This is a genomic window from Aeromonas sp. S41-2, assembly GCF_027705845.1.
GTDB classification, from domain to species: Bacteria; Pseudomonadota; Gammaproteobacteria; order Enterobacterales; family Aeromonadaceae; genus Aeromonas; species Aeromonas hydrophila.
This window is the reverse complement of sequence record NZ_JAPDCG010000006.1, coordinates 171,543-281,986: the sequence shown is the minus strand read 5'-3', so window position 1 is coordinate 281,986 and position 110,444 is coordinate 171,543. Positions and strand designations below refer to the sequence as shown.

Genomic DNA, 110,444 nt, shown 5'->3' with positions numbered 1-110,444 from the left:
TTGATATCAAAAATTGTTTTTGATGCTCGATGCTGTGAGTGCCCACACAGATTGCTTGATTCAAATTGTTAAAGAGCAGGGTCGATAACTATAACCCTCACTGGTTTGCTTTGCAAGCCAGACCAGACGCGCACTGCGCTGTGCTGATGGAGGCGCATTATAGGGATATGATTCTCGCTGACAAGCGAAAACTCCGTGTTTTTTTGAAAAAGACGTTCAAGTGTTTAACTAACCATCAATCAGGATAAAAAGCGCCCTAACAGCAACCCAAAGGAAGCCCATCAAGGTCTCTTGAGCATTACTTGCTGGTCCAGAGCGTCCGACTATAGGGATGGGGGCCAAAACAAAAAGGGCCCCTTGGGGCCCTTCGATATCACGCGGTATCTCTATATATCAGATAGAGAAGCTGGAACCACAGCCACAGGTGGTAGTGGCGTTGGGGTTGGTCACGGTGAAGCGGGAGCCTTCCAGACCTTCGGTGTAATCCACGCTGCCGCCAACCAGATATTGCAGGCTCATGGGATCGATCACCATGGTGACCCCGCTCTTCTCGACCACGGTATCCCCTTCGTTGATCTTCTCATCGAAGGTGAAACCATACTGGAAACCGGAGCAGCCACCGCCCGTGATATACACCCGCAGCTTGAGCTCGGGATTTTCTTCTTCGGTGATCAGGGTCTTCACCTTGTTGGCTGCCGCATCCGTCATCTGGATGGGCAACGGGGCTTCTGCTACTGCACTCATTACTGACCTCACAACCGTTAAATCCACAAACATGGAAACCGCGAAATTATCCAATACCCGACCATTCAGTTCAAGTATTCACCAAGCTTCTTACTGTGCGGCCGGTACGGGAGCCGGTGGAGCGACCACCAGCGGCTTGATTACCTCGCCCCATTCAGCCAGCAGTTCCTGAGCCGGTTGCCGACCATCCTTGCTGATGGTGACCCGCACCCGATCCGGTACAAACCCTTCCGGCAACTGCCAGTTGCCTTCCAGCAGCTGGAAGTAACGCAGCGCATAGCGCCCCTCCCCCAACTTCATACCCAGCTCACGGCTGCCGAGGGTTCTGGGCTTGTCGCCCTGACTGCCTTCCACCTTTATCTGTACCTGACCACGAAACAGCTCGCGCTTCTTGGCGGGCTGGGTCAGCGCCAGCCGATAGTGATAACGGCCGGGAATACTGGTCTCCTGCAGGGTAAGGTTGTCGATCACCACCCCCACCTGCTCGCCGGTGGGACGCATGATCCGCTCGAAGAAGGCCAGCTGGCGCTTCTGTTCCTGTACCTGGGCCTCCTGATCCTTGAGCGTCTGCTGCAACTGCTCGAACGCTGCCTTCTGGGTAGCCAGCAGCGTCTCCTTGATGCCGAGCTCGCTCTTGAGCTGGCCGATGGCCTTGCCTTGGCGCTCCAGCGTCTCCTGCTGCACTGTCAGCAGGCTGCTCTGGGCCAGCTCCTGGCGATTACCGACGAAATAGCCGATGAGCGCCCCCACCATCAGCACTGCCAACCACTTCACTATCTGGGACATAAGGCCTCTTTTGTTACTGCGCATACTGCGGCCACGCTCCCTTCACTATACGCGACTCAAGCAGATTCAGGCCGGCAGACAAAGGGTTAACCGGCGGTGACACCGCTTTCTCCCCGCTTTTGACGCGCTGCGAGCCGTAAAGTTCGCTCCAGGATCTGGGAATAAATCGGGCGGCCCCCCAACCACTGCGCCACCAGGGTCGCACCGACCGTGGTGATCATCATGGGCAGGATCAGCTGATAGTTATCGGTCATCTCGGTCACCAGCACGATCCCCGTGATGGGAGCACGCACGGTAGCGGCAAACAGCGCGCCCATACCAGCGATGGCAAAGGCGCCGGGGTCGATGCCCAGCTCCGGGAAGGCCGCATGGAACAGGTGGCCGAACACCACCCCGAACAGGGTGCCCAGCGCCAAGGTCGGGGCAAACACCCCGCCCGGTGCGCCGGAGCAGAAACAGACCAGGGTGGCCACCAGCCGGATGGAGAAGATGAGGAACAGGGTGGCCATCGCATACTCCCCGCCCATCAGATGGGGGATGAGCTCGGTACCGCCGCCTGTCAGCGCCGGGGCAACCAGCGACAGCACGCCGAAGGTACCTGCCACCAGCGTCCCGATGGCCACGAAGCGATGGCGCTTGTTTTGATGCAGCGCCAGATAACCATCCTGACAGGCCAGCACCAGCTTGTTGAAAACGAAACCCAGCACGCCGAAAGCGGCCCCCATGAAGAGGAACAGCCAGAGCGCCCTGAGGGCAGGCGCATCGTAGTGAGGCAAGCTGATCACCGCTCCCTGCCCCTTCATGTTCTGCAGCATCAGGGTTGCCATGATGGCGGAGATGCCCACCGCCTTGATGGCCAGAAAGGAGTAGCGAAACTGCGGGCGCATCTCCTCCATCACGAACAGGATCCCCGCCAGCGGCGCATTGAAGGCCGCGGCCAGACCGCCCGCCGCCCCGGCTGCCAGCAGGGCGTGGCCATGCTCCTTCGGCAGCCGGAAGATATCCGCCACCATCTTGCCGAGGTTGCCGCCGATCTGCACCGACGGGCCTTCCCGCCCCAGCACCATGCCGGAGCTCAGGGTGCAGATGCCACCGAAGAACTTGACCGGCAACACCCGCCACCAGCGTACCGGACGCAGCTCGTCCATGGCCCCCTCAATCTCGGGAATGCCGGAGCCACCCGCCTCCGGCGCAAAGGTATGAGTCAGGAAATAGCCAATGCAACCCAGCAAGGCGCTGAAGCCAAAGCCGAGCAGGCCGAGCTGCCACCAGGGACGATCTGCCAGCAGGTCGACACGCTGCTGTGCCAGCCAGTGCACGCCGGACTCGAACAGTCCGCAGACCAACCCGGCCAGGGTGCCGACCAGCGCCGCCAACAGCAGCACCAGCAGGGGCATCTTGTCTTGATGAATGATCCGCCGCAGGACGGGGCCGCGGGGAGGCGAGAGCGGTTCGGAGGAGGAGAGAGCTTGTTGCGACATGAAAAAACCACATTCGTTTGCTGACGGAGGTGACAATCATCCGGCCTGCTGTCCCGCTGCCCAGCACCGGGCCTTTCTGCTATAGTCGGCCCGTTTCATTTAACACGGGGCAGTCCTTGGCCGGGGTCAAGAGCGCAAGCATACTCCAGCGTCCCCTGACTGCCGAGCCGCAATCGGCCACCTGCGCCTGTGTGACGACCAAAATCCCATTAAGGATGATCCATGTCAAAATCAGATCAGCTGTTTGAACAGGCCCGCCAGACCATTCCGGGCGGCGTCAACTCACCGGTCCGCGCCTTCAATGGGGTCGGCGGCACACCTCGTTTCATCGATCACGCCGATGGCGCCTACCTCTATGACGTGGATGGCCAGGCCTATGTGGATTACATCGGTTCCTGGGGCCCCATGCTGCTGGGTCACAACCACCCGGCCATCAAGGCCGCCGTCATCAAGGCGGTGGAGAAAGGGCTGAGCTACGGCGCCCCGACCGAGATCGAAGTGCTGATGGCCGAGAAGGTGCGCCAGATCGTCCCCTCCATGGAGCAGGTGCGGATGGTCAACTCCGGCACCGAGGCGACCATGAGCGCCATCCGGCTGGCCCGCGGCTACACCGGTCGCGACAAGATCGTCAAATTCGAAGGCTGCTACCACGGCCACGCCGACTCCCTGCTGGTCAAGGCCGGCTCCGGCGCCCTGACCCTGGGTCAACCCAACAGCCCGGGCGTACCCGCCGACTTTGCCAAGCACACTCTCACCTGCGTGTTCAACGATCTGGACTCGGTGCGCGAAGCCTTCAGCCAGTACGGCAGCGAGATCGCCTGCATCATCGTCGAGCCGGTGGCCGGCAACATGAACTGCATCCCGCCGGTCCCCGGCTTCCTGGAAGGGCTGCGCGCCATCTGTGACGAGTTCGGCGCCCTGCTGATCCTGGATGAGGTGATGACCGGCTTCCGCGTATCCCTGCGCGGCGCCCAGGGCCACTACAACATCGACCCGGATCTCACCACTCTTGGCAAAATCATCGGTGCCGGCATGCCGGTCGGCGCCTTCGGCGGCAAGAAGAAGGTGATGCAGCACATCGCCCCGACCGGCCCCGTCTATCAGGCCGGCACCCTCTCCGGCAACCCGGTGGCCATGGCTGCCGGTCTGACCATGCTGGACCTGCTGCTGGAGCCGGGCCTCTATGAAGAGCTGAGCGCCAAGACCGCCCGGGTTGCAGAAGGGCTCAAAGCCGCTGCCGCCAAGCACGGTATCCCGCTTGCCATCAACTACGTCGGCGGCATGTTCGGCTTCTTCTTCACCGACGAGCCCGAGATCACCCGCTACGAGCAGGTCACTCGCTGTGACATGGAACGCTTCAAGCACTTCTATCACCTGATGCTGGAAGAGGGCGTCTACCTGGCGCCGAGTGCCTACGAGGCGGGCTTCCTGTCGCTGGCCCACGGCGACAAGGAGATTGAACACACCCTGGCCGCCGCCGAGCGCAGCTTCGCCAAGCTGGCCGGCTAAGCCGCCGCTTGTCGCAAAAGGGCCCTTCACGGGCCCTTTTTCATTGCCGCTTCGGCGTCCTTCGGCCTCCCCCGGTACGCCCGATGTTGGTGCAGACTTTGCGCAAATGGCACAGTGCTGTCACCAAACGGTGCATACCCCGCCCCTCTATCCGTCATAAAACGGGCCCACAATTTGCACCCTGCAAGTTGAATGCAAGCCCGTTTGAGCGAGGTGTATATGGCGGAAATGAGCCCCATTGATGTGCTGCGACGCTATCAGGAGTACGAAGCCGAACTGGCCCCCCTGCTGCTGGGACTGCTCACGGCATCGCCCGATTCACTCAGCAGTTATCCCTTTATCCTGAACCAGGCACCCAGCCGGGAACCACTCGGGATCCTGCCGCCGGTACCGGCGCCGCAAGCCCGTTTGCATCTAATCGTGAGAGGCCAGGGCCGTGAGCTGACCCTCTGTCTGAACCAGCTCATCGCCTGGCTGATGGGGGACAGGGAACGACGCCGGGCCATGCCCTGGTTCAAGGGGGTTTATGTGGTACTGAGTCTGGCGCTGTTTCTGATCGTCGCGACACTCATCTGGCACGGGCTGGAGCAGCTCTATCTGCTGCTGTGCGGGGCGCAGCAGAACCGGCTGGGGGCCTTCAGTGCCATCATCTTCCTGACCCTGGCGCTGGCGGTGTTCGACTTGGGCAAAACCATTCTGGAAGAGGAGGTGCTGCTGCATAAGGACATCTTTCGCCACAGCGCCATTCGCCGCACCATTACCCGCTTCATCGCCGCCATCTTGATCGCGGTCTCCATCGAGGGGCTGTTGCTGCTGTTCAAGGGCTCGCTCGGCCAGAGCGAACTGCTCTGGCCGGCGGTGGGTGTGATGGGGTGCGCCGTGGGGCTGCTGCTGGCCCTCGGGCTCTATGTGTTTCTGGGGGCCAGGGCCGAAGAGGCGCTGGTGCAGGCCAGCCTGCGACCTCTGCCAGCCGGGGTTGTGGCACCCACCGTGCCGCCCGCCAAGAAGCGTACCTGGTCCAGGAGGTATAGATAACGCTAAAGGCCTGCAATCACATCAATACTCCACGGCCAGCACCGACACGCGCCGTACTGGCTAACCAGTGACGCCTGCCAGCCGGGGTTGCAGTTCCCGCCGCGCCGCCCGCCAGGAGGCGTACATGGTCCAGGAGGTATAGATGACGATGAAGGCCACCAGCCATTTGAGCATCGCCATATCCATCGACTTGACCAGCATGGCCGCCAGCACCACGCCGACAGGGCCGAAGATGGCCACCGCCAGCACCGCCTTGGCATCGAAGGCCCCCTTGCGGATGAAGGTGCCCGCCGAGAAGACGCTGAGCACGGCGGTGGAGCCCATCATGATGGGAAACGCCGCCAGCGGATTCATGCCGAGCAGATAGACCAGGGTCATGCAGGGGGCGAACAGGCCGATGCCCACGTTCATCAGCACGCCGAAGATGAAGTTGCCGAGCAGCGCGATCCCGAGCTTGTAACCGGTCAGCCCCATGGCATCGCAACCGAGGGGGAACAACCCCAGCAGGCCCGCAAAGATGAGGCCGGCCACCACCAGCAGGGAAACCGCCATCACCAGCCGGATGGTCTGGCGATCGAACGAGGCAACGTGGCGCGCCCCCCAGGCAGCCCCGGCAGCGGCGGCCACCATCATGCCGATGAGGGTGAGTGGATCCACCTGCACGGCACCGATGAAGATCAGCGACTGGGTGACCGTCGGCAACACGCACTGGCCGTTGAGGGTGCCCGGTAGCAGCCGATCGTCGATCAGCTTGAACTGCTTGTAGCAGGCGGTCTTCACCGCGAAGCTGCCGACCCCCAGGGTATCGAGAAAATTGGCGACAAAACCGATGGCCGCCACCGGCCAGAAGGGGGTCGATTCCAGCTCCCCCTGTTGCCGCTTGTGCCACCAGGCCCGTACCAGCATGAAGATGAACACCAGGGCGCAGATGATGAATATCAGGCGCAAAAGATTAATTAACATACAGAGTTCTCCAGCAACGGGCGGCGATTCTAAGGCAGCAAAAATAAAAAATCTTGGTCAGGATCAAGCATTCAGCCCATGCAAACGATTATCTGGAGAAAGTCATGACGAGCACGCCCGAACGAATCTGCTAATACTTGTCTATGAGGGCCAGCAGGCCTGGGGCCACCGGTGGTAGTCATGGTCATTTCGCGACGACCACAGTCACCGGCGGGAAGTAGCCAAAAAGAAGGCCGGTATGCACCGACCTTCTTTTTTTATTGCTGACTCGCCGGCGTTTTGCCCGCCAGCCACTGCCAGCCCGGCAGGCGTGGCAGTCGCCGGGCGATCCAGCCGATCAGCGCGTCCGACAGCCCGGTCAACAGCAGCAGCGGCAGGCAGAGCAGGGTCAGCGACAGGGCGCCCACATAGACATCCGTCAGCCAGTGGGCACCGGAGAGGATGCGGGGTGCCGAGAACAACGGCACCATCAGCAGCGCGGTCACCCCGGCCCAGCGCGGCAGATGGCGCAGGGCAAAGCCGGCGAAGATCATCAGGAACAGGGCGTGATCGCCGGGGAAGCTGTCGCTGGAGGAGTCCTTGGTCGGGATCCCGCTGAGCTGGGTCACCCGCAGCGCGTCCGCCACCGTCAGGGTCGGGCTGGGCCGGCTGACCGGCAGCAGATGACCGAACTGGTTGATCACCAGCGCCCCCAGCAGCATGACGATCCCCATGGCCACCAGCCGGCGGCGTCCCTGCTCGTCCGCACGCCAGAAGCAGCGAGAGAGGATCAGCCCCATGCAGGAGAGTACCGCCAGATCGAACAGCCGGTTGTTGGTCACGGCCACCAGATCGGCCCACCACTGGGCCTGACCCAGCCAGCCATTGACCAGATGGAAGACGGCGAGATCCCACTGATCCCAGGGGCCGTGCTCGGGCAGAGCGGTCCAGCTGATGGCGATGAGACCACCCAACAGATAACAGGGTATAAATTTGCGCATACGAACTCTCCTCCCCGAAAAATGGGGCCGTATTTTAAAGCATAAAAAGCGTGACGTGAATCACACAAACGAGGGAGGAAAGGGTCATGCCCCCATCCGGAAAGTCGGCACTTCCCCAGCCGGCTTGGCCTGTTGCAGCCTTGCGGCTAGTATGGAGTCCCTCTATTTCGCGAGATGACGAGAGCTATGCGCAGCTACCTTCGGATGATGCTGTTTGCCCTGGGCCTGCTGGCCGGCGTGCAGATCCCGGGTCTGATCGACCTCTACTACCAGCGGCTGGATGCCCGCCTGCAGCAGGCCAGCCTAAGCCTGGCCCCTTTTCAGGAGACGGCGGACCAGCATTTCAACGGCGATCTGACGGCCCTGGTCAACCACTACCGCACCAACCCGGATCCGGTATTCGCCAAGGATGCCGCCAGCCTGCAGTTACTGGTCAGCCAGCGCCAGACCCTGCAGCAGGAGAGCGTCTACAAGCACCATCCCTGGTACCGGCAACTCTCCCACCTGCTGCTGCGCGCCGAGCCCCAGCTCTGGCAGGATACCCTGCAAAACTACAGCTACGTGGTGCCGCTCAAGCAGGCGGCCATCGTCTGCGGCATGGCGGCAGGCCTGCTCGCAGCCCTGCTTGGCGATCTGCTGCTCAGCCTGGTATTGCTGCCGTTTCGCCGGCAGCAGCCCCGCACACGCTACGCGCCGCGCTGACCGGATCGACCCGGTGGCGCAAAACAACAAAGGGGCCAATGGCCCCTTTGTTGTTTCCGTCCGGTGTCACAGCTCGTATGGCAGCCGCGACTGACTCACCAAACGCTGGAGCGCCTGCACCACCTGGGGATCGAACTGGCTGCCGGAGCGTGACAGGATATATTCCATGGTCTGGGCCAGCGACCAGGGCTCCTTGTAGGGCCGCTTGCTGAGCAGGGCATCGAATACGTCGACCACGGCCACGATGCGGGCCGACAGCGGGATCTGCTGGCCGGCCAGCTGCTCCGGGTAGCCCTTGCCATCGAAATGTTCATGATGCCCGCGAGCAATCTCGGCCCCCAGCGACAGATAGCTGGTGCCCTCCACCATCTCCCCCGCCTTGTGCAAAATGCTGGCGCCGATGTCCGCGTGCTGCTCCATGATGAGTCGTTCATCCGGTTCGAACCGGCCCGGCTTGTGCAGGATGTGGTCCGGCGTGCCCACCTTGCCCACGTCGTGCAGTATGCTGGCCATGCCGATCATGTCGACGAAGCCCGGTGTCAGCTCATCGGGATAGGCCCCCGCCTGCTGCAACTCGGCCACGATGGCATCGGAGAGCTTCTGCACCCGCAGCACGTGATCGCCGGTATCCGAATCGCGGAACTCCGCCAGCGCCGCCAACGCCACCACGGTCGCCTCCTGGGCACGCAGCAGCTGGTTGTAGAGATAGAGGTTGTCGTACGCCGCCGAGATCCGCTGACAGAACACGTCCAGCAGATCGCACTCGAGCGGATCGAGCGGCTGGGTGGGGGTGAAATTGAGCACAAACTCGCGCCCGTTCTGGGCGGCGATATAGAGCGCATCCTGGGGATGCTCGAAGCGGTTGCAGCGATTGGCCAGCGCACTCATCACCGAGTCGTGCAGGGCCGGGAAGGCGCTGAGCGGCACATCGCTCAGCAGGGATTCATAGTCACCGGTGGCCGCCAGGATCTCCAGCTCCTGCGAGCCGGGCCGGCGTTCGGCGCAGATGGCACCTTCGGTGCCCACGTCGAGAATGGCGCTGATCTGCTTGAGCACGCCGGAGGCAAATTCCCGCAGCGAGTGCAGATGATAGAGGTCTCCCGCCCCCTCCAGGATCTTGCCGAGCCCCTGCCGGCTCTTGTCGATGGCGCAGAGGGTCTCGTAGGAGCGCAGGGAGGCGATGACGGTGGTATAGAGCTTCTGCACCGTCAGCTCGGTCTTGGTCTTGTAGTCGTTGATGTCGTAATCGAGGATCACCCGCTGCTCCGGGGCCTGCCCCGGCTGGCCGGTGCGCAGCACGATGCGTACCAGGCTGTTGTGCATCTCGTTGCGGATCTGGTGCACCAGCCGCAGGCCGGCATCCTCGGTCTCCATCACCACGTCGAGCAGGATCAGGGCGATGCGCGGATTGGCCAGCAGCATGCGGGCCGCTTCGGCGCCGCTGTAGGCGTTGAGCAGTTCAAGCGGGCGGGATTTGTACTGAATGTTGGAAAGTGCCAGCCGGGTGGCATGATGAATGTCCGGCTCATCATCGACGATCAACACCTGCCAGGGGTTGATCGCCTTGGTCACCACGGCCTCATCGTCATCCAGCTCGATGATGTCGTCATCCAGCCAGAGCTCGTCCTTGTCTTGGGCACTGCTCATATCGTTCACGCCTCCAGGCGCTGCATGAGGGTACTGACAGTATGTACCATCAGGCAGCGATGGATCACAAGCCCCAGCACTTGCTCCCTCGTGCCCGCCCAGCGCCGGCCGGTTTATTCGAACGGTTCGAGATAGGCCTGGATTGCCTTCCTCAGCCAGGCCAACACCTTGCCGTGATAGGCATTTTGCGACAGATAGACGCCGTAGTCGCGCCACTGCAGGCTGAACTTGTGCTTCAAGGTCAGCAGCTCCCCTTGTCGCAGCTGGCTCTGGATCAGCGGCGACGGCAGCACGGCCCAGCCGAGGCCGTCGAGCACCGCATCGCGCATCAGCTCGAAGCTCGACAATCCGATGTGGTGGCCGCCGATGGGCAGCAGGCTCTTGACCGAGAATTCGTCCACATAGGAGAGGGTGACCTGGGTATGACCGGTCAGATCCTGCTGCAATACCCGCTTCAGGCTGGCCAGCGGGTGGCTCGGGGCCACCACCATCAGGGTGCGGATCGGGTTGAGCACCTCGATGTTGAGGCCGCTGCGCTCCTGCTCCTCGGTGATGAGACCGAAGGCGGCGTCGACAAACCCCTCCTCCACCAGCGCGGGCAGCTCCGGCGGCGAGGCCAGCACCAGCGAGATGCTGGTGCCGGGAAACTGGTGGCGCAGCGCTCCCAGCATCTCCCGCCACACCGCCTCGGGAATGGCGTCATCCCGCGCCACCCGCAGCGCCACCTCGGCGCCGGAGGCGTAGTGTTCGCACTTGAGTTTGAGGCTGTTGGCGGCCTGCAGCAGCCGCTTGCAGTCGTCCAGCACCTGCTCGCCGATCTCGGTCAAGCGGCTCTGGTTGGCACCTCGTTCAAAAAGTTCGACGCCAAGCTCAACCTCAAGCGCCGCTATCGCCGTGCTGACGGCGCTGCGGCTCTTGCCAAGCCGGCGCGCCGTATTGGCGATGGAGCCACTGCTGGCTGATTCCACAAAGAGTTGTATCTGGTAGAGCTTCATGATCTGGGTCGTGAGCAGGGTATCCGATATTCACCTTACCTTGCCCCCTTCTAGCAAGGCAAACCGTCAGCGTCTGAATTGTCGACGCTCAGCGATTCTGCCGCCTGAGCGAGCTGCGGCTATCATGGCCCCGTCGCAGCAACAAAAGGACATTTTATGTTATTCAATCGCATGCTCCTGGCCCGCATCTTTCTGACGGGCGCCATTCTGACCGAGGTCGCCGGGACCTCCAGCATGGCCATGATCCCGGAGAACGAGGCCGGCTGGCTCAACTATCTGCCAATGTGGCTGCTCATCTCCTTCTCTTATCTGTTGTTGGCCAAAGCCGCCAAAACAATCTCCATTGGTATTGCCTTCGCGCTCTGGGAGGGGCTGGGGATCGCGCTGATCACCGTCGTCTCCGTGCTGTTCCTCGACTACCACCTGAATGCTCAGGAGTTGATCGGACTGGCGTTGGCCATAGTGGGTATTGTTCTGGTGACAATGGGTGAAACCCATGACGAACCGACCACAGGCACCGGCAGCACCCGCCGTCTTGGCACTGCCCATGACAAACCGGCCGCAGGTACTGGCAGTACTCGCAGCCTTGGCGCTGCCAAGGAGGCCGTATGCACCCGTTGATCATCGTACTGGGGGCGGCCCTGCTGGATATCGGCGCCAACATGGCGATCAACCGTTCGGTTGGTTTTCGTCACAAAGGCTGGGGATTTCTCGGCATCCTGCTGGTGCTGTGTGCCTTCACCCTGCTGTCGGAAGCGGTGAGCACCGGCAAGATCGATCTGGCCGTGGCCTATGCCACCTGGGGTGCCATCGGCATTCTGGGTACCGCCCTCGGCGGCTTGCTGCTGTTTGGTGAGCGGCTCAAGCCCATCGGCTGGGTCGGCATGCTGGTGATGGCCGTCGCGGTGACCCTGCTCACCACCGCCTGATCGCCCCCTCACGCACTGCACACCATGAAAAGAAGCCGCCCGGCTAACCGGGCGGCTTCTGCTCTTTATGGGGGCAATGCAGGCTCGCGGCAGGTCTGCCTCAGCGGCCCGCTTCGTAGAGCTCCAGCGGCAGGCCGTCGGGGTCAGCGAAGAAGGTAAAGCGCTTGCCGGTCAGCTCGTCCACCCGCACCGGCTCCACCTCGACACCATGACCCTGCAGATGGGCGATAACCCGGTCGAGCTCAGCGACCCGAAAGGCCAGGTGGCGCAAGCCGCACGCCTCCGGCCGGGAGGGGCGTGGCGGCGGCGCCGGGAAGCTGAACAGCTCCAGCTGGCTGCCATCCGGCAGCGCCAGATCCAGCTTCCACGACTGGCGCTCCTCGCGCAGCGTCTCGGCGATGATGGGCAGCCCCAGCACCTGGTGGTAGAAGTGGCGCGAGCGCGCATAATCGCTGGCGATGATGGCTACGTGGTGGATGGCATCAAACAGAGGATGTGACATGAGCACTCCGGGCAAGCGGGCAGCCAAGGCTGCCCGCCGCGGTCAGTTGAAGAAACCGTTGAACCAGTTGTCCAGCGCATTGGCCGGACTGGACACCGGGCTGGCGCAGCCCATGGGCTCGGCCAGCCCGGCCAGCTTGGCCGGCACCTGCAGACTGCCGGGGCAGTCGCTGGTGACCCGGGTGCCGCTGGCGCGGGAGAAGCTGGCCCAGCTCACCCCTTGCGGCATGTTCATGGCCAGACTGTTGACCCCGCGCTGACTCATGTAGCCACTGAACAGCTGCAGGGCACCGCTAGCGCCGGTCAGCCCGGCAGGGGTGTTGTCGTCGCGACCGACCCAGATGCTGACCAGCTCGTTGTTGTCGAGCCCGGTGAACCAGGAGTCGCGCAGCTCGTTGGTGGTGCCCGTCTTGGCTGCCATGGTGGCGCCGGGGAACTTGGCACCGAGCGCGCGCGCCGTGCCCTGGCTCACCGTCTTGGTCATGGCGAACAGGGTCAGCCAGCTGGCCTGCTCATCGGTCACCCGCTTGGCCGCTTCGTCATGCTGATAGAGCTTGCTGCCGTCACTGTTGACCACCGCCCGGATCGCCGACAGCGGCTGGGTCAGCCCCTGGTTGGCGATGGGCAGGTACATCTGGTTCACCTCCATCGGCGAGAGCGCCACCGCCCCCAGCACCAGCGAGGGATAGGGCTGGATTTCCTGCTCCACCCCCAGCTTGTGCAGGGTGTCCACCACCTTGTCCAGCCCCACCTGCAGCCCCAGATTGACAGTCGGCACGTTGAGGGAGCTGGCCAGCGCATCCATCAGCGGCACGCTCTGGCGGAACTTGCGGTCGTAGTTTTGCGGGGTCCAGATCTGGCCATCCTTGCCGCGAATGCGGATCGGCTGGTCCTTGAGCGGCGTGCCCAGGGTCAGGCCGTTGGAGAGGCCGGTCAGGTAGACCGCGGGCTTGACCAGCGAGCCTATCTGGCGACGGGCATCCAGCGCCCGGTTGAAGCCGGCGTAGCGCGGATCCCGGCCGCCCACCATGGCCACCACCTCGCCCTTGTGCCAGTCGGAAACCACCATGGCCGCCTCCAGCTTCTTCTTGCCGCGCAGCTTCTCGATCTGGGCCAGACCCGACTCCACCGCCTGCTCGGCGGCGTGCTGGGCGATGGGATCCAGACTGGTGAAGATCTTGAGGCCGGACTGCTTGAGCAGATCCGGGCCGAAGCGGCTCTGGATCTCCCGCTTGAGCAGGCCCATGAAGGCCGGGGTGCGGCCATAGCTCATCTGGCCGCGGGTAATGATGCCAAGCGGCTGCTTGCTGGCCAGTTCATACTCGGCCGGTTGCAGGCTGCCGTGATCCATCAGCAGCTTGAGCACCAGATCACGACGCGCCTTGGCCCGCTCCGGGAAGCGCCAGGGATCGTAATAGGAGGGCCCCTTCACCATGCCCACCAGCAGGGCCACCTGATCGATGTCCAGCTCGTTGACCGGAATGCCGAAGTAGAAGTAGGAGGCGAGCCCGAAGCCATAAACCCCCTGGGAGAAGTTCTGCCCCAGATAGACCTCGTTGAGGTAGGCCTCCAGGATCTCGTCCTTGCTGTAGCGATAGTCGATCAGCACCGCCATGTAGGCTTCCTGCGCCTTGCGCCACAGGCTGCGTTCCCGGGTCAGGAAGAAGTTCTTGGCCAGCTGCTGAGTCAGGGTACTGCCCCCCTGCACGGTGCGACCCGCCAGCAGGTTGGCCGCCATGGCGCGCATGATGGCCACCGGCGAGACGCCGCCGTGCTGGTAGAAGTCGCGATCCTCGGTGGTGAGCAGGGTGATCAGCAGGCTGTCCGGCACCTCGGCGATGCGCACCAGCAGGCGGTCCTCCCGATCCTCGGTGTTGAGACGATCGAGCAGCACCGGGTCCATCTGGGCGTAGCCGAGCTGACGCTGGTTCTCCAGCGACTGGATCCCCTCCAGCCGCGCGCCGTTGAAGGTGAGGCGCAGGCCACGGGCAGCATCGGCCCCGTCATGGAATTCGAATGGCCGGCGAATAAGCTCGATGCGGTTACCGCTCACCGCATACTCGCCCGGGGTGTGGGGCTGGCGCACCTGCTTGTAGCTCAGCATGTTGAGCTCGCGCAGCATCTGGGCCTGGGAGAGGCGCTGGCTGGGATAGAGTTCCAGCGGCCGGCTGTAGACCATCACCGGCAGCTGCCACTTCTCGCCGTCGAAGCGTTCACGCACCTTGGTATCGAGGTAGATGCCAAACACCACCATGAAGGCCGCTCCCACCAGGGAGAGCTTGAAGCCCAGCCAGAACAGCGTGCGCCAGACGGTGCGTTTGAGCGCCGCCTTCTTGGGGGTGCGCTTGCGTCGTTGCGTTGCCATAAATCCTCTTTGCTTTCCTTTCTACTTGTTATGTCGCGTTCGCGAACGTCCGATCGGGCTTAACCAATTGGATCTGGATTCCGGGTTCGCTCCGCCAGACAGATGGATGTCTCCCCCTCATCCCCGGCCCTTCTCCCACAAGGGGAGAAGGGAGCAAACACCAACCTCGATCAGTTCCCTCTCCCTCTGGGAGAGGGCCAGGGTGAGGGTCATCTGCTGGAGTAGGGCTACGTTATTCCCTGCACCAACCTACATCCCCATCTTCTTCTTGGTGACCCTGGTCGGCATCGCCTCCAGCGGATTGTCCGGCCAGTAGTGGCGGGGGTAGCGTCCCTTCATCTCTTTCTTCACCAGCTCGTAGGAGCCGGCCCAGAAAGCGGCCAGATCGGCGGTGATCTGCAGCGGCCGCTGAGCCGGGGAGAGCAGCTCCACCACCAGCGCCACCCGGCCATCGGCCACGCACGGGGTCGCGGCCTGGCCGAACATCTCCTGGATGCGCACCGGGATCACCGGCGCCTGACCCGGCTGATAGCGGATCCGCACCCGGCTGCCGGTCGGCGCGCTAAAGTGGCCGGGCAGCGCCTCGTCCAGCCGCTTGGGCAATGGCCAGGGCAGCGACTGGCGCAGGATGTCGCTCATATCGAGCTTTTTCAACTGCTCCAGCCGGGTCATGCCGCTCACCGCCGGCAGCAGCCACTGCTCGAGGTCGGCCAACAGGCTCGCCTCGTCCATGGCCGGCCACCCTTCGTCGGGCAACCAGTCACGGGCGCAGCGCAATCGGGCCAGCAGCCCCTCGCTGGCATCATCCCAGGGCAGCACATGCAGCCCCTTGCGCCGGATGCCCTGCAGCAGGCAACGCCCCTTCTGTTCATCGGAGAGATCGGTCAGCGGCCGCTGGCTCAGCACCAGCTCGCCGAGCACCTGCTGGCGTTCGGCCCGCACCCGCTCCTCGCGCTCATCCCAGTCGAACCACTGGCGCTCGCCGACCAACTCGGGCAGCTGGCGCACCAGTTCATCCAGCTCCACCGGCTCGGCGATGAAGATGCGACTGCCGCGCTCGTTCTGGCCCATCTCGATGGCAATGAGCGCCCCCTGCCCCTGACAGGGGTGACCTTCTACCAGATCGCAGCTCACCCCGCCACTGAGCTGATAGCGGCTGCCGCTGCGCAGCTTGCCGATGCGATCGGGCCAGGCGAGGGCGCACAGCAGCCCCAGCCATTGCCCCTGCGCACTGGCGGGGCGGGCGCCGAGCCGCTCGAACCAGCGGGCTGCACTCTGGCGCAGGGCCCCCTGACGGCGGTGAAACAGCACGGAGAGGCGCTCCGATCCTCGCAGATCTTCTTCCAGCAGCGCCACCAGGAAAGCCGCATCGGCGACAATCCCTGTCAGACCCTCGGCCTCCAGCTCGCGCGCACGCAGCAGCATGCGGGCCAGCCGGGGATGGGTACCGAATGCCGCCATGGCGCGGCCGGCGGGAGTGAGTTGTTGCTCACCCTCCGGCTTCATGGCGCCGAGGCTCACCAGCAGTCGCTGGGCGCTGGCCACGGCGGTGGCCGGCGGCATGTCCAGCAGCGGCAGCTCTTCGACCTTGGCCCCCCACTGGGCGGCATCCAGCAGCAGACCGGTCAGCTCCTGGGTGAGGATGTCCGGCGGGCTCTGCTCGGCGAGGCGCTCCTGCACCTCGCTGCTCCAGAGCCGGTAGCAGACACCGGGGCCGAGACGACCGGCACGACCCGCCCGCTGGGTGGCGGAGGCTTTGGCGATGGGGCGGGTCTCCAGCCGGGTGACGCCGCTTTTGATGTCGAAGGAGGCGCGCCGCTCCAGCCCGCTGTCGACCACCACGGAGATCCCCTCGATGGTGAGCGAGGTCTCCGCCACATTGGTGGTGAGTACCAGCTTACGGCGCCCCGCAGGCGCCGGCTCGATGGCCGCCTGCTGGGCCGCCATGTCGAGGCGGCCGTAGAGGGGGGCGAGGGTCACCTCGTCCGGCAGCCGCCCTTCCAGCCACTGCGCCAGCCGCTCGATCTCCCCCTGGCCCGGCAGGAACACCAGCAGGCTGCCGGCGTGGGCGGCCAGCGCCTCCAGCACCACGGCGCCAACCTGGGGCTCCAGCCACTGCTGGCGATTGGCGGGGCGATAGTGGTAGTCGATGGGAAAACCGCGCCCCTCCGAACGAACCACCGGGGCCTCCGGCAAAAGCCGCTCCAGCGCCATGCCATCCAGGGTGGCGGACATCACCAAGAGCTTGAGGTCATCGCGCAATCCCTGCTGGCTCTCGATGGCGAAGGCCAGCGCGGTATCGGCGTGCAGGCTGCGCTCGTGGAACTCATCGAAGATGACCAGGGAGACGCCGGTGAGCTCGGGATCCTGCTGCAGCATCCGGGTCAGCACCCCTTCGGTAACGATCTCGAGCCGGGTAGCTGCGCTGGTGCGGCTCTCGCCACGCACCCGCAGGCCGATGCGCTCGCCCACCTTCTCCCCGAGCTGACGCGCCAGAAAGGCAGCAATGTTGCGCGCTGCGAGACGTCTGGGCTCCAGCATGATGATGCGACCGGGCAGCCGGTTCTGACGCACCAGCTCCAGCGGCAGCAGGGTCGATTTGCCCGCACCGGGCGGCGCCTGCAGGATCACGCTGGCATGGTTGTCGATGGCGGCAAAGAGTGCGGGCAGCACCGACACTATGGGGAGGGAAGACAAAGGGATCTGCACCTTCTTGTTGCAAGTCGTAAAGCGGCGCCTATTCTGCCACAGCCTGGCCGGCCACCGTGAGCGGATGTCGGCCGGCGAGACAGGATGCAGTGGCTGCCCTAGAATGGGCCACCCTGTCTGCATGAAAGAGGCATGCTCACCCGAATGGCCAAACTCTTCTTTGCCCTGCCCGCCGAGGCGCTGGCACCCGATCTCGTCGCCTGGCGCGACCAGCTGCCCTGGCCGGGTCAACCGGTGCCCGCCGCCAATCTCCACCTGACGCTGGCCTTCCTCGGCGAAGCGGATCAGCTCACCACCACCCGCCTGATGGCTGCCGTCGAGCGCCAGCACTGCCCGCCGCTCACCATAGCGCTCAATGAAACCGGCTGGTTCGGCCGCGCCAAGGCTGCCTGGGTCGGCCCGACGGAGTGGCCCAACGAGCTCACCGTGCTGGCCAGGGCGCTGCGTCGTCACGGCGAGAAGCTGGGGCTTGGCAACGGCGAGCAAGGCTATCGCCCCCACGTCACCCTGTCGCGCAAGGCGAGCGAACCGCCGGCCGCCTTGCCCGCCCCCGATTTCGTGCTGCAGGCCGATCGCTTCTGCCTCTATCAATCCCTCTCCACCCCGGACGGGGTGCACTACGAGCCCCTCGCCTGCTGGCCGCTGCGGGCCAGAGAGAAAATGGCATCCTGACCGGCGGCCATGCCCAGACTCATCGATTAAGAGAGCCATACCATGATCTTCGATCCCCCCCTGCAATCCGGGCAGCTGGTCTCCCGTTACAAGCGCTTCCTGACCGATGTGCAGCTCGACAACGGCGAGGTGATCACCATCCACTGCGCCAATACCGGCGCCATGACCGGCTGCGCCGAACCGGGCACCCGGGTCTGGTACTCCACCTCAGACAATCCCAAGCGCAAGCTGCCCCACAGCTGGGAGATCGCCGAGAGCCCGGCCGGTCACTTCATCTGTGTCAACACGGCGCGCGCCAACCAGCTGGCCCGGGAGCTGATCGAGCAGGATACCCTCGCCCCGCTGCGCGGCTATGCCAGGCTGCGCACCGAGGTGAAATACGGCGAAGAGAACAGTCGCATCGATCTGCTGCTGGAAGATGACCACCGGCCGGCCTGTTATATCGAGGTGAAATCGGTGACCCTGCTCGACGAGCGGGAGCAAGCCGGCATGGGCTACTTCCCCGATGCGGTCACCACCCGTGGCGCCAAGCACTTGCGTGAATTAATGGCCATGAAGGCGGCAGGCCACAGAGCCGTGCTGTTATTTATGGTTTTGCACTCCGGAATCGTGAGAATGCGCCCGGCAGCGCATATAGATCCGCACTATAGTCTGCTTATTGAGCAAGCAATTACGGCAGGGGTTGAAATTTTATGCTATCGACCCCATGTTGGGGTGCAGAGCATGGTGGCGCAAGATTTTATCCCGTTTGAATCTTGTCACCTGCTACCCGAGGGCAGCGAATAAATGTTGGAGTGGGTAACATTATTGGTACGGCTTGTTTGCCTCCAAGTTACCCTTCTGCTATAGATGTCGCCCTCAATTTATGGATGGCACGGGTAGCGTGCTGAATTAGGAGACAGGGCATGCCAACAGGCGAAAACAGGAAATCTCTGGGCCCCCTGGCCATTGCGGGTGTGGCGCCTTACCAGGAAAAACCGGGTGAGGAGTACATGAATGACCAACAAAAGGCACATTTTCGCAAGATCCTGGGAGCCTGGCGCAACCAACTGATGCAGGAAGTTGACCGCACCGTTGACCATATGAAGGATGAGGCTGCCAACTTTCCGGATCCCGTGGATCGCGCCGCGCAAGAAGAAGAGTTCGCTCTTGAACTGCGTACCCGCGACCGTGAGCGCAAGCTGATCAAGAAGATCGAGAAAACCTTGCTGCTGCTCGAAGACGATGACTTCGGTTACTGCGAACACTGCGGTATCGAGATCGGTATCCGCCGTCTGGAAGCCAGACCCACCGCCGACCTCTGTGTCGACTGCAAGACCCTGGCTGAAATCAAGGAAAAACAGATGGCCGGTTGATACCGACCTCTGGCATAACAGAAAAAAGGGAGCTCGCGGGCTCCCTTTTTTATTGAGCTTTTGGCCGGGCCGTCCCAGAATGCAGCCTCAATGTCCCGTTTGCCCGAATCTGCATGCCCGTGAATACCATCCCCTCGTCCCAGACCCGCCCTTATATCGGCCGCTTTGCCCCCTCCCCCTCAGGCCCGCTTCACTTCGGCTCCCTGATCGCGGCGCTCGGCAGCTTCCTGCAGGCCAGGGCACGACAGGGGCGCTGGCTGGTGCGCATCGAAGATATCGATCCGCCGCGGGAGATGGCGGGGGCCGCCCCGCTCATTTTGCAGACCCTGGAGGCCCATGGCCTGCAGTGGGATGGCGAGGTGATGTACCAGAGCCGGCGCCACGGCCGCTATGACGAGATCATCGACCAGCTCTACCGGGCCGGCGATCTCTACTGGTGTCGCTGTACCCGGCGCGAAATCATGGCGAGCGGCGGCTTTTACAACGGTCACTGCCGCACCCTTGGTCTCACGGCGGAGGGTTGTGCCGCCCGCGTGCGCCAGCACCACCCGGTGTACGATTTCGAGGATGGGCTGCAGGGCCGCATTGCGGTGCCGGCGGCGCTGGCCGAGGAAGATTTCATCGTACGCCGGCGTGATGGCCTCTATGCCTACAACCTGGCGGTGGTGGTGGACGACATGGATTGCGGCATCACCGAGATAGTGCGCGGCGCCGATCTGCTGGAGCCGACGGTGCGCCAGATCGCCCTCTACCAGACGCTGGGCGCCCCCGTGCCCGCCTGGGTGCATCTGCCGCTGGCGGTGCAGGCCGACGGCAACAAGCTCTCCAAGCAGAACCACGCACCGGCGCTGACACAGGACGAGGTGCGCCCGGCCCTGTGGCAGGCGCTGCACTTTCTCGGCCAGTGCCCGCCCCCCGAGCTGATGGCGAGCCGGGTGGACGAGATCGTCGACTGGGGCATCGCCCACTGGCAGCTGGCCCGGGTGCCTGCCAGCGAGAAGATTGCGCTGACAGCAGGCGTAAACGAATAGGCAGTTCAGGGGGGATTTGGGTGTGAATCAGCGCGGTTTGCGGTGATTTAGCCGGGATAATCCGAGTCAAACGAGATCAATTGCCAGCACGGTTTTTCATTTGGTTAGGCGTGAGCTATGATAGGCCGCTATTTTTTTGGCCTCCCGTCAATTTGAAGTCATAACGAGGTGTACCATTTTTTCCCAGATCGCAAACTTTTGCCGCAAAGTGCTCGGCAAGGAAGACGGCGAGCAGTCGGCGGAGTCCCCCATTCCGGCCCGTGTCGCCGGGCAACGTCGTACCTTGAGCCGTGACCAGCACCCGATTTCGCGCAAAGAGATCAGCGAGAATGCACTCAAGGTGCTCTATCGCCTGAACAAGGGCGGCTACGAAGCCTACCTGGTCGGCGGCGGAGTCCGGGATCTGCTGCTCGGGAAGACGCCCAAGGATTTCGACATCGCCACCGATGCGACGCCGGAGCAGATCAAGTCACTGTTCAGCAACTGCCGCCTGATCGGCCGCCGTTTCCGGCTGGCCCACATCGTCTTTGGTCGTGACGTGATCGAAGTGGCCACCTTCCGCGGTCACCACCATCAGGTCAATACCAGCAAACATGTGTCAGCCCAATCCGATGAAGGGATGCTGCTGCGCGACAACGTCTACGGCACCATCGAAGAGGATGCCGAGCGTCGCGACTTTACCGTCAACGCCCTCTATTACAGTGCCAAGGATTTCACCCTGCACGATTTCGAGGGCGGGCTGGAAGACTTGGCCGAACGCAAGCTGGAGCTCATTGGCGATCCCGAGACCCGCTACCGCGAAGATCCGGTGCGGATGCTGCGCGCCGTGCGTTTCGCCGCCAAGCTGGACATGACCATCAGCCCGCGCACCGCCGCCCCCATCAAGGAGCTGGCACCGCTGCTGCAGGACATTCCGGCGGCCCGCCTGTTTGAGGAAACCCTCAAGCTGTTCCTGGCTGGCGATGGCCTGGCCACCTACAAGCTGCTGCGCGAATACGGCCTGTTCCAGCAGCTGTTCCCGCAGGTGGCGGCGCTGTTTACCCCGCACGGCAACTCGCCCTACGAGCAGTTTATCGAGCAGGCATTGATCGATACCGACACCCGGGTCCGGGAAGACAAGCGCGTCACCCCCGCCTTCCTCTACGCCACCCTGCTGTGGGGTTGTGTCGAGGCCCGCGGCCGGGTGCTCGAAAACGAGAGCGGCCTACCCTGGTATGACGCCTTCATGCTGGCGATCAACGAGGTGCTGGACAACCAGGTGCGGATCATCGCCGTCCCGCGCCGCTTCACCACCGATGTGCGCGACATCTGGGCCCTGCAGCAGCGGCTGACCCGCCGTCAGGGCCGCCACCCCGAGCGGGCCATGGAACATCCCAAGTTCCGCGCGGCGTTTGACTTCCTGTTGCTGCGCAACCGGGTCGAGCGCGGTCTGGGCGAGCTGGCCAGCTGGTGGGAACGCTACGTGGAGTCCAATCCGGACGTGCGCCCGCAGCTGCAACGGGAGGCGACCCGGCGCCCGGCAAGCGGTGAGCGCGGTCAGGCCGGTGAGGCCCGCAGCAACGATGGCGAGAAGCGCAGCAGCAACAGCCGCAACCGTCGTCGCCCCCGTCGCCGCAAACCGAAAGCGGCCGAGTGACAACTGACGTGATGACCGAGGTCTTCGTCGCCATTGGTTCCAACCTGTCTGACCCGCTCGGTCAGGCTCGTCGCGCCGTCGCCGCTCTGGCAAGGTTGCCGGAATCCGTGCTGGTGCAGGCCTCGTCGTTTTACAGCAGCCGCCCCATGGGCCCTGCTGATCAGCCGGACTACGTCAATGCCGTGGCCCGGCTCAACACCCGGCTGACGCCGCTGGCGCTGCTGGATCAACTACAAAGCATCGAGCTGGAACAAGGACGTGTGCGCAAGGATGAGCGATGGGGGCCGAGAACCCTGGATCTCGATCTGCTGCTGTTTGGCGATCAGATCATCAGGCATGAACGCCTCATCGTTCCCCATTACGGCATGAAGGAGCGGGAGTTCGTGCTGCTGCCCCTGGCCGAGATTGCGCCCGCTCTGGTACTGCCTTGCGGCACCCCACTCGCAGAACTGGTTGCCCGCTGCCCGCACAATGATCTTGCCATCATTGCCCCCGGTGCAGACGAACAGGAGCCTCTATGAGCAAGATCACCACCACCAACCTGTTGAAGATGAAGCAGGAAGGCCAACGAATCACCGCCATCACCGCCTATGATGCCACCTTTGCCAAGCTGTTCGACGACGAGGGCGCCCACGTGCTGCTCATCGGCGACTCGCTGGGCATGGTGCTGCAGGGGGGTCAGGATACCCTGGGCGTCAGCATGGATGAGATGGTCTATCACACCCGTTGCGTGGTGCGCGGCACCACCAATGCACTGGTGGTGACCGACATGCCGTTCATGAGCTATGCCACCCCGGAGCAGACCTATCAGAACGCCGCCCGGCTGATGGCGGCCGGTGCCCGCATGGTGAAAATGGAAGGGGGCGACTGGCTGTGCGACTCCATTCGCCACCTGACCCGCAACGGCGTGCCGGTGTGCGGCCACCTCGGCCTCACCCCGCAATCCGTGCACGTATTCGGCGGCTTCAAGGTGCAGGGGCGCGACGAGTTCCAGGCTCAGGAGATCTACCGTCAGGCCCTCGAACTGCAGGCTGCCGGCATCCAGTTGCTGGTGCTCGAGTGCGTGCCCACTTCGCTGGCCGAGCGCATCAGCAAGGCGCTGCGCATTCCGGTGATCGGCATCGGTGCCGGCCCCGCCACCGACGGCCAGATCCTGGTGATGCACGATGCCTTCGGCATCACCTCCGGCTATGTGCCCAAGTTCACCAAGAACTTCCTGGCCGAGACCGGCGACATGCGCGCCGCCATCCGGCTCTATGTGAAGCAGGTGAGCGAAGGTACCTTCCCGGGCCCGGAACACTGCTTCAACTGATCCGATAGCGTGACGAGAGCGGGGGCCTGCTCCCCCGCTTCGCCCTCTGGTGCTGACTGAGCAACCCGTCTCTTGATGATTCATCCCAAGGTGACCTGTCGATGATGCTGCCCGTTGACACTCCTCTCTTACCCATGCGGGCCCATACCGCCCGCCTCTCTTTGATCTTTTCGAAGGTGAACTGCTGATGTTGGTCGTTAACAATCCCGCCGCTCTGCGTGAACAGATCGGCCAATGGCGCCGTGAAGGGCTCACAATCGCATTCGTGCCCACCATGGGCAACCTGCATCAGGGCCACCTGACCCTGGTGAAAGAGGCGCACCACCACGCCGATAAGGTGGTGACCAGCATCTTCGTCAACCCGATGCAGTTCGACAAGGCCGAGGATCTCGCCAACTACCCGCGCACTCTGGAGCAGGACTGCGCCGCGCTGGAAACGGCCGGGGTGGACATGGTGTTCACGCCGACCCCGGAGATCATGTATCCGCAGGGGCTGGCCAGCCACACCTTCGTCGAGGTGCCGGGCCTCTCCGGTCTGCTGGAAGGGGCGCTGCGTCCGGGTCACTTCCGCGGCGTCAGCACCGTGGTGACCAAGCTGTTCAATCTGGTGCAGCCGGATGTGGCCTGCTTCGGCCAGAAGGATTTCCAGCAGCTGGCGCTGATCCGCAAGATGGTGGCCGACATGGCGATGCCCATCCAGATCGTCGGCGTGCCCACCGTGCGGGCAGAGGACGGGCTGGCGCTCTCCTCGCGCAACGGCTACCTGACCGCGGCCGAGCGGGCCCTGGCCCCTGAGCTGGCGCGCACCATGAACTGGATCGCCGAGCAGATTGAAGCGGGTGACCATCACCTTCCCTCCCTGGTGGCCCAGGCCAGCCAGCGCCTCGACAAGGCCGGTTTTCGGACCGACGCCATCGACATCGTCGATGCCGCCACCCTGGAAGCGGCCACCGACCAGAGCGAGCAGCTGGTGATCCTGATGGCGGCGTATCTCGGCAAGGCCCGCCTCATCGACAACCGGGTGGTAACGCTGGCCCGCCCCTGAGTCGCAGCACCACTGACAACAAAGCCCGCATGTGCGGGCTTTGTTGTTTCTGAGCGTTTCCTGCCTACTCGGCGGTGACCGGGTAACCCGCCCCTTTCCAGGCGAAGATGCCGCCCGGCACCCGATAGACCTGCTGATAGCCCTGGGTGACCGCCCAGGCAGCCCCGTTGTGGCTGCGGCCGCACTTGACGAAGCCGCAGTAGAACACCACCGGACGGGTCTTGTCGTCCCCCAGCAGGGCCAGCAGTTGCTCGGGCGTACCGCTCCCCTCGACGATCTGGCTCCAGTCATCGCCGGACTTGGCCTCCTTCACGAAGGCAAAATTCTTGGCCCCATGGATGTGCTCCTTCTTGTAGGAGTCCTCGAACGGCATGGTGTCGATGATCACCAGCGCCTCGCCTTTATCCATCCGGGTCTTCAGCTCGGCCACGGTCAACAGCTGATAGCCCCCCTGCTGGGTCTCCTGGGAGAGCTGTACCGCCGCCTGCTCCAGCTTGGTCTCCTGCTCGAACTGGTTGTCGCCACAGCCACCAAGGGCAAAGCTGGCCGCAATCAGCGTGGCCATCAGGGTGCGGGATTGCAATCTCATCATGTCACTGCTCCTTTGGAACGGTAAAAACGGGGCGGGAGTGGCGCAGCAAGGCGCCCGCAAGCGTCAACAGCAGCAGATCCCGCAAGAGGGCTTGTGGCAGCGAGCTGAGATCAGCCCTGCCAAGACAGCCGCAAGAGATGTCGAGCCCGATGGCGATGCCATAGCCCAACACCGGAATAAACAGGGCGAGCAGCCCGATCACCAGCCAGAGCCCCCAGCGCCGGTTGCCGATCACCGCGAGTCCGGCGCAGAGCTCCAGCCCAATAAGGCCCCAGACGGCAAGGGGAATGAACGGCGACCAGAGCAGGCCGAAGGCGCCGATCTGCTCGGCGAACAGCTCCGGTGCCGCCAGCTTGAACCCGGCGGAAGCGACGAAGAATCCCCCCAGCGCCAACCTGGCCAGCACGCGCAGATACACGGCCATGGGATAGTTCTTTATCATCCATGCCCTCCACTGCCAACTCCCCGAGCAGGCGTCACCATGCCCTAGCCGGCGGCCGGATAGCGGGCCAGTTCGCAATACTCACCGTCTTCGTCACAACGAAAAACGGCGGCGGTTTCGCCACTCTGGCACCACTGCTGCCACTCCTCGGGCGGGCAGTGCAGGCGGATGGCGAGGCCGCAACCGGCGCTGAGCCGGCGCGGCACATCGCAGACCCGAAAGGCGTGGGGCTGCTGCTCCAGCCGCTTGCGCAGCCTGACCGTGCCGAGGGTGGAGTGGAACAGGTAGAGGAACTCTGCGTTCATGACTTGCCTCCCGAGCGGGCACGCGCACCGAACAGGGCCGCCCCCAGCGCACCGGCAAACTGGGCGTCCGGGTGAGTGGCCACGTCGCAGCCCAATCCTTGCGCCAGATAGTGGCGGAAGGTGGCGCAGTGGCTGACGCCGCCAGTGAAGAGCACTGTGGGTCTGGTACCAAGGCGGCCGATGAAGTTGGCACTGCGCCGGGCCATGGAGCGGACGATGCCGGCCAGGATAGACTCGGCGGGAATGCCCGCCGAACGCAGGCTGATCGCCTCCGACTCGGCAAACACGGTACACATGCTGCTGATGTCATGGGGCTCGGCCCCTTGCAGCAGCTCGTCGAGCTGTTCGACCCGCGCCCCCAGGGTGCGGGTGATCACCTCGAGAAAGCGGCCGGTACCGGCGGCACACTTGTCGTTCATCAGAAAGTCGGTGAGGTTGCCCTCGCCATCGAGCTGGATCACCTTGCTGTCCTGGCCGCCGATGTCGATGACGGTGTGTACCGACGGGCAGAGCAGGCGAGCCCCCAGCCCGTGGCAGGAGATCTCGGTGACCCGCCGATCGGCGAACGACGCCAGATCGCGGCCATAACCGGTCAGGGTCAGATGGGGGCGCTCTGGCAACGCGGCCGAGAGTTCCTCCCAGCCTTGCTCGATGGCGGCCAGCGGACGAAAGGGGGTCGGCACCAGAAAGCGGCGGACGATGCGCCCGCAGTCCCTGTGGTCGAACAGGATCCCCTTGGTCGCGGTGGAGCCCGAGTCAATCCCGATGGTGAGTGACACTGCACCTCCTCACAGCATTTCGATAAAGGCCGCCAGCCGGGTGGCCAGCTGTCCCTTGTCGGCGCTGGAGTAGTCGGTCTCCACCGCCATGTAGGGGATGCCGTGGCGATCACGCACGTGGCGCTTGATGGCGAGCGACTCCACCGCATAGGTGTGACAGGCCTGCAGGATCACGTCGATCACCCCGTCCGCCTGATACTCCTCCACCATCTGGCTCAGCAGATTCATGCGCTGGTGGTTGGGGGAGATGCAGGAGCAGCCGATGGCCAGATACTTGTCGGTCAGGGCATCGAACAGATCGCCCTCCTCGCTGACGCACTGCTCGGTCGCCTTGGCGCCGGTGCAGTTCTCGTAGCCTACCACCCAGCCGCCATGCTCCTCGATGAGGCGTACCACCTTGTCGGCGGCGCCGCCGATGGGGCAGCCGGTGATAAGGATGCGCGGGCGGGCATCGAGCCGTTTGCCGTCGGCATAGTCGGCCTTGATTCGGCGGGTCATCTCCTGCAGCTCGCTGATGAGCTGATCCTTGTCGAAGCGGAAGGTGGCGCCATAGACCACCTTGAGGATGTCGGTGCCGCTCAGCGCCGGCGGATTGAGCTGGCCCAGCCGGTAGAAGTCGGCCAGCGCGCGGCGCTCGCGGTTCTTCAGCACGATGGCGTCGCGCAGCGCCTGCTCGCTGATGGGGTTGCCGAACTGCTGCTCCAGCAACGCCTTGAAGCGGACGATCTCGCTGCGCCACAGGGTGCGGGAGGCCTCGTCATCGGCGCGGTTGGGCAACTGCATCACGTGCACCGGTTTGAACTCGGCCATGTACTCGTACATCTTCTTCTTGCCGTCGCAGGTGGTTTCCCCCACCACCAGATCGGAGAAGTAGAAGTAGGGGCACTTGTCGGTCTTGCCGAAACCGTAGCTGCTCTTGATCAGCGGGCAGAGGTTGCGGGGCAGGTCTTTCTCGGCCTCCTCGATGGTCTCATCGCTGGTGGAGCAGAGCGATACCACCACGGCGCCGGCGGCCATCGCCACCTCCTGTGGCATGAAGGTGCAGTAGGTGCCGACCAGGGGGATCTGTCGCTCCTTGAGTGCCATCACGGCCAGAAAGCCCTGACGGCGGGCATCTGAAAAACTGTCGAAAATGGCTGGCAACTCGGTGATCAGTGACATAGGCGATCCTGCCCTGGTGAGAAAAAGAAGAGACGGAGGGCCTCCATTGCGCAGACCTTCCAACCGCGGGAATTATACCTTTGGGGGTAATCTGAAAATTGCGGTGGATCACAAGGTGTCGGATAAAACCTTGATAAGAGGGTGGTTATTGACCCTGCTCGAGATAGGGCCAGCGCAGGAAAGGGAAAAGAGGCGACAAAAAAACGGGCATCCCAGGGTGCCCGTTGCATTGCATCAGTGGCGCAGCCCGGTGCCGCGAGAGATGAGCCACCAGGCCAGGCCGTAGAGAGCCACGATGAAGCCGATGATGATGAGGTAGGCGGTGCCGAGCGGCACGTCGGAGATACCGAGGAAGCCGTAACGGAACGCGTTCACCATGTAGATGATCGGGTTCACCTGGGAAACCCCCTGCCAGAAGGGCGGCAGCAGGCTGATGGAGTAGAACACCCCGCCCAGGTAGGTGAGCGGCGTCAGCACGAAGGTGGGGATGATGCTGATGTCGTCGAAGGTCTTGGCAAACACCGCGTTGATGAGACCGCCCAGCGAGAAGAGGATGGCGGTCAGCAGCACGGTGAAGCAGACGCTGAACAGATGGTGGATCTGCAGCGGCACGAAGAACAGCGACACCAGGGTGACGATGAGGCCAACGCAGAGGCCGCGCGCCACGCCGCCGCCCACGTAGCCGGCGATGATGACGTAGTTGGGCACCGGCGCCACCAGCAGCTCCTCCACGTTGCGCTGGAACTTGGCGCTGAAGAAGGAGGAGGCGACGTTGGAGTAGGAGTTGGTGATCACCGACATCATGATGAGGCCGGGCACGATGAACTCCATGTAGCTGAAGCCCCCCATGTCACCGATGCGGCCGCCGATGAGGTTGCCGAAGATGACGAAGTAGAGGCTCATGGTGATGGCAGGCGGCACCAGGGTCTGGATCCAGATCCGGGTGAAGCGGCTGATCTCTTTGGCCAGAATGCTCTTGAAGGCGATGTAGTAAGTGGTCAGGTTCATGCTTTTCTCCCCTCCTCGACCAGGGTGACGAACAGCTCTTCCAGCCGGTTGGCCTTGTTGCGCATGCTCAATACCTGCACCTGTTGGCTCGACAGCTGCTCGAACAGGCTGTTGAGCGACTGGCTCTTGTCCAGATCCACCTCCAGGGTGCGTTCGTCCTGCATCCGGCCGTTGAACTCGGGCACGTTCGGCACGGCGGAGCCCGGCGCCAGATCCAGCATGAAGGTCTCGCGGCCCAGCTTGCCCAGCAGATTCTTCATGCTGGTGTTCTCGATCAGGCGGCCCTTGTCGATGATGCCGATGTTGCGGCACAGCATCTCGGCCTCTTCCAGATAGTGGGTGGTGAGGATGATGGTGACCCCCTGCTCATTGAGATCCTTGAGGAAACTCCACATGGAACGGCGGATCTCGATGTCCACCCCGGCGGTCGGTTCGTCGAGGATCAACAGCCTGGGTTCGTGCATCAGGGCGCGGGCTATCATCAGCCGGCGCTTCATACCGCCGGAGAGAGTGCGGGCCGGCATGTCGCGCTTGTCCCACAGGTCGAGCTGGCGCAGGTACTTCTCGGCACGGATCTTGGCCTCGGCACGCGGCACGCCATAGAAGCCGGCCTGATGGGTGACTATCTGGATCACCTTCTCGAACTGGCTGAAGTTGAACTCCTGCGGCACCAGCCCGAGCTGGGCCTTGGCCTCTTCCAGGTGAGAGTCGATGTCGTAACCGAACACCTTCACCTTGCCGGCGCTCTTGTTCACCAGCGAGCTGATGATGCCGATGGTGGTGGACTTGCCCGCCCCGTTGGGGCCGAGCAGCGCGAAGAAATCCCCCTGCTTGACGGTGAGATCGATGCCTTTAAGGGCTTCGACGCCCCCCTGATAGGTCTTTTTCAGGCCGCTGATTTCCAGTGCGTTCATTGCAACCCCTGTGATGGCGCATCCCATCTCGAGACAGAAAAGGCGGCCAAGGCCGCCTGCAGACAGAAAATGGCGCTCTGCCACCTCGCCCGTAATATTCCTGAACCTTGCTTACTCTTGCGGTACTACCTTGCCGATGAACTTCAGATTGCGGTACTTCTGGGCATAGTCGATGCCGCAGCCCACCACGAATTCATCGGGAATGGAGAAACCGATCCAGTCTACCGGCACCTGCACTTCGCGGCGGGACGGCTTGTCCAGCAGGGTGCAAATGGCCAGGGATTTCGGCTCGCGCAGAGAGAGGATCTCGCGCACCTTGTTGAGGGTGTAGCCGGTATCGATGATGTCTTCGACGATCACCACGTCCTTCCCTTTGATGTCGTCATCCAGATCCTTGAGGATGCGCACGTCACGGGTGCTGTGCATGCCGGAGCCATAGCTGGAGGCGGTCATAAAATCCAGGGTGATGGGCAGCTGGGTCTGGCGGCACAGGTCGGCCAGGAAGATGCAGGAACCACGCAGCAGGCCGATCATGACCACTTCGTCAGAGCCCTGATAACGGGCGGTGATCTCTTCACCCAATTTGGCGATCCGGGCGGCGACTTCAGCCTCGGAGATCATCACCTCGACAGTGTGTTTCATCACTTACTCCATAATGGCCAAAGCGAATTTGGCCGTTCATTAACGTCAAAACCGATGATTCTACCATCCAAGCCGAAGGGCGTCAGGCATACGTGATGCTTTTATCGGCTTATTTTAATTGATAGAGTTAGCAGGCCCTCGGGCATTATCGGTGACAATACTATAAACACCATAATCAATAACTATTAGATGAAAAAACTATGGAACCACGCGCAGAAATAAGACGTCGAACCCGGCTTTCTCCGGAGGCCCGACGCAATCAATTGATGGAATGTGCCATCGAGGTGTTCTCCCGTCGCGGCATTGGCCGTGCGGGTCACGCCGAAATCGCAGAACAGGCCAAGGTCTCGGTTGCTACTGTGTTCAACTATTTCAACACCCGTGAAGAGCTGGTGGATGAAGTGTTGGCCGAGATCGAACGTTTCGTGCATCAGATGCTGGAACAGGCCTACACCGGCCAGGGCCCGGTCAGCGACAGCATTCGCCGCCACGTGAAGCTGTTTGTCGACGCCGCCTACGATCAGCCTGACCACGCCAGTATCTGGCTGGAGTGGAGCTCATCGGTGCGGGAAGAGGTCTGGCCCCGTTACGCCAAGCTGCTGGACAAGGCACTGGAGCGCATTGCACCCCACCTGCAACGCGCCATGGATGCCGGCGAGATCCAGAGCGTGCTGTCCGCCCAGGACCTGGCCCGCTCCCTGACCGGTTTTGGTTACGTCATGATGCAGATGATCAATCAGCCACAACGCCCGGACCGGGAAGAAGTGACCGATTTTCTGTTCAAGTACGTGACGGCCCCGATCCAGGCAGCCTAACCCGCTCCGTCAAAATAAAGCGGCGCCGAACTGTTCAGGTCGGCGCCGCTTTTGTTTGTCCGCTATCTCTTGTCTCACCCTTTGGCATAGCCCCAGCGGCGGGTCAGATCGTGCACGATCCCCAAATGATCGAGGATCCTCGCCACCATGAAGTCCACCAGATCCGCGATGCTTTTTGGCTCATGATAGAAGCCCGGCGCCGCCGGCATGATGGTCACCCCGAGCCGCGCCAGTTTCAGCATGTTCTCCAGGTGGATCGCCGAGAAGGGGCTCTCGCGGGGCACCAGGATCAGCTGGCCGCGCTCCTTGATCACCACGTCCGCCGCCCGCTCCAGCAGGTTGTCGGAGGTGCCGTTGGCAATGGCCGAGACGGTACCCATGGAGCAGGGACAGACCACCATCTGTTTGGGCGCCGCCGAACCGGAAGCCACCGGCGAGAACCACTCCTCCTTGCCGCAGGCCACTATCTGCCCCTCGCTGGCGCCATATTGGCGACAGAGATAGGCAGAGAGCTCTTTCGGCGAGCCGGGCCACTCCTGCTGCTGCTCGGTCTTGAGTACCACACGAGCCGCCGAGGAGGCGAGCAGGTAGACCCGATAATCCGCCTGCACCAGGCATTCCAGCAGGCGCAGGGCATAAGGGGCGCCGGAGGCGCCGGTCAGCGCCAGGGTGATCGCTTTGTTCATAGCTGACCGTGATAGTCCTTGAGGCGGGCGATCAGCTTGTCATGAATGCCGCCGAAGCCGCCGTTGCTCATGATCAGAATATGATCGCCATCGCGGCACTCGGCCACCAGCCGGTTGATCAGGGTCTCCAGATCGTTGAACACCTTGGCCGGTCGGGTCATGTGGGCGGTCACCTCGCCGAGATCCCAGCCGATGTTGGGCGGCTGGAAGAAGAACACCTCGTCGGCGCCATCGAAACAGCCGGCCAGCTCTTCCTTGTGCACTCCCAGCTTCATGGTGTTGGAGCGGGGTTCCAGCACCGCCAGAATGCGGGCCTTGCCCACCTTGGCGCGCAGCCCGCCGAGGGTGGTCTCGATGGCGGTGGGGTGATGGGCAAAGTCGTCATAGACGCTGATGCCGGCTACCTCGCCTTTGAGCTCCATCCGCCGCTTGGGAGACTTGAACTGGCAGAGGGCCGCAATGCCGTGCTCCACCATGACACCGGCATGGCGGGCAGCGGCGATGGCCATCAGGCCGTTGTTGACGTTGTGTTCGCCGATGCACTCCCAGTGCACCTCGCCCTGCTTCACTCCGTCCAGCCACACCTCGAAGGCGGAGCCGTCGTCGGCCAGTTTGACCGCCTTCCACTTGGCGTCGTCCTGACCCACCAGCTCCACTTCGCTCCAGCAGCCCATCTTGCGCACAGCAGCCAGGTTCTCATCCCCCTTGGGGAAGAGCACCCGGCCATTGCTCGGTACGGTGCGCATCAGGTGGTGGAACTGGCGCTGGATGGCGGCGAGATCCGGGAAGATATCCGCGTGGTCGAACTCCAGGTTGTTCATCACCAGGGTGCGCGGGTGGTAGTGAACGAACTTGGAGCGCTTGTCGAAGAAGGCGCAGTCATACTCGTCCGCTTCGATGACGAAGAAGGGGGCAGAGCCCAAGCGGGCCGAGACCGGGAAGTTGCCCGGCACGCCGCCAATGAGGAAACCGGGCTCCAGCTTGGCGTACTCCAACACCCAGGCCAGCATGCTGGCGGTGGTGGTCTTGCCGTGAGTGCCGGCGACGGCCAGCACCCAGCGATCCTGCAGCACGTGCTCCAGCAGCCACTGGGGGCCGGAGATGTAGGGCAGATTGCGGTCCAGCACATACTCCACACAGGGGTTGCCGCGGCTCATGGCATTGCCGACCACCACCAGATCCGGCGCCGGATCGAGCTGGGAAGGGTCATAGCCTTCGGTCAGTTCGATGCCCTGTTGCTCGAGCTGAGTACTCATGGGGGGATAGACGTTGGCATCCGAACCGGTCACCCGGTAACCAAGCTGTTTTGCCAACACCGCCAGACCACCCATGAAGGTGCCGCAGATCCCGAGGATGTGAATATGCATACCGCTTCCTTTCGCAGTAAAGGGAAGTGCGCATTCTAGCAAGGTGACGGCAATTTGGCAGATCCAAGCTGTGCGGTATCCACCAACTCTGTCGCAGTGGCCCTGAAATATGGTCATTTGACGCGACATCGCTATAATATCGGCCTGCAAACTTGACTCCAACACTCAAAGGAAACGTCATGAGCCTGAACCTGGTCCCGGCTGGCAAGAGCCTGCCCGACGACATCTACGTCATCATCGAAATCCCGCAGAATGCCGACCCGATCAAATACGAAGTCGACAAGGACAGCGGTGCCATCTTCGTTGATCGCTTCATGTCTACCCCGATGTTCTACCCGTGCAACTACGGCTACGTGAATGCCACCCTGTCTCTGGATGGTGATCCGGTCGACGTGCTGGTGCCGACTCCTTACCCGCTGCTGGCCGGCTCCGTCATTCGCTGCCGCCCGGTTGGCGTGCTGAAGATGACCGACGAATCCGGTGAAGATGCCAAGATCGTGGCCGTTCCGCACTCCAAGCTGACCAAGCAGTACGATCACATCAAGGATGTGAACGATCTGCCCGAGCTGCTGCGCGCCCAGATCCAGCACTTCTTTGAGCGCTACAAAGAGCTGGAAGCAGGCAAGTGGGTCAAGGTTGAAGGCTGGGGCGACAAGGCCGCTGCCGAAGCTGAGATCATCAGCTCTGCCGAGCGTTACGCTGCCAAGTAAGCGTATCTCTCGTGAAAAAGGCGCCTCAGGGCGCCTTTTTTATGGGCTGTTGCGGGCGCTGACCCGGTGTCACATCGGCAGGATCCCCCTGGATATAGATGTCGCGCCCATCCTGCCGATAGGACCGATAGTAGTCTCCTCCGCAGCGATAGCTGCCATCCTGCTCGCTCATCAGCTCGCAGTTCACCGGCAGCACCTCCAGCCACTTGATGGCCTGCTGGAAACGCAGCCACTCCTGCCACTCATGCTCCCGCGCCAGCTTGTCCCGCAGGGCAAAGGTATCGGCGCTGGACATCCCCTGGTTGACGATGACCGGCCCCGCCGAGGCCGGCAACGCGGCCAACAGCAGCAACAACGGTGTGATTCGCTTCATGACGGTTTCCTGCATGACTTATTTCCAGAATTAAATTAAAAGCCCGATCAATCTGTTATCAAAATCACAAATGCCAGACTCATCCAAAATCGGCCAGCTCACCTAGTTGTTTATTATCACCCCGAGCAGGATGCACATCATGAAACTGGCACAAGGTCTGTTGTTGAGTCTAGTGTTCGCGTCCATGGCCGGGGCCAACGAGGTCACCCTGAGCTGGCAATGGCAATCGGCCGACGGCCAGCAGAAGCATCTGCTACTGAACACGGATGAGCGGGTCATCTCCGCCAGCCGCCACGAGATGAGCCTGCTCGATGCCTCCCTCAACTATCCGCTGGAGACCCTCTACTCCTACATCAGTCCGCGGCTCTACAACAGCATCAATCTGATCAATCAGACCAGCCCGGAGACCGCCACCAAGTTTCGCAATCTGGAGCAGGCCTTCACCCTGCACGACGACAGCATGGAGTCGACCCTGTTCTGGCAGGCCTATCAGCAATATCAGGACGATGCCTTTTATCAGATGCGGGTGGTGCCCTGCGTGCATCCCGCCAATCGCAAGCTGCCCTGCGTGCGTCCCAACTATTCGCAGCTGTTCTACCAGTTCAAGGGCGACCTGAGGCCCCTGGCAAAACAGTTCCTGGCCAAGGATCTGGCCACCAGCGTCGGCCTCCTGCAGGAGTGGCTGAGCGGCATTCCCACCCCACCCGAGCAAATGGACCACTTCGCGCCGCCGCTGCAAGCCTTGCAGAGCAACAAGGCTGACAGCGACGAGAAGGCGCTGTTGATGGCAAGCCTCTTGGCCGAGCTGGCCCCCCAGTACATGCTCAGCATCATCTACCCAAACATCAGCATCGGCAGCGTCTCGCCGGCCTGGCTGGCCATCACTGCCGACAGCGGCCTGAAAGGGGATACCGTGGTGATCGGCAACCAGCGCCACGTTCTGCTGACCGGCTCGCCCCTGCTGGCCCAACAGATGACCATGGCCAAGATCCCGCTGGTGAGCGAACCGCTCTACTGAGGCCTATCCCCCATCCCCAGTCTGGCTACAGGTCGCAGCCAGACTCCTCAAACCAGTTGATAAGCAATTGATTTTTATCGACTGCGTGCCATTCTAGCCGCCTTTGCCAGCTAGGCCCCGTGCTGGCGGGCAGGCAAGCGGGCCAATCACACGTTTATTTAACACTTCTTAAACAGATCCGATCAGTTTAGGATGAGTACTGCCCCATTCCCTCAATGCAAAAATCGTTATAACATAACAAAAGGAGTGTCATCAGGATGAAACATCTCGTACTTACTCTGGCGCTGCTGCCAACCCTGGCCCTGGCTCACAACATCAAGGAGTCGGCCCAGGTGCCGCTGGTCAACATCAGCGACAAGGGTGAACTGGTTCTGAAAGAGAAAGAGATCAGCTATCAGCCCTGGCAAAGCAAGGTGCTGGCCGGCAAGGTCTTTCTGATCCAGCACATCGCCGGTCGTTCCAGCGCCAAGGAGCTCAACGCCCCCATGATCGAAGCGATCAAGGCGGCCAAGCTGCCCCACGACAAGTACCAGACCGTCACCATCATCAACAGCAATGACGCCATCTGGGGCACCTCGGGCTTTGTGAAGAGCAGTGCCGAGGACAGCAAGAAGGAATTCCCCTGGTCCGCCATGGTGCTGGATGCCAAGGGCATGGCCCGCAACGCCTGGGATCTGGCGCCGGAAAGCTCGGCCATCATCCTGCTGGACAAAGAAGGCAAGGTGCTGTTTGCCAAAGATGGCCAGCTCGATGCCAACAATATCGCTACCGTGATGGGGCTCATCAAGTCCCATCTCTAAGTCAGAGAGAAGGGGCGCTGATGGCGCCCCTTTGATAGGGGTCTATGGGTCGTACCAAGCTGAAAATCTGGTTGTTGCTGCTGGGCTGGTTGTGGTTGCAACCGGTGCTGGCACAACATCCACTGGAAGCCGACCTGCCCGGCCACAACCACGCCTGCGTCCTCTGCGCCCTGCATCTGGATGGCAAGCTGGCACTCACCCCAACCCTGGTCATCCCGTCTTCACAAGTGGTCATCGGCAAGCTCGTTGATGCCGCCTTCCCCAAACCTCATGCCACCCCGTCAGGCCAGTGCCGCATTCGCGCGCCGCCACTGTTTCATCGCTTATCCGGCTAAATCCATTTTTCAATAAATTTTTCAAAGGATTAACGATGAAAGCAGTCACCCTGTTACTGGCGGCCGCCGCATTTGGCGTGCAGGCAAACCACGATGAACACGACGGTCACGGCCACGGCGCCCACGAGCACGGCCACGGCCACCTCAATCTGGTGCTCGATGGCAACCAGCTGATGATCGAGCTGCAGGCTCCCGCCGCCGATCTGGTGGGCTTCGAGCACGCCGCCAAGAGCGACGAAGAGAAGGCGCAATACACCAAGGCCATGGCTCAACTCAAGCAACCCGACGCCCTGTTTCGCTTCGACCCGGCCGCCGGCTGCAAGTTGACCCAGCAGGAGCTGCAAGCCGCCAAGGAAGATCACGACCACGACCACGACCACGACCACGACCACGACCATGACCATGACCATGACCATGACCACCAGCAGTCTGACGGCAAGCACGACGAACACCAGCACGATGACGCCGGTCACGCCGACATGGGCGCCATGTACACCTACACCTGCGCTACCCCGGCCAAACTGACCGGGCTGGAGGCCACCCTGTTCAGCGTCTATCCGAGCCTGGAGAAGCTGAGCGTGCAGGGCATCCTGCCAAGCGGCCAGACTGCAGCCGAGCTGACCCCCTCCGCCAACAAACTGAACTGGTAACGCCATGAAAAATGCCGTGGTTGAGATCCGCGATCTGGCCTTTGCCTGGCCGGGTCACGAGGTTGTACTCGATCTGCCCGCCCTCACCATCAGCGAGGGGGAACGGGTGTTCATCAAGGGACCGTCGGGCTCCGGCAAGTCGACCCTGCTCGGCCTGCTGGCCGGGATCCAGACCGCCAACCACGGCACCCTCGAGGTGCTGGGCCAGCCGCTGGCCCGGCTCTCTGGCCGTGCCCGCGACCACTTCCGGGCGGCCAATCTGGGTTACATCTTCCAGCAGTTCAACCTGCTGCCGTTTTTATCCGTGCAGGACAACGTCACCAGCGCACTCACCTTCTCCCCCGAGAAGCGAGCCCGGCTGCAGGGTAGCCCAGCCGACGAGGCACGCCGCCTGCTGCGGGAATTGCAACTGCCCGAGGAGGCGCTGCACAGGCCCGTCCATGCCCTCAGCATCGGCCAGCAGCAACGGGTGGCCGCCGCCCGCGCGCTGATCGGCTCACCACCGCTGGTGATCGCCGACGAACCCACCTCTGCCCTCGATACCGACAACCGGGCCGCCTTCATCAAGCTGTTGTTCGAGGAGTGCGACAAGCAGGGCTCGACCCTGATCTTCGTCAGCCACGACCCCTACCTCGAACCGCTCTTTCCGCGGGTGGAGAACCTGCAACAACTGAACAGGAGGGCATCATGCTGAAACTTGCCCTGCAAAGCCTCTGGGCCCGCCGCCTCACCGCCGGGCTCACCCTGCTGGCCGTCGCCATCAGCGTCACCCTGCTGCTCGGGGTGGAGCGGGTGCGCAACCAGGCGCGCGAAAGCTTCGCCAATACGGTGTCGGGCACGGACCTCATCGTCGGCGCCCGCTCCGGCCAAGTGAATCTGCTGCTCTACTCGGTGTTTCGCATTGGCAATCCCACCAACAACGTGGGCTGGGATGCCTATCAGGCCATCAAGAACCAGCGCGGCATCGCCTGGACCATCCCGCTTTCCCTTGGCGACTCCCACAAGGGTTTTCGCGTGCTTGGCACCAATGGCGACTACTTCACCCACCTGAAGTACGGCCAGCAGCAGGCGCTGGAGTTGCGTGAAGGACGAGCGTTCGACACGCCGTTCGAGGCGGTGCTCGGCGCCCAGGTGGCAGAGAAGCTCGGTTATCATCTGGGGCAGTCCATCGTCATCGCCCACGGTGCCGGCAACACCTCGTTCAGCCAGCACGACAACCTGCCGTTCAAGGTGGTGGGGATCCTGGCACCGACCGGTACCCCCATCGATCGCACCATCCACGTGCCGCTGGCCGGCATCGAGGCGATCCACCTGGGCTGGGACACCGGCCGCCACAGCAAGAACGTAACTGCCGAACAGGCACTGGCCCAGGATCTCACCCCCAAGACCATCACCGCCTTCATGGTAGGGCTCAGCAACCGGATATTGGCGTTCCAGCTGCAGCGCAGCGTCAACACCTACCGGGGTGAGCCGCTGATGGCGATTCTGCCGGGCGCTGCTCTGCAAGAGCTGTGGAGCCTGATGAGCGTGGCGGAGACGGCGCTGTCGGTGATCGCCGGCTTCGTGGTGGTGGCGGGCCTCATCGGCATGCTGACCACCCTGCTGGCCGGCCTCAACGAACGGCGCCGGGAGCTTGCCATCTTGCGATCCCTCGGTGCCGGCCCCGCCCACCTGTTCCTGCTGCTGGCACTGGAGGCGATGGCCCTTACCACCGCCGGCATCGCGCTCGGGGTGGCGGTGCTCTACCTGGGGCAGGGGCTTGCCACCCCCTGGCTGCTCAGCCACTATGGCCTGCAATTGAGCCTGGGGTTGCCGAGCGCCCACGAGTGGCTGCTGCTGGGGCTGGTCTGGCTGGCCGGCATGGTGATCGGCCTGTTGCCCGCGGCCCGCGCTTATCGCTACAGCCTGAGCGACGGCATGAGCATTCGCGTCTAGCCAGACGCCCATAAAAACGAGAAGGACAGATGATGAAGTGGAAAATTGTGGCACTGCTGGCCGCCCTGCTGGCGCTGCCGGCCATGGCCGTGGAGTACAAGACCATCGACTGGGATGTGCTCATTCCCGCAGGTGAAAAACTGCTGCCGCCCCCCCAGGTGAGCCACGACGGCAACCTTGCCTCGGTGCCGCAGCCGGTGGGTGGGGTCAACCTGAAGCTGGACAACCAAGAGGTGCGCATCCCGGGCTTCGTGGTGCCGCTGGAGGGGGATGCCAAGAAGATCACCGCCTTCCTGCTGGTGCCCTACTTCGGCGCCTGCATCCATGTGCCGCCCCCGCCCACCAACCAGGTGGTCTACGTGAGCTACCCCAAGGGGGCGCCGGTGGACGACCTGTGGGACGCCATCTGGGTGAAGGGCAAGATGCGCACGGTCAGCTCCAGCCACGAGATGGCCACCGCCTCCTACTCCATGGAGGCGGTCGAGGTGAGCGTCTACGAAGAGCAGTAACCAACCACACACGGCCTCCCGCGGGAGGCCGTTTTGTTATCCGCGACGACCGGATCCCGGCCAGCCCCTGCCTGAGGGATTGCCCGCCATCCCGGTTGGAGTAACATTCAAGGCTAGACCTTGCGATCACGGAGCCAGCATGGCTGACCTGCCCCCGCCCAAGAAAGAGAGTTCCATCCTGAGCAGCCAGGAGCAGACCCTGCGCCTGGCCCGCAGCCGCGGTATCGACGGCATGCTCACCCGCAACAGCGACAGCACCTTCGAGCAGCGCGCCACCTTTCGCCAGCTGGCGGATCAGGCCGCCCGCCAGCGCAACCTGGAAGCCATCATGGTGATGGCCTCCCGCCACTGCGAGGAGACGGCCGCCGGCGGCGAGATGGACAGCGACTGGCTGACCCGTTTCCTGCAACTGGCGGAAGACATCAGCATGGTGCCCATGCAGCAGTTGTGGGGCCGCATCTTCGCCATCGAGATCGCTACCCCGGGCCGCTTCTCCATCCGCGCGCTCTCCACCTTGAAGGAGATGACCCAGCGCGAGGCCCAGCTGTTCCAGCGCATCTGCTCCCTCTCCTGCCACTACGTGGGCAGCGACGAGCAGCGGCTGCTGCTGGGGCTGCACAAGGGGGCCAGCCTGCTCAGCCGCGCCCGGGTGACCCGGCTCGGTCTGGGCAAGTACCGCATCCCCTACAACGCCCTGCTGCAGCTGTTCGAACTCGGCTTGCTGCACCGGGGCGAGCTGGAATCCGGCCCGCTGCCCGCCGACGGGGTGGAGCTGGAGTTCGGCGATCAGCGCTGGCGCCTGCAGCGCAAGCAGGCCAACATCACCCTGCTCTACTACCGGCTGACCCCGGTCGGCAACGAGCTCGCCCAACTGCTGCAAGAGCCGCCGCTGGAGGAGTACCTGCAGGATCTGAAAACCGTGCTGGTGCAGGGACTGCAGATCGAGACCATGATGCTGACCCCGCCCGCCGGGCCTGAGCCTGCTCCGGTCGACCCTGCCCCCTGATCTCCTGGAGCCCGCCCCCGGGCTCCGTGGTTTTGCGCATCAGCGCAGCATCTTGCGAAATAGTGGCCTGCCGTTGCCAAAACGGTTCCTGAAATGCAAATACCGTCAGCCCTGGCGCCTCATGCCACAGGCTACCCCAGCTCAATACCGTGACAAGAGGCGTGTGACAAGCTCACCGAGGATCTGGCCCGCCCCTTGCTACCGTCCATTTGCAGGCAGGCAATGAGCGGCAATGGTCAACCAAGCTCCCCCGCTCGCCCGCCGGATCCAGTCACCGGACGGTGCTTGCCAGCTGGACTTGCAGAACGTGCGCTAACAACAAAAAGATGGGCCCGCCGTCGTCACCGACAGCGGGCCCATTTATTTCTTGTGGAAAGTGCGGTTCTGACCGGACAGGGACGCCCATGTCATCACGGCCCCAGCCTTGATGCCCTCACCCAGGCATCTGTGCCGCGCCTCACTCGACAGCGTGACGGCCCCGCAGTTCATTCCCCGTCCAAATGCGCAACGAGCATTGAGAAAGTACGGACGCAGGGATCCCCCATCGCCCGACCACCACCCCATGGCAGCTCAATTTATTGATCTTGCCCGAGAAATCATCCACTCCCCCTTCCCTAAAAGGCTCCGTTCGGTAACATGGCCAGCAGATCCCCTCTTGTCGGAGCAGCCATGTACCAGACCAGAGCAACACCGCAGGGAAAGCGCAGCAAGCTGGAGGCTGGAATTCAGGGGCGGTAGCCTTGCCCGATGAAATAGATAAACGAGTGGTAACACAAATATATTCTGATACCAGAGAACGTTAGTTCTCAGACCATCGCAATAAAAATAATAAAAAATATTTAAACGGTCGAATTATCGGATAAGTAGCACCCTTAATTTCATCACTGTCAGGGGCCAAAATGAAAATTCGAGCGATATTTTTACTTTTGCTATTTTTGACATTCACTAGTAACGCTGACGATATCATTACTCGCACAGCCAGCAGGGATGATGGCTCGCCTATCTCCTATTATTTGGTCCAACATCCCCATGATGCAGACACCTTGCTGTTGATTCTGCAAGGCTCTGATTGTAATAGTGTGTTGAAAATAGAGTCCATACTCACCGAGTATAAAAATGTCTGGCCAGAAGCTGATGTTTTGCTAATCGAAAAGTACGGCATCAATCGCAAGTTAAAATACAGTAGCGACCCGGCACGCAAAGACTGCCCAGCTCAGTACCTTGAAAAGGACAATCCTGCGCAGCGGGTCGCGGATATCAAAACTGTGCTCGATATCGTTCGAAAGGATGGGCAATACAAGAAATTAATTCTCTTGGGTGGCAGTGAAGGGGCCGTTATCGCCAACCTGGTGAGCGCAGACGTTGACTATATCGATGCCACCATCGCCTTTAATGGCGGTGGCCGCTGGTTTATCGATGACGTCTCACACAGCATCGCTGCAGAGCATAAAAACCCCGCAGCGGCGAGAAAAGATATCGACGGCTTTAAAGGGTTTGCCGAACATGTTCTTAACAGCAAACCCTTTGAGCTTGACGTCAGCGGACATGGCTATCATTGGTGGAAGCAGATGCTCTCCATCGATCAGCTTGATACCCTTAAAAAAGTAAATTCTCCTTTGCTGATCATTCAGGGAGGGAGAGACACGTCGGTGTCACCGCAAAAAACAGATGAGTTGATGCAGCATCTTAAAGAACTCGGGAAAAGTAATATTGAGTATCGGCGTTACGAAGAGCTCGATCATGGATTGAAAAACAGTGACGGGAAAAGTCAGCGCAAAGAGGTCGTCAGCGACATGAATACATGGTTACAGTCCAAGCTAGGCGACCCGAAGAAGCACAAGATTCACTGATTTAGACTTGCAGGCGATGCATTGTTTTATAACGACGACCAGGATGGAGTGGATTAATAAAGTGGTGTCACTCACCAGTGAGCTCCCTCCTTCCAATCACGGTTATTCTGAAGCCCAATACAGACATAGGAATGGTGATGGAACAGGAAAGTCTAGTCGAGATAGCGATTGAGTATTTCAAGAAAGTAGATGCAGGTGACCCCAGTTATCTTGATCTTTTCTCGGATAATGTTGATTTTTTCTTCCCCAAATTTGGGCAAGCTCAAGGAAAGGATGCATTAGTTGAGTTTGGCAATAGAATTGGTAGCTCGCTCACCAGCATCTGGCACGACATTGATGGTTTTAAGATAACGACTGCTGGCAACACCGTGATTGTCGAAGGGCAAGAGGGGGGAGTAATGAGTGATGGTACCTCTTGGCCGGACAATAATATCTCCATGGGCCGTTTTTGTAGTGTATTTGAATTTACAGGAAAGCTGATAAGCCGCATGTACGTGTATGTCGACCCTGATTTTCCGAGTAGAGATGCGGCAAGGATTTCTGTGTTGTCAGGGGAAGTTTACCAATAACAAAACGTTCAATGTTTACTCGCAATAAGTAGCATTTTCACTATGTATTGGATTATGTGATTAAGGTGGTTTTCAGTCGCATTGGTATGGCATCACTCCACATTAACAAGGTGGCTGTATTTATCATAAATATGAGATGAAGATATGTTATTAAAATATAACACTAAATTAGATTCTATTGAGAAAGAACGTACTAAGCGACTAATTGACTTTCATATCGATGAAAGAAAATTTCAAGATATTTTGTTTCGCTCATTGGATAGATTATTTCCTGATGATGAGTTGATTATGTTAATGCAATCGCAACGCTGGCGTGAAGAACCAGATCTAATGGCGCTTGACAAAAATGCAAACTTATATATTTTTGAATTAAAAGCATGGGAGTCAATTCAAGAAAACATTCTACAAGTTCTCCGTTACGGCCAACTTTATGGTGATGCAGATCTAGAAAAAATCACTCATTGGTTCAATAAATTCCATGGGATTGATGTTAGTCTAGAAAAGTCTTTCGAAGATAAGTTCAATAAGAAACTAAATGAAAACAATTGCAACCAAAAGCAAGTTTTCATTGTAATGACTAATGGCATGGATTTCAAAACCAGAGAGTCTATTAAATACTGGAGGTCTTGTGGCTTAGATATCCGACCTTGGATTTATCGTGTCTATGATGGAAATAGTGATTGCATGAATGTAGAAATCACTCCATTCCGTGTTGATGATAATCCATATGAAGATATCGCTGAAGGTTATTACATTTTAAATACCAACTATAATAATAACAAAGAAGATCACAATGACATGATTAAAAACAAAAAATGTGCAGCCTATTTTGAACCATGGAAATATAAAATAGAAAGACTAAATAAAGGCGATGTCGTTTTCCTTTATCAATCAGGTGTAGGTATTGTTGCTTTTGGTGAAGCATCTGGAAAGTTATGCTTAGCGGATTATCATGGAAATCCAGATTATAAAAATGAAGAGTATTATATGAAACTAAATAATTTCCACACAGTTAAATCGCCACTCTCCGCTGCAAAAATAAAATATATCACAGATGTTGACTATCGCTTTATGAGCACAATGTTTGGCATTGATCTAGAAAGTGGTAAGAAAATCAGAGCTGAACTTGAGTCAAATAAATGAATTTAACAACTTGAAGCTGAACACATGGCATACCACCAATTAAGTGGAAGTCATGTACTTTGGAGGAATAATGAAGCTAGACAAGCTCAATAGAGAAATAAAAATGTATTGTCCAACCTGTGGAAATACCGACTTTTCATTCGTGGAACATGATGAAGAGGGGCTAGTAATTTGTACTCAATGTGAACGTCAAATGGCAAAATCTCAATTGCTTGAAGAAAACTCCGAATTATTGGCTGAAGCTCAAAATGAAATAACAAATGAAGTTCAGAAACAGATCGAAGCCGAAATAAAAAAGCTTCGAAATGCCTTTAACGGTAATAAGAACATCAAATTTAAGTAAGGTATAGTCGAGCATGGATTTTGGCAATGGTGTTGCGCTCCTAGCTTTGTGCTTATCAGGATATGCCACTTGGAAAACTATTCAATTTAACAAACGACAAGACGAGCTAGTTGAAACTCAAAAAGAGCTTAATAAGCTGTTGCTTGCTAAGGAAACCGAAGAAGTTCTAGATGATAAAAAAGCTGATTTAGGAGCATCAATTATCAAACTTGGAAATAATAAATATCGTTTGAAAATTTGGAACAAAGGTTGTGCTGTTGCAAGGAATGTAGAGATCGACTTCCCAAATGGGAATGAATTTATCAGTGATTCAGAATTAAACGATAAGTTTCCGTATGAATGCTTGGAAAAGCATGCATCTGTTGAACTCATTGCTTATGTACATTCTCAAACAGCAAGAAAACAGACATTGTGTCTGCGTTGGTCTGATGAGCACAAAAATAAGAATGAAAAGCTAGTTTATCCCACGTGGTAAAACTCGCATAACAAACCATTTGAGAGTAATCCCAAACGTTTAGTATTACCGGTCTAAAGTTGGCTTCCGTGTTTACGGTACAATGCTTCAGGTATGATAGTAGCGTTGTTCACAACTTAATGTAGCATTATCGGCCAGAGAAGAATATCCGCCTTTTAGCGCTACGTAGTCGTCCCCCTTTAAGCAGAAAGCCACTGACAACAAGGGGAATCATTGACAAGAAACAAACAAGGGAGAAAGCTCCCCCCTTGTTTATCAATATTCAGTTCGGACAATCAACCTCAGTCGATTAACCCCCGCTGCCGCAGGGCAATAAGCAGTTCATCCACCAGCGCTTCCACCGGCTTGCCGGCGTTAAGCAGGTGGATCTCCGGCTGCTCCGGTGCCTCGTAGGCCGAATCGATACCGGTGAAATTGCGGATCTCCCCCGCCCGCGCCTTCTTGTAAAGCCCTTTTGGATCGCGCTCTTCGCAGACGGCGAGCGGTGCATCGACAAACACCTCGACAAACTCCCCTTCACCCACGAGATTGCGCACCAGCGCACGCTCGGCACGAAACGGCGAGATAAAGGCGGTGAGCACGATAAGGCCCGCATCCACCATGAGCTTTGCCACCTCGCCGACCCGGCGGATATTCTCCTGGCGGGCGGCGTCATCGAAGCCGAGATCGCCGCACAGGCCGTGGCGCACATTGTCCCCATCCAGCAGATAGGTGTGCTTGCCTTGCGCGGCCAGCGCCTGCTCCAGGGCTCCCGCTAGGGTGGATTTGCCCGCCCCGGAGAGCCCGGTGAACCAGATCACCAGCGGCTTTTGCCCTTTCAATTCGGCCCTACGCTCTTTGCCCACGGCATGCTGATGCCACACGATATTGCTCATCCAAAACTCCTTGCTTGGCGCGCGCGCCTCAATGCTGAAACGGTCTGGCTCCCTGGAGCTCAGCCTCTGGCCACTCGCCACTGACGGGGGCCATGGTCGTCATGTATTCCTATTCCCTACCAGCCACCAGGCCCCCAATTGCGGCGCCTTAAAACGGAAACAGCAGGGGCACCATGACGATCACCCCGAGGCTGTAAGCCAGGGAGACCGGCAGGGCTAATTTAAGGTAATCCGGCATCTTGTAGTTGCCCGCCGCATAGACCATCAGGTTGGTCTGGTAGCCGTAGGGCAGGATAAAGCTGGAGCTCGCCCCGAACAGCACCGCCAGAATGAACGGCATGGTGGAGACATCCATGCTGAGCGCCAGCTGGTAACCCATGGGGAAGGCCAGCGCCGCGGCGGCGTTGTTGCTCATCAGCTCGGTCAGCACCAGAGTGAACAGGTAGATGCCGATAAAGGCGATCAGGGGGCTGGCACCGTTGAACTCCCCCATCAGCCAGTCGGCGATGACCCGGGCCAGCCCGCTTTTTTCCAGCTGATCGGCGATGGCGAGCGCCCCGCCCACCACCAGCCAGATATCCAGCGGAAAACGGCGGCGGATCTCGTCCAGGGTCAGGATCCGGGAGAACAGCAGCACCACCAGCATCACCAGCAGCCCCTTGAACAGCGGCACCAGGTCAAACACCGACAGCGCCAGCACCCCGAGAAAACCGCCCACCACGGCGGCACTGCGCGTGGCATCGAGCCGGGTGGAGGCTTCCAGCCCGCTCACCACCACGAACTCGCGGGAGAGGGACTTGTTGCCCGCAAACTTGGGGCCGGGGGCCAGCAGCAAGGTGTCCCCTGCGTGCAGCTCAATCTGGCCGAGGCCACCGGTGAGCTGGGTCTCGCCCCGGCGCACCGCCAGCACCACCGCATCGAAGTGGGTACGAAACTCCGCGTCCTTGATGGTCTGCCCCACCAGCCGCGAACTGTGGCTGACGATCACCTCCACCAGATGCTGGCCGTTGAGCCGGTGCTGGCCGTAGAGATCCAGCCCCTTGAGCTCCTGCAGCACGCCGACGCTCTCCACGTCGCCGCAAAACAGCAGCATGTCCCCCTCGTGCAACTCGTGTTCCGGCTGCACCGGGCAGATCACCTGATTGCCCCGGATGATCTCGGCAAGATAGAGGCTTTTCAGGCTGCGCAGGCCGTTCTCCTTGACGCTGCGCCCGGCCATGGGGGAGCCGGGGCCCACCTTGGCCTCGAGAAAGTAACCGGATTCGCGGCTCATCTCGGTGTCCTGCTCCGGCAGGTGGCGGGCAAACAGCAGCACGGCCACCAGGCCGGTCAGCAGGGTCCCCGCCCCTACCATAAAGAAGTCGAACATGCCGAGCGGCTTGGCCCCCATCTTGATGAGGAAGCTGTTGACGATGAGGTTGGTGGAGGTGCCGATCAGGGTCAGCACACCGCCAAAGGTCGCCGCGAAGCACATGGGCAACAGCAGCCGGGAGGGCGCATGGTTGGGGTTGCGCTTGACCGCCCCCAGCATGGACGCCACCACGGCGGTGTTGTTGACGAACGCCGACAGGAAGGCTGTGGAAAACCACACCTTCACCAGCACCTTGTTGAAGGAGCCGGTGCCCACCAGGTTGGCAAACCAGCTCATGACCCGGCTCTTCTCCACCGCGAGCGAGACCAGCAGCAACAGCACCAGGGTCAGTAGAGCGCTGTTGGTGTAGCCCGCCACCACGGCGTTGATGTCCGCCAGGCCGCTCAGATAGGTGATGAGCACGGCGCCCGAGAAGAGCAGCGCCGGCCGGAGTTTGCCCTGGATCAGCAGGGCGACGAGGGCAGCCAGCAGACCCAGCACCAGGGATTGTTGCCAGGTCATGGGCTTATTCCTTGCTTGCGTCGTTGCTGATGGTCAGCGCCTGCCAGTGGGGGAAGTGCTTGCGCACCAGGGCGTTGAGCTCGACTTCGAACTCGCTGTAGTGCCCAGTTGCCACTTTCGCGGCCAAGCCTTCCACTATCATGCCGGCACCGACGGTGACGTTGGTCAGCCGGTCGATCAGGATGAAGCTGCCGGTATCGCGGATCTCCTGGTACGGGTCGAACGCCACCGGGTCGGTCAGGCTCAGCTCGCACAGACCGATCTCGTTGAGCTTGAGTTCGCTCGCATCCAGCTCATCGAGCTTGTTGATCTCGATGCGGTGGCGGATGGCCTCCACCTGGCCACGGCTCTTCTTGGTGGCCAGCTTGACGTCGTAGACCCTGCCCGGTTGCAGGGACTCCTCCCCCATCCAGACGATGTGGGCCAGCAGGTTCTGGGTCACCAGCGGCTTTCTGGCGGCATCCACCAGCAGGTCGCCACGGCTGATGTCGATTTCATCGGCGAAGGTGACCGTGATGGCCTGACCCGGCAGGGCGTAGTCGAGATCGCCGTCGAAGGTGACGATGCGGGTCACCGTGCTCTCTTTGCCGGAGGGCAGCACCGCCAGCTTGTCGCCGACCCGCAGGATGCCGGAGGCGAGCGTGCCAGCGAAGCCGCGAAAATCGAGGTTGGGGCGATTCACGTACTGCACCGGCAGGCGCACCGGGTGACGCTCCAGCTCGCGCTCCACTTCGGCGGACTCCAGCAGAGAGAGCAGGGTCTCGCCCTGATACCAGGCCAGCTTGTCGCTTGGGTTGACCACGTTGTCACCGTCCAGCGCCGAGACCGGCACGATATGGATGGTGTCGACGCTGAGCTTTTTGGCAAATTCGCGATACTCCAAGCTGATGCGCTCGAACACCTCCTGGCTGAACTCCACCAGGTCCATCTTGTTGACCGCCACCACGAACTGCTTGATGCCAAGGAGGCTCGCGATAAAGCTGTGACGGCGGGTCTGATCCAGCACCCCTTTGCGGGCGTCGATCAGGATGATGGCCAGATCGCAGGTGGAGGCGCCGGTGGCCATGTTGCGGGTGTACTGCTCATGGCCCGGGGTATCCGAGATGATAAATTTGCGCTTGGCGGTGGAGAAATAGCGGTAGGCCACGTCGATGGTGATGCCCTGCTCGCGCTCCGCCTGCAGGCCGTCCACCAGCAGGGCCAGGTCCAGCTTCTCGCCGGTGGTGCCGAGCTTCTGGCTGTCGGACTCCAGCGCTTTGAGCTGATCTTCATAGATTTGCTGGGAGTCGTGCAGCAGGCGGCCGATGAGGGTGCTCTTGCCGTCGTCCACGCTGCCGCAGGTGAGAAAGCGCAGCAGGCTCTTGTGTTGCTGGGCGTGCAGGTAGGCTTCAATGCCCTGTTCGCTGATGGCGGTCTGAATGTGGTTGTTCATGTTGCGATTCCTTAGAACATTTTTTTAGAAATAGCCCTGACGCTTCTTCTGCTCCATGGAGCCGGCCTGATCGTGGTCGATGAGCCGCCCTTGCCGCTCGCTCGAAGTGGTGAGCAGCATCTCTTCGATGATCTCCGGCAGGGTGGTGGCAGCGGATTCGATGGCACCGGTCAGCGGGTAGCAACCGAGGGTGCGGAAGCGCACCAGCTCCTGCTTCACTTCGTCTTCAGGGCCGATGGGCATGCGCTCGTCATCCACCATGATCTTGATGCCGTTGCGCTCCACCACCGGGCGATGGGCCGCAAAGTAGAGCGGCACTATGTCGATGTTCTCGAGGTAGATGTATTGCCAGATGTCGAGCTCGGTCCAGTTGGAGAGCGGGAACACCCGGATGCTCTCCCCCTTGTTGACCTGGCTGTTGTAGACGCGCCACAGCTCAGGGCGCTGGTTCTTCGGATCCCAGCGGTGGGACTTGTCGCGGAAGGAGTAGACCCGCTCCTTGGCGCGGGACTTCTCCTCGTCGCGGCGGGCACCACCGAAGGCGGCGTCGAAGCCGTATTTGTTGAGCGCCTGCTTGAGCCCCTCGGTCTTCATGATGTCGGTGTGCTTGCCACTGCCGTGCACGAAGGGGTTGATGCCCATGGCGAGGCCGTCCGGGTTCTTGTGGACGATGAGATCCAGTCCGTACTTCTTGGCTGTCTCGTCGCGAAACTTGATCATCTCCTTGAACTTCCAGTCGGTGTCGACGTGCAGCAAGGGGAACGGGATCTTGCCCGGATAGAAGGCCTTGCGGGCCAGGTGCAGCATGACGGAGGAGTCCTTGCCGATGGAGTACATCATCACCGGGTTTTCAAATTCGGCAGCCACCTCGCGGATGATGTGGATGCTCTCGGCTTCCAGCTGCTGCAAGTGGGTCAGTCTTTCACGGTCCATGTCTGGGTCCTCGGTTCATTGCTAACGCGCCTGGTCAGGGCGCGGTGTTGGTTCAGGTCGGTGCCGCCATGGCCGCACCGTCAAATCGATGGATGTCGCCGCCGGCGCTCAGGCCAGGCTCACCAGCTTGAGGTCGCTGGTGCCCTGCTGCTGCCCCTCGCCAAACCAGGCGAGCCGCTCGCGCAGGGCCACCACTTCGCCGATGACGATGAGCGATGGGCTCACCGCCTGGACGGCCAGTTCGGCCAGATCCGCCAAGGTGCCGGTCAGCACCCGCTGGCGAGCGGTGGTGCCGCGCTCGATGATGGCGATGGGGGTTGCAGGGCTGCGGCCATGGCTCACCAGCTGCTGGCGGATATGCTCGGAGCGCATCAGCCCCATGTAGATGACCAGGGTCTGGCTGGTGGCGGCGAGCTGCTGCCAGTCGGGCTCCTTGCCCTCTTTCTGGCAGTGGCCGGTGATGAAGACGGCGCTCTGGGCATGGTCACGGTGAGTGAGCGGAATGCCGGCATAGGCGGTGGCACCGGCGGCGGCCGTGATGCCGGGCACCACCGAGAAGGGGATGCCCTCCTCGGCCAGCACCTCCAGCTCTTCGCCGCCACGGCCGAACATGAAGGGATCGCCCCCCTTGAGCCGCACCACCCGGTTGCCCGCCTTGGCGTATTCCACCAGCAGGCGATTGGTCTCCTCCTGCGGCACGCTGTGGGCGCCCGCCTTCTTGCCGACCGACACCAGGGTGGCATCGCGGCGCACCAGATCGAGGATCTCGGTGGAGACCAGCTGGTCGTAGAGCACCACTTCGGCCTGCTGAATCTGTTGCAGCGCCTTGAGGGTCAGCAGGCCCGGATCGCCGGGGCCCGCCCCCACCAGCACCACTTCCCCCACTTCGCTTTTCGCATTATCTAGCCCCTCGTTCAGCCACTGCTCGGCTCCCTGCCAATCTTCTTTCTCAATCAGACCGGCCAGGGTGTTGGAGGCAAAGGCGCGCTCCCAGAAGCGGCGACGGTCGGAGATCGAGGAGAGCACCCGCTTGGCCTGGTCGCGCACCCGGCCGGAGAGCTCGGCCAGAGCGCCGAGATGGCGTGGCAGCAGGCTCTCGAGCCGCTCGCGCAGCAGGCGCACCAGCACCGGCGCCTTGCCGCCGCTGGAGACGGCCACCATGATGGGGCTGCGATCGATGATGGAAGGGAAGATGAAGCTGGAGCGCTTGGGGTCGTCCACCACGTTGACGAACAGACCGAGCTGGTTGGCGCTCTGATAGACCAGCGCGTTGACTTCGAGATCGTCGGTAGCGGCCACCACCAGGATCTGGCCGGCCAGATGGGCCGGGGTGAAGCGCTCCGCCAGATGGGTGAAGCGATCGGAAAATTCCGTGAATTCGGGTTCCAGCTCGGGGGAGACCAGGGTCAGCCTGGCACCGGCCGCCAGCAGCAGGCGCGCCTTGCGCAGGGCCACTTCGCCCCCTCCCACCAGCAGCACCGGGCGACCGTCCAATTTGGCAAACATCGGCAAATAATCCATTTCGGCCCATCCCTCGGAACACGACTAATATGGGGCGACTATAGGCAGGGCTGCTTATCCCTCAAAATAATAAAAAATGCTTTTTAATGCATTTTAGTAATTAACAAAGCCGTATGATGACAAAGGCGAAGCAAGGCGCTTGTGGTGCCAGGCGCAAGGCCATAGGCTAGTGAAAGTGTTTCATAAGGAGCTTAATAATGAATGAGTCATTGATTGTGCTGGGGATCTTCGTGTTTCTGGTGCTCGCGACCCTGAGCGCCGGCATCAAGATAGTGCCGCAGGGCTACAACTGGACCGTGGAGCGCTTTGGCCGCTACACCCGCACCCTGGTGCCTGGCCTCAACCTGCTGATCCCCTATGTGGACAGGGTCGGCCACAAGATCATCATGATGGAGCAGGTGCTGGACATCCCAGCGCAGGAGGTGATCTCCCGCGACAACGCCAACGTCACCATCGACGCCATCAGCTTCGTGCAGGTGGTGGACGCCCGCAAAGCTGGCTATGAGGTCAACGATCTCACCAGCGCCATCCGCAATCTGACCATGACCAACATGCGGACCGTGCTCGGCGCCATGGAGCTGGACGAGATGCTCTCCCAGCGCGACACCATCAACGAGAAGCTGCTGCGCACCATGGATGCCGCCACCGCCCCCTGGGGCATCAAGGTGACCCGCATCGAGATCAAGGATGTACGTCCGCCGCTGGCACTGGTCGAAGCCATGAACGCCCAGATGAAGGCCGAGCGCCAGAAACGGGCCGAGGTACTGGAAGCCGAAGGGGTGCGCCAGTCCAAGATCCTGAAAGCGGAAGGGGAGAAACAGTCCCAGATCCTCAAGGCCGAGGGTGAGCGTCAGGCCGCCTTCCTCGCCGCCGAAGCGCGGGAGCGGGCCGCCGAAGCGGAAGCCAAGGCGACCCACATGGTCTCCAAAGCCATCGCCGAAGGGGATCTGCAGGCCATCAACTACTTCGTGGCCCAAAAATACACCGAGGCGCTGGCCCGCATCGGTGAAGGCCCCAACAGCAAGGTGGTGATGATGCCGCTGGAGGCGGGCAGCCTGATCGGCGCCGTCGCCGGCATGGCCGAGCTGTTCAAGGATGGCAAAGGCGGCAAGTCATGACAGCCCTGTTCGAGGGGCTGACCCACTGGCACTGGCTGGGGCTCGGCTTCGCGCTGCTGGCCATCGAGGTGCTGGGTTCGGTGGGCTTTCTGCTCTGGACCGGCATCGCCGCGCTGGAAGTGGGCCTGCTGCTGCTGGTCTGGCCCTTCGGCTGGCAGGCGCAGTTGCTGCTGTTCGGTCTGCAATCCCTGCTCACCACCTGGGCCTGGTGGCGCTGGCAACACCGTCGGGATCGCTCCAGCCGGGATGCCGCCGCCCCCATCAACGAGCGGATGCAGGGCTATCTGGGCCGCGAGCTGGTGCTGCTCGATGACGTGACCCAGGGCATGAGCCGGGTGCACCTGGACGACACCGCCTGGACGGTGCGCTGCAACCAGCCGCTGAGCGCCGGCAGCAAGGTGCGGGTGACGGGGCATGACTCCCATATCCTGCTGGTGGAGCCGCTGCCCTGACACAGGGAAAGGCGCGATGACCGTCAACGACAAAGGGCTCCTCGGAGCCCTTTTCGCTGTCTTGCAAACTGTGCCGGCGGGGCTAAAAGGCGTCGCTGTCGAGGGCGGCACGCAGCAGATCCTTCCAGCTGATGATGCCGACCAGGGCGCCGTTTTCCAGCACCGGCAGGCAGGAGACGTTCTTCTCCAGCATCATCTTGACCCCGTCCCGCACCGTGAGCTGGGGGGCGATGGTGATGGGATGGCGGCTCATGATCTGGTGAGCGCGCCGGTTGAGGGTCTCGGTGTCGCGGCTCATCTCGGCCTCGGAGTCCAGATAGGGGCTGATGGCGCGGAACAGATCCCGGTCCGAAATGACCCCCACCAGCTCCTCCTCTTCCAGCACCAGCAGGTGACGAAAGTGAGCCTGCTCGAAGATCTCCTTGATGACATTGAGCCGGTCATCCATGGAAACGGTGGCGACCCGGGTCGTCATGATGTCCCTGATAAGCATGCTAACCTCCCCAACCCTGACTGATTGCTCTGTTATGGCATGTTTTTGCCCCCCCAGCCAGTGGTTACCCCCTGCCTCAAGTGCAAATCTGCGCCGTTTCACGTAAGATCCGCGCCAGTTTTTCTCCTCCATTTGAGCCAAGCAGACCAATCCATGATAGTTGCCAGTCAAATCGAACTGATCCGCGGCGGCCGCAAGCTGCTGGACAACGCATCCGCCACCATTCATCCCGGCCACAAGGTGGGTCTGGTGGGCAAGAACGGCTGTGGCAAGTCCACCTTTTTTGCACTGGTACGGGGCGAGCTGGCCATCGACAGCGGCACCTTCAGCCTGCCCGCCGGCTGGCAGATTGCCGGCGTGGCGCAGGAGACCCCGGCGCTGGACTGCTCCGCCCTCGACTACGTGATCGACGGCGACAAGGAGTTCCGCGCACTGGAGGCCCAACTGGCCCAGGCCGAGCAGGATGACAACGGCCTGCTGGTGGCCGAGCTGCACGGCCGGCTCGACACCATAGGCGCCTACAGCATTCGTGCCCGCGCCGCCGAACTGCTGCACGGCCTCGGTTTCAGCGACGAGCAGCTCGGTTCGCCGGTGCGCAGCTTCTCCGGTGGCTGGCGCATGCGCCTGAACCTGGCCCAGGCGCTGCTGTGCCGCTCCGATCTGCTGCTGCTCGATGAACCGACCAACCACCTGGATCTCGACGCCGTCATCTGGCTGGAGAAGTGGCTCAAGGCCTATCAGGGCACGCTGGTGCTGATCTCCCACGACCGCGACTTCCTCGATTCGGTCATCAGCCGCATCATCCACATCGAGAACGGCAAGCTCAACGAATACACCGGCGGCTACTCCGACTTCGAACTGCAGCGCGCCGAGCACCTGGCCCAGCAGCAATCCATGTACGAGAAGCAGCAGCGCGAGATGTCCCACATGCAGGCGTATGTGGACCGCTTCCGCTACAAGGCCTCCAAGGCCCGTCAGGCCCAGAGCCGGCTGAAAGCGATGGAGCGGATGGAGAAGATCCTGCCCGCCCACGCCGACTCCGAGTTCAGCTTCGAGTTTCGCGAGCCGTCGGCCCTGCCGACCCCGCTGATTGCCATGGAGAACCTCAGCGCCGGTTATGGCGACAAGGTGATCCTGGAGAAGATCAAACTCAACCTGGTGCCGGGTTCGCGCATCGGCCTGCTCGGTCGCAACGGCGCCGGCAAATCCACCTTCATCAAGATGCTGTCGGGCTCCAACCCGCCGCTCTCCGGCAAGCTCGAGGTGAGCGCCGGGGTGAGCATCGGTTACTTCGCCCAGCATCAGCTGGAGACCCTGCGCCTGGACGACTCGCCCCTCGATCACCTGGTGCGCCTCGCGCCGGACAAGACCGAGCAGGAGCTGCGCAACTACCTCGGCAGCTTTGGCTTTCACGGTGACAAGGCGCTCGACAAGGTCGCCCCCTTCTCCGGCGGCGAGAAGGCGCGGCTGGTGCTGGCCCTCATCACCTGGCAAAAGCCCAACCTGTTGCTGCTGGATGAACCGACCAACCACCTGGATCTGGAGATGCGCCACGCCCTGACCATGGCGCTGCAAGGCTTCGAGGGCGCCATGGTGGTGGTGTCGCACGACCGGCACCTGCTGCGTACCACCACAGATGACTTCTATCTGGTGCACGGTGGCCGGGTCGAGCCGTTCGACGGCGATCTGGACGACTACCACAAGTGGCTCGGCGAGCAGGAGAAAGAGGCCAACGCCAAACCGGACGATGGCCCTGTCTCCGCCAACTCGGCGGTGGCGCGCAAGGATCAGAAGCGGCGCGAGGCGGAGTTCCGGCAAGCGACCCGGCCGCTGCGCCAGAAGCTGGAGAAGCTCGAAACCAGCATGGAGAAACTGCAGGCCAAGCTGGCCGCGGTGGAAGAGCAGCTGGCCGACCCCGCCATCTATGAAGAGAGTGCCAAGCAGAAGCTCTCCGAGCTGCTCAAGTCCCAGGGCCCCATCAAGGAGGAGCTGGAAGGGGTGGAGCTGGAGTGGATGAGCCTCTCCGAAGAGCTGGAAACCATGGAGCAGGCCTTCCTTGCGTGACGAACAGCTGATGGCGAGCGAGCGGATCGCCGCCCACGAACTGCCGGGCCCGCTCGATTTCTGGCAGTGGAGTGGCGAGGTCTATGGCGCGCGCAGCCAGGACTGGCTCAGCGTGCAGGCGCAGGGGGGCAACGTCAATCTGGCCCTGTTGCTGCACCGGCTGGATCAGTGCGGGATCCCGGTCGATCTGACCGACCTGCAACCGGCGCTGGTGCAGACCGAGGCGGTGCTCGGCCCCTGGCGCACCCTGCGTTCGAGCGCCAAGGCGCGGCTCGGCGAGCAGGAGTATCAAGCCATGCTGGCCCACGAGCTGGAGCTGGAGCGGCTGCAGCAGGGAGTGCTGCTGCAGACCCTGCGCAGCCTCACCCTGTTTCGCGGCAACAGCCGCAACTTGTTGAACTATCTATTGTTACTGGGGGCCCAGCAGGGCCCCCTCAGAGACCTAATATGCTGAGTTATCGCCACGCCTTTCACGCCGGCAACCACGCCGACGTGCTGAAACACGCCGTTCAGGCCCTGATCATCGAGTCCCTCAAGAAGAAGGAGAAACCCTTCATCGTGCTGGACACCCATGCCGGCGGCGGTCTCTACGACCTGCGCGGCGACTGGTCGCAGAAGAAGGCGGAGTATGCCGACGGCATTGGCCGGCTGTGGGACGAGCGGGCCCAGTGGTCCACCATGGCGCCCTATCTCGGCGTCATCGAGGAGATGAACAGCGATGGTCAGCTGCGCTACTACCCCGGCTCGCCGGAGCTGTCGCGCCGCCTCGCCCGCGAGCAGGACAAGCTGGCGCTGATGGAGCTGCACAACAACGAGGTGGAAGACCTGCGCGCCAACATGGGTTACGACCCCCGCGTCGCCGTGCACCATAGGGACGGCTTCGAGGGGCTGGTGGCCCTGCTGCCGCCCACGCCACGCCGCGGCCTGGTGCTGATCGACCCGCCCTATGAGCTGAAGGAAGATTACTTCGCGGTGGTCGATACCCTGAAAAAGGCGCAAAAACGCTGGGCTACCGGCATCTATGCCCTCTGGTATCCCATTCTGGGGGAAGAGGCGGACAAGTCTCGCGATATGCTGCGCGCCATCAAGCGCGAGAACTTCGGTAACGTCCTGGTGGCCGAGCTGGAAGTGGCCGGTCAGACTGCCGACTGGGGCATGAACGGCTCAGGCATGCTGATAGTGAGCCCCCCCTGGCTGCTGGACGAGCAGATTGAAGCCTTCCTCAAACCGTTGTGCGCCAAGCTGGCGCAGGGCGCCGGCGCCCAGTACAAGGTCGAGTGGCTCAACAAGGTTGAAGCGTAACGCCTTGCATCACTCGCACACCGCCAAGGGCCTGCCACTGCAGGCCCTTTTTATTGGTCATGGCTGCCCACCCCTGCCACGCTGGCAAGCCGCTCCGGCAGCCGGCTCGCCAGCCAGTCGATGGCCATTCTGGTCTTGAGCGGCAAGTGCGGGCTGTGGGGCCAGAGGGCATTGATGGGATAACGCCTGCCCTTGAAGGAGCCCAGCACTTCGCGCAGCTCGCCCCGCTCAAGGTGCGGGCGCGCCAGCCAGGTCGGCAACCAGGCCAGGCCAAAGCCCGCGATGGCCGCCTGGGTGATGGCGTGCAGATCGTCCAGCTGCAGACGCCCCGTCGGCCGCACCGATTGCCACTGGCCATCCAGCTGCCACTGCCACGCCAGCACCCGCCCCTGCCGCAGATAGGCAATGCCCTCGTGCTCGGCCAGATCCGTCAGCGTCATCGGTTCGCCCCGCTCGGCCAGATAGCTGGGCGCGGCGCAGAGCGTCATGCCGTGCTCGCCGAGCCGGCGCGCCGCCAGATCCAGGCTGTCCGGCGGCTCCCCGTTGCGGATCACCAGATCGAGCCCCTCCTCCACCAGATCCACCTTGCGATCAGTGAACGACAGCGACAGCGCCAGCCCGGGATGGGCCTGCGCCAGCTCCAGCAGCAGGGGCGCCACGCACAGCTGGCCGAACAGCACCGGCATGGAGACCTTGAGGCTGCCGTTGAGAGTCAGCTTGTTGCTGGCCAGCGCCGCCTCGCCGAGGCGCACCTCCTCCAGCGCCCGCAGGCAGTGGCGATGGAACAGCGCCCCCTCCTCGGTCAGGCTCTGGCTGCGGGTGGTGCGGTGAAACAGCTGGACGCCGAGACGCTGCTCGAGCCGGGCAATCCCCTTGCCCACCGCCGAGCGGGTGAGATGAAGCCGCTCAGCGGCCTGGGCGAAACTGCCCGCCTCCACCACGCTGGCGAACAGATCGAGGCCATTGAGGCTGTTTGCCATCTATTGCATACCTTATGGAACCAATATGGCGAAATAGTATCAGCACTGCGGAAAAAAATGACTGATAAGCTCCCTCCATCCCCACATTTGTCAGATGGAGTTCACCTCATGAGTCAGATCCTGCTGCTGCAATCCAGCCTCAACGGCCCCGCGTCCCGCACCAACCAGTTGATGGAGCGCTTTCTGCAAGCGCGCCGGGAGCAGGGCCACCAGGACCAGGTGGTGGTACGCGACCTGCCCGCCCTCGCCCTGCCGCCACTGGACAGCACACTGTTTCACGCCCTGCGGGGGGCCGAACCGGCCAGCGAGGCCATCCGCCAAGGGGTGGCGCTGTCGGACCAACTGATTGCCGAGCTCAAGGCCGCCGACCTGCTGCTGATCGGCGCCCCCATGTACAACCTCAACGTGCCGACCCCGCTCAAGAACTGGTTCGATCTGGTGGCGCGGGCCAGGGTCACCTTTCGCTACACCGACAGCTACCCCATGGGGTTGGTGGAGGGGGTAAAAGCCCTGGTGTTCAGCAGCCGCGGCGGTGTGCATCAGGGCCAGGCAACGGATGCGGTCACCCCCTACCTCGAGTCCGTGCTCGGCCTGATGGGCATCGCGCAGGTGGAGTTCGTCTACGCGGAAGGGATGGATCTGCGCCCCCACGGGGCGGAGCAGGGCATGCGCCAGGCCCATGAGCGGATCGCCGCCCTCAGCCAGTGAGCCCCTCGCCAGCCTCTTGCCGCCCCAACCGGCAGCTGCGCGGGAGACGCCCAAATAAAAAAGCCCCGTCACGGGGCTTTTTCCATACCGGCCAACCTCACGTTTTGCCCGGGAGATCCCGCCAGAGCGCCAGAATGAGCAGCGCCAGCAGGGCGAAAGGCGGGGCCAGACTAAGCAGCATGCACAGCACGGTGATCAGCACCGGATGCTCGCTCTTGCGGCGCGCCAGTCGCCAGGCCACGATGCCGACGATGATCATCAGCAACAGGATGAACTGGCCCATCAGGGTGGCGTTGATATTCATATGCATGAAAGCTCCTTTTTCATGGCAAAAGATCACTCTAGCGCCGCTGTGGCCCCTGGCAACTCCCAATCCGGTGAGGGCGTTCTCACTTGATAGGCCCGCCCTATCCAACCATTAGATGAGAATGGTTTTCATTTATTGTGATTTCAGGGGATACTCTGTTCATCACCAGAGGGAGCCGCCATCATGAAAAAGACCATCAGCTTTGCCGTTTTGCACTTCACCGTGGCCTTCACCGTGGCTTACCTGCTGACCGGTGAACTGCTCACCGCCAGCCTGATCGCCCTGATCGAACCCGCCGTCAACACGGTCGCCTTCTACTTCCACGATCTCGGCTGGCACAAGCTCAAGCCCCGCCACAGCCTGCAGGCCAAGACCAGCAGCTTCGCCCTGGTGCACTTCTCGGTGGCCTTCGGCGTCGCCTACCTGCTGAGCGGCGAGCTGCTCACCGGCGGCGTGATGGCGATGATCGAGCCTGCCATCAATACAGTCATCTTCTTCTTCCACGAACGGCTGTGGCGCAACCGCCAGTCGCTGGCATTGGCCTGAGGGAGGGGCTGCGGCCCTTCCCCAGGCCTGAACAAGCTTCTCTCCCCCGGCAAGGGGACCAGCCCCTGCCGTACTGACCAATTTGTTGATCCCGCCCCAACATTTATCACCTCGCCCTTCCCCTGCGCCCCTCTCTCGCTACCATACCCGAATGGCAATCCAAGCCTCGTCGGAGTCACCCATGAGCCCTCTCCGCCACCCCCGTTGGTTACAAAGCAGCAGACTGGAGGCTGAAATTCAGGGGCGGTAGCCATGCCATCGGCTTACCAACTCCTGCCGATCACAGCGAGGGGCGGCCGGCGACTCATCCACAACATGCAAAGCAAGGTGGTGTATGGAAACACAAACATTGCATCGCGGTCGGCTGATCGACCATCTCCAGCTGGTGGTGAAAGACCTGGCCGCCAGCCAGCGCTTTTATACGGCCGCACTGGCCGCACTCGACATTCCCATAGGCGGCACCGGTGAGGGCTACTTCTGGGCAGACGAACTGTTTGTCACCGCCATCGACAGCCCGGCGGCGCTGGGGACATTGACCGGCCGCCATCACCTTGCCTTTCAGGCGCAAGACAGAGCCATGGTGGATCGCTTCTATCAGGCAGCGCTGGCCCATGGCGGCCAGGACAACGGCTCCCCCGGCGAGCGCAATTATCACCCCGGCTACTACGCCGCATTCGTCCTCGATCCGGACGGCAATAATATCGAGGCGGTTTATCACGGTGAAGCAAAACGTAACGCGGAATCAGTGGTCATTACTTACTAACAAATGATTATCTATCTTTAGCAAGGGCAGTAAACAATGAATTAAACAATAAAGAATCAAAGGATGAGTTGAAAAATGATTAATGCATTCGAAATTGATAATAACCAAGCGGAAAACATTATAAATATAGAGGAAGGCTATCTTACTGATGTAAAGGCTAAAGAAATCAAACCAGCAAAATTATCTGAAACTGTATCTGCTTTTGCAAACTCAGGAGGTGGGGATATATATCTTGGTATTGAAGAAGATTCTAGAACTGGTTTAAGACGGTGGAATGGTTATGCTGATCAAGAAGCTGCAAATGACGTTGTTCATGTCCTTTTCAATGCACATCCTTTTGGAAACCACCTTACATTTGAGTTTTTAAGCTGTGAGAATGAAACAGGGTACATTCTACACATTATTGTAAAAAAGATTAAGCACATTGTTAAATCTACAAAAGGAGAAATATTTGTAAGGCAAAACGCAGGGAAAATTAAGATAGAAAAAGATGAGGATATTGCTAAATTAAAATTTGACAAAGGTATATTTACCTTTGAAGATGAATGGATCGATGTTAATCATAAAAAATTAAAAGAAAGTAAATCCATCACCAACTTCATGATAAATATAATTCCACACTCAGAGCCTATAAAGTATTTAGAGAATCAAGAGCTTATTCGCGATGAGCAAGCTAAGGTTGTAGGAGTACTTCTTTTTTGTGATGAACCAGCCATATACTTAGCCAAAAGATGCAGTATTAAAATCATGCGATATAAAACTCGCGAAGAGGATATTGGCAGGGAGTTTCTAGATGGAGTACCATTAACAGTTGAAGGAGATGCCTACAACTTAATTTACCAAGCTGTAGATAAGACAAAGAAAATAATTGAAAATATTAAAAGATTAGGCGACAAGAGTCTTATTTCAATCACATACCCACATGAAACAATACACGAAATAATAACCAATGCTGTATTGCATAGAGACTACAGTATTGCAGCTGATGTTCAAATTCGTATTTTTGATAACAGAGTTGAAATTGAAAGCCCAGGAAAATTACCTGGACATGTTACAACAAAAAATATTTTGGATACTCAAAGCGCAAGAAATCCAACCCTAGTTAGATTAATAAACAAATTTCCGGAGCCGCCAAACAAAGATGTAGGAGAGGGATTAAATACTGCATTCAGAGCAATGAATCTATTAAGATTGAAAGCTCCAGAAATAGTTGAGACAGATGATTCAGTTCTAGTATTCATATATCATCAGTCTCTTGCCTCACCAGAGGAGTTAGTAATAGATTATCTGCGTGAACACGAGGAGATAACCAATAAAATCGGCCGGGAGATTACAGGAATAAAGAGCGAAAACAAAATGAAATCTGTATTTCTCCGTTTGAAAGACCGAGATATCATTGAGCAAATACCAGAAAGAAAAGGTTCTGCCGCAGCGTGGAGGAAAACTAGCGGAGTACTTTGGGATGAACTTAAAGTTATCGATGGAAAGATAGTCAATATAGAAAAGGTAATTCAATCTGTCGTCCCTAAAAACATAAACACTTTGTCATCACTTGGCACTGAGTATATACCTTTGATTTTTATGGCGCTCGTAATACAAGCTGTGAGGGGAATACCGACATCGACAGGTGCAGATATGACATCAGCAATAAATAAATACCTAACACCATCTAATAAACCAAAATTTTCAAACAATGTATCCAGAGCATTAAGAGATGCCAGACTTCTAAATCAACCATGGCTTTTCAGCAAGGTAATAAATGTAAAAACAAATAAAAGAATTTTTTCTTTGAACGATAATTGGGAAGATACTTGGGAAAGCATGTTCAGCCAAAAAATGCCTCCTAGTTTAGGCGTTTTCATTAATCAAGTAAGATCCAGATGTCAATTAGATATCGATATTTAACATTCATGAACGATACTATAACTACCAGATACCGGCCTAAAGCCGGTGTCTGAATCAGACTCCCCCCATATTTGCAATATGCGAACCATACTTTATATCATCGCACACCACCCCCCCCCCTTTACCTGCTTTATGTTTACACTTTGAGCCGGTATGAAACTCATCGACATCATCACAAGCTGAAATTATAGGTTTCCGCCGATAAATAAATATTTTTATAATTAAATGGCAAGTAACTTAAATAACCGTCCTCCTCGCCATTGTTATATATACCCCCACTTCTACGACACGCCGAGGAGGCGTTGATATGCAGTCACAGACTCACACCTTAATCATCAATGGCAGCCCAATGCCCTGCCTGCAGGCCGGTTCTGGTGAGCCGCTGCTGCTGATCCATGGCGCGTTGGCCAACCATACCCTCTGGCTCGAGCATATCGAGCAGCTCTCACAGCACTACACCGTCTATGCCCCCACCCTGCGCCACTTTGGCGAGGCGGGCAAAGAGGGGCCTTTCGGCCTTGAGACCCATGCCGGCGATCTGCTGGCGCTGCTCGCACAGCTGGCGTGCGGGCCTGTCTATCTGGTCGGCTGGTCTTATGGCGCGGATGTGGCGCTGACAGCCGCCTTGCAGGCACCGGAACACGTCCGAAGCCTCTATCTGGTGGAGCCGGGCTGCCCGGGGGCGCTGGATGAGCAGGGGCTCGCCGCCTTTATGGCCGATGCCGGCGCCATGTTCGGCCCTGTGTTTGGTCAGGTTGAAGCTGGGCAGTTGCAAGAGGCGGTGGCCACCCTGATCGATGGCTCGGGGGGCCGCCCGGGCTACTTTGCCGCACAACCCCTCAAGTGGCAGCAGGCCCAACTGGCGGAGGCCGCCAGCCTGCCCAAGCAGTTGAGCCAGAGCGAGCGGCCGGATTGGTCGCCGTCGCGCCTTGCCGCGCTCAGCGTGCCTACCTGCATCGTGCAGGGCGCGCAGACCAGAGCGCTGTTTGCGCAAGTGTGCGAGGCCCTTGGCAACGCCATCCCCGCCTGCCAGCGCCTGCAGGTGGCGGATGTTGGCCATCTCTACCCCATCGAGCAGCCCACGCTGTTTGTGCAGCAGCTGCTGCGTTGGCTCAAACAGCAGGCATGAAAAAACCGGAACCCAAGGGTTCCGGTTTTTTCATCAAGGCATCAGCTGCTGTAATCGCCCCGGGTGCTGCTTGATAACCGACCAGGGTAGTATGCTCCACTCGGTCAGCTCGCAGCTACGCTCGACACGGGGAAAAGAAGGGTCCAACACTATTCCCTTCTCTGTCATATACCAAGAGGCATACTCCCAGACTGACGGATCTGCGTAATTGCACTCTTCCGCATCGGGAACCATATCATTGGGGTAGAGCCGCCGAAACTCGTTTACGAGCCAAGGGCCCAGATACTTCTCCTTGTACTCAGATGCTGCAGGGTCATACGACCGACTATCGAACTTTACTGGGGCTCCACTACCAACCCAGAGCAGGTCTTCGAGTGTCAGCATCTCTCCGGTGGCAAGATTAATGTTTAATGGCGAATCACCAAAGTCAGGGTGTGCACCACCGCAAAAATAGCCAGTAAAGATACTGGCGCTGAGCAAGTTCGGACTGATGAAACGGGGCGTAACCGTCTGATCGAATTCCCCACCCATAGGGGTACTCATACACTGAAAATAACTGGCGACCTCGCTCCACTGACGCTCTGCCAGCACATGATTGAGTTTCCCAAGCTGCTCAGCAGGTAGCCCTGACGTAATGCGAAAATACGCAATTTTGCTTTGCGGCTCTTGCAGCCATTGCAAGCTATAACCCTGAAATGACTCTCGCTTGCCCGGTTTTAGTGAAAGTCCTTCAAGTCGCATGAGTTCATAAAGATCACGCTTACGCCAGCTGACAAGAACCGGATCCTGTATATCAATGGCGCTGCTATCGACCACCTTCAATACCACAGAAATAGGCTTCTTCCCGGCCCATGTTCCCTGAAGGCCATTACCGGAGCGCTCGAGGAGCATGGCGATCTTTTCGGGTTCACTGTTATCCCACAATTCTGAGAGCTGCAGGGTCTTACCCTCCCACTTACCCGACAGGGGAATATCCTTTCGGTACTTGCGGTAGAAGTAACGCCCACTGACCGTACCATCTGATGACGTATCAAGGGTCATCACCACCGGCATTCGTCCTACCTTGCCCTGATACACCTCGCTGGCCTGCGTAACCATAGCTAGCAACAAACAACCCAACCCCAGCCAAAACCTTGCTATCACCCTTCTCTCCTGTGTTGTGGCTATTGTCCATCCTCACGCTGCCCACTCATCAGAGTGGGCATATTGAAATTTTCTCTCGCAGAAGTGGGCAATCAACAGATGAAAAAGGAACCATACGGTTCCGGCTTTCATCATGCCAACCCAAACACGAGCAAGACAAGCAATTAAGCCCGGTTTTTAACTTCTTTCAGATCGTAGAAAGGATCTTTGGCATCTAGAGCGTCTTCGATACGGATCTGTCGCTTGTACTGGTAAAAAAGCCCCGCATTGCGGGGCTTTTTGTTATCCAGGATGGCCGACTCAGTTGACGGCAACCGGTTGACCCAGCGCATCCGGCGGGGTCTGGAACTCGCGCTCGGCGTCGTCGAAGCGCTCCAGCATGGCCTTGGAGGGGGCCTTGTCCAGCAGGCTGAACACGACAATGGCGAGTCCGGAGAAGAGGAAGCCAGGGATGATCTCATAGAGCCCCAGCCAGCCGAACTGCTTCCAGACGATGACGGTCAGGGCGCCCACCAGCATGCCCGCCAGGGCGCCGTTGCGGGTCATCCGCGACCAGAGCACGGAGAGCAGCACCACGGGGCCGAAGGCGGCACCAAAGCCGGCCCAGGCGTAGCTCACCAGCCCCAGCACCCGGTTCTCCGGGTTCATGGCAACGCTGATGGCGATCAGCGCGATCACCAGCACCATGGCACGACCGACCCACACCAGCTCCTGCTGGGAGGCGTTCTTGCGCAGGAACGGCTTGTAGAGATCCTCGGTGATGGCGCTGGAGCAGACCAGCAACTGGCAACTGAGGGTACTCATTACCGCCGCCAGGATGGCGGAGAGCAGCACGCCGGCAATCCAGGGGTTGAACAGGATCTTGGAGAGCTCGATGAAGACCCGCTCCGGGTTGCCGGTGACGCCGGCCGCCTGTTCGGTGAAGGTGGAGAAGTAGGCCAGACCAAAGAAGCCGATGGCCACGGCGCCACCGAGGCACAGCACCATCCAGGTCATGCTGATGCGGCGGGCATTGGTCATGGAGTGGTGGGAGTCCGCCGCCATGAAGCGCGCCAGGATGTGGGGCTGGCCGAAGTAGCCCAGGCCCCAGGCCATCAGCGAGATGATGGCGATGAAGTCCAGGTTCTTGAACATGTCGAGGTTGCTGGCGTTCTGCGCCGCCACCTGCACCATGGCGGTGTCGATGCCGCCCACCGCGATGATGACGAACACCGGCGTGAGGATCAGGGCGAAGATCATCAGGGTGGCCTGCACCGTATCGGTCCAGCTCACCGCGAGGAAGCCGCCGAAGAAGGTGTAGGTGATGGTGGCCGCGGCACCGACCCAGAGGGCGGTGTCATAGCTCATGCCGAAGGTGCTCTCGAACAGGCGGGCACCGGCCACCACGCCGGAGGCGCAGTAGATGGTGAAGAACAGCAGGATCACCAGGGCGGAGAGGATGCGCAGCACCCGGCTCTTGTCCTCAAAGCGGTAGGTGAAGTAGTCCGGCAGGGTCAGGGCGTTGCGGTTCTTCTCGGTATGCACCCGCAGCCGGCCGGCGACCCAGCGCCAGTTGAGATAGGCCCCCAGAGTGAGGCCGATGGCGATCCAGCTCTCGGAGATGCCGCCGATGAAGACGGCGCCCGGCAGGCCCATCAGGAGCCAGCCGCTCATGTCGGAGGCGCCGGCGGAGAGGGCGGTCACCCAGCTCCCCATCCGGCGGCCGCCGAGAATGTAGTCGTCAAAGTTGCGGGTGGCGCGATAGGCGATAAAGCCGATCAGGACCATCCCGAGGATGTACACCAGAAAGGTGATGAGCATGGGTGTGCTGGCTGTCATTCAAAACTCCGTTATGTGACGTGTGTACCCGTTCTGACGACGGGCTCTTCCTTAAAAAAACCGCCCTAGCTTAATCAGCAGATCCCATGACCTCAACCTTTTTTAACAAACAGAAAACACAATATAAACGTTTCATCTTTAACCAACAGACCAGCTTTGCCCCGTTCCGCCAGATTTTATCCTGACGCAGCAACTGCTTATCCGCCGGGCACGAGCAGCGGCACAGTCCCGCCACGGCCGCAAAAAAAAAGCCCCGACCAGAGGTCGGGGCCATGTCGGCAAGCGCCAATCAGCGATTGATCGCGATCGGCATGCCGCTGCGCTGCTCCAGTGCCTGCTTGACCAGCTGGGAGTCGCTGTCGGCGTGGGCGATGAAGCGGGTCACCGCCGGGGTCATCGGCAGCGGCGCAGGCAGGCTGGAGTTGAACTCCTCCTGATTGCGGGAGAGCGGCTGATGCACTTCCAGGTAGCGGCGGCCATCCGGCTCGACACTGGCCTTGATCGGCTGGTTGACGAACTGCACGCGGGTACCGACCGGTACCTTCTTGAACAAGTACTCGATGTCGTCGTTGCGCAGGCGCACACAGCCGTGGCTCACCCGCAGGCCGATGCCGAACTGGGCGTTGGTGCCGTGGATGGCGTACATCTTGCCGATGTAGAGCGCGAACAGCCCCATGGGGTTGTCCGGGCCGGCCGGCCATACTGCCGGCAGGCTTTCGCCACGGGCGGCATATTCGGCATGCATCTTGGCGGTCGGGGTCCAGGTCGGGCCCGCCTTCTTGCGCTGCACGCTGGTCACCCAGTTTTCCGGGGTGTCGGTGCCGAGCTGGCCGATGCCGATGGGCAGCACTTCCACCACCTTCTTGCCTTTCGGGTAGTAGTAGAGGCGCATCTCGGCCACGTTCAGCACGATGCCTTCACGGGGCGCATCCGGCAGGATCAGCTGGTGCGGCACGATCAGCTTCTCGCCGGTCTGCAGCAGCAGGGGATCCGCCTTGGGGTTGGCTTCCAGCATGTTGGTCAGCCCCAGCTGGAATTTGGCGGCGGCGGCCTCCAGCGGCTGGCCGTTTTCTTCGGCCGGGACCACGTATTCCAGATTTTCACCCACCAGGCGGCTGTTGGCCGCAGGCAGGGCGTATTCAACCGCGAGCGCAGGCGCGGCGCCCAAGAGGAGGCTGCAGCACAGCGCGGCCGCAGTAGTGTGGAGGAGCTTCATAACTTTCCTGTAATGGATGACGTGGTTCAAGACTCTGGGCTGACCCGGGAGCGGCAGGCGATCCGGGGGGCGAAGAGAAGGCCGCCATTTTTCTCCTCTGCCGGGCAAATTTCAACTGACAAGTGGCGGCGGGTCGGCGATTAATATCGCTTTTTTTATCCGCCGCCAGCCCCTGCCGAACGGTCGTTTACCCCTTTTGCCAGGCGCGCATATCGTAACCTGTGGGAGATTGGTGCAACCGCAGATGAAATTGCTCAATGATGGCAAAGATGTGGTCGAAAATGTCGGCCTGGATCCCTTCGTAATCGGCCCAGGCGGTGGTCGCCGTGAAGCAGTAGATCTCCAGCGGCAAACCGTCCGAGGTCGGTGCCAGCTGGCGCACCATCAGGGTCATGTCCTTGCGAATGCCGGGGTGGGCGCGCAGGTAGGCGTCCAGATAAGCGCGCAGGGTGCCGAGGTTGGTGAGGTGACGACCGTTGATGGGGCAGCTGATGGCGTCGCTCAGCTGCTGGTTGTAGGCGCTCAGCTCCTGCTCCTTGCGGCTCAGATAGGGCGCCAGCAGTTGGGCCTGCTTGAGCTGCAGTTGCTCCTCCGCCGTCAGGAAGCGCACGCTGGTCATGTCGATGTTGACGCTGCGCTTGATACGGCGGCCACCCGACTCCGTCATCCCTTGCCAGTTCTTGAAGGAGTCGGAGATGAGGGCATAGGTGGGGATGGTGGTGATGGTCTTGTCCCAGTTCGACACCTTGACCGTGGTGAGACCGATGTCGGTCACCTCGCCATCGGCGCCGTACTTGTCCATCTGCAGCCAGTCACCGACGCTCAGCATCCGGTTGGCGGAGAGCTGGATACCGGCCACCAGCCCGAGGATGGGGTCCTTGAACACCAACATCAATACCGCAGTCATGGCACCCAGACCGCTGAACAGGAACAGCGGCGACTTGCCGAGCAGCAGGGCGATCATCAGGATGCCCACCAGGATGCTGCCCACCAGCTTCACCCCCTGGAAGATGCCGCGCAGGGGCAGATCCCGCCCGAGCCGGGTGTAGCGGCTCACCGACAACATGCAGTCGAGCAGGGCAAACAGGGAGAGCAGCAGGAACAGCAGGATCCAGAGCTGGGCCACCATCTCGATCAGTTGCAGGCTGTCGGAGTTGCGCGGCAGCCAGATCTCGGCCTGCCCGAGCAGCACGGCCCCCTGCAGCACGAAGGCGAGCCGGTAGAACAATCGCTGCTGCAGTTGGGGCGGCAGCCACACCTGCTTGGTCTTGCCGAGCACGCCCACCAGCCGCACCAGCAGCACCCGGTGCAGCAGCATGTGCAGCAACAGAGAGGTGAGCACGATAAAGCCGAGGGCAATCACCAGCCCCATCATGCCGGTGACCTCCAGCCCGAGCCCGGCCAGCCAGCGAAAAAACATCTCCTTCATCCCATCCTCCAGTGCGTGAAACTGCGGTCAGGGTACGTATCTGCCACCCCATGTCAAATGACAGCCGGCGTCACGGCCGCCACAAACGACAACGCCCGGCAGGGGCCGGGCGTTGTCTGGGAGCGAGGGGGCGTTAGCCGACCAGGCTCAGGGCATCGCGGGCGATGACCAGCTCTTCGTTGGTGGGCATCACCAGCGCCAGGCGGCTGCCTTCGGCCGTGATGGGGCCTTCACCGCCCAGCACCGCGGCGTTGTTGGCTTCCTTGTCGATCTTGAAGCCGAACAGGGCCAGACGGGCCAGCACCATCTCGCGCACCATGGCGGCGTTTTCACCGATACCACCGGTGAACACCAGGGCGTCCAGACGACCATCCATGGCGGCAGCGTAGGCACCGACATACTTGGCCACCCGGTAGGTGAACACGTCCAGCGCGCGCTTGGCACCGGCGTCGGTGGCGTAGTTGGTGGTGACGTAGCGGCAGTCGCTGCTCGCCTCGGTCATGCCCAGCAGGCCGGACTCGCGGGTCAGGGTGTGGTTGATCTGCTCCACGCTGTAACCGAGCTGGTCGTGCATGAAGAACACCACGGCCGGGTCTATGTCGCCGGAGCGGGTGCCCATCGCCAGCCCTTCCAGCGGGGTCAGGCCCATGGAGGTGTCGACGGATTCGCCGCCACGGATGGCACAGACGGAGGCGCCGTTACCCAGGTGGCAGTTGATGATGTTGAGCTCTGCCAGCGGCTTGCCCAGCGCCTTGGCGGTCTCTTCTGCGATGAAGCGGTGGGAGGTGCCGTGGGCGCCGTAACGACGGATGCCGTTCTCTTTGTAGAGCTTGTAGGGCAGCGCGTAGAGGTAGGCTTCCTCTGGCAGGGTCTGGTGGAAGGCGGTGTCGAACACGGCCACGTTCTTCTCTGCCAGCGCCGGGAACACCTTGAGCGCGGCACGGATGCCGATCAGGTGCGCCGGGTTGTGCAGGGGGGCGAACGGAATGGCGGCTTCGATGCCGGCAATCACGCCGTCATCGATGCGAACGGAACGGGAGAACTGCTCGCCACCGTGCACGATGCGGTGACCGATGGCCACCAACTGCTCGGCCAGGGTCGGATCCTGCGGCAGGATGTGACCCACGATGTGGTCGAGGGCCTCCTGGTGCGCGGCGCCCGCGCCCAGCATGGCTTCGCCCTTGACCCCGTGGAGTTTCCATTTGATACGTGCATCATCCAGATTGAAGCATTCGGCCAGGCCGGACAGCATGTCCTCACCTGTTTCGGCGTCCATTACGGCAAATTTCAGGGAAGAGCTACCGCAGTTAAGGATCAATACCAACTTGCTCATGTTCTACATCTTCCTGTGCTTCGGCTTTATGCCGACAGTGTCGTGTCATCCAAAGTGGATGGGATTCCCCTGCCGGGGGCTTATGGTCGCAGGAAAGTGCGCCCAATTTTTCAATATGTTAAGTGCAAATCCGGATCATTCCGGGCACTCGTCTCAGCCAGGCTGCGCCAGCGGTCACAGGCCGGCCAGCAGATCCCGGTGCACCTTGACCACCAGCTTCTTCACCTGAGCCGGCTGGTTGGGGGTGCAGAGGGGGCGATGCAGTTCTCCCGGCCAGAAGATGGCGAAGTCGCCGGGCTGCAACGCCAGATAACTGATCTGTTCGTCCTCGACGAACCAGAGGTCGGGATGGGGATGATCGGCGCCTTCGGCAACATAGCCATGGGGCCCGACCCCGATCCACTCTTCACCACGCAGCAACAGCTGGATGTCCAGATACTGCTGATGGAACTCGCCACGGCGATCCGCGGCCGGCTCGGTCAGCTCCTCGCTCACCAGGCAGAACAGCTTGAGGCCGTCGATCTCCTGCTTGCCGAGCGGCGCCTGCAGCCACTGTTCGACGCTTTGCACCACCTCGACCATGATGCTGTCCAGCGGGGCGGGCAGCGGCGTGCGCTGCAGGGTGTTCAGACTGCCGGTGATCATGGCGCTTCCTTAGGTGTATTCAGGCGACATCTTAGCCGCAAAATGAAAAAGGACCCTGTTGAGGTCCTTGTGTCACACCGCCTGCAATCCGTGCAGACAGAGATAGAGCATTTGCTCGTATCAAGCGGGATGAGTGCACTGTTACACACTCATCCGCGGCTTGCCAAGAGGCGCAAGCGCGTTCGCCCAGTGATCGTACCAGCTGAAACAATATTATTCACTACTCCAGCACCGTCGACTTTGACCAGACGCAAAAACGGGAGCATCTGCTCCCGTTTTTTTCGCATCACCCGGTGATAACCGGTGCCATTCAAGCCTTGCCGGCGTTCTCCACCGGCTTGGCGTACATGGCGCGCCAGATGGCCTTGTGCTCTTCCGGCACCTCCGACTGACGGCTCAGGAAGGCAGCCTGCTCGATGGTGTTGGCCTTGCCGGACACATCTGCAGCCAGGTAGTTGCCCGGGAAGAGGCGGTAGTTGCCCCAGATGGCCTTGTCGATGAGCGCAGCCAGCTCGTCCGGATCGCTGAAGCCCTCGGTGATGGGGGCGCCGAAGGAGACGTGTACCCGCCCCTTCTGACCGACGATGCCAGCGACGATGCTCTCGATGTCCTCGAACTCGCCCTTCTCGTAGCTGCCGTTGACCGACTTCTCGTACAGCTCGCGCGCCTTGGCCTTGTCGGTAGGATCCAGCTCGTAGCTGATGCTGACCGGCACGATATTGAGGCTGCGCATGTAATCGACGAACTCGATCTTCTGCTTCTTGCCGTCCACGTAGAACATCTTGAGGATGGCCGGATCGGTCTTGTCATCGCCGTTCTTGGCGCGCCCTTCCTTCTGGGCGATCCAGATGGAGTGGCCTTCGTGCACCGACTGGCCGATGTAGGCCGACAGCTCGCCGAGCGCCTTCATCATCTCCCGCGGCCCCTTGGCGGAGCGCTTGACGATGAAGCTCTTGTTGAGCTTCATCAGCTCGGTGGCGCAGGGTTTGCGCAGCAGGTTGTCACCGATGGCAATGCGCACGGTATCGAACCCGTGGGTGTGCAGCCCCCAGTTGACGAACGCCGGATCCATGGCGATGTCCCTGTGGTTGGAGACGAACAGGTAGCCCTGCTCCTTCTTCAGATGCTCGAGCCCGGAGAAGGTCACCCCCTGGGTGGAGGTGGCGATCATCCGGCTCATGTAGCGGGTCACCCCCATCTGCACCTGATGGATGGTGGTCACCTTGGACCACTTGTAGCGCAGGAACTGGCGGATCAGCGGGCGGATGGCCCAGCCCAGCCAGCTCATCAGGGAGCCGAAACGATACTTGGCGATGGCGCCGACAAATTCATCATCCCGGATCAGCCGTTCGATGGCTGCCGGCACTTCCTCATCGCGGTAGGGGCGAATGTCCGCGAATCTATCTACTTCAGTCACAGTGTCAGCCTTGCAGGTAAGGAGTCGCGGCCAGCGCGCGCTGGCCGGAAAATTCAGGGCGCAATTTTACACGCTTTTATGCCGAGGGGTATGTGGCGTGCGTAGATAGTGAGATCTGACCAGTGAAATGAACAAATGGCCCCGTTCGGGCCATTCTTTTTACTCTTCCACCGTGAACGAGAGCATCATGCCGGTATCCTCGTGCTCCAGCAGATGACAGTGGGCCATGTAGGCCCGCTCCTTGGGCGCCGTGTGATCGAAACGCACCAGCACCTCGCTGCGCCCGCCCTCCACCTTGACGATGTCCTTCCAGCCGGCGCGATGCGGTGCCACCGGCTGGCCGTTCTCGCTCAGGATCCGGAAGCGGGTGCCGTGAATATGGAAGGGGTGCAGCATCATGTCCCCCTCCCCCGAGATGATCCAGCGCTCGGTACGGCCGCGCTTGACCGCAAACTGCGGGTCGTTCATGGCGAAGGCCTGGCCGTTGATGCGGTTGCCGCCGTGCAGATCCAGCGGCTTGGCACTGCCCTTGTCCTCCTGCATCCCGGCCATGGTGTCGTGCTGCATCTCGCCCGCTGGCATGGCCATCTCGCCATGATCCATCCCCGCCATCCCGTCGCCTTGCCCGTCCATCTTCATCCCGGCCATGGCGCCCGTATCGCCGTGGGCCATGCTCATGCCCGCCATGGCGCCGTGGCCGTAGCGGCTCATCAGAGCCTGCATCCCCTGCCGATCCAGCTCGGGATCCATCGACAGGGTCAGGGTGCGGCTCGGCAAGCCTTGAGTGGCGGGCAGCGCAGGCAGCTGCGCCAGGCTGTCCGGCAGACGCCCCTTGCCCTCGATGAGGGAGGGCCGGATCCGCAGCAGCGGCAGGGCCGCATCGAACGGCGCCAGGGTCATCCCCATCTGGCGTACCGGCAGGGTGAGCAGGTCGAACGCCTTGCCGTTGCGGGCATCCACCATCACCTCGAAGCGCTCCCCCGGCAGCAGCGCCAGCTCGCTCAGCGCCACCGGCTCCGCCAGCAGACCGCCATCGCTGCCGATCACATACAAGGGGCGGCCGTCACTGGTCGCCAACGTGAGAGAGCGGGCATTGCAGCCGTTGAGCAGCCGCAAGCGCAGCCAACCGCGGGGCGCGTCGTGGGTCGGATAGACGGCGCCGTTGGTCAGCATCAGATCGCCGAACCAGCCGACCGCCGCGCTCATAACATCCAGCTGGTAGTCCACCTGATCCCGCCCATCGAGGCGCTTGTCCTGCAGCACCAGCGGGATGTCGTCCACGCCCCAGCGCTGGGGCAGCGGCAGCCGCAGGCTCTCCTCGTCATCGAGGATGAAGAGCCCGGCCAGCCCCATGGCCACCTGATGGCCGGTCTGTCCGTGGGTGTGGGGGTGATACCAGCAGGTGGCCGCCGGCTGCTCGATGCGAAACGCCGCCTGCCACTCTTTGCCGGAAGGGATGCTGGCCTGCGGGCCGCCATCGGCGGTGCCGGGCACCTCCAGCCCGTGCCAGTGCACAGTAGTGGTCTCCGCCAGCTGGTTGGCAACCCGGACTCGCACCGCCTGCCCCTGACGGGCACGCAAAGTGGGGCCGAGCAGGTTGCCGTTGTAGCCCCAGCTATGAGTCGGCTGGCGTCGCCACTGCATCTGGCCCGGCTGGGCTCTGAGCTGAAACACGCCGCTGGCGTCCGCCTCCAGCAGCGCAGGAATTGGCAGGGCTGGGCGCTCGGCGGCAACCGCCCGACCCCACCAGGGTAGGGCGCCGGCGATACCGACGGCGGTGGAGAATTTGAGAAAATCGCGACGCTGCATGAGTCGTTCCTCGTTGGCCAAAGCGGACCTTCAGCCTAAGCAGCAACCCTGCGGCAAGGTCAAGCCCTGCCGAGCCGACGGCCGGACAATTTCTGGCTTATCCGCTTGCCAGCAGAGACATGGTCGTCAAGCCAGCGCCAGGGTTACCGCCGCCTCGGCGTGAATGGCGGTGGTGTCGTAGAGCGGCACCGCGGCCTCGGCCTCCCCCACCAGCAGGGCTATCTCGGTGCAACCGAGGATCACCGCCTGAGCGCCAGCGACCGCCAGCCCCTCGATGATGGCCAGATACTCGGCCCGCGATGCGTCGCGAATGTCGCCAAGGCACAGCTCGTCATAGATGATGCGGTGCACCCGCTCCCGCTGCGCCGCATCAGGCACCAGCACCTCCAGCCCGAATTTGTCCTGCAAGCGCCCCTTGTAGAAATCCTGCTCCATGGTGAAGCGGGTGCCGAGCAGGCCGACCCTTTGGATCCCGTCCGCTTGCAGCTGACGCGCGGTGGCATCGGCGATATGGAGCAACGGGATGTCGATGGCGGCCTCGATCTCGGGCGCCACCTTGTGCATGGTGTTGGTGCCGATCAGCAGAAAGTTGGCGCCGCCGGCCTGGATGGCCTGCGCCTCGGCCGCCAGCAAGCGGGCGGTGGCGGGCCAGTCCCCGATATGCTGCAGCCGCTCTATCTCGGCAAAGTCGACGCTGCTCAGCAGCACCCGCGCCGAGTGCAGACCGCCGAGACGCTCGCGCACGCCCCGGTTGAGCGCCTGATAGTAGCTGACGGTGGACTCCCAGCTCATGCCACCCAGCAGACCGATACATTTCATGGGACCTCCTTGTGTAAAACGATCATGCAAACCGAGCGAAGGGCGGCGCGCATCATCGCACCGCTCCAAGAATAAAAAAGGCCCCGCAGGGCCAACAAGACAGCCGGTAAAGGCCCGGGCGCAGACCCGGACTAAATCCAGATCATCAGCACGCAGGCCGCCGTGGCGACCCCCATGCCGAGATTGAAACGACGCCAGCCTCTAGCGGTGCGAATGAGGCGGCGCACCTGGGCACCGAACAGCACCCAGAAGGCCCCGGTATAGAGGCCGGTCACGAAGAAGATGCCGAGCACCCAGATGGCGGAGGGCCAGTAGGCCTCTCCCGCCAGGGTGAAGCCGCTGATGGCGGAGAGCGCCATCATCCACGCCTTGGGGTTGAGCAGTTGCAGCATGGCCCCCTGATGGGCCGGGATCAGCGGCCGGTTGCCCTCGGCCGGGCCGCTGGCGGTCGCCACCTTCCAGGCCAGCCAGAGCAGGTAGGCCGAGCCGATAAGCTTGAGCCCGTCATGCAGCAGCGGCAGCTGCTCGAACATCACCCCCAGTCCCAGCGCCGTGGCCAGGATCATCAGGTTGATCCCCCCCACCACCCCCACCAGCAGGGGCACGCTGCGGCGAAAGCCCTGGGCCGCACCGGCGCTGGTGAGCAGCATGTTGTTGGGGCCCGGCGTACCGCACGTGATGAGGGCAAAGCCCGCCAAGGGAAGCAACCAGTTCAGATCCATCTCAACCTCTTGATGATGCAGGGCGCCGACTCGGCGACAAGCCTTCTAATATGCAGAGCCGGTGCCCGTCAGACAAGGCCGCAGATGCACTTTCTTCGCATCTTTATGCGGCCCCTGGCAGCACTCAGTACCAGAGCATCACCACGCAGAGCGCGGTCAGCGCCCCCAGGCTGCCGTTGAGCCGGCGCCAACCTCTGTCAGAGTTGATCCAGCGACTGAGCTGATGACCGAACAGCACCCAGGCAAAGCAGACTGGCAATCCGGCCATAGGGAAGACGGCCATGATGCCCCACAGACTCGGCCAGTAAGCACTGCCCGGCAGACTGAACAGACTGATGGCGGAGATCCCCATCATCCAGGCCTTGGGGTTGAGGAACTGAAAGCCCAGCCCCTCCAGCAGGGTCAGCGGGCGCGAACGTCGTTCCGGATCGCCGGGGGCACCGGCCACCGCGATGCGCCATGCCAGCCACAGCAGATAGAGGCTGCCCAGCACCTGCAGGCTCAGCTTGAGCAGCGGCCAACGCTCGAACAGGGGGTAGAGCCCCAGCGCCAGCACCAGTTGCAGGACGGGTTGTCCCACCACGACACCGATCAGATGAGGCAGGGTGCGACGCACCCCGAAGTTGGCGCCGGAGGCGGTCAGCATGAGGTTGTTGGGGCCCGGCGTGCCGCAGGTGAGCAACGCAAAGCCAAACAGGGTGGCATACCATTCGATCGTCATCTTTGTACTCCTGAACTGCGCACATTGTATCGATACAATGTGCCACTTTTGGTTGTTATCGGGTTCAAATTCACGCTATATTGCCGATACATTTCGATCAATGGATTTATTGTCACCATGACAATCTGGACCCCGGACCTCACCCCCTTCGCAGGCCCCCTCTACCTCAAACTGGTGAAGGCCATCGAGCAGGCCATTCAGGACGGCTCCCTGCCGCCCGAGACCCGGCTGCCCACCCACAGGGCGCTGGCGGACAAGCTGGGAGTCACCGTCGGCACCGTCACCCGCGCCTATGGCGAGGCGGAGCGGCGCGGGCTGCTGGCCGCCCGGGTGGGGCACGGCACCTGGGTCAAGGGGGATCATGAGGATCCGGCCAACGCCTGGGTGATCCGCAAGGAGGAGGGGCACCGCATCGAGTTGTGGCAGAACCTGCCGGTGCAGCTGGATCGGGCCGCCATCATCCGCCCCATGCTGGCGGAAGTGGCGGACGGAGATCTCAACGCCCTGCTCGGTTATGACAAGGAGGCGGGCCAGCCGAGCCAGCGCCAGCTGTTCATCGACTGGCTGGCCGAGCAGGGAGTGGCGGGCAGCGAGGAGTATCTGCTGTTCAGCCACGGCGCCCAGCACGGCATCATGCTCTCCCTGCTGGCCACCGGCTGCGTGGGGGAGACCCTGTTCTGCGAAGGGCTCAGCTACCCTGGCATGCTGGGCAATGCCCGTCAGCTGAAGAATCAGGTGGTGGGGCTGGCGATGGACGCAGAGGGACTGCTGCCCGACGCGCTGGAGGCGGCCTGCCGCACCCGCCGCGCCAAGCTGCTCTACCTCACCCCCACCCTGCAAAATCCCACCACCGCCACCATGAGCCTGGCGCGGCGCGAGGCCATCGTCGCCATCGCCCGTCGCCACGACCTGCTGATCATCGAGGATGACGTCAACGGCCTGCTGCCCCAGCAACCGGTGACGCCGCTGGTCAATCTGGCGCCGGAACGAGTCATCTATCTGGGCAGCCTGGCCAAGATCGCCTGTGGCGGCCTGCGGGTCGGCTTCGTGCTGACCCCGCCGGCCCTGCGCGGCGCCTTCGCCCAGGCGATGCGGCTGTCGAGCTGGATGGTGAGCCCGCTGCTCATCGAGCTGGCCTGCAAGCTGGTGAGCCAGCGCCAGATCATGCCATTGGTCGAACAGCAGCGGCAGATCCTGGCACGTCGCGGCGAGCTGCTGCGCCACCTGCTGCCGGGGGCCTGCTGGCAGGCGGGCTCCATGCACGCCTGGCTGCCGCTGCCGGAACCCTGGCGCAGCCAGGAGTTCGCCGAGGCCGCCAACGCCCTTGACGTCGGCGTGGCCAGCGGGGAACACTTCGCCGCCGGCCAGTTCGCCGCCCCGCAGGGCGTGCGGCTGAGCCTGAGCCAGCCAGCCACCGACGCCCGCGTCGCCGAGGGGCTGGAGCGGCTCGCCAGCCTGCTGCGCGCCGCGCCGCCCACCAATACCCTGCTATAGTCAGCCCCGGCCCAGCCCATCCGTGCGCTCAAAGGAGAGCCCATGTACCCGACCCGCGCCCCCTTGTTGCTCCTCACCCTGCTGCTGGGGGGCTGCGCCTCCCCCGCTCATCAACAGCTGGGGACCGCGCTAAGCGGGCTGGAGGGGGAGTTGCAACGGCTGGAAGAGGAGCTGGCGGCGATGAACGGCCTGCACTATCAGAAGGCGATCGATGCCCCCCTCAGCCTGCGCCGACGGCTGAGCGCCCCCGTCCCCACGGCAGAGGGGCTGCTGCCCAGCCGCAGCGCGCTGACAGACGGCCCCCTGCTGCGCTACGACTACCGGCTGCCGGCCGGCATGGCCAGCCTGCCCCTCACCGAGCCCTGCCTGCGCTACGAATTCGAACTGCGCCACCTGGGCCGCCTCGGCCAGCTCGCCCTGCACTGGCAGGGAGCGGCGGGCTCGGGGGAGCAACGGATCCAGCAGCGCGACTGCCCCTTCTCGGCCAAAGGGCCCGGTCTGCAATAGGCCCGCCGCCGGCCGACCTGCCCCTATGGTCAGTTGAAAGGGGCGAAGCCATCTTGTAGCGTGCCAGCATCCCGACTCCTGCTGGAAGCGCCCATGAAACTGACTCCCCTGTGGCTGGCCCTGTGCAGCCTGCCCACCCTGGCCTGCGGCCCGGATGGCTGCGAGACGCCGCTCACCCTGCAACTGACCGCCGCCCAGTGCCACCTGAACGGGCTGCCGTTCCTCTCCCCCGACAACGACACCCGCACCAACCTGGCGCTGCTGCTGGCCGATGAGCAGGCCTTCTCGCTGCCCAAGGCGCCGCTGCCGCTGCCCTTCGCCATCGAGGATCTGCTCAACCCGGCCCTGCTCAACCCGACCCAGGCCGAGCCGGCCCCCGCCGGATCGGATCCCCTGCTGGCACTGGCCGCCGGTCTCGGCATCGAGCAGAACACCACCCAGGCCGCCCTGGAACGGGCCGCCGGCTGGAGCGAGGGGCGCTGCATCAGCAACAATCCGGTCGCGGCCGAAGCCTTCCTGCAGGCGCTGGTCGACACCCCGGCGCTTGGCGCCGACGAGCGCAGCCAGCTGGCCCGCCAGCGGCTGACCATGCTGGGCCAGTGCGCCCAGCAGGTCGAAACGGCCACGATGCAGGAGGACAAGGCCGCACCGCTGTCGGCCGCCGGCCAGGGCTTTGCCGACTACCTGGCTGCCAGCCGACTCTTCTATCAGGGGGAGTTCGCCCAGGCCGATGCGCTGTTTGCCGCCCTCGCCGGGCAGGATCAGCCCTGGCTGAAAGAGACGGCGGATTACATGCGGATCCGGGTCGCCCTCAACCAGTCCCAGCAAAGCGCCTTCGATGACTGGGGCACACTGGATCGCAACCAGATTGACCAGGCCGCCGTGCAACGCGCCGAGCAGTTCATCGTCGACTATCGCAGCCGCTACCCAGAGGGGCGCTATCTCGACTCCGCCAACGGACTGCTGCGCCGGCTCGCCTGGTTCAAGGGGGATGAGGCGGCGCTGGCCGGCCTGTTCCAGCAGGCGAGCCGCCAGCCGGGCAACCCGGAGCTGCTCAACGAAATAGACCTCAAGCTGCTGATGCAGCCCGGCTTCACCGGCTCAGCCGCCATGCCGCAGCTGACCCTGGTGCAGGATTTGCGCCGGCTGCGTTTGCATGAGAGTTGGGACGAGTGGCAACCGCTGCAATCCGGCGAGCTGGTCCAGCAGAGCGCCCAGTTTGCCAGCAACCCGGCCTGGCTCTCCTACCTGCAGCAGGCCGAGCGCTACTATCTGGCCAAGGATTATGCCGCCGTCATCGCCGCCGCTCCCGCCCTCGGCAAGGGACCACTCGACAACCTGGCGTTCAGCCAGCAGGTGCTCAAGGGCATGGCGCTGGCGGCCAGTCAGGCGCTGCCCGAGGCGGAGCAGCAGTGGCGCGCCCTGCTCGCCAGCCAGCCCACCCCCTTGCAGGATCAGCTGCTGCAGCTGGCGCTGGCCATGACCCTGGAGCGGGCCGGCCGGCTGGAGCAGGTGTTCGCCAAGGAGAGCCCCATCCAGAGCGATCACTACCGCATTCCGCTGCTGGAGTACGTGGCACCGGCCCCGCTGCTGCGCCGCATGGTGCAGGATGAGCAGGCCTCCGACACCCTGCGCCAGCGCGCCGGCCACACCCTGCGCTACAAGCAGCTGACCCACGGCGACTACCGGGGCTTCCTGCAGGATCTGGCGCTGGCCCCGCTGGCCGCCCCGTTTGACTGGCAAGGGAGCCAGGAGTATCAGTGCCCGGCGCTCACGGCGGTGGTCACCACCCTGGCGGACAACCCCAAATCCCCCAAGGCACTCAACTGCCTCGGCGAGTTTTTCCTGAGCCAGGGGCTGGACTGGGATCCGCTCCTGCAGCGGCCGGGCGCCGACACCCTGGCGGGCAGCCGGGATCTGTTTGCCGGCCAGCAGCGCAGCCGGCTCGACTGGTATCAACAGGTGATCACCAGCCCCAAGGCCGCCAAGGAGGAGAAGGCGTACGCCCTCTACCGCGCCATCAACTGTTACGCCCCGAGCGGCAACAACAGCTGCGGCAGCCAGGAGATCCCCCTAAGCCAGCGCAAGGGCTGGTTCAACACCCTCAAACGCCAGTACGGAACGAGCCAGTGGGCCAAGCAGCTCAAATATTACTGGTGATGCTGGCGCTGCTGGGCGCCGAGACCAGCGCCGCCGTCGAGGCGAGCCACTACCGCCAGTTCTGGCTGTGGGCCGGGGTCAGGCCCCAGCCGGTGCTGCAACAGGCCGAGCGGCTCTATCTGCATCAGGGGGAGATAGGCCCGCTCGATGCGCGCCAGCCCGTGCGCTTTCAGGGGCAGGGCATAGCGCCGAGCAAGCTGCCGGTAAAGGAGCTCTGGCTCGCCTACCGGGTAGAGCGGCTCGACTGGGATGAGGCCCTGCTCAAGAACCTGACCAACCAGCTGGCGGCCTGGCAGCGCAAGGGCAATGGGGTGCGCGGCGTCCAGATCGATTTTGATGCCCGCACCCACCGGCTGGCGGACTATGGCGACTTCCTGCGCCAGCTCCGTCGCCAGCTGCCCGCCGACTGCGCCATCAGCATCACCGGCCTGCTGGACTGGACCCGCACCGGCGATGTGACGACCCTCAACGCCCTTGCCGGCGTGGTCGACGAGCTGGTGGTACAGACCTATCGCGGCCGCCGCACCGAGCCGGGCTACGCCCGCTACTTGCAGGCGCTGACGCGGCTGACCCTGCCTTTCAAGGTAGGGCTGGTGCAGGGAGGCGAGTGGGATCCAACGTGGGAGAGCAGACTGGCCGATTCGGCTGCCTATCGCGGTGCGGTGGTGTTTCTCATCAACCCGCCAGGTGCCTAACGCCGGGGAGGAATTGACCGCCCCCAGGCTGGCGTCGAGCGTGGTAGCTCTTTGACTCCGGCAACATGCCATACTTGTCCGTACCCTGAACCAGCCAAGGAGCGCCAAGGATGCAGATCCTCCTGATCGAAGATGATGCCATGCTCAGCACGGCCCTCTCCCGAGGGCTGAATGAGCAGGGGATCACCCCCGCCCAGCTGACCCATTGCAAGGAGCTGGCGACCCTGCCCACCCTGCTGCGCCAGCAGTCGTTCGATGTGGTCATCTGCCGCCAGTACCACCATCAGGCCCGTGAGGGGGGGCGCTTGCTGCAGGAGGCCCACTATCTGGGTCTGCTCGAACCGGGCTGCGTGCTGCTGCTGCTGGACGAGGATCACGATCAGCTGCAGTTTCCCCCTTCCGACCTCTACTTTCCGTTGCTGCTGCCCATGCCGTTCACCGCCGATCAGCTCACCGCCAGTCTGCGCGAACTGGTGCAGCTGACCGGGCTGACCCGCACCCTGCCCGCCCCGATGAAGCTCAGGGAGTGGCAGGTCAGCTGCGCCCTGTGCGAGGACCTGCTCTATCAACAGCAGAAGTACCGGGAGCTGGGGCCGCTGCTGGACAGGATCAAGGGCTACATGCTGCTGCAGCATCAGGATCACTTTCACGCCGCCCAGCACTACGCGGTCTGCACCACGGAGCACGATGCCTGGTGGCCGCGCAAGGGGTTGATCCACGCTCTGCTGGGGCTGAACAAACTGGAAAGTGCGCGCAAGGATCTGGCCCGCAACCGGGAACGGCTGCCAGCACCCCTGCAACTGGAGCTGGCGCTGGCCTGTCTGCTGCACGAGCGGCAGTGGGAAGGGGCCTGGGACGTGCTCACCCTGCTGTTGCAAAAGCAGGCCTGGCAACCGGAGTGGCGCCAGGCGGCCATTCTGCTGGCGCTGCTGCTCAAGGACGAGGGCAAGGCGCTGGAGCAGGCCAACGCCCTCAGCCTGCGCTTCTTCGGCGATCACAAGTTCCGGGTGTCCATCGATAACTTCATCCTCAATGCCAGCCTGGCGGTGCTCTGGCACTACCCGAGCGCCGCCCGGATCAGTGCCTTGCAGCAGGAGTATCGCTACCTCAGCCAGGCGGTGACCCTGCGGGCCCACGAGGAGGCCCTGCTCAAGGCGCTGATGCTGAGCCTGGACTATCGCTTCGACGAGGCCCTGTTGCTGCTCGCCAAGCACCCGCCGGAGAGCGCGCGGGATCACCACCTCAACCAGCTGCTCGGCTTTGCCGTCAGCCAGTTCTGCGGCCTGCCCCACCATGCCCAGCGCTACCTGAGCCAGCTCAGCCAGTATCAGGCCAGGGTCGCCCCGGCCCCGCTGGTACAGCAGCTGTTCAAGCAGGTCATCGGCGATTTCATGAAACAGCTGGAGCGGCGCGAACTGCGGCTGACCTACCTGCGCCAGGAGCGGCAACGGGCCAGCGCGGCGGGTCAGCACCAACTGGCCGTGCAGTATGCGCTGACCCTGCAGGAGGAGTTCCCCGCCCTGCCCGGCGATGCCTGGCAACTGCTGGAGCTGCTGCAACTGTGCTGGCCGGCCGGCATGGCCGCCCCCAGGGTGGCCCTGCTGGTGGATCGGCTGGAACGGCGCCTCAACCACAGCGCCTCCTTCATGGAGCACCACGCCGAGGAGTACCACAAGACCCTGCTGCAGATCCGCTCCCACCTCAATCCCCGCCTGCCCACCACGCCCCCCAACTAGGCCCGGTCAGCCGGGCCGAGGTTACAGCAGCCCGCGCACCAGAATGCCGGCGATCAGCAGCGGCGCCACCAGCCGCCAGCACCAGAGCAGGCAGCCGCGCAGCAGCGGCGACAGGCCATCAGGCAGCACGGACTCACCCAGTCGCCAGCCCAGCAGCAGGGTCAGCACCAGGCCGAACAGCGGCATCATCAGGTTGGAGGTGAGATAGTCCAGCAGATCGAAGATGGTCTTGCCGAACAGGGTCAGCTCGCTCCAGGGGCCGAACGACAGGCTGACCGGAATGCCGGACGCCATGATCAGCAGGGTCAGCACCCGGCAGGCACCGCGCCGCGACCAGCCCCACTCCTCGGTGGTGAAGCGTACCAGGTGCTCCAGCATGGAGATGGAGGAGGAGAGCGCCGCCACCAAGAGCAGCAAGAAGAACACTACTGCCAGCCCCTGGCCGAACGGCAGATGGTTGAACACCGCCGGCATGGTCATGAAGGTGAGCCCTGGCCCGGCAGTCGGGTCAATACCGGTAGAGGCCAGCACCGGGAAGATCATCAACCCCGCCAGCACCGAGATGAGGCTCGCCAGGGTCACCACCCAGACGCCGGAGCGCAGCACGCCCTCGCTGCTGGGCAGATAGGCACCATAGGTGGTGTGCACGCCAAGCCCGATGGAGAGGGAGAAGAAGGCCAGCCCCAGCGCGTCCAGCACGCCCTGGCCGGTCAGCATGGAGAAGTCCGGCAGCAGGAACTGGCGCACCCCGGCCATGGCGCCGGGCATGGAGAGGCCAGTCACCACCAGCAGCATCATCATCACGAACAGGGCCGGCATCATCCAGCGCAGCGCCCGCTCCACCCCCTTCTGCAGGCCTCCCTGCACGAACCACCAGGTGAGGCCGGCAAACACCAGATGGGTCAGCACCGGCCACCAGGGGTGGCTGACATAGCCGTTGAACAAGGCGGTCAGCGCCGTGCCCTCGCTCAGGTTGAGCTGCCCGCTCACCGCCAGCGCCGCGTAACCCACGGTCCAGCCGCCCACCACGCTGTAGAAGCTGTAGATGAAGAAGCCGCACAGGATCCCCATGTACCCCATCCAGCGCCAGTTCGGCCCCACCAGCTTGTGGAAGGCACCGAGCACCCCGCGCTGGCTGCGGCTGCCGAGCAGGGTCTCACCCACCAGCACGGCCACCCCCAGGGTGAAGCTGAACAGCAGAAACATCAGCAGGAAGGCACCGCCGCCGTTGGTGGCCGTCACATAGGGAAACTTCCAGATGGCGCCAAGGCCGATCGCCGAACCGGCGGCTGCCAGCACATGACCGATACGGGAAGACCACTGAACCTGGCTCATACAACCTCCGGGCAAGACAACATCACATCGATACTCCATGGGTAACCGCGCTGGGCGGGGCAACAAAAAAGGCCGCCTGGTGGCGACCTTTGCAATGAACATTCAGACAAACTGCGCGTGCAAGGTCACCTCTCTTGCGAGCTAAAAAATCGACCGAACAGGGCAACGCGACGTGGCATGAATAATCTGATCTGAATGCTGAAAAGGGATCACAGCCTAAACCATGGAAAGAAAAATTGACACAACATGACCAAACTTTTTTTCATGCGGCCAAAAAAAGTTTGTTTTCACCCGGCCGGCGCCAAAAATCAGCGCCGTAGCCTCCCCGCCCACGGCCTTGAACGATAATAGTCTTAGCTTGGGCGGGTTCGGTGCAACCGGATGGGACCGACCTGCCCTGCCACTCCCTTGCGCAACATGGATGTACCGACGTGACGCACCTGACCGGATACTGGATGAAATGGCTGCTGCCCTGGCTACTGTTGCCCGGCCTGGCGCAGGCCACGCAACCCCCGCTGACCCTGCTCAGCCACGAGCTGCCCCCCTTTACCCACACCAGCGACGGCAAGCTCGGCGGGCTGGCGGTGCAACTGGTGCAGGAGGCCCAGCAGGAGATGGGGGTCGACTACCCCATCAAGATCTACCCCCTCAAGCGGGCGCTGGCGCTGACCCGGGTCGAGCCCGGCTTCGCCCTGTTCGTCATTCTGCGCACGCCTCAGCGGGAGCCCCAGTTCAAGTGGGTAGGGCCGCTGTTTCTGAACCGGGTGGTGATCTACCAGACCAGGGGCAGCCAGCCGCTGACCGATCTGGCCCAGCTGCGCCAGCTGGCGCGGGTCGGCGTGCTGCTCGGCAACGCCGATGACGAGCTGCTCACCCGCGAGGGCTACACCAACCTGGTGCGCTGCCAGACCATCGAAGATGCCATCGAACGACTGATGCTCGGCAAGATAGATGCCTTCCCCATGGGGGAGCAGATCATGCCGGCCATCCTGGCCAAGATGAAGTTCTCCCCCCGCAGCGTGGTGAACTCCGGGCTGCTGCTGCAGGAGAACTGGCTCTACATCGTCTTCTCGAAGAGCGAGGATGACGCCGTGATCGCCCGCTGGCAGGCGGCCATCGACAAGGTCAGAGACCGTCACCAGCAGCCGCAGCAGCCCATCCGCCAACCCTGATTACACCAGCCCGCGCACCAGGATGCCGCCGATCAGCAGCGGTGCCAGCCAGCGCCAGCAACCCATCACCAGAGTACGCCAGTGCAGCGCCAGCCCGGTGGGCAAGGCCTGGCGACCCAGTTTCCAACCCAGCAGCAGGGTGAGCGCCAAGCCGAACATGGGCATCATCAGGTTGGAGGTGACGAAATCGAGCAGCTCGAAGATGTTCTTGCCAAACAGGGTCACCTGCGCCCAGGGCCCGAACGACAGGCTGACCGGAATGCCGCCCGCCATCACCAGCGCGGTGATGAGGCCGCAAGCGGCCCGCCGTGACCAGCCCAGGCTCTCGCTGACGAAGCACTGCAGGTGTTCCAGCAGCGAGATGGCCGATGACAGCGCCGCCACCACCAGCAAGGCGAAGAACACCACCGCCAGCCCCTGGCCGAACGGCAACTGCTGGAACACCGCCGGCATGGTCATGAAGGTGAGACCCGGGCCGGAGGCGGGATCGATGCCGGTCGCCGCCAACACCGGGAAGATCATCAAGCCCGCCAGCACGGCGATGAGGCTTGCCAGCAGCACCACCCAGAGGCTGGAGCGGCCGACCCCGTCACTGGAGGGCAGGTAGGCGCCATAGGTGGTGTGAATGCCAAGGCCGATGGAGAGGGAGAAGAACGCCAGCCCCATGGCGTCGAGCACGCCGGACATGCCGAGCTTGCTGAAATCCGGCATCAGGAAGTGGCGCACCCCGGCCATGGCGTTGGGCAGGGTCAGGCCGAAAGCCACCAGCATCAGGATCATGATGAACAGGGCCGGCATCATCCAGCGCAGGGTGCGCTCCACGCCCTTCTGCACGCCTCCCTGCACGAACCACCAGGTGAGCCCGGCAAACAGCAGGTGGGTCAGCACCGGCCAGAGCGGATCCCCCACATAGTCGTTGAAACGGGCGGTGAGGGCCGCGCCGTCACCGTGCTGCAGACTGCCCGCCAGCGCCATGCCGGTGTAGCCCAGGGTCCAGCCGCCCACCACGCTGTAGAAGCTGTAGATGAGCAGGCTGCTGAGCAGCCCCATGGCGCCGACCCAGCGCCAGCGCTTGCCCATCAGTGCACCGAAGGCCCCCACCACCCCGCGCCGGCTCAGGCTGCCGAGCAAGGTCTCCCCCATCAGCACCGCCACCCCCAGAGTGAAGCTGAACAGCAGAAACACCAGCAGGAAGGCGCCACCGCCGTTGGCGGCCGTCACATAGGGGAACTTCCAGATAGCGCCGAGACCGACTGCGGAACCGGCGGCGGCCAGGATATAACCGAGCCGGGATGACCATTGGGACTGCTTCATAAGAACTCCAACCGTGGGGCCCGCCACAAGGGGCCCAGAATGACGCTCAGAGTACGGGGGGGACTGCGCAATCACAACGCCGCTTATCTGGATAAAACGCGCATTATTGGCATCATTAACTAATTAAATTATATTTAACGCGCAATCCTGCCAAAAAATAAAAACCGGAGCAATTTTGCTCCGGTTTTACAGGGTGGTGAGCCTGGCCCGGGGACTAGATCACCCCCAGCTCCCGCAGTCGTTCCATCAGGTAGCTGTGGGCGGTGTGACGCTCGGAGAGCACCACGTCCGGGCGCGGGTGAAGGAACAGCGGCAGGGAGATGCGCGACTTGCTGGCGCTGCCACCGGTCGGGTTGATGACGCGGTGGGTGGTGGAGGGGTAGTAGCCGTGGGAGGCCTCCTGCAGCATGTCACCGATGTTGATGATGAGGGTGCCAAAATCGCACGGCACGTCCATCCACTCGCCATCGGAACCCTTCACCTGCAGGCCCGGCTCGTTGGCGGCGGGCAGTATGGTCAGCAGGTTGATGTCTTCATGGGCGGCGGCGCGGATGGCACCCGGCTCCTCGGTGCCGTCGAACGGCGGGTAGTGCAGCACCCGCAGCAGGGTCTTCTGGCTCTCTTCAATCATGGAGGAGAGCGGGCAGCTGTAGTGGGCGGCGATGTCGCTCGGGGTGTACTGCTCGACCCAGCCCAGCAGCTCGGCCGCCAGGTTGTTGGCGAGCCGGTAGTACTCCATCGCCTGCTCTTTCAGCTCGGCCGGCATCTGGCCCCAGGGGTAGAGGTGGAAGTACTCCTTGATGTCCTTCTGGCTGTGGCCCTTGGCCACCTCGGACACCGACGGCGGGAAGTAGCCGTCCTGGGTCTCGCGATTGAACAGGAAGTCCTGCTTCTGCTCGCTCATGAAGAAGCGGTACCAGTTGTCATAGATGGACTGCACCAGCTCTTTCGGGATGGGGTGATTGGTCAGTACCCCGAAGCCGGTGGTCCGCAGGGATTCGGTGAAGCGCTGCGCCGCATCGGGCGAGCGGTAATCGACGGTCAGGACTTTCATTGTTTTTGTTACGCGCCAGTTAAAAGATGGCGCAGTTTACCCCGTGACCGGCCACAAGGAAAGGGCGCGGGTCACCACGCCGCCAGCCCGCGCAAATAGTGACAAACCGCTCAGAAAACGGCGCCGGCCAGCACCGTTTTTCATCCCTTGTCCTGCCCCGGCATCCTCTCTAGAATGCCCCCATCATCCCTCTCGGAGCCCGTCGTCCATGTCCCCCAAGATCCTGTTGCTGACCCTGCCTTTCCTGCTCGCCGGTTGCAGCTCGCTGTCGGAAGAAGAGTGCCGCACCATGAGCTGGTACAACCTGGGTTATCAGGACGGCGAGCAGGGCAAGACCCGGGCCGCCACCCGCGACTACGTCTCGACCTGCGGCGAATACGGCCTCAAGGTGGACGAGGCGGAGTGGAAACGGGGTTATGCCAAGGGGCTGGAGCTCTACTGCATTCCGGAGCTCGCCTACAGCAAGGGCAAGTCCGGCGCCGAGTATCAGGGCGTCTGTCCCAACGATGCCAGCTTCCTGACCCAGTACGATCGCGGCCGCCAGGAGTACCTGGTGGAGAAACAGCTCAGCGACCTCAAGAGCGACATGGAGCGGACCGAGCGCGACATCGAGACGCTGGAGCGCCAGATCCGCAACGAGAACGACAGCAAGCAGCGCGACTACTACCGCGCCCAGCGCGAGCGCGCCATCCGCCACTACGAGGGGCTGCGCCGTGACTACAACCGGATCCGCTTCCCGGATCGGGTGATCCAGTTCTCCTTCGGGAACTGACAAACAAAAAAGGGGCCGACATGGCCCCTTTCTGTTGCTGTTTCTGCCCCTCAGGCGGGCAGAACCCAGCGCTGCAGCGCCAGCGCGATGCCATCTTCGTTGTGATCGGCGGTGACCCGATCCGCCAGCGCCTGGATCTGTGATGCCGCGTTGCCCATGGCCACCGCCAGCCCCACCTGCTCGAACATGCTGATGTCGTTGTTGTTGTCGCCAAACGCCACCACGTTCTCCATCGCGATCCCCTCGCTCGCCGCCCACTGGGCCAGCCGGTTGCCCTTGCTGCAGCCGGGTTGCACCAGCTCCACCGCATAGGGTGCCGCCCAGTCACGGGTAAAGGGCAGTTGCTCCACCACCTCTGCCATGAAGTGATGGAGCAGGGCGGGATCCTGGTTGAACAGCTCCAGCTTCCAGACCGGCCGGCTGAGCCAGCTCGCCAGATCCTCCGCCGGCAGCAGGGAGATCTTGAGATGATCCGGCTGGCTCGCCGACCAGTGACGCATCCGGGTCACATGCTCCTCGCAGCCGAGGTAGCCGATCCCCTCGTCGAGGTGGAACAGCGCCCCCATCTGGTGCGCCTGCACCTCCGCCAGCAGCCGGCTGAGGGGAGCCACCGCCAGCGGATCCCCGACCTGGATCTTCTCCTGCACCGGATCATAGAGGTAGGCGCCGTTGCTGCAGATGATGGGAGTGTCGAGGGCCAGCTCGTGATGGAAAGGACGGGCCGTCATGAAGTGGCGCCCCGTCACCAGCAGCACCTTGATGCCGTGGGCGCGGGCCTGGGCCAGCGCGGCCCGGGTGGCGGACGAGATCTTGTGATCCCGGGTCAGCAAGGTACCGTCCATATCCAACGCAATGGCCTGAAAACGACTCATATCACCTCCAAAATGTCGAAACGAATGCGGCACCTTACCAACCCGCTTTCAACGCCATGCCTGATAACGACTCATGTCACCGCCAACATGTCGAAACGAATGCGGCGCCATACCAACCCGCGTTCAAATAACGATTCATGCCACCGCCAAAGGCTGAGCATAGCGGGGAGCACCGGGCGATCGGGCAAGCAAGGCAAAGAGCCATACCGTCCCAGAGTCGGCGCCACGATGCAAGCGCCGGTTGCCCCCTTCGCGTCGTTCTGTGATCCCGTCAACCAGCTTCCATCTGGACGTCGAGCCGCTGCCGCCGATCCGCCGCCCGGCGCAGGCCATAGAAGCCAACGGCACAGAGCAGGCTGCACAGCGCCGCCAGATAGAAGGGCCACTCGGTGCCCGCCAGCAGCACCAGACTGCCGACTACCACCGCCAGGATCTCGCTGCCCACCGCCAGCCCGCGATAGAGCCCCATCGCCTGCCCCTGCTGCTCGGCATGGCTGCGGTTGGAGACCGCCACCGAGGTCGCCAGCTCTCCCAGGCTCATGCCGATGCCGGTGGGAATAAAGGTGAGAGCCAGCCCCCACCAGTGGCCGGGCAGCACGAACATCAGCATGCCCGCCGCCATCACCAGATGGCCGACCACCCCCAGACTGCTGCCACGCCAATGACGAGCCAGACGTGAGCCCAGCCAGGATCCCAGGATCATGGGCACGCTCACCAGCACGGCGGCCTGTGCCAGCTGCACCGGATCCCAGGCCAGCCGCTCCACCAGCCAGACGTTGAAATAGGTGAAGTAGAGCTGCACCGCGCCGTAGCTGAGCAGGGTCAGCACGAAGTAGGGCAGCAGCGCCGGTTGCAGCAGTAGCTGGCGGGAAGAGAGGGCCGGTGCCGGCTGCTCACTGCGGACCGCCGCCGGCCGATTGGGCAGCAGCCAGAGCACCAGCAGCAGGTTGACCAGGGTCATGGCTACCGCCAGCCAGGCCGCCAGGCTGTAATCGCCAGACACCACGGCGGCATAGCCGCCGATCATGGGGCCCACCACCCAGCCCAGGTTCATGCCGATGTTGATCCAGGCGAAGCTGCACGCCTTGGTTTTGGCGGTGCTCATGTCGGCCGCCATGGCCTGCACGATGGCGATGTCACCATTGAAGAAGCCCTCCACCACCCGGCTCAGCAACAGCAGCGGCAAGGATCGCCAGGCGATCCCCAGCGCCATCAGGGCGTAGCCCACCAGCACGCCCACCAGACAGAGGGTCAGCACCGGCTTGCGGCCATGACGATCGGAGAGCTTGCCGAGCCAGGGAGCCCCTACCAGTTGAAACAGTGGATAGAGCCCCATGATGACCCCCAGCCACACCTTGCGGCTCCAGTCCGACGCTGCCGGCGTCAGCATGCCCTGGGCCGGATCCAGCAACAGCGGCGCCAGCACCGGAGACGGCAGACTGAAGCCCGCCACCGCCAGCGTCACCGTCATCACCAATACCCACAGGCTGGCCTGCCCCTTGATCCCTTCCATGTCCGCCCCATTAAATAAAGTTATTGGTTTATTTATGTTGGCAATCAAACCAGATTAAGTAAAGCGAATTGTTGATTTAAAAAATCCCCCTCCCCATAATGCTCTTATCCATGCCAGAACCGCGGCCGCACCTGCCGACGATGAGAGCCTTGCCATGAACGCCAGCACCGACAAGATATTGTTTCTGCTCAAGAGCCACGGCCCACAGAGTGCCGCCGAGCTGGGAGAGCAGTTGCAGATGACCTCCATGGGGGCTCGCCAGCACCTGATGACGCTGGAGGCCGACGGCTGGGTGAGTTTCAACGACGAGGCCCGCGGGCGCGGTCGACCGGTACGCTTGTGGCATCTGACCGAGCAGGCCTGGCAACGCTTCCCCGACAGCCACAGCGAACTGACGCTGCAGCTTATCGACAACATCCAGCAGCTGTTTGGCGAAGTGGGCATGGAGCGGCTGATCGCCCAGCGGGAGCAGCAGCAGCTGGCCCGTTATCAGGCCGAGCTGACCCAGCCGGCGCTGGCCGACCAGCTGGCGGCACTGACGGCGCAGCGCACGCGAGAGGGCTATATGGCGGATTTTCGCCAGGAGGAGGATGGCAGCTGGCTGCTGTGGGAGAGCCACTGCCCCATCTGCGCGGCGGCACGGGCCTGCCGGGGCTTTTGTCGCAGCGAGCTGGAGATGTTTCGCCGCTTGCTGGCGCCGGCCGGGGTGGAGCGGGAGCAGTATCTGCTGGAGGGGGATCACCGCTGCCTCTATCGCATCAGGCCGCAGCCCTGATCCGCAAACGCCAGAAACAACAAAGCAGGCGCCGGGATGCCTGCTTTGTTGCCTTCGGGGAGGGGATGCTCTCGTTCCAGCCCGTCGTTGCCCGATAAGGTGAGACGGCTGATGGGGTTGTTGACCCGGTAAGGTCCTTCACCACAGAGACCGGGTTGGGTTTCTGTCTTGCCACCGGAAGATGTAACCATGGTATCCCTGCCGGCCCGGTGAGTGGTTGCGAAGTAGCATGTATTTTCAGTTGTTTTTGCAATAGTTCACCCTTAATCTAGGAAAAGTGAATTAGTAATTGCAACAAGGAACGGAGAATGCTGAAACTTGATCGCATAGACAGGCATATTCTGGAGTTGATGCAGGAGAATGGCCGCATCAGCAACCTGGAGCTGGCCGAGCTGGTCGGGCTCTCCCCCTCCCCCTGCTCCCGCCGGGTCAAGGCGCTGGAGGATGCCGGTCTCATCGACACCCACGTCACCCTGCTCAACGCCCGCCAACTGGGGCTGACCCTCACCGCCTACATTCACATCTCCATGGACCGGCACACCCCGGAGCGGTTCGAAAATTTTGACCGCGCCATCAGTGAGCTGCCCGAAGTGCTCGAGTGTGACCTCATCACCGGCAACGATGCCGACTACCAGCTCAAGGTGGTGGTGCGGGACATGGAGCACTACCAGCACTTCCTGCTGGACAAGCTGACCCACATTCCGGGGGTGACCGGGGTGCGCTCCAGCTTCGTGCTGCGCCGGATCAAGCACAAGACGGCGCTGCCGCTCAACCATCTGGGCTGACCGCCAGCCCTGCTCGGCGGGCCAGACTGGATAAAAGAAGAGGAGGCCACTGGCCTCCTCTTCTTTTATCTTCAGTCAGCGGCCTGTACTCAGACCGCTACCTGGCTGACATCCTGCACCTGCAACAGCCAGCCTGCCTGCTCCTGCTGGGGCTCGCCGCTGACCCGCAGCCGCTCGCCGGTCGGCACCCACTGCCCCTCGGGCAGGGAGACCAGCAGGCTCTCGCTGCCGTTGTCGAACAGCCAGCGATCTTCACCCAGCGACTCGATCAGATAACCTTCCATCTCCACTCTGGACTCGGCTTGCCAGGATGGCGCAACGGAATCACGGCTCTCGATGAAATCCCCCTGAACACCAAAACTGGCCAGCCCCCACAGAATGGAGAGCCCAACCAACGATGATTGCATCTCGTCTCTCCTCTTTTGGAACTGTAGGGCCAGTATGGGAAGAGAAAACTGAGCGCACCATGAACAAGATGGCAAAGTGCCGACGGGATCGCGAAAAAAACCGGCCAGTCGGCCGGTTGTGTCATTTTATGGCGCCTGGATCACACTATTTGGCGGCTTCCTCTGCCATCCGTGCGGCTCTTGGCTTATTCGTCCACATGGCAACACCGCGATGATCCGCGCAGATCCCCTCCTCCACCACGGCCCGCACCCGGGTGCCGTCCTTGCAGATAGCCTGCCAGGCATCGGCATCGTCGATGGCCATCGAAGGGGCATGGGGGCCAGAACTGCAGGCGGTCAGCAACAGGGCAAACAGGGGCAACAGGAGTTTCATGGGGTGGATCCTCAGGCTGGATGGATGGGCCGCACTCAGCGCCCCAGTTGCGCCGAGATGCGATCGCAGAGCTGCTTGAGCTGGGCCAGTTCAGCATCGGCCAGATCCACCTGATTGCGCAAGTTGTCCGCCAGACAGCACTCCCTCACCTCCTGCTGCAGCTGACGCCCCGCCTCGGTCAGGCCGATGCATTTTTGCCGCTCATCCTCGCTGGAGACGGTGCGGGTCAACCAGCCCTTGCTCTCCAGCCGCTTGACGATGGGGGTCAGGGTGCCCGCATCCAGCCCGGTTTCCTGACCAATCTCCTTGAGGCTGACCTCGTCCCGCGCCCACAGCGACAGCATCACCAGATACTGGGTGTAGGTGAGATCCAGCTTGTCCAGCAGCGGCCGATAGGCCCGCATCACCGCATTGGAGGCGCTGTAGAGGGCAAAACAGACCTGCTTTTTCAATTCACTCATGGGGCACCTCGCTGACGACTGGGGCCAGTATACCCCAGGAAAATCGGGGGTCGAATAATTTGCACACAAAATAGTTGTCAGCCCGCATTTTCAGGATTAGTCTGGATTTACTTTGCACACAAACAAAATCAGAGACCCCGACATGAAGACGCTCTATCGCACTCAAGCCATCGCCCAGGCCGGCCGCAACGGTGAAGTTCACACTCTGGACAACAGCCTGCAGCTGGCACTGGCCCTGCCGACCGCCTTCGGCGGCACTGGCAAGGGCAACAACCCGGAACAGCTGCTGGCCGCCGGTTATGCCGCCTGCTTCTCCAATGCGCTGATCCACGTGGCCCACAAACTCGGCGCGCCCCTCTCCAGTGCTCCCGTCACCGCCGGGGTCGAATTGCTGGCGCTGGACGATGGCCGCTTCAACTTCGCCATCACGCTGGACGTAGCGCTCGCCGCGACCCAACCTGAACAGGCGGCGCAGGCCGAGCAGATAGTGCGGCTGGCCCACCAGACCTGCCCCTTCTCCAACGCCATGCGGGGCAATGTGGTCACCCGGCTGCTGCTCAACGGCGCCCCGCTGGATGAAACGGCGTGAACCCGTTCAACCTCAACCCCTTGGAAATAGCCATGCTGGCGACTCGCAGGTTGCCAACCCCCCTCACCCTGGAGAAAAAACCATGAATCAGTCCAGCCATCAGATCCAGCTGCTGCGTCGCCCGGTCGGCCTGCCCAGTCTGGCCGATTTCACCCTGACCGAAGTGACCCTGCCCGAGCTGCAAGAAGGAGAGGTGCAGGTCGCCAACCAGTGGCTGTCGGTGGATCCCTACATGCGCGGTCGCATGAGCGAAGCCAAGAGCTATGTGCCCCCCTTCCCCCTCAACGGCCCCCTCGATGGCGGCGCCATCGGCGTGGTGGAAGCCTCCCGTCACCCGGACTTTGCGGTGGGTGACCGGGTGAGCAGCATGCTGGGTTGGCGCGATCGCTTCGTCGCCAACGGCGCCCAGCTGACCAGACTGCCCGACACCCGCTTGCCACCCCAGCTCTTTCTCGGCGCCCTCGGCATGCCGGGCATGACCGCCTGGACCGGGCTCAACCGCATCGCCAAACTGCAGGCCGGTGAAACCGTGCTGGTGTCGGCCGCCTCCGGCGCCGTCGGCTCCATGGTGGTGCAGCTTGCCAAACGGGCGGGGGCCCGCGTCATCGGCTCCACCGGGTCGGCCGACAAGGTGGCCTACCTCAAGAGCCTGGGGGCCGACGAGGTGATCAACTACCGTGAGACCCCGGATCTCGATGCCGAGCTGGCCCGGCTGGCACCGGAGGGGATCCATGTCTACTTCGAGAACGTGGGGGGCGCCATGCTGGACGCCGCCCTCAACCACATGGTGGTGCACGGTCGCATCGTGATGTGCGGCCTCATCGAGCAGTACAACGGCCAGAGCGAGGCGAGCGGCCCGCGCAACCTCTCTCAGGTGATCCGCAAGCGCCTCACCATGCAGGGGCTGATCGTGTTCGATCACTGGCAGCATTACGGCGAGTTTCTGGCCGAGGTGACCCCGGCCTTCGACGCCGGCACCCTGCAGGCCGAAGAGACAGTCTATCAGGGGCTCGCCAGCATGCCGCAGGCCTTCATCGGGCTGTTCGAGGGGCGCAATACCGGCAAGATGCTGGTCAAGCTGGCGTGATCCGCAGCACTGGTGCCTGACGCCGTAGACTACTTGCATGACGGGCCCATCCACCCTAAGGTGGGCCCGTTTTTTATGGTGAAATTCGCCGTTTCAGCGGCCAGATCATCCCTGCAAGGAGCTCTTCTTATGTCTACCCCTTATCCCCGCGTCGGTGTCGGCGTGATCCTCACCAACCGCCAAGGCCAGGTGCTGCTTGGCAAGCGCAAGGGCAGCCATGCCCCCTACTGGTCCATCGCCGGCGGCCATCTGGAGCTGGGAGAGACGTTCGAATCGGCAGCGATCCGGGAAGTGGCCGAGGAGACAGGTTTTCAGATCAGCAACCCCAACGTCATCGCCGTCACCAACAACCTGGAGACCTGGCGTGAAAGCGGCCTGCACTATGTCTCGGTCACCCTGTTGGCCGAGGTAGAGGGAGAACCCCAGCTGCTGGAGCCGGAGAAGTGCGAAGGCTGGATCTGGTGTGACCCGTGCAACCTGCCGGAGCCCCACTTCGATGCCAGCCGCCAATCGATAGCCTGCTGGCTGGCTGGCCGTTGCTATCTGCCGACGCCAAACCAGCCCACCCCATAGTCCATCGCTTGCTGGCTGGCGAATCGTTGCTACCTGCCAACCTCAAGCCAGCCGGCCCCATAAGCCATCGCCTGCTGGCTGGCCGGCCGTTGCTATCTGCCGACGCCACACCAGCCCACCTCATAGACCATCGCCTGCTGGCTGGCGAATCGTTGCTACCTGCCAACCTCGAGCCAGCCGGCGCCATAAGCCATCGCCTGCTGGCTTGCTGGCCGTTGCTATCTGCCTCAACCAGGCCAGCCGATGGAGTGACCTGCGACTGACAAGGCGCGGCTACCTGCCAGCAGCCCCCTGATTTGTCATAAAAAAGTCACCGCTTTGTCATATCATCGGGGTCGATGATGACAACGAGGGAGTGAGGACGTGGGGCAGGTGTTTATTCAGTTTTTATGGTTGGGCTGTGTCAGCTTCGGCGGACCCGCAGCCCATATCGGCTACTTCCAGCGCACTTTCGTCGAGCGGCTGGGCTGGCTGACCCAGGCCGAATTCGCCCAGTTGCTGGCCCTCTGCCAGCTGCTGCCGGGCCCCGCCTCCAGCCAGCTCGGCTTTGCCATCGGCCGCCAGCGGGCCGGGCTCGCTGGGGCACTGGCCGCCTTTGCCGGTTTCACCCTCCCCTCCTTCCTGCTGTTGCTGGCCGCCGCCATCGGTCTGGACCAGCTCGGCAACAACGTCTGGCTCGATGCCACCCTGCACGGCCTCAAGCTGCTGGCGCTGGTGGTGGTCGCCGATGCGGTGCTCACCATGAGCCGCCAGTTCTGCAAGACGACGCGCAATCAGGGGATCATGGTCGCCACCGCGGCTGCGCTCTGGTGGCAGCCCGGCCTGCTCACCCAGCTCGTCATGCTGGCGGGCGCCGCCCTGCTCTGTGCCCGCGTCGGCGCGCCGCAAACACCGGGCCCACAGCCCTCACCCGCTCAGTCCATCCCTGTGCACCAACCCCACTGGCCCACCCTGCTGCTGTTTGCCCTGCTGTTTGTCGGCCTGCCACTGCTGGGGGGCCCCGTCGGCCAGCTGGTCGCCGACTTCTACCGGGCCGGCAGCCTGGTGTTCGGCGGCGGTCACGTGGTGCTGCCCCTGCTGGCCGAGAGCGTGGGCCACAGCCTCAACCAGCAGCAGTTCCTGACCGGCTACAGCCTGGCCCAGCTGGTGCCAGGCCCCATGTTTACCCTGGCGACCTATCTCGGCGCCCAGTTGCTGCCAGCTAGCCCGATGGGCGGCGCCCTGTTGGCGACCCTGGCACTGTTCCTGCCCGGCTTTCTGCTGCTGTGGGCCATGGGTCCCTGCTGGCAGAGCTGGCTGGCCCGCCCTCGCCTCGCCGGTGCCGTGGCCGGCATCAACGCCGCCGTGGTGGGTCTGCTGCTGGCGGCGCTCTATCAGCCGGTCTGGCAGAGCGCCGTGCTGGCCCCCACCAATCTGGCGCTGGCCGCCATCGGCTTCTACCTGCTGCGGGTACTCAAGCTGCCGATTCTGGCGCTGGCCACCCTGCTGGTGGTCGCCACCCTGCTGCTGGCCTGATAGGCCCAGCAGCGGCCACAAAGAAACGGCCCCCTGCCGAGGCAGGGGGCCGTTTTTGCATGGATGCCGGGCGCCAGACTCAGGGCTCGGGATCGAAATCCAGACTCAGGCTGTTGACGCAGTAGCGCTGACCGGTTTCGGTCGGCCCGTCCGGGAAGACGTGGCCAAGGTGGGAGCCGCACTGACTGCAGGTGATCTCCACCCGCTTCATGCCGTGGCTGCCATCCTCGGTGTAGGTCACGGTCCCCTCGATGGCCCGATCGAACGAGGGCCAGCCGCAGCCCGAGTCAAACTTGGCATCCGAGTGGAACAGCACCTGCTTGCAGCAGACGCACAGGTAGTCGCCGCTCTTGCGGTTGTGGAGCAGGGCGCCGCTGTAGGGACGCTCCGTGCCCTTCTCCCAGCAGACGTGATACTGCTCGGCGCTCAACTGCCGGCGCCACTGCTCGGGGTTGGGGGTGTTGCCGCTCATACTGACTCCTTGCCGTGAATATCGGTGCCCAGCATACCCAGTCAGGGCGCCGCGCTCTACCCCGCCAGCGGGAACTGTGATCCGGTTGGCAACACGACGGCAACATCCGGGGTGGCGACCGCTCCCTCCTCGGCCAGCGCCACCGCACTCAGGGCGACCCGCTCCAGCAGCTTAAGGGAGTGGGCCCGGCCCACCGCCACCTGTCGCTTGATGTCGTCGGGCAGGAACGGCAGCCCGTCGTTGGTGGCGGTGTCGATGGTCTGGATCCACTCCAGCCCCTCACCCGGCGGCGGCAGACGGAACTGGATGTCGTAGTCGCTGGCGTTGAACAGCACGTACCAGCGCTCCCCGCCGCAGCCGATCATGCCGATGTCCATGGCGAACGCCTGCCCCATGGGGGCGTGCCAGTCCTGATCGGTGAGCTGATGGCCGTCCGGGTGATACCAGTTGACCTGGTGGCAGCTGCTGGGGGCGCCATTCCAGCTGTCGTCGCTCAGCTGCAGATTGGAGAAGACGGTGGACTCCGCCCGCAGCGCCAGCATCTGCTGGGTGAAGGCGAGCAGCCGCTCGTCCTCCGGCCGCCACTGCCAGTTGACCCAGCTGATCTGGTTGTCCTGGCAGTAGGCGTTGTTGTTGCCGAGCTGGCTGCGCCCCATCTCGTCACCGGCGAGGAAGTGCGGGGTGCCTTGCGACAACAGCAGGGTGGCGATCAGGTTGCGCTTCTGCTGCTGGCGCAGGTTGTTGACCCGCGGATCCAGGGTTGGCCCCTCGACGCCATGGTTGTTGGAGAGGTTGTTGCCGTGGCCATCCCGGTTGTCCTCGCCATTGGCCTGGTTGTGGCGCTGGTTGTAGGAGACCAGATCCTCCAGGGTGAAGCCGTCGTGATAGCAGAGGTAGTTGACGCTGGTATGGGGGGAGCGCCAGTTCTTCGGGAACAGATCCCGTGAGCCGACCAGCCGGGTGGCAAAGTCCCCCATCTTGCCCGCATCGCCGCGCCAGAAGGCGCGCACCGTGTCACGGTAGCGGTCGTTGATCTCCAGCCACTGGCTCGGGAACTGGCCGAGCCGGTAGCCGAACGGGCCGATATCCCAGGGCTCGGCGATGAGCTTGACCCGTGCCAGCACGGGGTCTGCCATCATGGCCTTGAAGAAGGCCCCCATGGGGTCGAACTCGCCCGCCTCGCGCGCCAGGGTGACCGCCAGATCGAAGCGAAAGCCATCCACCTGCATTTCGGTGACCCAGTAGCGCAGGGCGTCGAGCACCAGCCGCAGGCTGTTGGGGTGATCCAGATTGACACTGTTGCCGCAGCCGGTGACGTTGGCGTGGCGAGTGTAGTCGGGGCCGTGGGCGCCCGCCTCGAAGGCATAGTAACCGGCGTTGTCAAAGCCCTTGAAGGAGAGCATGGGGCCGTCGAAGCCCGACTCCGCAGTGTGGTTGTAGACCACATCCAGGATCACCTCGAGCCCGGCCTTGTGCAGCTCGCGCACCATGGTCTTGAACTCGGTCACCGCCTCCTGCGCCGCATAGCGCGGCTCGGGGGCGAAGAAGGCGATGGGGTTGTAGCCCCAGTAGTTGGTCAGCCCCAGCTGCTCGAGCCTGGGCTCGGACATGAAGGCCGCTACCGGCATCAACTGCACCGAGGTGATGCCGAGGGACTTCAAGTGTTCGATGATGAGCGGGTGGCAGATGCCCAGATAGGTGCCGCGCAGCTCGCTCGGCACCCCCTGATGCTGACGGGTGAAACCCTTGACGTGGGTTTCATAGATGACGGTGCGGGCCGGCTCGATGGCGGGCTTGCCCACCCCCTGCCAGTCGAAGGCATCGTCCACCACCACGGATTTGGCCACCATGGCGGCACTGTCACCCTGATAGAGGGCATCATCCCAGTGGGTCGGGCGGCTGAGCGCCTTGGCGTAGGGGTCGATCAGCAGCTTGTCCGGGTCGAACAGCATCCCCTCCTGCGACGTGCCGTACACCCGGTAGCCGTAGCGCTGACCGGCCTTGACGCCGCGCACATGGCCGAAGCGGTACTGGCCACGCCGGCCGGGCAGCTCGAGGCGAGCCAGCTCCCGCTCCTGCTCGTCGAACAGGCAGAGCTCCACCTTGTCCGATTGCGGCGCCCAGACGCAGAAGTGACAACCCGTCTCGTCGAGCAGGGCCCCCAGCGGATAGTCCTGCCCCTTTTCCATTACGAACATCAAGACTCCTGTTTGATGAACAAGGTCGCGAGCGGCGGCAGATCCAGCACTATGCTGTGCGCCATCCCTTGCCATGGGGTCGGCTCGGCGACAAAGACCAGACCCACATCATAGTTGCTGCCCCAGTAATGCTCGCTGTCGGTGTTGAGCACTACTCGGTAGTGACCGGCCGCCGGCACCCCGAGCCGATAGGCAAGCCGCGGCACCGGCGTGAAGTTGCAGGCTATCACCAGCGGGTTGGCCCCCTGCTTGTCGGCCCGCAGCCAGGCAAAGATGCTGTTGTCAGCGTCGTTGTGATCCAGCCAGCGGAAGCCGTTTTGCTCATAATCCGCCTCATACAAGGCAGCTTCGTGACGGTAGAGGTGGTTGAGATCGTGGATCAGCCGTTGCTGGCCGCCGTGCTTGGGATACTGCAGCAGGTGCCAAGGCAGCTGGGCATCGTGATTCCACTCGTTGCTCTGGGCGATCTCGGTGCCCATGAAGTTGAGCTTCTTGCCGGGATGGGCATACATGAAGCCCATGTAGGCGCGCAGGTTGGCCGCTTGCTGCCACTCGTCACCCGGCATCTTGTAGAGCATGGAGTGCTTGCCGTGCACCACCTCGTCGTGGGAGAGCGACAGGATGAAGTTCTCGTCATAGTGGTACACCATGGAGAAGGTCATGTCGTTGTGGTGGTAGCGACGGTGAATGGGCTCTTTCTGCATGTAGGTGAGGGTGTCGTGCATCCAGCCCATATTCCACTTGAAGCCAAAGCCGAGGCCACCGAGGAAGGTGGGACGGGACACCCCGGCAAAAGCGGTGGACTCCTCGGCGATGGTCATGGCGTGGGGATACTTGCCGTACACCTCCTCGTTGGTCCACTTGAGCAGGCTGATCGCCTCGTAGTTGTGGTTGCCGCCATCGACGTTGGGCACCCACTCGCCGGCGTTGCGCGAGTAATCCAGATAGAGCATGGAGGCGACCGCATCCACCCGCAGGCCGTCGACGTGGAACTTGTCGAGCCAGAACAGGGCGCTGGCCACCAGGAACTGGCGCACCGTATTGCGGCCGAAGTCATAGATGTAGGAGTTCCAGTCCGGGTGCCAGCCGCGGCGCGGATCCTCGTACTCGTAGAGCGGGGTGCCGTCGAAGCGGGCCAGCCCGTGGGCATCGGACGGGAAGTGGGCAGGCACCCAGTCCAGAATCACGCCGATGCCGGCCTGGTGGCACTGATCCACGAAGTATTTGAAATCATCAGCCGTGCCGTAGCGGCTGGTGGGCGAGAACATGCCCACTGGCTGATAGCCCCAGGAGCCGCTGAACGGGTGCTCGGAGACCGGCAGCAATTCGATGTGGGTGTACTCCATCCCCTTGACGTAATCCACCAGTTCCACCGCCAGTTCGCGCCAGCTCAGGCTGTCGCCGTTGGGGTGACGCTTCCAGGAGCCGACGTGCAGCTCGTAGATGGAGAGCGGCTGTTCGCGCTTGTCGTTGAGCTGGCTCTCGCGCCAGGCGGCATCCTGCCACTGGTACTGGTCGTGGTCATAGACCACGGAGGCGAACGAGGGGTACTGCTCGCAGTAGAAACCCACCGGGTCGCTCTTGTGCGGCAGCCGGTTGCCCGCCGGATCTTTGAGTTCGAACTTGTAGCGATCCCCGGCCTTGAGGCCCGGTACGAACAGCACCCAGTGACCGCACTGGCTGCGCTGCATCGGGTGACGACGGCCATCCCAGAAGTTGAAATCGCCGATGAGGCTCACCGCAGTGGCGCTCGGCGCATAGACCGCAAAACGCACCCCCTCCACTTGCTGATCCAGGTGCTCCACGGTGCGCAACTGGGCACCCAGCGTGTGGTAGAGGTTTTCCGGCTGGTAGGTGAGTTCCGCCAACCCGGCCCAACCCGCATCCTGGAACTGGTAGGGGTCGATGACCTCGACGGTGGCATCTGGGTAGTCGGCAAGCAACTGGTAGGGGAAGGGATTTTTACGGCGGGTGAAAACAGTTTCAAAGAGGCCCGAATCATCGGTGGGCGCCAGGGTGGCAACAATCTTGCCCGACTTGAGATCCCTGACCCGTACGGCCTGGGCATCGGGTAACCAGACGGTCAGCTTGAGGCCGGGCCCATCCGGATTGGCCTGCAGGCCTAAGTGGGAGAAGGGATCGGAACAGCGGGCTGCAACCAAACGTTCAACGAGCATCGAGATTTCCTTTCATAGCTGAGCATCCGCTCCGGCCTGGGCCGAAGCGGATGTAAGTGAGTCACGTTTTGTCGGCAGTGGCTCAACGACTGGCCTCGTCACGGGCCTGGCTCATCTTGCCTGCCAGCGCCTTGAGCGCCTCATTGGCAAAAATATCCTCCAGATCGGTAGACAGCTTGCGGCGCCAGTTCGGGTACTCGTAACTGGTGCCCGGCACGTTGACCGGCTTGTCCATCTCCAGCCAATCCTCCAGCTGGGTGCTGAACAGGGCGCAGCTGCCGCGAGACATGTGCAGTTGCAGACCGTGGTTGAGCTCAGTGTTCATGCCGACCCAGTTCACGTCGTGGCTGATGTTGCCGGAGATCACTCCATGCCCGTGCAGGCTGTCGAGGATCCGCTGCTTGGCCTGGTGGCGATCAGCATACAGGGTCTTGAGTACGTCTTCATCCGGATACAAGCCCAGCTCGCGCCCCAGCGCCAGATCGTCGCAATGCCAGAAACCCTTGAGGGTCGGCATGTCGTGGGTGGTCAGCGCCGACATCGCCTGCTCGGCGTAATGAGCCGGAGAGATGAAGCCGCCATCGCCCTTGGAGCGCTCGAAGAAGAACACCTTGTAGGAGTGGACGCCGTTCTCTTTGAGGGTCACGTCGATCCCCTCCGGCACGGTACCGAGATCCTCGCCGATCAGCAGACACTGATTGCGGTGAGACTCGAGGGCCAGGATGCCGAGCAGGTCGTTGACCGGGTAATAGATGTAGGCGCCTTTGGCGGCAGACTCTCCGGGCGGCACCCACCACAGGCGCAGCAAGGCCATCACGTGGTCGATGCGCAGCGCGCCGCAGGAGCGCATGTTGGCACGGAACAAGTCCACCATCGGCTGGTAGGCCGCCTCGAACAGCTGGTTCGGGTTCATGGGGGGCAGACCCCAGTTCTGGCCTAGCGGGCCCAGAATATCGGGCGGTGCACCGACCGAGGCTTTCGGGCAATAGAGATCCCGGTTGGCCCAGATCTCGGTGGAGCCTTCGGAGACGCCCACCGCCAGATCGCGGTAGATCCCCATCACCATGCCGGCCGCCTTGGCACGGGCGTCGGCCCGGGCCAGCTGCTCGTCGGCCAGGAACTGCAGATAGAGGTAGAAATTCACATCCTGGCTGTGCTCGGCCATCCAGGCAGCCACTTCGGGATTGTGGTAATCACGGAACGGCTCCGGCCACACCGGCCAGCCCCAGGCATTCTCGCCTTTGGCGTAGAAGTGGGCCTGCAGGGCATCGAAGGCGGCCTGTTGCTGCAGGCTGTCGCCGCCGGCGGCAACGAAGGCATCGAAGGCGGCCTGACGCTCGGCGCAGAGGCTCGCCTGGTCGAACACCTGACGCAGCATGCCGAGTTTGGTCTCGACGACGCCGGTGTAATCCACGTTGCCCTTGGCACGCAGCTCGCTCAGGTGCTGCTGGAAGGCAGGGTTCGCCACCTCGGCCTTGAGCCGGGCATTGGCCAGAAATTCGGGCACGGCTTCCACATCGATGTAGGCCACGTTGAGCCAGCGCCGGGACGAGGGGCTGTAGGGGCTGGCGCTCTCCGGGTTGGCCGGATAGAGGGCATGAATCGGGTTGAGACCGACGAAGTGAGCGCCCCAGGCGGCCATCTTCTCGACCAGCTGGCCCAGATCGCTGAAATCGCCGATGCCCCAGTTGTGACGGCTGCGCAGGCAGTAGAGCTGCACGCTCGGGCCCCACACCTTGCGGCCATTGGCGATGGGAGGCTGCTTGTAACATGCCTTGGGCGCGACGATGAGGCGCATGCTGGCGAGCGGCTCGTCATTGCCCTCCTCCAGCAGGATCAGATCGTGATAACCCAGCTCGGGCTGCACAGCCAGGGCCACGCGATAGGCCTGGCACTCCATCTCTTCGAATTCGGCCACGCCGACCAGCTCGCCGTCGATGGGGGTGAGCTGACCGGACAACAGGCCGCCCTGCTCCAGCCTGAGCTGCCAGCTGAGGGCGTCGTTGACGAATTCGATGGGCAGACGGACTTCGAGGGTAATGGGCTCGCCGCTGCGGACCACCATCACGGGATCCAGCGCACGCAACCAGTGCTGGCGGTGCTCCTGCTCAAGCTGCTCGGTCAGGGCGGCCTCGTCATCGACGCGGTAACCCATGGCGCCCAGCATGGCTGCCTTGCTCTCTTCGGATACCTGAGCTGGGTGGCCCCAGGCATCAACATACTCGCTGGCGATACCTTTGGCGGCAGCCAGCTGTTCAATCAGGGTGGTCATAGTTTGAGAATTCCCGCTGTGGATTCTATCTATACTATTTTGATTAATTTTTATGGGTGGTACTTGAACAGTGGCTCTATGGGCCATGCTAAACCGCGCACATTTTTACACATCTGCCTGGCTGGTTGTGTGACCGAGCAGGCACTATTGTTGATAACCGCACCGCCAGGAGATAGATAGTTATTTCGACAAAAGCTGGTAGTCAGTTACATAAACAGAAAATAAATTTCACAGTTTTTCATGATATAGCGCAATTTCAGACAGATTGTTGGTTGACTCACGGGGGAGTTCTAGTAAATTTACAAACGGAATTTTCTTTGACTACTGAACAGTTAGGTAACCAATTATGACTATCAAAGTAGGTATTAACGGTTTTGGCCGCATCGGCCGTTTCGTCTTCCGTCTGGCCGCTGAGCGTGCTGACATCGAAGTGGTTGGTATCAACGATCTGATCGACGTTGACTACATGGCCTACATGCTGAAGTACGACTCAACTCACGGCCGCTTCAAGGGCACCGTTGAAGTCAAAGACGGCAACCTGGTTGTCAACGGCAAAACCGTACGTGTTACCGCTGAGCGTGACCCGGCCAACCTGAAATGGGGCGAAATCGGTGTTGACGTTGTTGCCGAAGCTACCGGTCTGTTCCTGACCGACGAAACCGCTCGCAAGCACATCGCTGCCGGCGCCAAGAAAGTCGTTCTGACCGGTCCGTCCAAAGACGCTACCCCGATGTTCGTAATGGGCGTTAACGACGCTACCTATGCTGGCCAGGACATCGTTTCCAACGCTTCCTGCACCACCAACTGCCTGGCTCCGATCGCCAAGGTTCTGAACGATACCTTCGGTATCGAGTCCGGCCTGATGACCACCGTTCACGCTACCACTGCTACCCAGAAGACCGTTGATGGTCCGTCTGCCAAAGACTGGCGCGGTGGCCGCGGTGCGGCTCAGAACATCATCCCGTCCTCTACCGGTGCTGCCAAGGCTGTTGGCGTAGTTATCCCGGAACTGAAAGGCCTGCTGACCGGTATGGCTTTCCGCGTTCCGACTCCGGACGTGTCTGTTGTTGACCTGACCGTCAACCTGAAGAAAGCTGCCACCTACGCAGAAATCTGCGAAGCGATGAAAGCTGCTTCCGAAGGCGCCATGAAGGGCGTTCTGGGCTACACCGAAGACGAAGTGGTTTCTACCGACTTCTTGGGTGAGCGTCAGACCTCCGTATTCGACGCCAAGGCTGGTATCCAGCTGAACGACAAATTCGTTAAAGTTGTATCCTGGTACGACAACGAAATGGGCTACTCCAGCAAAGTTCTGGACCTGATCGCTCACATCTCCAAGTAATTTGGGATACGCAATCAAGTAGCTTGAAAAAGGCGGCCATGGGCCGCCTTTTTGTATTCTGGACCGGGATATTTCCAACCCTCTCTTCTGAATGTGCGCGAGCACAGGAGTCCTCATGCAACCGACACGCTCTCTGACTGCCCACTGTACCCTCAGCCACCACCCGGCTGGCCAACCCCTGCTGACCGTCGACAACGGCTACGCCAAGGCAGAAATCAGTCTGTTTGGCGCCCACGTGCTGAACTATCAGCGTCACGACGAACCCGCCTCCATCTGGCTCAGCGACAAGGCGGTACTGGATGGCAGCAAACCCATCCGCGGCGGCATTCCCCTCTGCTGGCCCTGGTTCGGCCCGGCGCCTGCCCGCGTCGGCAGCGGCAAGCCCTCCCACGGCTTTGCCCGCACCAGCCTGTGGACGCTGGACGGTGTCTCCGATCACGGCGATGGCACGCTCGTCCATCTGTCTCTGCGTGACAACGAGGCAACCCGTCAGCTCTGGCCTCATGCCTTCGAGCTGGAGCTGGACGTGCTGGTCGGCAAGGAGCTGGCCCTGGTACTGACCACCCGCAACACCGGAAAAGCGCCGCTCGTCTACAGCGGTGCCCTGCACACCTACCTGCAGATAAGTTCACCGGAGTCAGTGAGCGTCAGCGGCCTTGGCGAGCCCTATGCCGACAAACTGACCGGCCAGAATGGCCAGCAGCAGGGTCCTCTGACCCTGAACGGACCGCTGGATCGGGTCTATTGGCAGCCTGCGGCCCACGTCAGCATCCAGGATGGCGAACGCGAGACCCGGGTGGTCAGCGGCAACCACGACAGCGTGGTGGTCTGGACTCCCTGGCTGGAAGGTGCCCGCGCCATGGCCGACATGAGCGATGATGGTTATCGCACCATGCTCTGCGTTGAAGCCGCCATCGCCAGCGAGGCAGGCGTGACCGTTGCACCGGATGAAGAGCACAGCTTCTCCACCGTGATCATCTGACGATACGCTGAACAGATAAATAAAGAGGGCTCCCGCAGGAGCCCTCTTTGCATCTCTTTGTCTTGGTAATCAGGCATTGCCCTGGGTCTTGAGCCTGAGCTCGGCGGCGAAGTTCAGCATGCGGTCGAGCGGGATCAAGGCCTTCACCCGCAGATCCTCGTCCACCAGGATTTCGTGACGCTCGGCGCCATCGGTGAGGGCCTCCTTGATGGCCACCAAGCCGTTCATCGCCATCCAGGGGCAGTGGGCACAACTGCGGCAGGTCGCACCATCGCCACCGGTCGGCGCCTCCACCATCTCTTTCTCCGGACAGGCCTGCTGCATCTTGTAGAAGATGCCGCGATCGGTCGCCACGATGAGTTTACGCTGGGGCAGCTCCTTGGCCGCCTTGATCAGCTGGCTGGTAGAGCCCACCGCATCGGCCAGCTCGATCACCGAGGCAGGGGACTCCGGGTGGACCAGCACGGCGGCATCCGGATTCTGCTCCTTCAACTCGCGCAGGGCGCGGGCCTTGAACTCGTCGTGGACGATGCAGTGGCCCTGCCAGCGCAACATCTCGGCGCCAGTCTTCTTCTCGATGTAGGCACCAAGGTGACGGTCCGGGCCCCAGATGATCTTGTGACCCTGGCTGTCCAGATGTTCGACGATTTCCAGCGCGATGCTGGAGGTCACCACCCAGTCCGCCCGCGCCTTGACCGCCGCCGAAGTATTGGCGTAGACCACCACGATATGGTCGGGATGGGCGTCACAGAAGGCGGAGAACTGCTCGATGGGGCAGCCCAGATCAAGCGAGCACTCGGCCTCCAGCGTCGGCATCAGGACTCGCTTGTGGGGGCTCAGGATCTTGGAGGTCTCGCCCATGAAGCGCACCCCGGCGACGATCAGGGTCTGTGCCTCATGATCGCGGCCAAAGCGGGCCATTTCGAGGGAGTCGCCGACGAAACCACCGGTTTCCTCCGCCAGCGCCTGGATCTCGGGATCCGTGTAGTAGTGGGCGACCAGCACCGCCTTGCGCTCCTTGAGCAGTGCCTTGATGTCAGCGATCAGGGTCGTCTTCTGTTCGGCGCTCAGGGGAAGGGGCTTGGCCGGAAACGGATAGTCCATCTCGACTACCGGCGGGACATTGTTCAGTGCATTGCTCATTGCGACTGTTCCATCAACGCTTGGAAAGGCAAAAATTATAACCAGAAGCCGCGCACAAACCCATCAACAAATCCGGTGCTGCGCAAGTGTCCGAATATACTCAAGTAATTCGTTGTCATTCTTGCCAAAGGAGTTGTCGAATGAAACAACGTTCCCTCAAAACCAAGCTGCTGTTGCTCACCATGGGGCTGTTTCTCGCCAGCGGCCTCGCCATGACCCTGATGCAGTCCTCCTCGCTGAACACCCTGCGCAGCAACATCGTCAGCCAGACCCGCCAGGCGCTGGAGCAGGAAGTCTCCCGTACCCTGCAGTTCCAGGCCGAACGCTATGCGGTGCAGATCGCCGACTTGTTGCAGCAGTCCTATCAGGTGCCGCTGGGCATGGCGGCCCAGCTGGAGGGCAGCATGGCACAGCCGGACAGGCTGCTGAGCCGCCCCCAGGTCGAGACGCTGCTTCACAGCCGACTGCAGCAAGCGGGCGGCATCAGCTCCATCTATGCCCAGTTTGAACCCGACGGGTACGATGGCCAGGATGCCAGCTGGCAGGCCGGCGCCTCCCACTCCGTCGTCGGCAAGGGCAGCCTGGAGATTTATTTCACCCGCGACCAGGGTGGCCAGATCAGCCAACAGCCGGTGGATGCCGCCACCAGTGCCGCCAAATACGACACCTCGGTCAACGAGTTCGGCATCCGCAACAGCGAATGGTACCTGTGCGGCCGCGACACCCTGCGCCCCTGTCTGATGGAGCCCTACCTCTACGAGATAAGCCCAGGCAACAAGATGCTGATGACCAGCCTGACGGTACCCATTCTCAAAGCCGGCAAGTTTGCCGGCATCACCGGTGTCGACATGAACCTGCCCATCTTCCAGCAACTGGCCGAGAACCTCGGCAAGAGCCTGTATGACAACCAGGCCGAGGTCACTCTGGTCAGCAAGATGGGCCTCATCGTCGGCAGCAACCGTCACGCCGACAAGCTGGGGCGGCCGCTGACAGAAGCCGGCCTCACCGCCCCCACCGGCCAGGAGCAGGACACCGAGACCGACTTCATCCTGCAACAACCGGTCAGGATCGACGCCGCCGACACCCAGTGGTGGCTGATGCTCAAGGTGCCCAAGGCGCTGGCACTCAGCCAGGCCAACACCATCAGCAACCAGCTTGGCGACTTGCTGCAGGCCACCCAGCAGCAACAGCTGGTTGCCATCGTCGTCATCACCCTGCTGGCGCTGGCGCTGCTCATCTGGTTCATCCAGACCATCACGGCCCCCCTCTCCCTCATCAGCCGCCATGTGTCCCACCTCTCCAGCAACGAGGGGGACCTGACCCAGCAGATGAGGATAGACACCCACCAGGAGCTGATCGAGCTGGGCGGCCACCTCAACGCCTTCCTCAGCAAGTTGCGCGGCATGGTGCAGGGCAGCAAGCAGATCGGCCAGCAGGTACACCAGCAGGCCCAGGGCATGAAGCAGACGGCCGATACCATGCGCAGCAGTCTGGACGAGCAGAGCCTGGAGCTGGAGAGCGTAGTCAGTGCCATGCATCAGATGAGCACCACGGCGGTCAGCGTGGCGGGCTATGCCGAGCAGGCAGCCCAGGAGTCGGAAACGGCCACCCATCACATCAGCACGGCCCAGCAGACCCTGAGCCGGGCCCGCACCGAGATCCACACCCTGGTTGAAGACATGCACCTCGCCGACAAGGCCGTCGCCCAGGTGGCTCAGCGCAGCACCAACATCAGCCGCATTCTCGACGTGATCAGAGCCATCGCCGAGCAGACCAACCTGCTGGCACTCAATGCGGCCATCGAGGCGGCGCGGGCCGGCGATATGGGGCGCGGCTTTGCCGTGGTAGCGGACGAAGTGCGGGCGCTGGCCAACAAGACCCGGGAGTCCACCGACGAGATAGGTCAGCTCATCGGCAGCCTGCAGACCGAGGTCAGCAGCAGCCAGCAGTTGATGAGTACTGGCATCACTCGCTCGGCCAGTACGGTGGAAGGAACGGAGCAGGCCTTTGAGGCCCTCAATCAGGTGGTCACCCAGATCCAGCAGATCCACGATCACATCAGCCAGGTGGCCACGGCGGCCGAGCAGCAGAGCGCCGTCAGCGACACCATCAACCAGAATCTGATGCGGATAGGCGACGCCGCCACCACCCTGGGGCAGGAGGCCAACGCCAGCCATCACCTGAGCGAGCAGCTGGAGCAGGCTGCCACGGCACTGGCCACCCAGCTCGAGCGGCTGAGAACCTGATGCCGAACGGCCATAAAAAAAGCCCGCATTGCTGCGGGCTTTTTCAATCTGGTGGTCGTTACTGGGATCGAACCAGTGACCCCCTCCTTGTAAGGGAGGTGCTCTCCCAGCTGAGCTAAACGACCT

Annotated in this window: 108 protein-coding genes and 1 tRNA gene; 54 read left to right on the top strand and 55 right to left on the bottom strand. The window is 61.9% G+C overall.

The window, feature by feature from the left end; translation table 11 throughout:
- Positions 1-393: 393 nt before the first annotated feature.
- The 3 genes from erpA to clcA all read right to left on the bottom strand — a co-directional run bounded on the left by erpA (position 394) and on the right by clcA (position 3,011).
- Entirely contained in the window at positions 394-744 is a 351-nt protein-coding gene (erpA, locus tag OKC44_RS16100; RefSeq protein ID WP_005304404.1) for an iron-sulfur cluster insertion protein ErpA, read from the bottom strand.
- A 90-nt stretch (positions 745-834) separates the two neighbouring features.
- Positions 835-1,530 carry a DUF6776 family protein gene (locus OKC44_RS16095; RefSeq protein WP_270814071.1) on the bottom strand — a complete coding sequence of 232 codons (696 nt, stop codon included), beginning with the start codon at positions 1,528-1,530 and terminating at the stop codon, positions 835-837.
- An 86-nt stretch (positions 1,531-1,616) separates the two neighbouring features.
- Positions 1,617-3,011 (bottom strand): H(+)/Cl(-) exchange transporter ClcA, encoded by a 1,395-nt coding sequence (gene clcA, locus OKC44_RS16090; protein WP_270814068.1) that lies wholly within the window; start codon positions 3,009-3,011, stop codon positions 1,617-1,619.
- Between the two features lie 222 nt (positions 3,012-3,233).
- Between clcA and hemL the strand changes: the two genes are divergently transcribed.
- Both hemL and OKC44_RS16080 read left to right on the top strand, forming a co-directional pair.
- Positions 3,234-4,520 (top strand): glutamate-1-semialdehyde 2,1-aminomutase, encoded by a 1,287-nt coding sequence (gene hemL, locus OKC44_RS16085; protein ID WP_270814066.1) that lies wholly within the window; start codon positions 3,234-3,236, stop codon positions 4,518-4,520.
- 219 nt (positions 4,521-4,739) lie between these two features.
- Positions 4,740-5,555, top strand: coding sequence for a hypothetical protein (locus tag OKC44_RS16080; RefSeq protein WP_270814064.1), 816 nt, complete (start codon positions 4,740-4,742; stop codon positions 5,553-5,555).
- A gap of 60 nt (positions 5,556-5,615) precedes the next feature.
- Here OKC44_RS16080 and OKC44_RS16075 read toward each other — a convergent pair whose 3' ends face one another.
- Positions 5,616-6,518 (bottom strand): sulfite exporter TauE/SafE family protein, encoded by a 903-nt coding sequence (locus OKC44_RS16075; protein ID WP_270814062.1) that lies wholly within the window; start codon positions 6,516-6,518, stop codon positions 5,616-5,618.
- Positions 6,519-6,775: 257 nt separating this feature from the next.
- Positions 6,776-7,498 carry a phosphatase PAP2 family protein gene (locus tag OKC44_RS16070; protein WP_270814060.1) on the bottom strand — a complete coding sequence of 241 codons (723 nt, stop codon included), beginning with the start codon at positions 7,496-7,498 and terminating at the stop codon, positions 6,776-6,778.
- Positions 7,499-7,672: 174 nt separating this feature from the next.
- Here OKC44_RS16070 and OKC44_RS16065 point away from each other — a divergent pair, with 174 nt between their 5' ends.
- Positions 7,673-8,200, top strand: coding sequence for a DUF2937 family protein (locus tag OKC44_RS16065; RefSeq protein WP_043168760.1), 528 nt, complete (start codon positions 7,673-7,675; stop codon positions 8,198-8,200).
- A 66-nt stretch (positions 8,201-8,266) separates the two neighbouring features.
- Here OKC44_RS16065 and OKC44_RS16060 read toward each other — a convergent pair whose 3' ends face one another.
- Complete coding sequence (locus OKC44_RS16060) at positions 8,267-9,847, bottom strand: response regulator (RefSeq protein ID WP_045789066.1); 1,581 nt, start codon at positions 9,845-9,847, stop codon at positions 8,267-8,269.
- Positions 9,848-9,960: 113 nt separating this feature from the next.
- Positions 9,961-10,842 carry a LysR family transcriptional regulator gene (locus tag OKC44_RS16055; RefSeq protein WP_270798040.1) on the bottom strand — a complete coding sequence of 294 codons (882 nt, stop codon included), beginning with the start codon at positions 10,840-10,842 and terminating at the stop codon, positions 9,961-9,963.
- Positions 10,843-10,998: 156 nt separating this feature from the next.
- Between OKC44_RS16055 and OKC44_RS16050 the strand changes: the two genes are divergently transcribed.
- Together OKC44_RS16050 and OKC44_RS16045 are read left to right on the top strand one after the other, a co-directional pair.
- A complete protein-coding gene (locus OKC44_RS16050) occupies positions 10,999-11,463 on the top strand; it encodes an SMR family transporter (protein ID WP_270814056.1) in 465 nt (154 codons plus the stop codon).
- Positions 11,451-11,771, top strand: coding sequence for an SMR family transporter (locus OKC44_RS16045; protein ID WP_011707272.1), 321 nt, complete (start codon positions 11,451-11,453; stop codon positions 11,769-11,771). The genes OKC44_RS16050 and OKC44_RS16045 overlap by 13 nt, the downstream gene beginning before the upstream one ends.
- Positions 11,772-11,871: 100 nt before the next feature.
- Here OKC44_RS16045 and gloA2 read toward each other — a convergent pair whose 3' ends face one another.
- The 3 genes from gloA2 to hrpB all read right to left on the bottom strand — a co-directional run bounded on the left by gloA2 (position 11,872) and on the right by hrpB (position 17,334).
- Positions 11,872-12,273, bottom strand: a complete 402-nt coding sequence (gene gloA2 / locus OKC44_RS16040) for an SMU1112c/YaeR family gloxylase I-like metalloprotein (protein ID WP_041218374.1) — start codon at positions 12,271-12,273, stop codon at positions 11,872-11,874.
- 42 nt (positions 12,274-12,315) lie between these two features.
- Complete coding sequence (gene mrcB, locus OKC44_RS16035) at positions 12,316-14,637, bottom strand: penicillin-binding protein 1B (protein WP_270814053.1); 2,322 nt, start codon at positions 14,635-14,637, stop codon at positions 12,316-12,318.
- A 249-nt stretch (positions 14,638-14,886) separates the two neighbouring features.
- Complete coding sequence (gene hrpB / locus OKC44_RS16030; protein WP_270814051.1) at positions 14,887-17,334, bottom strand: ATP-dependent helicase HrpB; 2,448 nt, start codon at positions 17,332-17,334, stop codon at positions 14,887-14,889.
- Between the two features lie 156 nt (positions 17,335-17,490).
- On the opposite strand from hrpB, the gene thpR reads away from it, so the two are divergent.
- The 8 genes from thpR (at position 17,491) to panC (ending at position 24,397) form a co-directional block, all read left to right on the top strand.
- Positions 17,491-18,018 carry an RNA 2',3'-cyclic phosphodiesterase gene (gene thpR, locus OKC44_RS16025; protein WP_270814079.1) on the top strand — a complete coding sequence of 176 codons (528 nt, stop codon included), beginning with the start codon at positions 17,491-17,493 and terminating at the stop codon, positions 18,016-18,018.
- 42 nt (positions 18,019-18,060) lie between these two features.
- Complete coding sequence (gene sfsA, locus OKC44_RS16020; RefSeq protein WP_270814049.1) at positions 18,061-18,804, top strand: DNA/RNA nuclease SfsA; 744 nt, start codon at positions 18,061-18,063, stop codon at positions 18,802-18,804.
- A 119-nt stretch (positions 18,805-18,923) separates the two neighbouring features.
- On the top strand, positions 18,924-19,373 hold the full coding sequence (gene dksA / locus OKC44_RS16015; RefSeq protein WP_005304459.1) for an RNA polymerase-binding protein DksA: 450 nt from the start codon (positions 18,924-18,926) through the stop codon (positions 19,371-19,373).
- 113 nt (positions 19,374-19,486) lie between these two features.
- The gene (gluQRS, locus tag OKC44_RS16010; protein WP_270814047.1) at positions 19,487-20,404 is read left to right on the top strand and encodes a tRNA glutamyl-Q(34) synthetase GluQRS; all 918 of its coding nucleotides are present in this window, start codon (positions 19,487-19,489) and stop codon (positions 20,402-20,404) included.
- A 136-nt stretch (positions 20,405-20,540) separates the two neighbouring features.
- On the top strand, positions 20,541-22,040 hold the full coding sequence (gene pcnB, locus OKC44_RS16005; RefSeq protein WP_017411017.1) for a polynucleotide adenylyltransferase PcnB: 1,500 nt from the start codon (positions 20,541-20,543) through the stop codon (positions 22,038-22,040).
- An 11-nt stretch (positions 22,041-22,051) separates the two neighbouring features.
- A complete protein-coding gene (gene folK, locus OKC44_RS16000; RefSeq protein ID WP_060390752.1) occupies positions 22,052-22,561 on the top strand; it encodes a 2-amino-4-hydroxy-6-hydroxymethyldihydropteridine diphosphokinase in 510 nt (169 codons plus the stop codon).
- Positions 22,558-23,352, top strand: a complete 795-nt coding sequence (panB, locus tag OKC44_RS15995; RefSeq protein WP_011707281.1) for a 3-methyl-2-oxobutanoate hydroxymethyltransferase — start codon at positions 22,558-22,560, stop codon at positions 23,350-23,352. Before folK ends, panB begins: the two co-directional genes overlap by 4 nt.
- Positions 23,353-23,539: 187 nt before the next feature.
- Positions 23,540-24,397, top strand: a complete 858-nt coding sequence (gene panC, locus OKC44_RS15990; protein ID WP_252411180.1) for a pantoate--beta-alanine ligase — start codon at positions 23,540-23,542, stop codon at positions 24,395-24,397.
- A 64-nt stretch (positions 24,398-24,461) separates the two neighbouring features.
- Here the strand turns inward: panC and OKC44_RS15985 are convergent, their stop codons facing one another.
- The 8 genes from OKC44_RS15985 to hpt form a co-directional block, all read right to left on the bottom strand.
- A complete protein-coding gene (locus tag OKC44_RS15985; protein ID WP_029304880.1) occupies positions 24,462-24,989 on the bottom strand; it encodes a rhodanese-like domain-containing protein in 528 nt (175 codons plus the stop codon).
- A gap of 1 nt (position 24,990) precedes the next feature.
- Positions 24,991-25,431 carry a MauE/DoxX family redox-associated membrane protein gene (locus tag OKC44_RS15980; RefSeq protein ID WP_270814045.1) on the bottom strand — a complete coding sequence of 147 codons (441 nt, stop codon included), beginning with the start codon at positions 25,429-25,431 and terminating at the stop codon, positions 24,991-24,993.
- 44 nt (positions 25,432-25,475) lie between these two features.
- Complete coding sequence (locus OKC44_RS15975) at positions 25,476-25,736, bottom strand: DUF3343 domain-containing protein (protein WP_029304878.1); 261 nt, start codon at positions 25,734-25,736, stop codon at positions 25,476-25,478.
- The gene (locus OKC44_RS15970) at positions 25,733-26,515 is read right to left on the bottom strand and encodes an acyl-CoA dehydratase activase (protein WP_270814042.1); all 783 of its coding nucleotides are present in this window, start codon (positions 26,513-26,515) and stop codon (positions 25,733-25,735) included. Before OKC44_RS15970 ends, OKC44_RS15975 begins: the two co-directional genes overlap by 4 nt.
- Before the next feature lie 9 nt (positions 26,516-26,524).
- Positions 26,525-27,676: a double-cubane-cluster-containing anaerobic reductase gene (locus tag OKC44_RS15965; protein ID WP_270814040.1), complete on the bottom strand. Its 1,152-nt coding sequence runs from the start codon at positions 27,674-27,676 to the stop codon at positions 26,525-26,527.
- Between the two features lie 234 nt (positions 27,677-27,910).
- Positions 27,911-28,684, bottom strand: coding sequence for an ABC transporter permease (locus OKC44_RS15960; RefSeq protein WP_005304632.1), 774 nt, complete (start codon positions 28,682-28,684; stop codon positions 27,911-27,913).
- Positions 28,681-29,598, bottom strand: a complete 918-nt coding sequence (locus tag OKC44_RS15955) for an ABC transporter ATP-binding protein (protein WP_201903971.1) — start codon at positions 29,596-29,598, stop codon at positions 28,681-28,683. The genes OKC44_RS15960 and OKC44_RS15955 overlap by 4 nt, the downstream gene beginning before the upstream one ends.
- Before the next feature lie 111 nt (positions 29,599-29,709).
- On the bottom strand, positions 29,710-30,240 hold the full coding sequence (gene hpt, locus OKC44_RS15950) for a hypoxanthine phosphoribosyltransferase (RefSeq protein WP_011707288.1): 531 nt from the start codon (positions 30,238-30,240) through the stop codon (positions 29,710-29,712).
- 200 nt (positions 30,241-30,440) lie between these two features.
- Between hpt and OKC44_RS15945 the strand changes: the two genes are divergently transcribed.
- The gene (locus OKC44_RS15945) at positions 30,441-31,055 is read left to right on the top strand and encodes a TetR/AcrR family transcriptional regulator (RefSeq protein ID WP_011707289.1); all 615 of its coding nucleotides are present in this window, start codon (positions 30,441-30,443) and stop codon (positions 31,053-31,055) included.
- A 74-nt stretch (positions 31,056-31,129) separates the two neighbouring features.
- On the opposite strand, the gene OKC44_RS15940 is transcribed toward OKC44_RS15945, so the two are convergent.
- Positions 31,130-31,741, bottom strand: a complete 612-nt coding sequence (locus OKC44_RS15940) for a flavin prenyltransferase UbiX (RefSeq protein ID WP_270814034.1) — start codon at positions 31,739-31,741, stop codon at positions 31,130-31,132.
- The gene (gene mpl / locus OKC44_RS15935; protein WP_139389788.1) at positions 31,738-33,108 is read right to left on the bottom strand and encodes a UDP-N-acetylmuramate:L-alanyl-gamma-D-glutamyl-meso-diaminopimelate ligase; all 1,371 of its coding nucleotides are present in this window, start codon (positions 33,106-33,108) and stop codon (positions 31,738-31,740) included. Before mpl ends, OKC44_RS15940 begins: the two co-directional genes overlap by 4 nt.
- Before the next feature lie 179 nt (positions 33,109-33,287).
- Here mpl and ppa point away from each other — a divergent pair, with 179 nt between their 5' ends.
- A complete protein-coding gene (gene ppa, locus OKC44_RS15930) occupies positions 33,288-33,818 on the top strand; it encodes an inorganic diphosphatase (RefSeq protein ID WP_011707292.1) in 531 nt (176 codons plus the stop codon).
- Positions 33,819-33,843: 25 nt separating this feature from the next.
- On the opposite strand, the gene OKC44_RS15925 is transcribed toward ppa, so the two are convergent.
- On the bottom strand, positions 33,844-34,206 hold the full coding sequence (locus OKC44_RS15925) for a hypothetical protein (protein WP_270814031.1): 363 nt from the start codon (positions 34,204-34,206) through the stop codon (positions 33,844-33,846).
- A 124-nt stretch (positions 34,207-34,330) separates the two neighbouring features.
- On the opposite strand from OKC44_RS15925, the gene OKC44_RS15920 reads away from it, so the two are divergent.
- The 13 genes from OKC44_RS15920 (at position 34,331) to OKC44_RS15860 (ending at position 44,824) form a co-directional block, all read left to right on the top strand.
- Complete coding sequence (locus OKC44_RS15920; protein ID WP_029302247.1) at positions 34,331-35,209, top strand: hypothetical protein; 879 nt, start codon at positions 34,331-34,333, stop codon at positions 35,207-35,209.
- A 257-nt stretch (positions 35,210-35,466) separates the two neighbouring features.
- Positions 35,467-36,009, top strand: a complete 543-nt coding sequence (locus OKC44_RS15915) for a YtfJ family protein (protein ID WP_011707296.1) — start codon at positions 35,467-35,469, stop codon at positions 36,007-36,009.
- Between the two features lie 44 nt (positions 36,010-36,053).
- Entirely contained in the window at positions 36,054-36,344 is a 291-nt protein-coding gene (locus OKC44_RS15910) for a hypothetical protein (protein WP_146061086.1), read from the top strand.
- A 35-nt stretch (positions 36,345-36,379) separates the two neighbouring features.
- Positions 36,380-36,994 carry a DUF2796 domain-containing protein gene (locus OKC44_RS15905; RefSeq protein WP_270814027.1) on the top strand — a complete coding sequence of 205 codons (615 nt, stop codon included), beginning with the start codon at positions 36,380-36,382 and terminating at the stop codon, positions 36,992-36,994.
- 4 nt (positions 36,995-36,998) lie between these two features.
- The gene (locus OKC44_RS15900) at positions 36,999-37,688 is read left to right on the top strand and encodes an ABC transporter ATP-binding protein (RefSeq protein ID WP_017411034.1); all 690 of its coding nucleotides are present in this window, start codon (positions 36,999-37,001) and stop codon (positions 37,686-37,688) included.
- On the top strand, positions 37,682-38,929 hold the full coding sequence (locus tag OKC44_RS15895) for an ABC transporter permease (protein WP_011707300.1): 1,248 nt from the start codon (positions 37,682-37,684) through the stop codon (positions 38,927-38,929). Before OKC44_RS15900 ends, OKC44_RS15895 begins: the two co-directional genes overlap by 7 nt.
- Before the next feature lie 29 nt (positions 38,930-38,958).
- Positions 38,959-39,438, top strand: coding sequence for a DUF3299 domain-containing protein (locus tag OKC44_RS15890; RefSeq protein WP_219255650.1), 480 nt, complete (start codon positions 38,959-38,961; stop codon positions 39,436-39,438).
- Between the two features lie 139 nt (positions 39,439-39,577).
- Positions 39,578-40,444: a TIGR03899 family protein gene (locus OKC44_RS15885; RefSeq protein WP_017411037.1), complete on the top strand. Its 867-nt coding sequence runs from the start codon at positions 39,578-39,580 to the stop codon at positions 40,442-40,444.
- Positions 40,445-41,343: 899 nt separating this feature from the next.
- On the top strand, positions 41,344-42,294 hold the full coding sequence (locus OKC44_RS15880; RefSeq protein WP_270814021.1) for an alpha/beta hydrolase family protein: 951 nt from the start codon (positions 41,344-41,346) through the stop codon (positions 42,292-42,294).
- Positions 42,295-42,431: 137 nt separating this feature from the next.
- Positions 42,432-42,863, top strand: coding sequence for a nuclear transport factor 2 family protein (locus tag OKC44_RS15875; RefSeq protein WP_270814019.1), 432 nt, complete (start codon positions 42,432-42,434; stop codon positions 42,861-42,863).
- A gap of 144 nt (positions 42,864-43,007) precedes the next feature.
- Positions 43,008-44,006, top strand: coding sequence for a hypothetical protein (locus OKC44_RS15870; RefSeq protein ID WP_139393803.1), 999 nt, complete (start codon positions 43,008-43,010; stop codon positions 44,004-44,006).
- Between the two features lie 70 nt (positions 44,007-44,076).
- Complete coding sequence (locus tag OKC44_RS15865; RefSeq protein ID WP_127908145.1) at positions 44,077-44,349, top strand: ECs_2282 family putative zinc-binding protein; 273 nt, start codon at positions 44,077-44,079, stop codon at positions 44,347-44,349.
- 13 nt (positions 44,350-44,362) lie between these two features.
- Positions 44,363-44,824, top strand: coding sequence for a hypothetical protein (locus OKC44_RS15860; protein ID WP_270814016.1), 462 nt, complete (start codon positions 44,363-44,365; stop codon positions 44,822-44,824).
- Positions 44,825-45,105: 281 nt separating this feature from the next.
- Here the strand turns inward: OKC44_RS15860 and cysC are convergent, their stop codons facing one another.
- The 5 genes from cysC to cysG form a co-directional block, all read right to left on the bottom strand.
- Positions 45,106-45,699: an adenylyl-sulfate kinase gene (gene cysC / locus OKC44_RS15855; protein ID WP_270814015.1), complete on the bottom strand. Its 594-nt coding sequence runs from the start codon at positions 45,697-45,699 to the stop codon at positions 45,106-45,108.
- Between the two features lie 148 nt (positions 45,700-45,847).
- Complete coding sequence (locus OKC44_RS15850) at positions 45,848-47,572, bottom strand: SLC13 family permease (protein WP_270814013.1); 1,725 nt, start codon at positions 47,570-47,572, stop codon at positions 45,848-45,850.
- Between the two features lie 4 nt (positions 47,573-47,576).
- A complete protein-coding gene (gene cysN / locus OKC44_RS15845; RefSeq protein ID WP_130631702.1) occupies positions 47,577-49,004 on the bottom strand; it encodes a sulfate adenylyltransferase subunit CysN in 1,428 nt (475 codons plus the stop codon).
- A gap of 24 nt (positions 49,005-49,028) precedes the next feature.
- The gene (cysD, locus tag OKC44_RS15840; RefSeq protein ID WP_039214485.1) at positions 49,029-49,937 is read right to left on the bottom strand and encodes a sulfate adenylyltransferase subunit CysD; all 909 of its coding nucleotides are present in this window, start codon (positions 49,935-49,937) and stop codon (positions 49,029-49,031) included.
- A gap of 108 nt (positions 49,938-50,045) precedes the next feature.
- Positions 50,046-51,458 carry a siroheme synthase CysG gene (gene cysG / locus OKC44_RS15835; protein WP_270814009.1) on the bottom strand — a complete coding sequence of 471 codons (1,413 nt, stop codon included), beginning with the start codon at positions 51,456-51,458 and terminating at the stop codon, positions 50,046-50,048.
- Positions 51,459-51,655: 197 nt separating this feature from the next.
- Between cysG and OKC44_RS15830 the strand changes: the two genes are divergently transcribed.
- Both OKC44_RS15830 and OKC44_RS15825 read left to right on the top strand, forming a co-directional pair.
- Positions 51,656-52,576: an SPFH domain-containing protein gene (locus OKC44_RS15830; RefSeq protein WP_011707311.1), complete on the top strand. Its 921-nt coding sequence runs from the start codon at positions 51,656-51,658 to the stop codon at positions 52,574-52,576.
- Positions 52,573-53,028 carry an NfeD family protein gene (locus OKC44_RS15825; protein ID WP_011707312.1) on the top strand — a complete coding sequence of 152 codons (456 nt, stop codon included), beginning with the start codon at positions 52,573-52,575 and terminating at the stop codon, positions 53,026-53,028. The genes OKC44_RS15830 and OKC44_RS15825 overlap by 4 nt, the downstream gene beginning before the upstream one ends.
- Positions 53,029-53,110: 82 nt before the next feature.
- Here the strand turns inward: OKC44_RS15825 and OKC44_RS15820 are convergent, their stop codons facing one another.
- A complete protein-coding gene (locus OKC44_RS15820) occupies positions 53,111-53,521 on the bottom strand; it encodes a CBS domain-containing protein (protein WP_011707313.1) in 411 nt (136 codons plus the stop codon).
- Between the two features lie 153 nt (positions 53,522-53,674).
- Between OKC44_RS15820 and OKC44_RS15815 the strand changes: the two genes are divergently transcribed.
- The 3 genes from OKC44_RS15815 to OKC44_RS15805 are packed head-to-tail and all read left to right on the top strand — an operon-like array spanning position 53,675 to position 56,887.
- The gene (locus OKC44_RS15815) at positions 53,675-55,585 is read left to right on the top strand and encodes an ABC transporter ATP-binding protein (RefSeq protein ID WP_257685942.1); all 1,911 of its coding nucleotides are present in this window, start codon (positions 53,675-53,677) and stop codon (positions 55,583-55,585) included.
- The gene (locus OKC44_RS15810) at positions 55,578-56,039 is read left to right on the top strand and encodes a DUF2390 domain-containing protein (protein WP_016351916.1); all 462 of its coding nucleotides are present in this window, start codon (positions 55,578-55,580) and stop codon (positions 56,037-56,039) included. The genes OKC44_RS15815 and OKC44_RS15810 overlap by 8 nt, the downstream gene beginning before the upstream one ends.
- Positions 56,033-56,887 (top strand): 23S rRNA (adenine(2030)-N(6))-methyltransferase RlmJ, encoded by an 855-nt coding sequence (locus tag OKC44_RS15805; protein ID WP_270814007.1) that lies wholly within the window; start codon positions 56,033-56,035, stop codon positions 56,885-56,887. Before OKC44_RS15810 ends, OKC44_RS15805 begins: the two co-directional genes overlap by 7 nt.
- A gap of 50 nt (positions 56,888-56,937) precedes the next feature.
- Here OKC44_RS15805 and OKC44_RS15800 read toward each other — a convergent pair whose 3' ends face one another.
- Positions 56,938-57,867 carry a LysR family transcriptional regulator gene (locus tag OKC44_RS15800; RefSeq protein ID WP_270814004.1) on the bottom strand — a complete coding sequence of 310 codons (930 nt, stop codon included), beginning with the start codon at positions 57,865-57,867 and terminating at the stop codon, positions 56,938-56,940.
- 108 nt (positions 57,868-57,975) lie between these two features.
- Here OKC44_RS15800 and OKC44_RS15795 point away from each other — a divergent pair, with 108 nt between their 5' ends.
- Complete coding sequence (locus OKC44_RS15795; RefSeq protein ID WP_168755468.1) at positions 57,976-58,575, top strand: FMN-dependent NADH-azoreductase; 600 nt, start codon at positions 57,976-57,978, stop codon at positions 58,573-58,575.
- 97 nt (positions 58,576-58,672) lie between these two features.
- Here OKC44_RS15795 and OKC44_RS15790 read toward each other — a convergent pair whose 3' ends face one another.
- Positions 58,673-58,879: a hypothetical protein gene (locus OKC44_RS15790; RefSeq protein WP_162275835.1), complete on the bottom strand. Its 207-nt coding sequence runs from the start codon at positions 58,877-58,879 to the stop codon at positions 58,673-58,675.
- Between the two features lie 186 nt (positions 58,880-59,065).
- Between OKC44_RS15790 and OKC44_RS15785 the strand changes: the two genes are divergently transcribed.
- The 4 genes from OKC44_RS15785 (at position 59,066) to OKC44_RS15770 (ending at position 63,225) form a co-directional block, all read left to right on the top strand.
- The gene (locus OKC44_RS15785; protein WP_168755467.1) at positions 59,066-59,428 is read left to right on the top strand and encodes a DUF2061 domain-containing protein; all 363 of its coding nucleotides are present in this window, start codon (positions 59,066-59,068) and stop codon (positions 59,426-59,428) included.
- 334 nt (positions 59,429-59,762) lie between these two features.
- Positions 59,763-60,191 (top strand): VOC family protein, encoded by a 429-nt coding sequence (locus OKC44_RS15780; RefSeq protein WP_270813997.1) that lies wholly within the window; start codon positions 59,763-59,765, stop codon positions 60,189-60,191.
- A 75-nt stretch (positions 60,192-60,266) separates the two neighbouring features.
- Positions 60,267-62,096 (top strand): ATP-binding protein, encoded by a 1,830-nt coding sequence (locus OKC44_RS15775; RefSeq protein ID WP_270813994.1) that lies wholly within the window; start codon positions 60,267-60,269, stop codon positions 62,094-62,096.
- 307 nt (positions 62,097-62,403) lie between these two features.
- Positions 62,404-63,225 carry an alpha/beta fold hydrolase gene (locus OKC44_RS15770; protein WP_270813991.1) on the top strand — a complete coding sequence of 274 codons (822 nt, stop codon included), beginning with the start codon at positions 62,404-62,406 and terminating at the stop codon, positions 63,223-63,225.
- 33 nt (positions 63,226-63,258) lie between these two features.
- Here OKC44_RS15770 and OKC44_RS15765 read toward each other — a convergent pair whose 3' ends face one another.
- The 11 genes from OKC44_RS15765 to OKC44_RS15715 all read right to left on the bottom strand — a co-directional run bounded on the left by OKC44_RS15765 (position 63,259) and on the right by OKC44_RS15715 (position 76,297).
- Entirely contained in the window at positions 63,259-64,368 is a 1,110-nt protein-coding gene (locus OKC44_RS15765; RefSeq protein WP_236766380.1) for a hypothetical protein, read from the bottom strand.
- A gap of 300 nt (positions 64,369-64,668) precedes the next feature.
- Positions 64,669-66,186 carry a sodium/proline symporter PutP gene (gene putP, locus OKC44_RS15760; protein WP_270813987.1) on the bottom strand — a complete coding sequence of 506 codons (1,518 nt, stop codon included), beginning with the start codon at positions 66,184-66,186 and terminating at the stop codon, positions 64,669-64,671.
- 289 nt (positions 66,187-66,475) lie between these two features.
- Positions 66,476-67,402 (bottom strand): L,D-transpeptidase family protein, encoded by a 927-nt coding sequence (locus OKC44_RS15755; protein ID WP_016351926.1) that lies wholly within the window; start codon positions 67,400-67,402, stop codon positions 66,476-66,478.
- Positions 67,403-67,589: 187 nt separating this feature from the next.
- Positions 67,590-68,831: a mechanosensitive ion channel family protein gene (locus tag OKC44_RS15750; protein WP_024945798.1), complete on the bottom strand. Its 1,242-nt coding sequence runs from the start codon at positions 68,829-68,831 to the stop codon at positions 67,590-67,592.
- Positions 68,832-68,964: 133 nt separating this feature from the next.
- Entirely contained in the window at positions 68,965-70,164 is a 1,200-nt protein-coding gene (locus OKC44_RS15745; protein ID WP_202004345.1) for an acetate kinase, read from the bottom strand.
- Between the two features lie 174 nt (positions 70,165-70,338).
- Entirely contained in the window at positions 70,339-70,809 is a 471-nt protein-coding gene (locus OKC44_RS15740; RefSeq protein WP_270813975.1) for a YhcH/YjgK/YiaL family protein, read from the bottom strand.
- 310 nt (positions 70,810-71,119) lie between these two features.
- Positions 71,120-72,226, bottom strand: coding sequence for a 1-acyl-sn-glycerol-3-phosphate acyltransferase (locus OKC44_RS15735; RefSeq protein WP_011707330.1), 1,107 nt, complete (start codon positions 72,224-72,226; stop codon positions 71,120-71,122).
- A gap of 159 nt (positions 72,227-72,385) precedes the next feature.
- Positions 72,386-74,035, bottom strand: coding sequence for a multicopper oxidase CueO (cueO, locus tag OKC44_RS15730; protein ID WP_270813972.1), 1,650 nt, complete (start codon positions 74,033-74,035; stop codon positions 72,386-72,388).
- 126 nt (positions 74,036-74,161) lie between these two features.
- The gene (locus OKC44_RS15725) at positions 74,162-74,854 is read right to left on the bottom strand and encodes an aspartate/glutamate racemase family protein (RefSeq protein WP_270813969.1); all 693 of its coding nucleotides are present in this window, start codon (positions 74,852-74,854) and stop codon (positions 74,162-74,164) included.
- A 131-nt stretch (positions 74,855-74,985) separates the two neighbouring features.
- Positions 74,986-75,576: a LysE family translocator gene (locus OKC44_RS15720; protein WP_017411093.1), complete on the bottom strand. Its 591-nt coding sequence runs from the start codon at positions 75,574-75,576 to the stop codon at positions 74,986-74,988.
- 124 nt (positions 75,577-75,700) lie between these two features.
- A complete protein-coding gene (locus tag OKC44_RS15715) occupies positions 75,701-76,297 on the bottom strand; it encodes a LysE family translocator (RefSeq protein ID WP_016351932.1) in 597 nt (198 codons plus the stop codon).
- 117 nt (positions 76,298-76,414) lie between these two features.
- Here OKC44_RS15715 and OKC44_RS15710 point away from each other — a divergent pair, with 117 nt between their 5' ends.
- The 5 genes from OKC44_RS15710 (at position 76,415) to OKC44_RS15690 (ending at position 82,889) form a co-directional block, all read left to right on the top strand.
- The gene (locus OKC44_RS15710) at positions 76,415-77,791 is read left to right on the top strand and encodes an aminotransferase-like domain-containing protein (RefSeq protein WP_270813966.1); all 1,377 of its coding nucleotides are present in this window, start codon (positions 76,415-76,417) and stop codon (positions 77,789-77,791) included.
- Between the two features lie 42 nt (positions 77,792-77,833).
- A complete protein-coding gene (locus OKC44_RS15705) occupies positions 77,834-78,298 on the top strand; it encodes a hypothetical protein (RefSeq protein WP_270813963.1) in 465 nt (154 codons plus the stop codon).
- Between the two features lie 93 nt (positions 78,299-78,391).
- A complete protein-coding gene (locus tag OKC44_RS15700; protein WP_270813960.1) occupies positions 78,392-80,458 on the top strand; it encodes a hypothetical protein in 2,067 nt (688 codons plus the stop codon).
- Positions 80,428-81,153: a DUF3142 domain-containing protein gene (locus OKC44_RS15695; protein WP_011707337.1), complete on the top strand. Its 726-nt coding sequence runs from the start codon at positions 80,428-80,430 to the stop codon at positions 81,151-81,153. The genes OKC44_RS15700 and OKC44_RS15695 overlap by 31 nt, the downstream gene beginning before the upstream one ends.
- 110 nt (positions 81,154-81,263) lie before the next feature.
- Positions 81,264-82,889: a hypothetical protein gene (locus OKC44_RS15690; RefSeq protein ID WP_270813956.1), complete on the top strand. Its 1,626-nt coding sequence runs from the start codon at positions 81,264-81,266 to the stop codon at positions 82,887-82,889.
- A 21-nt stretch (positions 82,890-82,910) separates the two neighbouring features.
- Here the strand turns inward: OKC44_RS15690 and OKC44_RS15685 are convergent, their stop codons facing one another.
- Positions 82,911-84,224, bottom strand: a complete 1,314-nt coding sequence (locus OKC44_RS15685) for a sodium-dependent transporter (protein WP_029304843.1) — start codon at positions 84,222-84,224, stop codon at positions 82,911-82,913.
- Between the two features lie 455 nt (positions 84,225-84,679).
- Here OKC44_RS15685 and OKC44_RS15680 point away from each other — a divergent pair, with 455 nt between their 5' ends.
- Positions 84,680-85,396 carry a substrate-binding periplasmic protein gene (locus OKC44_RS15680; RefSeq protein WP_171281567.1) on the top strand — a complete coding sequence of 239 codons (717 nt, stop codon included), beginning with the start codon at positions 84,680-84,682 and terminating at the stop codon, positions 85,394-85,396.
- Here the strand turns inward: OKC44_RS15680 and OKC44_RS15675 are convergent, their stop codons facing one another.
- Both OKC44_RS15675 and OKC44_RS15670 read right to left on the bottom strand, forming a co-directional pair.
- Positions 85,397-86,710, bottom strand: a complete 1,314-nt coding sequence (locus tag OKC44_RS15675) for a sodium-dependent transporter (RefSeq protein WP_102987980.1) — start codon at positions 86,708-86,710, stop codon at positions 85,397-85,399.
- 214 nt (positions 86,711-86,924) lie between these two features.
- Positions 86,925-87,764: an isopenicillin N synthase family dioxygenase gene (locus tag OKC44_RS15670; protein WP_024945812.1), complete on the bottom strand. Its 840-nt coding sequence runs from the start codon at positions 87,762-87,764 to the stop codon at positions 86,925-86,927.
- A gap of 208 nt (positions 87,765-87,972) precedes the next feature.
- Here OKC44_RS15670 and OKC44_RS15665 point away from each other — a divergent pair, with 208 nt between their 5' ends.
- Positions 87,973-88,536 (top strand): DUF2799 domain-containing protein, encoded by a 564-nt coding sequence (locus tag OKC44_RS15665; RefSeq protein ID WP_011707344.1) that lies wholly within the window; start codon positions 87,973-87,975, stop codon positions 88,534-88,536.
- Between the two features lie 50 nt (positions 88,537-88,586).
- Here OKC44_RS15665 and OKC44_RS15660 read toward each other — a convergent pair whose 3' ends face one another.
- Entirely contained in the window at positions 88,587-89,408 is an 822-nt protein-coding gene (locus OKC44_RS15660) for a Cof-type HAD-IIB family hydrolase (RefSeq protein WP_101616523.1), read from the bottom strand.
- Positions 89,409-89,679: 271 nt separating this feature from the next.
- On the bottom strand, positions 89,680-90,921 hold the full coding sequence (locus tag OKC44_RS15655) for an MFS transporter (protein ID WP_270813948.1): 1,242 nt from the start codon (positions 90,919-90,921) through the stop codon (positions 89,680-89,682).
- Positions 90,922-91,075: 154 nt separating this feature from the next.
- Between OKC44_RS15655 and OKC44_RS15650 the strand changes: the two genes are divergently transcribed.
- Complete coding sequence (locus tag OKC44_RS15650) at positions 91,076-91,696, top strand: helix-turn-helix transcriptional regulator (RefSeq protein WP_270813946.1); 621 nt, start codon at positions 91,076-91,078, stop codon at positions 91,694-91,696.
- Here OKC44_RS15650 and OKC44_RS15645 read toward each other — a convergent pair.
- Positions 91,672-91,887, bottom strand: a complete 216-nt coding sequence (locus OKC44_RS15645) for a hypothetical protein (RefSeq protein WP_123785047.1) — start codon at positions 91,885-91,887, stop codon at positions 91,672-91,674. The two genes, OKC44_RS15650 and OKC44_RS15645, sit on opposite strands and share 25 nt — an antisense overlap.
- A gap of 117 nt (positions 91,888-92,004) precedes the next feature.
- Between OKC44_RS15645 and OKC44_RS15640 the strand changes: the two genes are divergently transcribed.
- Positions 92,005-92,481, top strand: a complete 477-nt coding sequence (locus OKC44_RS15640) for an Lrp/AsnC family transcriptional regulator (protein WP_005304871.1) — start codon at positions 92,005-92,007, stop codon at positions 92,479-92,481.
- An 89-nt stretch (positions 92,482-92,570) separates the two neighbouring features.
- On the opposite strand, the gene OKC44_RS15635 is transcribed toward OKC44_RS15640, so the two are convergent.
- The 3 genes from OKC44_RS15635 to OKC44_RS15625 form a co-directional block, all read right to left on the bottom strand.
- Entirely contained in the window at positions 92,571-92,888 is a 318-nt protein-coding gene (locus OKC44_RS15635) for a hypothetical protein (protein ID WP_016351944.1), read from the bottom strand.
- Between the two features lie 145 nt (positions 92,889-93,033).
- Positions 93,034-93,261, bottom strand: a complete 228-nt coding sequence (locus OKC44_RS15630) for a hypothetical protein (RefSeq protein WP_029302207.1) — start codon at positions 93,259-93,261, stop codon at positions 93,034-93,036.
- A gap of 35 nt (positions 93,262-93,296) precedes the next feature.
- A complete protein-coding gene (locus OKC44_RS15625; RefSeq protein WP_016351946.1) occupies positions 93,297-93,722 on the bottom strand; it encodes a MarR family winged helix-turn-helix transcriptional regulator in 426 nt (141 codons plus the stop codon).
- 142 nt (positions 93,723-93,864) lie between these two features.
- On the opposite strand from OKC44_RS15625, the gene OKC44_RS15620 reads away from it, so the two are divergent.
- The 4 genes from OKC44_RS15620 (at position 93,865) to chrA (ending at position 97,486) form a co-directional block, all read left to right on the top strand.
- Positions 93,865-94,311: an organic hydroperoxide resistance protein gene (locus OKC44_RS15620; protein ID WP_270813943.1), complete on the top strand. Its 447-nt coding sequence runs from the start codon at positions 93,865-93,867 to the stop codon at positions 94,309-94,311.
- Between the two features lie 82 nt (positions 94,312-94,393).
- The gene (locus OKC44_RS15615; protein ID WP_270813942.1) at positions 94,394-95,398 is read left to right on the top strand and encodes an NADP-dependent oxidoreductase; all 1,005 of its coding nucleotides are present in this window, start codon (positions 94,394-94,396) and stop codon (positions 95,396-95,398) included.
- Positions 95,399-95,527: 129 nt separating this feature from the next.
- Complete coding sequence (locus tag OKC44_RS15610) at positions 95,528-95,971, top strand: nucleotide triphosphate diphosphatase NUDT15 (RefSeq protein WP_270813939.1); 444 nt, start codon at positions 95,528-95,530, stop codon at positions 95,969-95,971.
- Between the two features lie 363 nt (positions 95,972-96,334).
- The gene (chrA, locus tag OKC44_RS15605) at positions 96,335-97,486 is read left to right on the top strand and encodes a chromate efflux transporter (RefSeq protein WP_270813936.1); all 1,152 of its coding nucleotides are present in this window, start codon (positions 96,335-96,337) and stop codon (positions 97,484-97,486) included.
- Positions 97,487-97,565: 79 nt separating this feature from the next.
- On the opposite strand, the gene msrB is transcribed toward chrA, so the two are convergent.
- The 4 genes from msrB to malQ all read right to left on the bottom strand — a co-directional run bounded on the left by msrB (position 97,566) and on the right by malQ (position 104,605).
- Entirely contained in the window at positions 97,566-97,958 is a 393-nt protein-coding gene (msrB, locus tag OKC44_RS15600; protein WP_017411114.1) for a peptide-methionine (R)-S-oxide reductase MsrB, read from the bottom strand.
- Positions 97,959-98,014: 56 nt separating this feature from the next.
- Positions 98,015-100,156 carry a glycogen debranching protein GlgX gene (gene glgX / locus OKC44_RS15595; protein WP_270813932.1) on the bottom strand — a complete coding sequence of 714 codons (2,142 nt, stop codon included), beginning with the start codon at positions 100,154-100,156 and terminating at the stop codon, positions 98,015-98,017.
- Positions 100,156-102,333: a 1,4-alpha-glucan branching protein GlgB gene (gene glgB, locus OKC44_RS15590; protein WP_270813929.1), complete on the bottom strand. Its 2,178-nt coding sequence runs from the start codon at positions 102,331-102,333 to the stop codon at positions 100,156-100,158. The genes glgX and glgB overlap by 1 nt, the downstream gene beginning before the upstream one ends.
- A gap of 82 nt (positions 102,334-102,415) precedes the next feature.
- Positions 102,416-104,605 (bottom strand): 4-alpha-glucanotransferase, encoded by a 2,190-nt coding sequence (gene malQ, locus OKC44_RS15585; protein WP_270813926.1) that lies wholly within the window; start codon positions 104,603-104,605, stop codon positions 102,416-102,418.
- A 346-nt stretch (positions 104,606-104,951) separates the two neighbouring features.
- On the opposite strand from malQ, the gene gap reads away from it, so the two are divergent.
- Positions 104,952-105,947 carry a type I glyceraldehyde-3-phosphate dehydrogenase gene (gap, locus tag OKC44_RS15580; protein ID WP_029302200.1) on the top strand — a complete coding sequence of 332 codons (996 nt, stop codon included), beginning with the start codon at positions 104,952-104,954 and terminating at the stop codon, positions 105,945-105,947.
- A gap of 115 nt (positions 105,948-106,062) precedes the next feature.
- Positions 106,063-106,929 (top strand): D-hexose-6-phosphate mutarotase, encoded by an 867-nt coding sequence (locus tag OKC44_RS15575; RefSeq protein ID WP_270813920.1) that lies wholly within the window; start codon positions 106,063-106,065, stop codon positions 106,927-106,929.
- Between the two features lie 69 nt (positions 106,930-106,998).
- Here OKC44_RS15575 and nadA read toward each other — a convergent pair whose 3' ends face one another.
- Entirely contained in the window at positions 106,999-108,072 is a 1,074-nt protein-coding gene (gene nadA, locus OKC44_RS15570; protein ID WP_270813917.1) for a quinolinate synthase NadA, read from the bottom strand.
- Positions 108,073-108,212: 140 nt separating this feature from the next.
- Here nadA and OKC44_RS15565 point away from each other — a divergent pair, with 140 nt between their 5' ends.
- Positions 108,213-110,318 (top strand): methyl-accepting chemotaxis protein, encoded by a 2,106-nt coding sequence (locus OKC44_RS15565; protein ID WP_270813915.1) that lies wholly within the window; start codon positions 108,213-108,215, stop codon positions 110,316-110,318.
- A gap of 49 nt (positions 110,319-110,367) precedes the next feature.
- Here the strand turns inward: OKC44_RS15565 and OKC44_RS15560 are convergent.
- Positions 110,368-110,443: transfer RNA gene (locus OKC44_RS15560), tRNA-Val, on the bottom strand.
- Position 110,444 lies beyond the last annotated feature (1 nt).

Coding starts and splice junctions, on each gene's coding strand:
- erpA (WP_005304404.1), bottom strand. CDS start 744: ATGAGTGCAGTAGCAGAAGCCCCGTTGCCCATCCAGATGACGGATGCG.
- OKC44_RS16095 (WP_270814071.1), bottom strand. CDS start 1,530: ATGTCCCAGATAGTGAAGTGGTTGGCAGTGCTGATGGTGGGGGCGCTC.
- clcA (WP_270814068.1), bottom strand. CDS start 3,011: ATGTCGCAACAAGCTCTCTCCTCCTCCGAACCGCTCTCGCCTCCCCGC.
- hemL (WP_270814066.1), top strand. CDS start 3,234: ATGTCAAAATCAGATCAGCTGTTTGAACAGGCCCGCCAGACCATTCCG.
- OKC44_RS16080 (WP_270814064.1), top strand. CDS start 4,740: ATGGCGGAAATGAGCCCCATTGATGTGCTGCGACGCTATCAGGAGTAC.
- OKC44_RS16075 (WP_270814062.1), bottom strand. CDS start 6,518: ATGTTAATTAATCTTTTGCGCCTGATATTCATCATCTGCGCCCTGGTG.
- OKC44_RS16070 (WP_270814060.1), bottom strand. CDS start 7,498: ATGCGCAAATTTATACCCTGTTATCTGTTGGGTGGTCTCATCGCCATC.
- OKC44_RS16065 (WP_043168760.1), top strand. CDS start 7,673: ATGACGAGAGCTATGCGCAGCTACCTTCGGATGATGCTGTTTGCCCTG.
- OKC44_RS16060 (WP_045789066.1), bottom strand. CDS start 9,847: ATGAGCAGTGCCCAAGACAAGGACGAGCTCTGGCTGGATGACGACATC.
- OKC44_RS16055 (WP_270798040.1), bottom strand. CDS start 10,842: ATGAAGCTCTACCAGATACAACTCTTTGTGGAATCAGCCAGCAGTGGC.
- OKC44_RS16050 (WP_270814056.1), top strand. CDS start 10,999: ATGTTATTCAATCGCATGCTCCTGGCCCGCATCTTTCTGACGGGCGCC.
- OKC44_RS16045 (WP_011707272.1), top strand. CDS start 11,451: ATGCACCCGTTGATCATCGTACTGGGGGCGGCCCTGCTGGATATCGGC.
- gloA2 (WP_041218374.1), bottom strand. CDS start 12,273: ATGTCACATCCTCTGTTTGATGCCATCCACCACGTAGCCATCATCGCC.
- mrcB (WP_270814053.1), bottom strand. CDS start 14,637: ATGGCAACGCAACGACGCAAGCGCACCCCCAAGAAGGCGGCGCTCAAA.
- thpR (WP_270814079.1), top strand. CDS start 17,491: ATGGCCAAACTCTTCTTTGCCCTGCCCGCCGAGGCGCTGGCACCCGAT.
- sfsA (WP_270814049.1), top strand. CDS start 18,061: ATGATCTTCGATCCCCCCCTGCAATCCGGGCAGCTGGTCTCCCGTTAC.
- dksA (WP_005304459.1), top strand. CDS start 18,924: ATGCCAACAGGCGAAAACAGGAAATCTCTGGGCCCCCTGGCCATTGCG.
- gluQRS (WP_270814047.1), top strand. CDS start 19,487: ATGCCCGTGAATACCATCCCCTCGTCCCAGACCCGCCCTTATATCGGC.
- folK (WP_060390752.1), top strand. CDS start 22,052: ATGACCGAGGTCTTCGTCGCCATTGGTTCCAACCTGTCTGACCCGCTC.
- panB (WP_011707281.1), top strand. CDS start 22,558: ATGAGCAAGATCACCACCACCAACCTGTTGAAGATGAAGCAGGAAGGC.
- panC (WP_252411180.1), top strand. CDS start 23,540: ATGTTGGTCGTTAACAATCCCGCCGCTCTGCGTGAACAGATCGGCCAA.
- OKC44_RS15985 (WP_029304880.1), bottom strand. CDS start 24,989: ATGATGAGATTGCAATCCCGCACCCTGATGGCCACGCTGATTGCGGCC.
- OKC44_RS15980 (WP_270814045.1), bottom strand. CDS start 25,431: ATGATAAAGAACTATCCCATGGCCGTGTATCTGCGCGTGCTGGCCAGG.
- OKC44_RS15975 (WP_029304878.1), bottom strand. CDS start 25,736: ATGAACGCAGAGTTCCTCTACCTGTTCCACTCCACCCTCGGCACGGTC.
- OKC44_RS15965 (WP_270814040.1), bottom strand. CDS start 27,676: ATGTCACTGATCACCGAGTTGCCAGCCATTTTCGACAGTTTTTCAGAT.
- OKC44_RS15960 (WP_005304632.1), bottom strand. CDS start 28,684: ATGAACCTGACCACTTACTACATCGCCTTCAAGAGCATTCTGGCCAAA.
- OKC44_RS15955 (WP_201903971.1), bottom strand. CDS start 29,598: ATGAACGCACTGGAAATCAGCGGCCTGAAAAAGACCTATCAGGGGGGC.
- hpt (WP_011707288.1), bottom strand. CDS start 30,240: ATGAAACACACTGTCGAGGTGATGATCTCCGAGGCTGAAGTCGCCGCC.
- OKC44_RS15945 (WP_011707289.1), top strand. CDS start 30,441: ATGGAACCACGCGCAGAAATAAGACGTCGAACCCGGCTTTCTCCGGAG.
- OKC44_RS15940 (WP_270814034.1), bottom strand. CDS start 31,741: ATGAACAAAGCGATCACCCTGGCGCTGACCGGCGCCTCCGGCGCCCCT.
- mpl (WP_139389788.1), bottom strand. CDS start 33,108: ATGCATATTCACATCCTCGGGATCTGCGGCACCTTCATGGGTGGTCTG.
- ppa (WP_011707292.1), top strand. CDS start 33,288: ATGAGCCTGAACCTGGTCCCGGCTGGCAAGAGCCTGCCCGACGACATC.
- OKC44_RS15925 (WP_270814031.1), bottom strand. CDS start 34,206: ATGCAGGAAACCGTCATGAAGCGAATCACACCGTTGTTGCTGCTGTTG.
- OKC44_RS15920 (WP_029302247.1), top strand. CDS start 34,331: ATGAAACTGGCACAAGGTCTGTTGTTGAGTCTAGTGTTCGCGTCCATG.
- OKC44_RS15915 (WP_011707296.1), top strand. CDS start 35,467: ATGAAACATCTCGTACTTACTCTGGCGCTGCTGCCAACCCTGGCCCTG.
- OKC44_RS15910 (WP_146061086.1), top strand. CDS start 36,054: ATGGGTCGTACCAAGCTGAAAATCTGGTTGTTGCTGCTGGGCTGGTTG.
- OKC44_RS15905 (WP_270814027.1), top strand. CDS start 36,380: ATGAAAGCAGTCACCCTGTTACTGGCGGCCGCCGCATTTGGCGTGCAG.
- OKC44_RS15900 (WP_017411034.1), top strand. CDS start 36,999: ATGAAAAATGCCGTGGTTGAGATCCGCGATCTGGCCTTTGCCTGGCCG.
- OKC44_RS15895 (WP_011707300.1), top strand. CDS start 37,682: ATGCTGAAACTTGCCCTGCAAAGCCTCTGGGCCCGCCGCCTCACCGCC.
- OKC44_RS15890 (WP_219255650.1), top strand. CDS start 38,959: ATGATGAAGTGGAAAATTGTGGCACTGCTGGCCGCCCTGCTGGCGCTG.
- OKC44_RS15885 (WP_017411037.1), top strand. CDS start 39,578: ATGGCTGACCTGCCCCCGCCCAAGAAAGAGAGTTCCATCCTGAGCAGC.
- OKC44_RS15880 (WP_270814021.1), top strand. CDS start 41,344: ATGAAAATTCGAGCGATATTTTTACTTTTGCTATTTTTGACATTCACT.
- OKC44_RS15875 (WP_270814019.1), top strand. CDS start 42,432: ATGGAACAGGAAAGTCTAGTCGAGATAGCGATTGAGTATTTCAAGAAA.
- OKC44_RS15870 (WP_139393803.1), top strand. CDS start 43,008: ATGTTATTAAAATATAACACTAAATTAGATTCTATTGAGAAAGAACGT.
- OKC44_RS15865 (WP_127908145.1), top strand. CDS start 44,077: ATGAAGCTAGACAAGCTCAATAGAGAAATAAAAATGTATTGTCCAACC.
- OKC44_RS15860 (WP_270814016.1), top strand. CDS start 44,363: ATGGATTTTGGCAATGGTGTTGCGCTCCTAGCTTTGTGCTTATCAGGA.
- cysC (WP_270814015.1), bottom strand. CDS start 45,699: ATGAGCAATATCGTGTGGCATCAGCATGCCGTGGGCAAAGAGCGTAGG.
- OKC44_RS15850 (WP_270814013.1), bottom strand. CDS start 47,572: ATGACCTGGCAACAATCCCTGGTGCTGGGTCTGCTGGCTGCCCTCGTC.
- cysN (WP_130631702.1), bottom strand. CDS start 49,004: ATGAACAACCACATTCAGACCGCCATCAGCGAACAGGGCATTGAAGCC.
- cysD (WP_039214485.1), bottom strand. CDS start 49,937: ATGGACCGTGAAAGACTGACCCACTTGCAGCAGCTGGAAGCCGAGAGC.
- cysG (WP_270814009.1), bottom strand. CDS start 51,458: ATGGATTATTTGCCGATGTTTGCCAAATTGGACGGTCGCCCGGTGCTG.
- OKC44_RS15830 (WP_011707311.1), top strand. CDS start 51,656: ATGAATGAGTCATTGATTGTGCTGGGGATCTTCGTGTTTCTGGTGCTC.
- OKC44_RS15825 (WP_011707312.1), top strand. CDS start 52,573: ATGACAGCCCTGTTCGAGGGGCTGACCCACTGGCACTGGCTGGGGCTC.
- OKC44_RS15820 (WP_011707313.1), bottom strand. CDS start 53,521: ATGCTTATCAGGGACATCATGACGACCCGGGTCGCCACCGTTTCCATG.
- OKC44_RS15815 (WP_257685942.1), top strand. CDS start 53,675: ATGATAGTTGCCAGTCAAATCGAACTGATCCGCGGCGGCCGCAAGCTG.
- OKC44_RS15805 (WP_270814007.1), top strand. CDS start 56,033: ATGCTGAGTTATCGCCACGCCTTTCACGCCGGCAACCACGCCGACGTG.
- OKC44_RS15800 (WP_270814004.1), bottom strand. CDS start 57,867: ATGGCAAACAGCCTCAATGGCCTCGATCTGTTCGCCAGCGTGGTGGAG.
- OKC44_RS15795 (WP_168755468.1), top strand. CDS start 57,976: ATGAGTCAGATCCTGCTGCTGCAATCCAGCCTCAACGGCCCCGCGTCC.
- OKC44_RS15790 (WP_162275835.1), bottom strand. CDS start 58,879: ATGAATATCAACGCCACCCTGATGGGCCAGTTCATCCTGTTGCTGATG.
- OKC44_RS15785 (WP_168755467.1), top strand. CDS start 59,066: ATGAAAAAGACCATCAGCTTTGCCGTTTTGCACTTCACCGTGGCCTTC.
- OKC44_RS15780 (WP_270813997.1), top strand. CDS start 59,763: ATGGAAACACAAACATTGCATCGCGGTCGGCTGATCGACCATCTCCAG.
- OKC44_RS15775 (WP_270813994.1), top strand. CDS start 60,267: ATGATTAATGCATTCGAAATTGATAATAACCAAGCGGAAAACATTATA.
- OKC44_RS15770 (WP_270813991.1), top strand. CDS start 62,404: ATGCAGTCACAGACTCACACCTTAATCATCAATGGCAGCCCAATGCCC.
- putP (WP_270813987.1), bottom strand. CDS start 66,186: ATGACAGCCAGCACACCCATGCTCATCACCTTTCTGGTGTACATCCTC.
- OKC44_RS15755 (WP_016351926.1), bottom strand. CDS start 67,402: ATGAAGCTCCTCCACACTACTGCGGCCGCGCTGTGCTGCAGCCTCCTC.
- OKC44_RS15750 (WP_024945798.1), bottom strand. CDS start 68,831: ATGAAGGAGATGTTTTTTCGCTGGCTGGCCGGGCTCGGGCTGGAGGTC.
- OKC44_RS15745 (WP_202004345.1), bottom strand. CDS start 70,164: ATGAGCAAGTTGGTATTGATCCTTAACTGCGGTAGCTCTTCCCTGAAA.
- OKC44_RS15740 (WP_270813975.1), bottom strand. CDS start 70,809: ATGATCACCGGCAGTCTGAACACCCTGCAGCGCACGCCGCTGCCCGCC.
- cueO (WP_270813972.1), bottom strand. CDS start 74,035: ATGCAGCGTCGCGATTTTCTCAAATTCTCCACCGCCGTCGGTATCGCC.
- OKC44_RS15725 (WP_270813969.1), bottom strand. CDS start 74,854: ATGAAATGTATCGGTCTGCTGGGTGGCATGAGCTGGGAGTCCACCGTC.
- OKC44_RS15720 (WP_017411093.1), bottom strand. CDS start 75,576: ATGGATCTGAACTGGTTGCTTCCCTTGGCGGGCTTTGCCCTCATCACG.
- OKC44_RS15715 (WP_016351932.1), bottom strand. CDS start 76,297: ATGACGATCGAATGGTATGCCACCCTGTTTGGCTTTGCGTTGCTCACC.
- OKC44_RS15710 (WP_270813966.1), top strand. CDS start 76,415: ATGACAATCTGGACCCCGGACCTCACCCCCTTCGCAGGCCCCCTCTAC.
- OKC44_RS15705 (WP_270813963.1), top strand. CDS start 77,834: ATGTACCCGACCCGCGCCCCCTTGTTGCTCCTCACCCTGCTGCTGGGG.
- OKC44_RS15700 (WP_270813960.1), top strand. CDS start 78,392: ATGAAACTGACTCCCCTGTGGCTGGCCCTGTGCAGCCTGCCCACCCTG.
- OKC44_RS15690 (WP_270813956.1), top strand. CDS start 81,264: ATGCAGATCCTCCTGATCGAAGATGATGCCATGCTCAGCACGGCCCTC.
- OKC44_RS15685 (WP_029304843.1), bottom strand. CDS start 84,224: ATGAGCCAGGTTCAGTGGTCTTCCCGTATCGGTCATGTGCTGGCAGCC.
- OKC44_RS15680 (WP_171281567.1), top strand. CDS start 84,680: ATGAAATGGCTGCTGCCCTGGCTACTGTTGCCCGGCCTGGCGCAGGCC.
- OKC44_RS15675 (WP_102987980.1), bottom strand. CDS start 86,710: ATGAAGCAGTCCCAATGGTCATCCCGGCTCGGTTATATCCTGGCCGCC.
- OKC44_RS15670 (WP_024945812.1), bottom strand. CDS start 87,764: ATGAAAGTCCTGACCGTCGATTACCGCTCGCCCGATGCGGCGCAGCGC.
- OKC44_RS15665 (WP_011707344.1), top strand. CDS start 87,973: ATGTCCCCCAAGATCCTGTTGCTGACCCTGCCTTTCCTGCTCGCCGGT.
- OKC44_RS15660 (WP_101616523.1), bottom strand. CDS start 89,408: ATGAGTCGTTTTCAGGCCATTGCGTTGGATATGGACGGTACCTTGCTG.
- OKC44_RS15655 (WP_270813948.1), bottom strand. CDS start 90,921: ATGGAAGGGATCAAGGGGCAGGCCAGCCTGTGGGTATTGGTGATGACG.
- OKC44_RS15650 (WP_270813946.1), top strand. CDS start 91,076: ATGAACGCCAGCACCGACAAGATATTGTTTCTGCTCAAGAGCCACGGC.
- OKC44_RS15645 (WP_123785047.1), bottom strand. CDS start 91,887: ATGGTTACATCTTCCGGTGGCAAGACAGAAACCCAACCCGGTCTCTGT.
- OKC44_RS15640 (WP_005304871.1), top strand. CDS start 92,005: ATGCTGAAACTTGATCGCATAGACAGGCATATTCTGGAGTTGATGCAG.
- OKC44_RS15635 (WP_016351944.1), bottom strand. CDS start 92,888: ATGCAATCATCGTTGGTTGGGCTCTCCATTCTGTGGGGGCTGGCCAGT.
- OKC44_RS15630 (WP_029302207.1), bottom strand. CDS start 93,261: ATGAAACTCCTGTTGCCCCTGTTTGCCCTGTTGCTGACCGCCTGCAGT.
- OKC44_RS15625 (WP_016351946.1), bottom strand. CDS start 93,722: ATGAGTGAATTGAAAAAGCAGGTCTGTTTTGCCCTCTACAGCGCCTCC.
- OKC44_RS15620 (WP_270813943.1), top strand. CDS start 93,865: ATGAAGACGCTCTATCGCACTCAAGCCATCGCCCAGGCCGGCCGCAAC.
- OKC44_RS15615 (WP_270813942.1), top strand. CDS start 94,394: ATGAATCAGTCCAGCCATCAGATCCAGCTGCTGCGTCGCCCGGTCGGC.
- OKC44_RS15610 (WP_270813939.1), top strand. CDS start 95,528: ATGTCTACCCCTTATCCCCGCGTCGGTGTCGGCGTGATCCTCACCAAC.
- msrB (WP_017411114.1), bottom strand. CDS start 97,958: ATGAGCGGCAACACCCCCAACCCCGAGCAGTGGCGCCGGCAGTTGAGC.
- glgX (WP_270813932.1), bottom strand. CDS start 100,156: ATGTTCGTAATGGAAAAGGGGCAGGACTATCCGCTGGGGGCCCTGCTC.
- glgB (WP_270813929.1), bottom strand. CDS start 102,333: ATGCTCGTTGAACGTTTGGTTGCAGCCCGCTGTTCCGATCCCTTCTCC.
- malQ (WP_270813926.1), bottom strand. CDS start 104,605: ATGACCACCCTGATTGAACAGCTGGCTGCCGCCAAAGGTATCGCCAGC.
- gap (WP_029302200.1), top strand. CDS start 104,952: ATGACTATCAAAGTAGGTATTAACGGTTTTGGCCGCATCGGCCGTTTC.
- OKC44_RS15575 (WP_270813920.1), top strand. CDS start 106,063: ATGCAACCGACACGCTCTCTGACTGCCCACTGTACCCTCAGCCACCAC.
- nadA (WP_270813917.1), bottom strand. CDS start 108,072: ATGAGCAATGCACTGAACAATGTCCCGCCGGTAGTCGAGATGGACTAT.
- OKC44_RS15565 (WP_270813915.1), top strand. CDS start 108,213: ATGAAACAACGTTCCCTCAAAACCAAGCTGCTGTTGCTCACCATGGGG.